Below are 115,343 nucleotides of genomic sequence, written 5' to 3'. Positions count from 1 at the left end.
TCTCCCCCGGCACGCAGCGGGACGAGGCCGGGAACGGTGCCCGTGAGGGAACCATGCGGTTCTCCGCCATCGCCCCGCAGGAAGCCGCCCCGGACCGTACCGAAGCGCCGCGCCCTCCCGCCGAAGGCACCATGCGGTTCTCCGCCGCCGCCCTGCAGGACGAGGTCGCGGGACGCACGGAGGAGGCGAGCCCCGCGCGGAGCGACGGCACCATGCGGTTCTCCGCCATCGCCCCGCCAGAGGAAGCCGCGGACGCGTCGGCCCCCGCCCCATGGGCCCCGCCGCCCGTGCCTCAGGGGCCGCTGCCCCCGCTGCCTCCGGACTTCCATCCGGCGGTCCCGGCCGCCGCCGAGGCTCCCCCCGCCGTCCCGGCACCCGCGCCCGTGGCGCCCGCGTACCCGCGTCCCGACGTCCCCCCGACGGCAGCCACTCCCCCGCCCGTGCCGGTCGACACGCCGCAGGGCGGCTACGGCTACCCCGGCCAGGCGGCGCCCCAGCCTCCGTACGCGCCGATGAGCGCGCCGCAGGGCGGGTACGGCTACCCGGGGCCCGGCGCGCCGGACGCGACGCCGAACGCCCCGACAGCCATGCCTCAGGCGGCAGTTGGGCAGCCCGCTCCCCCCACCCCGGCCCAGCCGGGCGTACCGGCCGGCGGTTACGCGCTGCCGCCCGCCGTCACGCCCGACAACGGCGCCCTCCCGCCGCTCGCCGAGCCGCAGCAGCAACAGCAACAACAACACCCGCAGCCGCAGCCCGGCATGCCCGTGGACCCGCGGTCCGGTGGGTGGCCGACCGTGACACCCGAGCAGCGGCAGCGGTCCGTGCACGGGGCCCCGTTGGGGTTCACGGCGTCCATGGAGCTGTCGTCGGAGCGGCTGCTGCGGAACAAGCCGAAGCCGAAGAAGCAGGCGAGCACCAGCCGGTTCAAGTTCGGCGGCAAGAAGGAGGAGGCCGAGCGGCAGCGCAAGCTGGAGCTGATCCGCACGCCCGTGCTGTCCTGCTACCGGATCGCCGTCATCAGCCTCAAGGGCGGCGTCGGCAAGACGACGACCACCACCGCGCTCGGGGCGACGCTGGCGAGCGAGCGGCAGGACAAGATCCTGGCGATCGACGCCAACCCCGACGCGGGCACGCTCGGCCGCCGCGTGCGCCGGGAGACCGGGGCGACGATCCGTGACCTCGTCCAGGCGATCCCGGGTCTGCAGAGCTACATGGACATCCGGCGCTACACCTCGCAGGCGCCCTCCGGGCTGGAGATCATCGCCAACGACGTGGACCCGGCGGTCTCGACGACCTTCAACGACGAGGACTACCGGCGGGCGATAGACCTGCTGGGCAAGCAGTACCCGATCATCCTCACCGACTCGGGCACCGGCCTGCTCTACAGCGCGATGCGCGGCGTCCTCGACCTCGCGGACCAGCTGATCATCGTCTCCACGCCGTCCGTCGACGGGGCGAGCAGCGCCAGCACCACCCTCGACTGGCTGCACGCGCACGGCTACGCCGACCTCGTCTCGCGCAGCGTCACGGTGATCTCGGGGGTCCGGGAGACCGGCAAGATGATCAAGGTGGAGGACATCGTCTCCCACTTCGAGACGCGGTGCCGCGGTGTCGTGGTCGTGCCCTTCGACGAGCACCTGGCGACGGGCGCCGAGGTCGACCTGGAGATGATGCGGCCGAAGACGCGCGAGGCGTACTTCCATCTGTCGGCCCTGGTCGCCGAGGACTTCACGCGGGCCCAGCAGCAGCGGGGGCTGTGGACCGGGGAGAACCCGCCCGCGCACCAGGCGCCGCCGGTGCCGGGTGCGTACGTTCCCGGGCAGCAGCCGGGGCAGCCGGGTGCCCCCGGCCCGTACCAGCAGCCGTACGACCCGTACGCGGGCGGGCAGCCGCAGGCCCAGCCCTATCCGCAGCAGCCGCATCCGCAGTCCCAGCCGCCTCAGCAGCCGTATCCGTACGGTCAGCCGCAGCCCGGTGGCGGTTACGGCTACCCCCAGCAGTACCCGCCGCAGCAGACTTGAGCGGACAACGGAGAGGGCCCCGGGCGATGTCGCCCGGGGCCCTCTCCGTTCGTCGGTGGTTCACGCCGTGACGTGGGCCGCCTCGTGCGCCGCGACCAGGTCGCGCGCCCGCTTCACATCGCCCGCCATGCACTGCAGCAGCGCCTCGATGGACTCGAACTTCTCCATGCCCCGGAGGTAGGCGAGGAAGTCCACGGCCACGTGCAGGCCGTAGAGGTCCAGGTCGGTGCGGTCGATGGCGTACGCCTCCACCGTCCGCTCGGTCGCGTCGAACTGCACGTTCGTGCCGACCGAGATGGCCGCGGGCATCGCCTCGTCGCCGACGGTCAGCCAGCCGGCGTAGACGCCGTCCGCCGGGATCGCGGTGTGCGGGAGGGTCTCGACGTTGGCGGTGGGGTAGCCGAGCTCGCGGCCGCGCTGCGCGCCGTGGACGACGACGCCCTCGACGCGGTGCGGGCGGCCGAGGATCTCCATCGCGCCCGCGACGTCGCCCTCGGCGACCAGGCGCCGGGTCAGGGTGGAGGAGAACGGCAGCCCGCCGCCCGCCTCACCGGTCACATAGAGGTCGATGACCTCGACGTCGTAGTCGTAGGTGGCGCCGAGCTCCTTCAGGAAGTCGACGTTGCCCGCCGCGCGGTGCCCGAAGCGGAAGTTGGGGCCCTCCACGACCAGCTTGGCGTGCAGCTTGTCGACCAGCACCTTCACCACGAAGTCCGCGGGCGAGAGCTTGGAGAACTCCGCCGTGAACGGCAGGATCAGCAGCGCGTCCACGCCGAGCTCCGCCATCAGCTCCGCGCGCCGGTGGTGCGGGGCCAGCAGCGGCGGATGGCTGCCCGGCCGCACGACCTCGCTGGGATGCGGGTCGAAGGTCACCACCACCGCGGGGACGCCGAGCGACCGCGCCCGCTCCACCGCGCGCCCGATGATCAGCTGGTGCCCCCGGTGCACCCCGTCGTACGAGCCGATGGTGACGACGCTGCGCCCCCAGTCCTGGGGGATGTCCTCCAAGCCACGCCAGCGCTGCACTGTGCCCGCTCCTCGCCCGAACCCGAACTGTTGTCTGTCGATATACGCAGGACTAAGAGTGCCATGCTGGCTCGCGGCGGTCCGCATCGGCCGGTCCACTGACGGTCGCATCGCCCGCGTCCGCACCGGCGGTCAGCCGGATCCGCGCCCTCGGCCCCACCACGACGGCCCACTGCGCGGGCGCGGACTTCAGCCAGCGGCGGACCTGTTCACCGAAGACCGGGATCTCGCGGGCCAGCTGCGTCAGCCGCCGGTCGAAGCAGGCGGCGCCCTCCGCGGTGCGCGCCATCAGCAGACCGGTGCGGTGCACGAGGTCGCGCGAACGGGCCTCGGTGCGCTCGGCGGCACCCGCGGCCACGGCCCGCAGCAGGGCGTCGAGGACGGTGACGTCGCGCTCGTACGGCCCGTACTGCTCGCGCTCCAGCAGCACCTCCAGCAACTCCTGGCGCAAGGGCCGCGACAGGGACGTGCCGGGGGCCGCCAGGACGGGCGCCAGGGCGCGGCGGACCTGCGCGGGGCGGCTGCTCAGCAGGTGCACGACGAGCGGGAAGAGCACGGACCGGGCGGCGGGGCCCTCTTCGAGCCGCCGGTCGACGAAGGCGGCGGCGTGGGCGGCGCCTTCGGGGCGGTGCTCGATGTGCTCCTGGACGAGCGCGGCGGCGCGGCGGGCGAGGGCGGGGGCGGAGACCTCGGCGAGGGCGCGCAGCACCTGGCCGGGGCCGTCGCCCGGTTCGTACAGCCGCGCCCGGAAGATCGCGAAGACGGGCTCGGGGTGGGTGGTCAGGGCGGTGGCGAGGGCCTCGGCGGGCATGTGCGGATCGCCGGCGGCGAAGCGGACGACGGCCTGCGGGAGGTATTTCGCGCGGGTCTCGGTGTCGCGGACGAGGAGGGCGAGCGCGGTGCCGTGCAGGGCGCCCTCGGCGGGGCGGGCGAGGAGGGCGAGCGCGGAGTAGCGCAGCAGTTCGCGGTCGGCGGCGATGGTGACGTGGGGCGCGGTCCGCAGGGCGTACGCGGCGGCGGCCACGTGCCTCTCGAGGCGGTCGTCGTGGGCCCAGCGGTCGACGGCCCGGCAGAGCGCGGACGGCTCGTCCTCGGCGAGGGCGTTGAGGAGCTCGTCGGCGCGGGGGTGCCCGGCCTCCACGAGGGCCTCGGCGAGGTCGTCGACGGCGCGGTGGCGGTGGGTGTGCAGCAGCACCTGGGCGGCGGTGGAGACGGTGAACGGGACGCTGTCGGGGTAGGGCGCGGCCTGGAGGGGGCGCTCGTCGGTGAACCAGCGGCAGATGAGCGGCTGCGCGGCGCAGGGGTCCTCGGCGAGGACGGTGGCGACGGCGGGCAGGAAGCGGTCGGCCTGGGGCGCGTGGGCGCCCTGGTGCGGCTGGAGCTGCGTGTGGTCCTGGGCCGGGGCGGCGCCGGGCGGCGGGCCGTCGGCGGGGAGCAGCAGGCGCAGCAGGTCGAGGCGGTCGGCGAGGCCGAGGGGCAGCCGGAGCCAGAACCAGGGGCCGAACTCGGCGAGCCCGCCCAGTGCCCGGCTCGCGTCGCTGTCGAAGCCGCCGAGGTCGACGGCGCGGGCGGTGATCCGCTCGGCGAGCAGGCGCAGCGCGCCGAGATAGGGGGCGGCGTCGGGGACGCGGAGCAGCGTCTCGCCGAGCAGGTGCGCGGCCCACCAGGCGGGGTCGGGGAGGGCGGGGACCGGTCCGTCGGTGACGGCCGCGGTCCGGCCGAGGGCGGAGCGCCCGGCCGGGGAGAGGGCCTCCGCGGCGTGGACGAGGGCGCAGAGGCGGTCGGCGAGGGCTGCGGGGCCGGAGCGCCGGGCGAGGAGGAGCAGCGACTGGAGCACGGGGCCGATGCGGTGCCGGGGCACGGGCAGGGGTTTGGGTTTCTCCTGCTCGGCGGTGCCGCGCCGGGTGCGGCGGCGGCCGGCGCCGGAGCGGGGCGGCCGCTTGGAGCCGGGGGGCGGCGGCACGTGGCCCTCGGGGGCGGGCCCGGCTCCCGGCCGGGACGGAAGTCGCTCCTCCGCCTCAATGGCCGCGCTCTCGTGCTCGTACCAGCGGTGGACCAGGGCGTGCAGGGCCGCGTCGAGGTCCAGGTGCGCGCCCTGGAGCCAGTCCGCGAACTCCTCGTGCGCGAAGCGGTAGCCGCTGCCCGCGGGGACGAGGAGGCCCTCGGTGAGCACCGCGGAGGCCCAGCCGTTGCGCCAGGGGAACAGCTCCTCGAAGGCCTCGCGCTCCAGCTCCCCCTGCCCGGGCCCGAGGCAGCGCCGGGCCGCCTCGTGCACCTGCCCCGCCACCCGGGCGGCGAGCCGGCGCACCGTCGTGCCGCGCAGCGGTGGCCTCCGGTCGGCGGAGAGCCGTACGGCGATGCGCAGGCAGGTCAGGTCGAGGTAGGCGGAGAAAACGTCCCAGCGGTCGGGCGGCCGGGCGCCCTCGTCCTCCCCGGCCGCGCCCGGCCGCGCGGCGCCGTCCGGGAGGGCGGCGCGGACCTCCGCGAGCAGCCGGAGGGCGAGCGGGTGGGCGGCGTCCGCCGGCTGGATCGCCTCCTCGGGGACGCCGTAGACGGCGCGGGCCTCGGCGGCCTGGCGGGGGGTGAGGTCGGTGAGGCGGACGCAGGGCGGCAGTCCCCGGGGGGCGGGTGCGGCGTCCGGCACATGGAGGGCGGTGGGCGGGAAGAGGGCGCCCGCCGTCTCCCAGTGCTCGGGGCGGCACGCGACGACGAGCCGGGCCGAGGCCCCCTCAAGCCACTCCGCGGTCGCGGCCGTCCAGGCGGGCAGCCCGTGGGCGAGGACCGGGGGGAGCTCCTCGGGTCCGTCGAGGACGACGAGCAGGGGGCGCCCCACGCGGTGCGCGAGGGCGGCGACGGCCTCCGGGGTGGCCTCGGCCGGGTCCCCCACCGTGCCCGCCGCGCCGGCCGAGGCGGTGACGATCCGCGCGGCGGCCTCCAGGGCGCGCGCGACGGCGTCCCGTACGCTCTCGTCGCCGTCGCGCAGGTCGGCGCCCCGGAGCCAGATGGTGGGCGCGGGCTCCGAGCCGCGGGCCCGCCGGGAGGCGAGGGCGCCGAGCTCGGTCGTGCGGCCGGTGCCGGGCCCGCCCACGAGTCCCAGGACGAGGGGCCGGGCGGGCGGAACGGTCTCCGCTTCCTCTTCCGGTCCCGGCCCCGCCGCCTCTTCCGGTCCCGCTTCGGCGGCCGCTTCCGTGTCGTCCGGGCGGCCGGCGTCATCGGGCGGGTCCGCGGGATCGGCCGCGCCGGTGCCGCAGGGCAGCCCGCCCTCCGGTACGTCCTCGCCGTCGGGTGCGGCGTCCGCGTCGGTGGCCGGGGTGCCGTCGGCCGTGGTGCGGGGGCACTCCAGGAAGCGCTCGAATTCCCTGGCGATCTCCGGCCGTTGCACGGGGTCGCGCAGGGCGCGCGCGGTGGTGACCTGCCCCAGGGAGGTGGCCGTGAGCTGGAGGGCGCCCGCGAGGTTGAGGTCGGGGCCGTACGCCGGGATGGTGGCGGAGTTGCGCTCCAGGAGGGCCGCGAGGGGGCCGTCCGGGGAGGCCCCGGCGGCGGCCCGGAGGGGGATCGCGAAACCGCCCGTCCGGCGCTCGGCGTGCAGCGCGGTACCGAGGACGGCCGCCACCGTTCCCGTACGGGCGTCGATGACGGGGCCGCCGGTGGCTTCCTCGCCCAGGCGCAGGCCGTCGCGCTCGCCGACGGACAGCTCCACGGCCGCGTCGAGCAGGTGGAAGCGGTCGGTGGCGGTGTACGTCACCAGTGCCTCGCCGATGATCCGCGCGGTCTGCCAGCGGCCCGCGCGCAGCCGCACCTCCGCGCCGTCCTCGATCCAGTCGGCCGCAGCAACGGGCAGCGGCCGCACCCCGAGCCCCTCGGTCCGCACGAGCGCGAGGTCGCAGCCCGGCAGCGAGGTCACGGCATCCGCCCCGACCAGGCAGGTGCGGTCACCCGGCGCGAGCAGGACGAGGCGGGCGAGCCCGTCGACCGCCTCGTGGCTGGTGATCATCGTGCCGCGGTCGTCCGCGAGGAACCCCGTGCCGCGCGGTCGCCCGGCGAGGTCTCTGATGCGCACCAGGTACTCGTCCGCATCGGTCCGCCGACCGTTCATCCGTCGAACCTCCCCGCCGTGCACTTACGTCGACGGTAGGCAGCGGATGATCGGCAGGACAGATCGCACCCGGAACGCGCCCCCTTCCACCCCCTCCGTTCACTCCGAGCGCCTGCCCAATGGGGTGAATCCTCGGTATGGAGCGGATGCGGGGCGAAGACAAGGGAATCGTGGGGCGGGGCATGTGTGCACATGCCCCGCCCCACGATTCCGCCGGACCGCGTGGTCCGGTACTGCTGTCGGGCGTCCGGTCTCAGCCGAAGACGGCCAGGCTCTTGGCCTTGCCGCCCTGGTTCTCCACCAGGACCAGGAAGCGGCCGTCCGGGCCGAAGACCGCGACCGGCCCCGTGCCCTCGAAGAGCGGCATCTTGATCCGCACGCCGTTGCCGAGCAGGCGCGCCTGCTCGTCGTTGACATCCCAGCGCTGGAAGGCCGCGGCCGCCGCCTCCGCGACGGGCATGATGGCCAGGTCCTCCTGGATCTGCTCCAGCGTCCGGGCCTCGCCCAGCCCGTAGGGGCCGACCCTGGTGCGCCGCAGCGCCGTCAGGTGGCCGCCGACGCCCGTGTCCGCGCCCAGGTCGCGGGCGAGGGCCCGGACGTAGGTGCCGGACGAGCAGACGACGGAGACCAGCAGGTCCTGGACCGGGGTGCCGTCCTCCGCCTGTGCCGGGTGCACGGCGTGCACCGCGAAGGAGGAGACCGTCACCGGGCGGGCCGGGATCTCGAAGTCCTCGCCCTCGCGGGCCCGGGCGTAGGACCGCTTGCCGTCTATCTTGATCGCGCTGACCTTCGACGGGACCTGCATGATGGCGCCCGTCAGCTTGGCCACGCCCGCGTCGATCGCCTCACGGGTGACCCCGGAGGCGTCGGTGGACGAGGTGATCTCGCCCTCCGCGTCGTCCGTCAGGGTGTTCTGCCCGAGGCGGATCGTCGCGACGTACTCCTTCTCGGTCAGCGCGAGGTGGCCGAGCAGCTTGGTCGCCCGCTCGATCCCGAGGACGAGCACGCCGGTCGCCATCGGGTCGAGCGTCCCCGCGTGGCCGACGCGCCGCGTCCGCGCGATGCCGCGCATCTTGGCGACCACGTCGTGCGAGGTGAAGCCGGACGGCTTGTCGACGATGACCAGACCGTCCGGCGGTGCCGGTGCCTTCTGCTTCATTCGGACGCCGCGTCCTCGTCCTCGCCGGGCTTGCGGTACGGGTCCGCGTCACCGGCGTACGTCTTGCCCGAGGAGACCTCACGGACCTCCGCGTCCTTGGCCTTGGCCTTGGCGAGCAGGTCGTCGATCGTCCGGGCGTTGTCGGGCAGGGCGTCCGCGACGAAGGTCAGGGTCGGGGTGAAGCGCACCCCGGTCTCCCGGCCGACCGTGGAGCGCAGGATGCCCTTGGCGCTCTCCAGGGCGGCCGCGGAGGCGGCGCGCTCCTCGTCGTCGCCGTAGACCGTGTAGAACACGGTCGCCTCGCGGAGGTCACCGGTGACCCGGGTGTCCGTGATGGTCACATAGCCGAGCCGCGGGTCCTTGATCCGGCGCTGGAGCGTCTCCGCGACAATCTCCCGGATACGGTCGGCCAGCTTGCGCGCCCGCGCGTTGTCGGTCATGCGCCTACTTCTTTCTTCTTCGATTCAGTCATCAGTCGTCGTCGCCGTGGATCCGCCGTCTCACCGACAGCAGTTCCACCTCCGGCCGCCCGGCGACAAGCCGCTCGCAGCGGTCCAGTACGTCCGTGAGGTGCCCCGTGTCCCCGGAGACCACCGCGAGCCCGATCCGGGCCCTGCGGTGAAGATCCTGGTCGCCGACCTCCGCCACACTGACCGCGAATCTGCGGGCCAGCTCGGCGACGATCGGGCGGACGACGGAGCGCTTCTCCTTCAACGATCGGACATCGCCGAGGAGGAGGTCGAAGGACAGAGTCCCTACATACATGCGTGACGGGTGAGGCCCACCCGGGAGGCGTGAGGTGTAGCTGGTGTGTACGAGCTCTTAGAACCGTACATGCAACGGCCGGGGCCGATCGACGGAAATATTCTCCGCCGACCGGCCCCGGGCCCGCCCGTCGCCCGGCCACCACCCCTGGTGGACCGCGCTACGCGCGGGCTGCCACATACGCGTATCAGCCGCGCGGCTTCTCGCGCATCTCGTACGTCGCGATGACGTCGTCGATCTTGATGTCGTTGAAGTTTCCGAGGTTGATACCGCCCTCGAAGCCTTCGCGGATCTCGGTGACGTCGTCCTTGAAACGACGCAGGCCGACGATGTTGAGCTCCTCCGCGATGACCTTGCCGTCGCGGATGAGGCGCGCCTTGGTGTTGCGCTTGACCTCGCCGGAACGGATGAGGACACCCGCGATGTTGCCCAGCTTGGACGAGCGGAAGATCTCGCGGATCTCCGCCGTACCGAGCTCGACCTCTTCGTACTCCGGCTTCAGCATGCCCTTGAGGGCCGCCTCGATCTCCTCGATCGCCTGGTAGATGACCGAGTAGTAGCGGACGTCGACGCCCTCGCGCTCGGCCATCTGCGTGGCACGGCCCTCGGCGCGGACGTTGAAGCCGATGACGATGGCGTCGGAGCCGGTCGCCAGGTTGATGTCGGACTCGGTGACCGCACCCACACCGCGGTGCAGGATCCGGATCTCGACCTCTTCGCCGACGTCGAGCTGGAGCAGCGAGGACTCGAGAGCCTCCACCGAACCGGACGCGTCGCCCTTGATGATGATGTTGAGGTCCTGCACCAGGCCGGCCTTGAGCACCTTGTCGAGGTCCTCGAGGGACACCCGGCGGGTGCGCTTGGCGAAGGCGGCGTTGCGCTCACGCGCAGCGCGCTTCTCGGCGATCTGGCGGGCCGTGCGGTCCTCGTCGACGACGAGGAAGTTGTCGCCGGCGCCCGGGACGTTGGTCAGACCCAGGACGAGGACGGGGGTCGACGGACCCGCTTCCTCGACGTTCTGGCCCTTGTCGTCGAGCATCGCGCGGACACGGCCGTAGGCGTCACCGGCGACCATCGTGTCACCGACGCGGAGGGTACCGCGCTGGACGAGCACGGTGGCCACGGCGCCGCGGCCACGGTCGAGGTGGGCCTCGATCGCAATACCCTGCGCGTCCTGCTCCGCGTTGGCGCGCAGGTCGAGCGAGGCGTCCGCGGTGAGGACCACGGCCTCCAGCAGGCTGTCGATGTTCAGACCCTGCTTGGCGGAGATGTCGACGAACATGGTGTCGCCGCCGTACTCCTCGGCCACCAGACCGAACTCGGTGAGCTGACCGCGCACCTTGGTCGGGTCGGCGCCCTCGACGTCGATCTTGTTGACCGCGACCACGATCGGCACGTCGGCCGCCTTGGCGTGGTTCAGCGCCTCGATCGTCTGCGGCATCACACCGTCGTTCGCCGCCACCACGAGGATCGCGATGTCGGTGGACTTCGCACCACGGGCACGCATGGCGGTGAACGCCTCGTGACCCGGGGTGTCGATGAAGGTGATCGCGCGCTCTTCGCCGTTGACCTCGGTGGCGACCTGGTACGCACCGATGTGCTGCGTGATACCGCCGGCCTCGCCCGCGACGACGTTCGTCTTGCGGATGGCGTCCAGCAGTCGGGTCTTACCGTGGTCGACGTGACCCATGACGGTCACGACCGGCGGACGGGAGACGAGCATCTCCTCGCCGCCCTCGTCCTCACCGAACTCGATGGAGAACGACTCGAGCAGCTCGCGGTCCTCCTCCTCGGGGCTGACGATCTGAACGGTGTAGTTCATCTCGTCGCCGAGGAGCGTCAGCGTCTCGTCGGAGACCGACTGGGTCGCCGTGACCATCTCGCCGAGGTTCATCATCACGGCGACGAGCGACGCCGGGTTGGCGCCGATCTTCTCCGCGAAGTCGGTGAGGGAGGCACCGCGGGACAGGCGAATGGTCTCGCCGCCACCGCGCGGCAGCATCACGCCGCCGACGGACGGGGCCTGCATGGCCTCGTACTCCTGGCGCCTCTGCCGCTTCGACTTGCGACCACGGCGCGCCGGACCGCCGGGACGGCCGAAGGCACCCTGCGTGCCACCACGGGCACCCGGGCCGCCGGGACGACCGCCGAAGCCGGGACGACCGCCGAAGCCGCCGCCACCACCGGGAGCGCCGCCGCCACCGGGACGACCGGCGAAGCCGCCGCCGCCACCGGGACGACCGCCGCCACCGGGACCGGCCGGACGGCCGGCGAAGCCGCCGCCACCCGGACGACCGGCACCGCCGCCGGGACGGCCTGCGCCGCCGCCGGGACCGCGACCGCCGCCGCCGGGGCCCGGACGCGGGCCGGCAGCGGGACGCTGCGGCATCATGCCGGGGTTCGGACGGTTGCCCGCGGGGGCGCCGCCGGGACGCGGAGCGCCACCGGGACCACCCTGCGGACGGGGCATGCCGCCCGGGGTCGGACGGGCGCCGCCCTGACCCTGCGGACGCGGGGCGCCGCCGGGGCCGCCCTGCGGACGCGGGGCACCCGGGCCGGGACGCTCGCCGCCGGGACGCGGGGCGCCACCGGGACGGGGGGCCTGCGGGCGGGCCATGCCGGTGGAGCCACCGGAGGTGAAGGGGTTGTTGCCCGGACGGGGACCGGCCGGACGTGCGCCACCGGGGCGCGGTGCACCCTGGCCGCCGGGGCGGGGGGCGCGCTCGGGACGGCCGCCCTCGCGCTGACCGCCGTCACGACCGGCGGGCGCCGGACGTGCCGGACGCGGGCCGGGGGTGGCGCCGGGGCGCGGAGCAGACGGGGCCTGCTGCTGGGACGGGGCCTGCTGAGCCGGGGCCGGGGCGGAGAACTCCGCGGCCGGGACCGGGGTGACAGGGGCAGGCTTGGCCGGAGCCGCCGGGGCGGGCTTCGGGCCGGGGCGCGGACCGGGGGTCGGCGCCGCACCTGCGGGCTTGGGAGAGGGGGTCGCCTCCGCGGCCGGCTTGGGGGCCGGGGCGGCGGGACGGGGGGCGCCCGGAGTGGGGGCACCCGGCTTCGCGGGCGCAGCCTTGCGCGGCGCCGCGGGCTTCGCACCGGGCTTGGCGTTGCCGCCGGGGCCCTGCAGTGCGTCAGTCAACTTGCGGACAACCGGCGCCTCGATCGTCGAGGACGCCGAACGGACGAATTCACCAAGTTCTTGGAGCTTGGCCATGACGACCTTGCTCTCAACGCCGAACTCCTTGGCGAGTTCGTATACCCGGACCTTAGCCACTTCGCTCCTTCTAGGTCCGGGGTGTCCACCGGACCGTCGCTACTTCATGGGCGTACTCATCGCGTACTCATCGAGTGCTCATCGCAATCTCGACCTACTTCCAACTCGCGAGGTACCTGACCGCACGGTTTCCCGTGCCGTTCTTCTTACGGTGTTGCCTGCCGGTGCTGTCCTTACTCATCGATCCGCTCGATGAATCGGCGCAGCGCCGCCACCTCGAGCGGCCCCTGGGCCTTGAAGGCCCGGGGGAACGCCCTGCGGCGGACCGCCAGGTCGAGACAGACCAGTGTGGGGTGCACGGAGGCACCCCGGCCGGGCAGCGTACCGCGAGGGTCGGGGACGCAGGCGCCCTCGATCATCACGATCCGCAACAGATCGCCCTTGGCCGCTCGCTCCCGGCATCCCACACAGGTTCGCTCAGGGCATGCGCGGGCATGCGTCCGGCCAGACACTGATTAAGTCTACCTCCCCGCACCGACCTCGCCCCTGGGGGTCCGTGATCGGGCACGAATACGTTTCGGCCACACTGTGCGGCCTGCTCCCGGGGCCCGCCCGCGGCGGGCCCCGAAGTCCACGGACCGGCGCCCCGGGGGCGCCGGCCTCGACATCAGTCCTGGTCGGACTGCTCCGTGTCGGGGCGGATGTCGATGCGCCAGCCGGTGAGGCGGGCGGCGAGGCGGGCGTTCTGCCCCTCCTTGCCGATGGCGAGGGACAGCTGGTAGTCCGGCACGGTCACCCGGGCGGAGCGCGCGCCGAAGTCCACGACCTCGACCTTGCTCACCCGTGCGGGGGATAGCGCGTGGGCCACCAGCTCGGCCGGGTCGTCCGACCAGTCGACGATGTCGATCTTCTCGCCGTGCAGCTCGGCCATGACCGCGCGGACACGGCCGCCCATCGGGCCGATGCAGGCGCCCTTGGCGTTCAGCCCGGAGCGGGTCGAGCGCACCGCGATCTTGGTGCGGTGGCCGGCCTCGCGGGCGATGGCGGCGATCTCCACCGAACCGTCGGCGATCTCCGGCACCTCCATGGCGAAGAGCTTCTTCACCAGGCTGGGGTGGGTGCGCGAGAGCGTCACGGACGGGCCGCGGACGCCCTTCGCCACCCGGACGACGTACGTCCGCAGGCGGGTGCCGTGCTTGTACTCCTCGCCGGGGACCTGCTCCTGCACCGGCAGGATGGCCTCCAGCTTGCCGATGTCGACCAGGACGTTCTTCGGGTCCTTGCCCTGCTGGACGATGCCCGCGACGACGTCGCCCTCACGGCCCGCGAACTCACCGAAAGTGATCTCGTCCTCGGCGTCGCGCAGACGCTGGAGGATGACCTGCTTGGCGGTGGTCGCGGCGATCCGGCCGAAACCGGACGGGGTGTCGTCGAACTCGCGGGGCTCCTCGCCCTCCTCCAGGTCCTGCGGGTCCTCCTTGGCCCAGACCGTCACATGGCCGGTGGCCCGGTCCAGCTCCACGCGGGCGCGGCGGCGGCTTCCCTCGGTGCGGTGGTACGCGATGAGGAGGGCCGACTCGATCGCCTCGACCAACAGGTCGAAGGAGATCTCCTTCTCTCGCACCAGACCCCGCAGGGCACTCATGTCGATGTCCACGGCTACGCCTCCTCTTGGCTCTCGTCGGTTTCGTCAATGGCCTCGGCGGCCTTGTCGTCGGACTTGCGGTTGAACTCGACCTCGACGCGGGCCTTCGCGATCTCGCCGAAGGCGAGCCGCCGGGAGGTGGGCTTGCGGCCCTTCACCCCGGGGACCTCCAGGTCCAGGCCCTCGTCGTCCACGGCGACGATCCGGGCGACGAGCTCGCCGCCCTCGGTCAGCTGCGCCTTCATCAGGCGGCCGGTGGCGCGCACATAGTGGCGGTGCTCGGTCAGGGGGCGGTCGGCGCCGGGAGAGGTGACCTCCAGGACGTACGGGGCTCCGCCCATGGCGTCGGTCTCGTCGAGCTTCTCGGAGACGGCGCGGCTGACCTCGGCGCACTCGTCCAGCTCGACGCCCGCGTCGGAGTCCACCACAATGCGCAGCACGCGGCGCTTGCCCGCGGTGGTCACCTCGACCTCTTCCAGATCCAGCTCTCGCGCGCTGACGAGAGGGGCCAGCAGCTCGCGCAGCCTCTCGCTCTGGGTGGTGCTCATCCGGGTGACTCCTCGGCCGCGTGTGCTGTTGTGGGAAAGTCGCGTGTCAGGTCAAAGCCTATCTGTTCCGGCAGCCGACTGACGATTCGGTCCCTGCTCCCCGGCCTCGCGCCCGCGCGCGGGTACGCTCGCGGGCGGTGATCATGACGGGACCTGGCGGAAAGAGGATCGTGGCGCTCACGACGACGACGCGGGGCGCTGCCGGCCCGCGCAGACGCGGGGTACTGGCGGGCGGCGCGGCCCTGCTGACCGGCGGCGCCGCGGCGCTTTTGACCGGGTGCTCGGACGGTGCCGCGGGCACCGGCGAGCGGACGTCCACGGCCAACCGGCTGCGGGACGCCGCCGGGCGGGACTCGGTGGGACTGCTGGAGCGGTACGACGCGACGATCGGCGCGCACGACGCGCTCGCGCCCCGGCTGCGGCCGCTGCGGGCCGAGGTCGCCCTGCACGCGGAGGCGTTCGGAGCGGCCACCTCGTCCTCCGCTTCCGGTTCCGCTTCGCCCTCCTCCCCTCCCCCTTCGGCGGCGGGCGTCCCCGGGGACGAGAAGGAGGCCCTGGCCCAACTCGCCGAAGCCGAGCGGCGCGTCCTGGACGCCCGTACGGCCGCTCTCGTCGGCGCGCCGCCCGAGCTCGCCCGGCTGCTGGCGTCCGTCGCGGCGGCGGGCGCGGGCCATGTCTTCCTGCTCGGAGGCGGCTCATGACGCAGTCCCCCTCCGCCACCGCGCGGAGCCGGACCCTGGACGCGGCGCAGGCGGCCCTCGCCGCGGAACACGCGGCGGTGTACGGGTACGGGGTGGTCGGCGCGCGCGTCGACGAGGCGCACGCCGCCCTGGCCCGCGAGGCGTACGACGCGCACCGGGTGCGGCGCGACGCGATGAGCCGCGCCGTACGGGACCTGGGCGGCGCGCCCGAGGCGGCGGCCGCGGCCTACGCGCTGCCGTTCCCGGTGTCCGACGCGGCGGCCGCGGTGCGGCTGGGCGCGGAGCTGGAGAGCCGCGTCGCGGACGTCTACGCCGATCTCGTACGGGCCGCCACGGGCGCCCTCCGCCGGGACGCGGCCGCCGCGCTGCGGGAGGCGGCGGTGCGGGCGGTGCGCTGGAGCGGGGGCAGCGTAGCCTTCCCTGGGCTCGTCGAGCGGGCCGCGGCCGGGGGGCCGACCGCCTCCCCCAGCGGTTCGCCGGACCGCGCCTGACCAGCGAAGACGAAAAGGACAGCGCAGGGATGACCAACGCGAACAACCGCCTCGAACCGCCGGAGCGGCTGGTGCGGACCCTGAGCTCCGAACCCCCGGACGGCCCGGTGCGCCGCTGGCTCGCCGCGCTGCCGGAAACCGCCCAGGAGTGCCTGCGGCGCTGGGAATTGACACTCGAACGGGTGCAGGAGCCCGGCGGGCGGACCAGCATGGTCCTCCTCGTGCGGCTGCCCGACGGCACCCCCGCCGCCCTCAAGCTGTGCCCGCCCGACGGCACGGCGGCACTGGAGCACGCGGCGCTCGCCCGGTGGGACGGCCTGTACGCGGTGCGGCCGCTGCGGGTGGACCCGGAGGCCGGGGCGCTGCTGCTGGAACGGCTGCACGGCGACATCAGCCTGCGCTCGCTCGCGGAGCCGAAGGCGCAGCTGGAGGCGGCCGCGGTGCTCCAGCGGCTGTGGGTGCCGGCCGGTGAAGGCCACCCGTTCGGTGACGTCGCCGAGCACACGGCGGCCCTCGCGGCGACCCTGCGCGAGCACCGGGAACAGCCGTGGGCGGCGGACGCCCGGACCGCCGTCGACGAGGCGCTGGAGCTCCGGGACGCGCTGGCGGCGGACGCGACGGAGGAACCCGTGCTGCTGCACGGGGAGTTCCACCAGGGCAATGTGCTGGCCGGTGACCGGGCACCGTGGCTGGCCGTCGGCCCGCGGCCGCTGACCGGCGAGCGGGCGTACGACCTGGCGTGGCTGGTCCGCGACCGCGTCGACACGCTGCTGGCCGCGCCGGGCGCGGCTGCCGCGGCGCGGCGGCGGGTGTCGAAGCTTTCGGATTCGCTGGATGTGCCGGTGGAGCGGGTGCGGGGGTGGGCGCTGTTCCGTGCGGTGTCCTCCGGAGTGACCGAGCTTGCCGCCGGGCGCCGGGGGCGGGGTGAACTCTTGCTGGAGTTCGCGGGGTTGCTGTAGCGGGTGGCTTTTCCCCTACCCGCCCCTTCCCGAACCGGGGCTCCGCCCCGGACCCCGGTCCTCAAACGCCGGACGGGCTGAATTTTGCGTACCCCGGGGGTCTGGGGGCTTGGCCCCCAGTTTCGGGAAGGGGCGGGTAGGGGAAAGAAAACCGCCCGTCAGGCCAGTGACCGCACCCGCTCCAGCGCCTCTGGCACCGGCAGCTCCTCGCGAGCCCCCGTACGCCGATCCTTCAGCTCCACCACACCGTCGGCGGCCCCACGCCCCACGACCAGAATCGTCGGCACACCGATCAGCTCCGCGTCCGTGAACTTCACGCCCGGCGAGACGCCCGCCCGGTCGTCGACCAGCACGCGCACGCCGGAGGCACCGAGCTTCTCCGCGATGTCCAGCGCCAGTTCGGTCTGCAGCGCCTTGCCCGCCGCGACCACATGGACGTCCGCGGGGGCGATCTCCCGCGGCCAGCACAGCCCCGCCCCGTCATGGGTCTGCTCGGCGAGCGCGGCGACCGCGCGGGAGACGCCGATGCCGTACGAACCCATGGTGACCCGGACCGGCTTGCCCTGCTGTCCGAGGACGTCGAGGCCGAAGGTGTCGGCGTACTTCCTGCCGAGCTGGAAGATGTGGCCGATCTCGATCGCCCGGCCGATCTCCAGGCCCGCGCCGCAGCGGGGGCAGGGGTCGCCGGGCCGGACCACGACGACGTCGAGGTACCGGTCGACCTTGAAGTCCCGCCCGCAGACCACGTTCCGGGCGTGCGTGTCCGCCTTGTTGGCCCCGGTGATCCAGGCCGTGCCGGGCGCCACCCGGGGGTCGGCGATATAACACACCGTCAGTCCCTGCGGGCCGACGTAGCCCCGTACGAGGTCGGGCCGGTCCGCGAAGTCCTCGGCCGTCACCAACTCCACGACGGCGGGCGCCAGGTGCTCGCCCAGCTTGCCGAGGTCCACCTCGCGGTCGCCCGGCACGCCGATGGCCGTGATCTCGCCGTCGATCTTGACGAGGAGGTTCTTGAGGGTGGCGGAGGCGGGCACGCCGAGGTGGTCGGCGAGGGCCTCGATGGTGGGGGTGTCGGGGGTGTCGAGCTCCTCGACGGGCCCGTGTCCCGCGGGGTCGGAGGGCTCGGCCCGGACGGTCACGGCCTCGGTGTTGGCGGCGTAGTCGCACTTCGGGCAGTCCACGAAGGTGTCCTCCCCGGCCGCGGCCGGGGCGAGGAACTCCTCGGACGCCGAGCCGCCCATGGCGCCCGAGACGGCGGAGACGATCCGGTAGTCCAGGCCGAGCCGGGCGAAGATCCGGGTGTAGGCCTCGCGGTGCAGGCGGTAGGACTCGGCGAGGCCCTCGTCGGTGGTGTCGAAGGAGTAGGAGTCCTTCATCTGGAACTCGCGGCCGCGGAGCACGCCCGAGCGGGGCCGCGCCTCGTCGCGGTACTTCGTCTGGATCTGATAGAGGATCACGGGCAGGTCCTTGTAGGACGTGCACTGGTCCTTGACCGTGAGGGTGAAGATCTCCTCGTGGGTGGGTCCGAGGAGATACTCGGCGCCCTTGCGGTCCTTCAGCCGGAACAGCAGGTCGCCGTACTCCCCCCAGCGCCCGCTCGCCTCGTACGGCTCCTTGGGCAGCAGCGCGGGCAGCAGGACCTCCTGGCCGCCGATGGCGTCCATCTCCTCCCGCACCACCCGGGAGACGTTGTCCAGCACCTTCTTGCCGAGCGGCAGCCAGGTCCAGATCCCCGCGGCGGAACGGCGGACGTAACCGGCGCGGACCAGCAGCTTGTGGCTGGCGGTCTCCGCGTCGGCCGGATCGTCGCGCAGTGTCTTGAGCATCGTCGTGGACATGCGCTGGACGTGGGCCATCGTGGTCTCCTGCGTACGTAGTGCGATTGGCAGGAGATTAGCGGCAGCGACCGACGGCGCAGAAACGGGTTTCCGGCGCCGCGGTCAGCTCAGCAGCGGCAGCGGTGCCCCCATCACCACATAGGGGCTCGGGGCGCTCGGGAAGACGACCTGCCGGGCGAGGTCGCGGTAGCCGAGGCTGCGGTAGAGGGCGCGGGCCGGGCTCTCGGTGTCGATGGCGGAGAGGATGCTGCGGGGCTCGGTCGCGGTCGCGGCGATGGTCGTGATCAGGGCCCGCCCGATGCCCCTCTTCTGGAAGTCGGGGTGGACGTGCAGCTCGGTGATGACGAAGGCGTCGTCGAGCCAGCCGTCGGAGCCGGTGGCGCGCAGATACGGTTCGACGACGCCGGACCACCAGTGGCCGCGGCTGTTCGGCATGCCGTAGACGAAGCCGACGAGCCGCCCGGTCTCCGTCGTCGCGCCGAGGGCGCGGGCGCCGGGACAGCCGAGGTGCCGGAGCACGATGTGGCGCCGTACGCCCACCTCTTCCTCGGTGAGCCCGAAGGCCAGCGCCTGTACGCCCAGCGCCTCGTCGACGCGCGCGGCGAGGTCGAGCGGCCCGACCACGATGTCATCCATGCGGGGAGGCTACCTCCCCCGCGGGGCGGGGCGGCCGGATCGGGCCCGGGTTCGGGCCGGTCTCAGAACAACACGCTCATGAACGCGCCGACTTCCTCGAAGCCCACGCGCCGGTACGCGGCCCGGGCCGCGGTGTTGTAGTCGTTCACATAGAGGCTGACGACGGGCGAGACCTCGCGCAGCGCGTAGCGCAGCACCGCCGCCATCCCGGTCTCGGACAGGCCGCGGCCGCGGTGTTCGGGGGCGACCCAGACGCCCTGGATCTGGCAGGCGCGGGCGGTGGCGGCGCCGATCTCCGCCTTGAAGACGACCCGGCCGTTCTCGATCCGGGCGAAGGAGCGCCCCGAGCCGACCAGCTCGGCGACCCGCGCCTGGTAGAGCAGCCCGCCGTCGCCCGCCATGGGCGAGATGCCGACCTCCTCGGTGAACATGGCCACGCACGCCGGCATGATCACGTCCATCTCGTCCTTGCGGATCCGGCGGACGAGCGGGTCGGGCGCGATGTCCGCGGGCATGGCCCGGGTCTCCATCAGCGGCTGGTGGGCGCGGACCTCGCGGGCCGGGCCCCAGTGGGGTTCGAGGAGCGACCACAGCTCGGCGGTGGCGTCGGCGGGGCCGACGATGGAGGAGCAGCGGCGGCCCGCGCGGCGGGCGCGTTCGGCGAAGGCGCGCGCGGCCTCGGGGCCCGCGCAGATGGGGACGAGGTTGGCCCCGGCGTAGCAGAGGGATTCGAGGCGACCGCCCGCGTACCAGCCCCACATCTCGCCGCCGAGCCGCCAGGGGTCGAGCCCGGCGACCTGGACACGGGCGGCGACGAAGGCGTTGGTGACGGGATCCCGGTCGAGGACGGCGAGCGCGTCGTCGAGTTCGCCGGGCTCCAGGACCTTGGTGGTGGTCGTCGTCAACACGTGTCGGAATGCCTCACCGTCGCGGGGCCGGAGGCCATGGGAACAGGTCTTGGAACTGTACCTCTCAAGGTCCCCGCACACCTCCCCTGCCTGGCCTTTGGCGCTCCGGGAGCCGCCTTTCGGAAGACGGCTGTGCCCCGCTCCGGGGAGCGGGGCACAGGACGCGACGGGAGGGGGATCAGCCGCTGACGCTGATCTCGGGCTCGCCGGAGGCGACGCCGTCCTTGCGCATCTGATCGGCGATCTTGAGGGCTTCCTCGATGAGGGTCTCCACGATCTTGGACTCGGGGACGGTCTTGATGACCTCGCCCTTGACGAAGATCTGGCCCTTGCCGTTGCCGGAGGCCACACCGAGGTCGGCCTCGCGGGCCTCGCCGGGGCCGTTGACGACGCAGCCCATGACGGCGACGCGCAGCGGGACCTCCATGCCCTCAAGGCCCGCGGTCACCTCTTCGGCGAGCTTGTAGACGTCGACCTGGGCGCGGCCGCAGGACGGGCAGGAGACGATCTCCAGGCGGCGCTGGCGCAGGCCGAGCGACTCCAGGATCTGCATGCCGACCTTGATCTCCTCGGCCGGCGGGGCGGAGAGGGAGACGCGGATGGTGTCGCCGATGCCCTCGGAGAGCAGGGCGCCGAAGGCGACGGCGGACTTGATGGTGCCCTGGAAGGCGGGGCCCGCCTCGGTGACGCCGAGGTGGAGGGGGTAGTCGCACTGGGCGGCCAGCTGCCGGTAGGCGTTGACCATGACGACCGGGTCGTTGTGCTTCACCGAGATCTTGATGTCCCGGAAGCCGTGCTCCTCGAAGAGGGACGCCTCCCACAGCGCGGACTCCACCAGCGCCTCGGGGGTGGCCTTGCCGTACTTCGCCAGCAGGCGGGCGTCCAGGGAGCCGGCGTTGACGCCGATGCGGATCGGGGTGCCGGTCTGCAGGGCCGCCTTGGCGATCTCCTTGACCTTGTCGTCGAACTGCTTGATGTTGCCGGGGTTGACCCGCACGGCGGCGCAGCCCGCGTCGATCGCGGCGAAGACGTACTTCGGCTGGAAGTGGATGTCGGCGATCACCGGGATCTGCGACTTCTTGGCGATGACCGCCAGCGCGTCGGCGTCGTCCTGGGTCGGGCAGGCCACGCGCACGATCTGGCAGCCGGACGCCGTGAGCTCGGCGATCTGCTGGAGCGTGGCGCCGATGTCCGAGGTCCTGGTCGTCGTCATCGACTGCACCGAGACGGGTGCGTCGCCTCCGACGGCCACGGAACCGACCTGGATCTTGCGGCTGACCCTGCGGTCGGCGAGCTTGATCGGAACGGAAGGCATTCCAAGCGAAATCGCTGTCATCTGGCGAGCAACCCCAAGGTGTGAATCAAGGTCCCGAGATCGGCGGGCTCCGGGCTTCGAGGTTACGGCACGCGCCCCCTTCGGGGCACATCCCCTGGCCCGGGCTCCGTGTCCGCGGGCGCCGGGCGGGCCGGAGGAACCCGGCCCGCCCGGCGCCCGGGGCGTGTGCGGAGCTACGTCAGCCGGACCGGGTTCACCACGTCGGCGATCAGGACCAGCAGCGTGAAGCAGACGAAGATTCCGGCCACCACATAGGCCACCGGCATCAGCTTCGCGACGTCGAACGGGCCCGGGTCGGGGCGGCGGAAGACCCGGGCGAAGGCCCTGCGCAGGGACTCCCACAGCGCCCCGGCGATGTGCCCGCCGTCGAGCGGGAGCAGCGGCAGCATGTTGAACAGGAACAGCGAGAGGTTGAAGCCCGCGACCAGGAAGAGCATGGTCGCCACCTGCTGGGACGGCGGGATGTCGAGGTTGAAGACCTCGCCGCCGACGCGGGCCGCGCCCACGACGCCCATGGGCGAGTCCGCCTTGCGCTCGCCGCCGTCGAAGGCGGCGTTCCACAGGTCGGGGATCTTGCCGGGCAGGGCGATCAGCGACTCGACGCCGGACTGGACCATGTCGCCCATCCGGCCCACGGACTGGCCGAAGGACTGCGGCACGACACCGGTGGCGGGCGTGAAGCCGAGGAAGCCGGCGGTGACGTACTGCCCCTTGATGGGGCTGCCCTTGCCGTCGTACTTCTGGACCTGGTTGGAGATCAGGTCGGCGTTCAGGGTCTTCTGCGCGCCGTCCCGCACGACGGTGATCGTGGCCGGTCCGGTGGTCTTGCGGATCTCGCGCTGGAGCGTGGCCCAGTCGTCGGTCCGGTGGCCGTTGAAGGCGACGATCTTGTCGCGCGGCTGGAGGCCCGCGGCCTTGGCCGGGGAGTCCTTGGCGCCCTTGGGGCAGGCGTCGGTCTTGTCGGTGGCCTTGACCACACAGGCCGAGACGGTGGAGACCTGGGTGGTCTGGGTGTTGATGCCGAAGGACATCATCACGCCGAGGAAGATCGCGACGGCCAGGACGAGGTTCATGAACGGGCCGGCGAACATCACGATCACGCGCTTCCACGGCTTGCGCGTGTAGAAGAGCCGCGTCTCGTCGCCCGGCTGGAGCTCCTCGAAGGCGGCCGAGCGTGCGTCCTCGATCATGCCTCGCCAGGGCGAGGTGGAGCGCGCGCTGATCTTCCCGTCCGCGCCGGGCGGGAACATGCCGATCATGCGGATGTAGCCGCCGAGCGGGACGGCCTTGATGCCGTACTCGGTGTCGCCCTTCTTCCGCGAGAAGATCGTCGGCCCGAAGCCGACCATGTACTGCGGCACCCGGATGCCGAAGAGCTTCGCGGTGGAGAGGTGCCCCAGTTCGTGCCAGGCGATCGAGAAGAGCAGGCCCACCACGAAGACGACTATCCCGAGGACCGTCATCAGGGTTGTCATGCGCGGGCCTCCGAGGTCGTCTGCGCGGTGCGGGCCGCCGGGGCCGGGCGCGCTGCCAGTTCACGGGCCCGGGCGCGGGCCCAGGTCTCCGCTTGCAGGACGTCCGGGAGGGTGAGGTGGGTTCCCGTGGCGGGTGTGCCGTGTTCCGCCACCACCTCGGCGACGGTATCGACAATGCCATTGAACGGCAGCGCGCCGGAGAGGAACGCGTCGACGCACTCCTCGTTGGCGGCGTTGAAGACCGCGGGCGCGGTGCCACCGAGGGTGCCGACGTGCCGGGCCAGGCCCACGGAGGGGAAGGCCTCCTCGTCGAGCGGGAAGAATTCCCAGGTGGAGGCCTTGGACCAATCGAAGGCGGGGGCCGCGTCCGGGATCCGCTCGGGCCAGCCGAGGCCGATGGCGATGGGGCCGCGCATGTCGGGCGGGGTGGCCTGGGCGAGCGTCGAGCCGTCGGTGAATTCCACCATCGAGTGGACGTAGGACTGCGGGTGGACGACGACCTCGATGCGGTCGAAGGGGATGTCGTAGAGGAGGTGCGCCTCGATGACCTCCAGGCCCTTGTTGACGAGGGTCGCGGAGTTGATCGTGATCACCGGGCCCATCGACCAGGTGGGGTGGGCGAGGGCGTCCGCGGGGGTGACGGCGGCCAGCTCGGCCTTGGTGCGGCCCCGGAAGGGCCCCCCGGAGGCGGTGACGACCAGCTTGCGGACCTCGGCGCGGGTGCCGCCGAGCAGCGCCTGGAAGAGCGCGGCGTGCTCGGAGTCGACGGGGATGATCTGCCCCGGCTTGGCCAGCGCCTTGACCAGCGGGCCGCCGACGATCAGCGACTCCTTGTTGGCCAGGGCCAGCGTCCGGCCCGCCTCCAGGGCGGCGAGGGTGGGCGCGAGGCCGATGGAGCCGGTGATGCCGTTGAGCACGGTGTGGCACTCGCTGCGGGCGAGGTCGGTGGCCGCGTCGGGCCCCGCCAGGATCTCGGGCAGCGGCTCGGAGCCGTACTGCGCGGCCAGCGCCTCGCGCAGCGCGGGCACCTTGTCGGCCTGGGCGACGGCCACCGTGCGGACCCGCAGCAGCCGCGCCTGCTCGGCGAGCAGTCCCACCCGGCCGCCGGCGGCGGACAGGCCCGTCACCGTGAAGCGGTCGGGGTTGCGGAGCACGAGATCGATGGCCTGGGTGCCGATCGAGCCGGTCGAGCCGAGGATCACGACCTCGCGCGGTCCGCCCGCGGCGGTGGGGGCGGAGTAGCGCAGATGCGGGTCAGCGAGAGAGTCCGTCATGGACTCCATTGTTGCCTCTCCCGGCCGGAAGGCGGACAGGGATCCCCCCGGCCGCCCTCCTCGGGGCCGCGTCCGTGCCGGGTACGGATCAGCGGATGGGCCGGTGGACGTTGTCCGTCCTGGCCGGGCCCGGGGTGGCGTCGGCGATCCAGGGGCCGTCGCCGCTGGGGTCGACGATGCCGGACTCCAGCCACTCGTACGCGCCCGACATGACCCCGGAGACCAGCTTGCGGTCGAGGTCGTCGGTGTTGGTCCACAGCCGGCCGAAGAGCTCCTCGACACGGATCCTGGACTGGCGGCAGAAGACGTCGGCGAGCTCGTACGCCTCGCTGCCGTGGTCGCCCTCGGCGCGCAGCCGCTCGGCGCGCACGCAGGCGGCGCTCATGGCGAAGAGCTCGGCGCCGATGTCGACGATCCGGCCGAGGAAGCCCTGCTTGGTCTCCATCCGGCCCTGCCAGCGGGACATGGCGTAGAAGGTGGAGCGGGCGAGCTTGCGGGAGGAGCGCTCGACGTAGCGCAGGTGGGTGGCGAGGTCGCGGTGGCCGGCCGGGTGGAACTCGGCGTAGGTGCGGGGCAGCTGCCCGGGCCCGGCGACGAGCTTGGGCAGCCAGCGGGCGTAGAAGCCGCCCGCGCGGGCGCCCGCCCTGGCCTTGTCGCCCAGGGACTTCTCCGGGTCGATGAGGTCGCCCGCGACGGAGAGGTGGGCGTCGACGGCCTCGCGGGCGATCAGCAGGTGCATGATCTCGGTGGAGCCCTCGAAGATCCGGTTGATGCGGGAGTCGCGCAGCATCTGTTCGGCGGGGACGGCGCGCTCGCCGCGGGCGGCGAGGGAGTCGGCGGTCTCGTAGCCGCGGCCGCCGCGGATCTGGACCAGTTCGTCGGTCATCAGCCAGGCCATCTCGCTGGCGTAGAGCTTGGCGAGGGCGGCCTCGATGCGGATGTCGTTGCGGTCCTCGTCGGCCATCTGGCCGGACAGGTCGAGGATGGCCTCCAGGGCGAAGGTGGTCGCGGCGATGAAGGAGATCTTCGCGCCGACGGCCTCGTGCAGGGCGATCGACTTGCCCCACTGCTCACGGGCGGTGGACCACTCGCGGGCGATCTTCAGGGCCCACTTGCCCCCGGAGACGCACATCGCCGGGATGGACAGCCGGCCGGTGTTGAGGGTGGTCAGGGCGATCTTGAGGCCCGCGCCCTCGGGGCCGATGCGGTTGGCGGCGGGCACCCGTACCTGGTGGAAGCGGGTGACGCCGTTCTCGATGCCGCGCAGGCCCATGAAGGCGTTGCGGCGTTCGACGGTGACGCCCTCCGCCGCCGCCTCGACCACGAAGGCGGTGATCCCGCCCTTGTGGCCCTCGCTCTTGGGCACCCGGGCCATCACGACCAGCAGGTCGGCGACGACACCGTTGGTGGTCCAGAGCTTGACGCCGTCCAGGACGTAGTCCTCGCCGTCGGGGACTGCCGAGGTGGCCAGCCGCGCGGGGTCGGAGCCGACGTCCGGCTCGGTGAGCAGGAAGGCGGTGATGTCCGTGCGGGCGCAGCGCGGCAGGAAGGTGTCCTTCTGCTCCTGGGTGCCGAAGAGCTTGAGCGGCTGCGGTACGCCGATGGACTGGTGGGCCGAGAGCAGCGCGCCGACGACCGGGCTGGCGGAGCCCACCAGGGTGAGGGCCTTGTTGTAGTAGACGGCGGTGAGGCCGAGGCCGCCGTATTTGGTGTCGATCTTCATCCCGAAGGCGCCGAGCTCCTTGAGCCCGTTGACCGTCTCGTCCGGGATCTTCGCCTCGCGCTCGATGAGGGCGCCGTCGATGCGGGTCTCGCAGAAGTCGCGGAGCTTGGCGAGGAACTCCTCGCCGCGCCGCACGTCCTCCAGGGAGGGCGTCGGGTGCGGGTGGATGAGATCGAGCCGGAGGCGTCCCAGGAACAGTTCCTTGGCGAAGCTGGGCTTCTTCCAGTCCTGTTCCCGGGCCGCTTCGGCGACCTGGCGTGCTTCGCGCTCGGAGACCGGTCGTACGGATGGTGCGGTCATGAGGCACCTCGCCGCTTCAGTCGGGGCCGTCCCGGTCGGCTACCGACCGGTGCTACTCGACCGTATGTACCCGATCCCCGGGACGTCTACCAGACCTCGCGCAACGATCCGGCCCCCCGCGCCGGACCCCTGCTTCCGGGTGACGGAAATCGGGTCAGTCCTCGACCGTCAGTACGATCTTCCCGGACGTACGGCCGGTTTCGCCCAGCTCGTGGGCCTTGGCCGCGTCGGCCAGGGGCAGCGCGGCGGCGATCTCGGTGCGCAGGCGGCCGGTCTCGACCAGCTCGGTGAGGGCCCGCAGGCCCGCGAGGTCGGGCTCGACCATCATGCGGGTGGCCCGGACGCCCCGCTCGCGGGCCTCCTCGCGCACGCCGTCCGCCAGCGGCAGCAGGGAGACGAGGATGCCGCCGGGGCGCAGGGTGCGCAGGGAACGGGTGGGGTAGTCGCCGCTGATGGCCTCCAGGACGGTGTCGACGTCGTGGACCACCTCCGCGAAGTCCTGCTCGCGGTAGTCGATCAGTTCGTCGGCGCCGAGGCCGCGGAGGAAGTCGTGCTTGGCGGCGCTCGCCGTGCCGATGACGTACGCGCCGCGGGCCTTGGCGATCTGTACGGCCAGGTGGCCCACGCCGCCCGCCGCCGCGTGGATCAGCACGCGCTGGCCCTCGCGGACGTCGGCGGTGTCGACGAGCGCCTGCCAGGCGGTGAGCGCCGCGAGCGGCAGGGCGGCGGCCTGTACGTGGTCGAGGCCGCGCGGCTTGGGCGCGAAGTGGCGGGCGGGGGCGGTCACGTACTCCGCGTAGGCACCGGCCGGGTGCGGGAAGCGGGGCATGCCGTAGACCTCGTCGCCGGGGGCGTGGAGGGTGACGCCGTCGCCGATCGCCTCGACCACGCCGGAGACGTCGAAGCCGAGGGTGAACGGGACGGTTTCGCCCGTGTAGAAGGAGCCGCGCTCGCGGGTCTTCCAGTCGGTGGGGTTGACACCCGCGGCGCGCACCCGGACCAGGATCTCGCCCGGGAGCGGCTCGGGGCGGTCGGTCTCGACGAGCTTCAGCACCTCGGGGCCGCCCGCGGTCTCCTGCCGGACGGCGCGCATGCGGGCGGGGGCTGCGGAGGTGTCGGTCATGGTGATTCGCTCCTTGCGGTCGTGCTGTCCGATGCGTCCAGCCTGCCGGAGGGGCCGGGCGCCGACGAGTGGCCTGACTGCCATGGATCGTAAGGATCGGGCCATGCCCACGGGCGGGAACGCGAACGGCCGGGGTGCCCCCGTGCACACCCCGGCCGTTCGGTCCCACGTGTGGTTACAGCATGTAATTACAGGGCCAGGCCCGTCATGACCAGCACCCGCTCGTAGGTGTAGTCGTCCATCGCGTAGCGCACGCCCTCGCGGCCCACACCGGACTGCTTGGCGCCGCCGTACGGCATCTGGTCCGCGCGGTAGGACGGCACGTCACCGATGATCACGCCACCGGTCTCCAGCGCGCGGTGCGCGCGGAAGGCGGTCTGGAGGTCGTGCGTGAAGACGCCCGCCTGCAGGCCGTACGGCGAGTCGTTGACGGCGGCGAAGGCGGCGGCCTCGCCCTCCACCCGGGTGATGGTGAGGACCGGGCCGAAGACCTCCTCGCACGCGATCGTCACGTCGGCGGGGACCTCCGCGAGCACGGTGGGCGCGTAGGTGGCACCCTCGCGCTTGCCGCCGGCCAGCAGCTTCGCGCCCGCCGCGACGGCCTCGTCCACCCAGGACTCGACGCGCTCGGCGGCGTCCTCGCTGACCAGCGGGCCGACCTCGGTCGCCGGGTCGGACGGGTCACCGGTGACCTGCGCCTCGACGGCGGCCACGACCTTCGGCAGCAGCCGCTCGTAGAGCGAGGCGTCGGCGATGACGCGCTGCACGGAGATGCAGGACTGGCCGCCCTGGTAGTTGGAGAAGGTGGCGATGCGCTGCGCCGCCCAGTCCAGGTCCTCCTCGGAGGACCAGTCGGCGAGGACGACGGCCGCGCCGTTGCCGCCGAGCTCCAGGGTGACGTGTTTGCGCGGCGCCGAGTCGAGGATCGACCAGCCGACCGGGCCGGAGCCGGTGAAGGAGATGACCGGCAGCCGCTCGTCCTGGACGAGGGCGGGCATCCGGTCGTTCGGGACGGGCAGCACGCTCCACGAACCCGCGGGCAGGTCCGTCTCGGCGAGGATCTCGCCGAGCACCAGCGAGGAGATCGGCGTCGCCGGGGCGGGCTTCAGGATGATCGGCGCACCCACCGCGATCGCCGGGGCCACCTTGTGGGCGCTCAGGTTGAGCGGGAAGTTGAAGGGCGCGATGCCGAGGACGGTGCCCCGGGGGAAGCGGCGGGTCAGCGCGAGACGGCCGGTGCCGCCGGCGTCGGTGTCCAGGCGCTGGGCGTCACCGGCGTTGAACCGGCGGGCCTCCTCGGCGGCCCAGCGGAAGACGGACACGGCGCGGCCGACCTCGCCGCGGGCCCACTTGATGGGCTTGCCGTTCTCGGCGGAGATCAGCTGGGCGATCTCCTCGGTGCGCTCGGTCAGCCGCTTGACGACGTGGTCGAGGGCGGCGGCCCGTACGTGCGCCGGGGTCGCCGCGAACTCGTCCCGCACGGCGTGCGCGGCGGCCACGGCCTCCTCGACCTGCGCCTCGGTGGGCACGCTCACGGTGCCGACGAGACGGCCGTCCCAGGAGTTCGTGACGTCGAAGGTCTCCTCGCCGAGGGCCTCACGGCCGGCCAGCCAGAACGCGTGGGGAGCAGTCACGGTTTTCCCTCCGGGGGGTACGGATGATTGTGGCTCCCCCACGGTAGGGGCGGGGCGGGTGGGCGCGGATTGTCCTTGGTGGAGCGGGCGGATTGGCGCCTGCACCGAATTGTCGTTGTCGTTTTGGGTGCGGGTCCGTTGCCGCCTGCGGCGGGAGCGCCCTACGGGCGCGTCCTCAAACGCCGGACGGGCTGAATTTGCGCACCCGGTAGGGAACGAAGCCGCCTGCCAGGGCCCTACTCGCCGCCCGGCGACGCCGTCGCCTTCAGGGCCAGCCACAATTCCATCCGCACGTCCGGGTCGTCCAAAGAGCGCCCCAGAATCTCCTCCACCCGCCGCATCCGGTACCGCAGCGTGTGCCGGTGCACGCCGAGGTCCGCCGCCGCCGCGTCCCACTGGCCGTGCCGCGAGAGCCACGCCCGCAACGAGGCGACGAGATCGCCCCGCCCCGTCGCGTCGTGTTCGCGCAGCGCCCGCAGCAGCCCGTCCGCGAAGGCCCGTACCGCGTCGTCGGCGAGCAGCGGCAGCACGGAGCCGGCCGCGACCTCCTCGTGCTCGACCAGGACCCGGCCCCGGCGGCGGGCCACGGACAGGGCCTGTTCCGCCTGGCGGAAGGCGGCCGCGGCGGCGACGGTCCCGGCGGGGGCCGACAGGCCGACGACGAGGTCGTCGTCGGGCGGCGCGGCGCTGCGGTCCCGCGGCCGCGCCCTCGTGCCCCGCCGGGCCTCGATCGCCCGCGCGTGCTCCGCGCAGGCGGCGACCGCCACACCGCCGTCGGAGGCGAGGACGACGAGCCGGTGGCCGTCGGGGACGACCAGGACCGCCTCCGCCACCCGGCCCGCCGCGGTGTCGACGGTGTCCGCGAGCACCCCGAGCGGGTCGGGTGCGCCCTCGTCGTGCTCGGCGTCCTCCGTCGCCGCCTCCGCGACGAGCACCCGGAACGGGGCGTCCAGCAGGCTGCCGTAGAGGTCACCGGCGACGGCCCGCGCGTGGTCCGGCTCTCCGGCGAGCAGCATCCGCAGCACGGCCGCCCCGAGCCGCTGTTCGGCGGCCTGGAGGGTCCTGGAGCGTTCGGTGGTGAGGGTGAGCAGCGCGATCGCGGACTGCACGGCGTAGCGCTCGGCGGTGCCCAGCGGGGCGCCGGTGCCGACGGCGAGGACGCCGCGGGCCCGGCGGCCCGAGCCCAGGGACTGCAGCTCCACCCGGTCGGCGCCCTCCTCGGCGGGGTCGGAGCCGACGACGGCGGTGGCGGGCGCGGGCCGCTCCCGCAGCCGTTCGACGTCGCGGGTCAGCCGGGCGGCCCGGCGCGCGGCCCAGTCGGGGGCCGCGGCGACGACCGCGCCCGACGCGTCGTACAGCGCGGCCCACCCGTCGAGGTGGGCGGCGAGCCGGGCCAGCAGGGCGGCGGGCCCCTCGGGGCCGAGCGCGGCGCGGGTCAGCTCGCGCTGCGCCTCGAAGCCCGCGGTCACCGCGCGGTACCGGTCGGCGGCCATGGCCGCCGAGACCGCCTTGCTGATGGCGATGAACGGCGTCTTCCGGGGCACCTCCAGCAGCGGCAGCCCCTCCTCCTCGGCGGCCTCGACCAGCGCCCGGGGCACCTCGTCGTAGTTGACGCCGACCGCGAACCCGAGGCCGACGACCCCGGCCCGGACCAGGCGGCGCACATAACTCCGCATCGCCTCCCGGTCCTCCGCGTCGATCTTCATCGCGGTGATCAGGAGGAGCTCGCCGCCGTCCATCCACGGCACGGGGTCGGCGAGCTCGCTGACGTGCGCCCAGCGGACGGGGGTGTCCAGCCGGTCCTCCCCCGCGAGCACGGCGAGCTTGAGCGCGGAGTGGTGGACGAGCGAGGCGAGGGTGGGAGGCATGGCACCTTCGGGAGGGGCGGCGCGGCGACTGTGCCGTCCCGTATGAACGGCTGTTCCCGATTCTGCCTCAGTGGAGGATTCGCCGGGAACGCGTACGCCGCATTCCGCCCGTCCTCACTTCGCCGCCCTCAAATCGTCGGCCTCACTTCGTCAGGTCGACCAGCACCGGCGGCGCGCTCGCCCCCCGTACGGAGGTCACCGACAGCACCGCGTGCCCGGCGGGCACGGCGTGCGCCAGCTCGGAGGCGGACCAGCGCTCCCGCTCCACTTGGCGGACGGTCACGGACTGCGCGGTCACCGCCCGGCCGGTGACCAGCCGGCGCAGGATGTGCGTGGCCCGGGTCAGCGGTTCGTGGGCGATGACCTGGCGGTCGGTGATGTCCCGGGCCTCCACCCACTCCTTGCCCCAGACCTCCGCGAACCGCGCGCCGTCCCAGGTGGTCACGCCCGAGAACGCCATCCGGCAGCCGACCGAGCCCAGCAGCGCGCTGCGCAGCGTCTCGGGCACGTCGTCGAGCGTGCGGAGGGTGAGCACGGCCCCGGCGTTGGCCGAGCGCAGCCGGCCGAGCCCGCGCACGGCCTCGGGGGTGACCGCGTGGGTGGCGTCGTCCAGCACGAGGCAGGCGAACAGCGAGCGGTCGGCGCGGCCGACGGTGCACTCGGTGAACTGCGCGAGGACGAGCCGGGCCAGCATCCGGGACGCCTCCGCGTGGCCGCGCTCGGGCAGGTCGATGCGGACGCGCAGGGGGTGTTCGAGGGTGCGGAGCGAGAAGGTGCGGCCGGGGCGGGTGGTGTCGAAGAAGCGGGCGAAGGCGGGCCGGTCGAGGAGCGCGAGCCGGTCGGCGAGCAGGGGCCCGGCGTCTCCGGCGCGCCGCGCCTGCCGTTCGCGGGCGTCGAGCTCGCGCACCTGCGCGTCCTGCCCGGCGGCGGAGAGGGCGTCCCGCAGCGCACCCACGGCGGCGGCCGAGCCGTCGAGGAGCTCGCGCAGTTCCGGCACGGAGGGAAAGCGGCCGTGGGCGGCGCGGTAGGGGCCGAGGATCTGGGCGAGCGCGGTCGCGGCGCGGCGGCCGCCCTCGCCGGGGAGCGTGGCGGTGAGATCGCCGACGAGCCCTTCGGCGAGCACGGCGGCGGCCTCGTCGGGGTCGTCCGTACCGCCGTACAGATCGAGGTCGTACGCCGAGTCCGGGCGTCCGATCTTCACCACGATGTCGAACGCCTCGTCGGGCGCGAGCCCCGCGCCGGACGCCCCGACCGCGACGACCGCGGTCCGCCCGGCCAGCGCCTGGAGGCAGAGCGACTCCAGCACCGGCCGCACCAGCCGGTCCGTCTTGCCGCTGCCGGGCGGGCCGACGGCGAGCAGCGAGGTGCCCAGCAGCCCGGGGTCGAGGGCGCAGCCCGCCCCGCGGTGCGCGTAGGGGTTGCGGTCGTCGTCGGCGGCGGTGCCGAGCCGCACCTGCCGGGTGACGAGGTCGTGCAGGGCGGCGCGTACGGGCAGGTCGCGCGCGCCGGAGGGGTGGGCGCAGGCGGCGGCACCGTGCCGGAGCACGGCCTCGGTGAAGGAGGCGAGCCGGCCGGGCTGCGCGCGCACGGACTCCCAGGCGCGCTGGATGCGGGAGTGGTCGACGTCGTTCATCGCCCCGGACCGCGCCTCGGCCGCCAGCCGTTCGGCTGCGTCGTGGGCCCCGGCGGCGCGCATCTCGGGCCACTCGGCGGGGTCGCCCTGCGCGGTGCGGGCGGTGCCGCGGGCCTGGTGGCCCGCGTCGTGGCGGCGGACGCGCTGGTCGGCGGGGCCGTAGCGGCGCCAGAGCTCGCGCCAGCAGCCGACCCGGCAGGCGATGGAGAGGAGCAGGAGGGTGAAGAGGACGTAGTAGCTGTATCCGGCGTAGAGCCGGGAGAGCGGGTCCCAGGAGTCCGGGGTGAAGGCGACGAGCGGCCAGATCCACACGCTGCCCACGGCGCCGTTCCAGCACAGCAGCCACACCGCCCACACACCGGCGAAGGCCAGGGCCGCCCGGCGGACGAGCGGCCGCGCCGCGAGGCGCTCCGGGCGGGGCGGGCTGACGGACGGCGGCATCCGGCGCCAGAAGCGCTCCCACAGGGGGGTGACGAAGCGTCGCCACAGTTCGGGCCACCGTCCGACCCGGCCGAAGCCGACCGCGAGGACGCAGGCGGCGAGCGCGTAGTAGACGTACGACGCGATCATCCACTCCTCGGTGCCGTCCTGCCAGGAGCCCGGCGCCATGGCACGCAGGGGCCACTTCCAGTACGGGCCGAGGTAGCCGTGCCACAGCAGCGACCAGAACAGCCACCCGCACAGGAAGGCGATCACCGCGCCGCTGATCAGCTGTCTGCCGGGCACCCGGCCGGGTTCCTCGGGCGCCCTGGGCCGGTGGTCGAAGGCCCAGACGCCCGGCTGGGCCTTGGCGCGCGGGGCGCGCAGCCAGGCCATGAAGGGCGATTCCGGCTGGTCCCCGGGGGCCGGGGAGCCCTGCGGGGGGACGGCGGGCACGCGCGGAGGCCCGGCGGGCCTGGGCGGCACACCCCGGTGGCCGGCCGGCTCCTGCGGCCCCCATGTGCCCGGCGAGTCGAACGTGCCCTCAGTGTCCATCGCTGCCTTGCCCCCACCAGAACTCGTGTACCGCGTGTCCGACGTGCGCGCCGCCGCTCAATCTAATAGGCGTGCGCGGGGAGTTCAGGTGACCCGCGGGATGCCACGCCCCCGTATGGTCATGATCACCCGCAGGTGGCGCGCGGACGGGCGGGGCGGCCCGCCATGTCCGGTACGGACAAGGCGGCGCGCGCACTTCTCCCGAACGGAACATGCCCGACCTCGTCCGGCACCCCTAGCCTGCGACTGAAAGCCCGATCGATCTCGTCATCCCCCTGGAGCCCTCTCATGACTGCACCGACCGGAGGCCCGTCCCTCCCCCAGGAGCGCCGCATCGTCACCGCGATCCCCGGCCCGAAGTCGCTCGAGCTGCAGGCCCGCCGGACGGCGACGGTCGCGGCGGGCGTGGGCTCGACGCTCCCGGTGTTCACCGTGCGCGCCGGTGGCGGCGTCATCGAGGACGTCGACGGCAACTCCCTCATCGACTTCGGCTCCGGCATCGCCGTGACCTCGGTGGGCTCCAGCGCGGAGGCCGTCGTGCGCCGCGCGTCCGCGCAGCTCGCCGACTTCACCCACACCTGTTTCATGGTGACGCCGTACGAGGGCTACGTGGAGGTCTGCGAGCAGCTCGCCGAGCTGACCCCGGGTGACCACGCCAAGAAGTCGGCGCTGTTCAACTCCGGCGCCGAGGCGGTGGAGAACGCGGTGAAGATCGCCCGCGCGTACACCAAGCGCCAGGCGGTCGTCGTCTTCGACCACGGCTACCACGGCCGCACCAACCTGACGATGGCGCTGACGGCGAAGAACATGCCGTACAAGCAGGGCTTCGGCCCGTTCGCGCCCGAGGTCTACCGCGTGCCGGTGGCGTACGGCTACCGCTGGCCGACCGGCCCGGAGAACTGTGGCGCCGAGGCGTCCGCCCAGGCCATCGACCAGATCACCAAGCAGATCGGCGCGGAGAACGTCGCCGCGATCATCATCGAGCCGGTGCTCGGCGAGGGCGGCTTCATCGAGCCGGCCAAGGGCTTCCTGCCGCGCATCGCGCAGTTCGCGAAGGACAACGGCATCGTCTTCGTCGCGGACGAGATCCAGTCCGGCTTCTGCCGTACGGGCCAGTGGTTCGCGTGCGAGGACGAGGGCGTCGTCCCGGACCTGATCACGACGGCGAAGGGCATCGCGGGCGGTCTGCCGCTCGCCGCCGTCACCGGCCGCGCGGAGATCATGGACGCGGCGCACCCGGGCGGCCTGGGCGGCACCTACGGCGGCAACCCGGTGGCGTGCGCGGCGGCGCTCGGCTCGATCGAGACCATGCGCGAGCTGGACCTCAACGCGAAGGCCAAGCGCATCGAGGAGGTCATGAAGGGGCGCCTCTCCGCGATGCAGGAGAAGCACGAAATCATCGGCGACATCCGTGGCCGCGGCGCGATGATCGCGATCGAGCTGGTGGAGCCGGGCACGAAGAACCCGGACGCCGCCGCCGCGGGCGCGCTCGCGAAGGCCTGTCACGCGGAGGGCCTGCTGGTCCTGACCTGCGGCACGTACGGCAACGTGCTGCGCTTCCTGCCGCCGCTGGTCATCGGCGAGGACCTGCTCAACGAGGGCCTGGACATCATCGAGGCCGCGTTCACGCGTCTGTAACCGACGGTAATGCTGCGGTAATGGCGTCTTGGGGTCGTCATGGGGTGAAGAACCTGTGCGGGGCGGGTGGTGGAGGGGTGATCCGGCTGTCCGGACGCCCCGCCCTGCCGTACGGTTTCTGCAGATGAATGCAACACCCCGTCCGCAGGGGACTGCGGACACCGCCGTGCCGGCGAATCCCCATCGCCGACCCGGTCGTGCCTTCGCGCACAGCACCACCGGAGCCTCTGGCTCCGGGCATCCTCACCGATCGGACGGCCGCCCGCCCCATACCCCCCGGGGCGCGCGGCACCCCGGTCACCACGGCGGCCTCGGAACCTCCCCCCCTGTTCCGGGGCCGCCGGCACGGGGCCCTCTCCGCCGCGGACTCCTCCCCGGACTGTGCGCCCTTCTCCTCGCGCTGATCACCTGGCAGGTCGTCGGTCACGGCCCGTTGCGCGCCCTGGACGAGCGGGCCGGCCGCGCGGTCTCCGGCTCGGCCCTCCCCGGCGGTGCCGCCCACTTCTTCGCCGACCTCGGAAACATGACGGTCGCTCTGCCCGTGCTGGCGGTGGCCATGGCCGTGTCGGCCCTGCGCGCGCCCGGCCCCCGGCGGTGGTGGCCGCCGCTGTGCGCGGCGCTCACGATGGCCGCCGTCCCCGCGCTGGTCGTGCCCTTCAAGGACGCCGTCGCCCGGCCGGGGCCCGCGGCCATGGCGGGCGCGCACGACGGCTTCTTCCCTTCCGGCCACACCGCCACGGCGGCGGTCGCCTACGGGGCCGCCGCGCTGCTGTTCCTGCTCCCCCGGCCCGGCCTCGCCCGGGGGCGGGGGCGGGCCGCCGTGGTGACGTCGTACGCCGTCGGCAACGCGGCCGTGGGCGTGGGGCTCGTCCGGTGCGGCTTCCACTGGCCCCTGGACGTGCTCGGCAGCTGGTGCCTGTCGGGGGTGCTGCTGTGGGGCCTGGCGCTCGCGCTCAGCCGCCCTGCTCGTGCTCGTCGGCGAGGAACGCGGCGGCCTCGTGCATCGACAGCTCCAGGACCGCCGGGTCCGTGAGCGTGCCCGCGCCGTCCGGCGGGACGATCCAGCGCACGCCGGACGCGGCACGGCCGGGGTGCGGGACGACGACCCAGCCGCCGTCCCCGACGGCCCGCACATCGGTCGCGACCCAGCCCGCGGCCGTGCCCGGCGGGACGAAGAAACCCAGCCGGCTGTCCCCGAAGTCGGCGAGGACCGGGCCGATCCGGTCGGTGCAGCGCGACAGGACGTCCAGGGTGGGATGGCCGAGCGCGCTGGGGAGGATGAGCACGTCCCAGACCCGCCCGGCGGGCAGGAGCGCGATCCCCAGCGGATTGCGCTCCCACTCCCACCGGCAGGTCCCGGGGTCGGGTGCGGCCGTCGCCAGCCACTCCACCGCGCTCCTCGTCCCCGCTCCGTCGCTCATGGGGTCCTCCCTTTCCGTGACTGCCTGCTTCTGCATTCACGGATGAGAGGGCCCTGACGGCGGATCATTACGCGGGTTTCCCGCGTCATCGGAGGCGAAGGGCTCCCCGGCGGGCGGTGCGAAGTGCCCCGGCGCGCGGCGGGCGCGGCGGCTCAGCTGTCGAAGCCCATGCCGACCTTGTCCATGGCCTTGAGCCAGAGGTTGCGGCGGCCGCCGTTCTCGTCGGCACGGGTCATCGACCACTGGGTGATGCCGATGCCCATGGACCGCACGGGCTCGGGCGGGAACGGCAGCGGCCTGCTGCGGACCATCTCCAGCTCGGTCCGCTCGGTGCGCTCCCCGCTCAGCAGGTCGAGCATGACGTCCGCCCCGAAGCGGCTCGCTCCGACGCCGAGGCCGGTGTAGCCGAGGGCGTAGCCGACCCGGCCGCCGTGCGCGGTGCCGAAGAACGCCGAGAAGCGGGAGCAGGTGTCGATGGCGCCGCCCCAGTTGTGCGTGAAGCGCACCCCTTCGAGCTGGGGGAAGCAGTGGAAGAAGTGCTCGGCGAGCTTCTGGTACGTGGCCGGGTGGTGGTCGTAGTCGGCCGAGACGCCGCCGCCGTAGTGGTAGACGATGTCGTAGCCGCCCCACAGGATCCGGTGGTCGGGCGTGATGCGGAAGTAGTGGAAGTGGTTGGCGGCGTCGCCGAGCCCCTGCCGGTTCTTCCAGCCGACGGCGGCGCGCTGCTCCTCGCTCAGCGGCTCGGTCATCAGCGCGTAGTCGTATACGGGCGCGATGAACGGCCGGACGCGCTTGACCAGCGAGGGGAAGGCGTTGGTGCCGAGGGCGGCGTGGCGGGCGAAGACACGGCCGTACGGGGTGCGGACGGCGACCCCGGCGTTGCGCGAGGACAGCTCGGTGCCCGGCGTGCGCTCGTAGATCCGCACGCCCAGCTCCAGGCAGGCGCGCTTGAGGCCCCAGGCGAGCCGGGCGGGGTGGAGCATGGCGACGCCCGTGCGGTCCCAGAGGCCGGCGAGGAAGGTCGGGGAGTCGACCTCGGCGCGCAGGGCGTCCTGGTCGAGGTATTCGTAGTCGGGCAGGCCCAGGGCGACGACCTCGTCGGCGGCCTCGCGCAGCTCCTGGACCTGGTGGGGGGCGGTGGCGATATCTATCTCGCCGGTGCGTTCGAAGCCGCAGTCGATGCCGTGGCGGGCGACGGTGGCCTCGATCCCGTCGAGGTTGTCGCGGCCGAGCCGCTCCAGGGTGGCGAGCTCGTCGGGCCAGCGGGCCTGGCCGTTGGCCCAGCCGTGGGTGAGGGAGGCGGAGCAGAAGCCTCCGTTGCGGCCGGAGGCGGCCCAGCCGACCTCCTGGGCCTCGATGAGGACGACATCCCGGGCCGGGTCGCGCTCCTTGGCGCGGAGCGCGGTCCACAGTCCGGAGTAGCCGCCGCCGACGACGAGCAGGTCGGTGTGCTCGTCACCGACGAGGGCGGGGAGTGCCTCCGGCCGGGAGGGGTCGTCGAGCCAGTAGGGCCGGGGGGCGGCGTCGATGAGTGATTGTGCAGGGTTCATGGCACGAGGGGCCATGGTCTCAGCTCCTTCTACGGCGCCTGCCGACCAGCTGACCGGCGAGGACGCACAGCACGGCGACGGCGAACATCGCCGTCCCGATGACATTGATTTGAACGGGTGTGCCCCGTTGTGCGGATCCCCAGACGAACATGGGGAAGGTCACAGTCGATCCCGCGTTGAAGTTCGTGATGATGAAGTCGTCGAAGGACAGGGCGAAGGACAGCAGGGCGCCCGCCGCGATCCCGGGGGCGGCGATGGGCAGGGTGACCCGCAGGAAGGTCTGGAACGGGGTGGCGTAGAGGTCCTGCGCGGCCTGCTCCAGGCGGGGGTCCATGGACATGACCCGCGCCTTGACGGCCGTCACCACGAAGCTCAGGCAGAACATGATGTGGGCGATGAGGATCGTCCAGAAGCCGAACGTGACGCCCATGTTGAGGAAGAGGGTGGCCAGCGAGGCGGCCATGACGACCTCGGGCATCGCCATCGGCAGGAACAGCAGGGTGCTCACGGAGGACCGGGCTCGGAAGCGGTAGCGGGCGAGCGCGAAGGCGATCATCGTGCCGAGCACGGTCGCGCCGATGGTCGCCCAGATCGCGATGCGGAGGCTGAGCGAGAGCGAGCCGCACAGGTCGGCGACGCCGCAGGGGTCGGTCCAGGCGTCGGTGGAGAAGCGCTGCCACTCGTAGTTGAAGCGGCCGTTGGGCTTGTTGAAGGAGAAGACCGTCACGATGACGTTGGGCAGCATCAGATAGCCCAGCGTGCCGAGGCCCACGAGGACCACGAGGTTACGGCGCAGCCAGCGCGTCACAGTGCGCATCAGACGAGGTCCTCCGTCCCGGACTTGCGGATGTAGAGCGTGACCATGGCGAGGATGGCGGCCATGAGGATGAAGGACAGGGCGGCGGCGGTGGGGTAGTCCAGGACGCGCAGGAACTGGGACTGGATGACGTTCCCGATCATCTTCTGGTCGGTGGAGCCGAGGAGTTCGGCGTTGATGTAGTCGCCGGTGGCGGGGATGAAGGTGAGCAGGGTGCCCGCGACGACACCGGGCATGGACAGCGGGAAGGTCACCTTGCGGAAGGTGGTGAGGGGGGTGGCGTAGAGGTCTCCGGCCGCTTCGTGGAGCCGTGGGTCGATGCGTTCGAGTGAGGTGTAGAGCGGCAGGATCATGAAGGGCAGGAAGTTGTAGGTCAGGCCGCAGACGACGGCGAGCGGGGTCGCGAGGACGCGGTGTCCCTCGGTGACGCCGAGGGCGTTGGTGACGTCGAGGATGTGCAGGCTGCCCAGCGCGGAGACGACGGGGCCGCCGTCGGAGAGGATCGTCTTCCAGGCGAGCGTGCGGATCAGGAAGCTGGTGAAGAACGGCGCGATGACGAGGACCATCAGCAGGTTGCGCCAGCGGCCCGCCTTGAAGGCGATGAGGTAGGCGAGCGGGTAGCCGAGGGCGAGGCAGAGCACGGTGGCGGTGGCGGAGTAGGCCACCGAGCGCAGGAACTGCGGGTAGTACTCGGTCAGGGCGTCCGCGTAGGTGGCGAAGTGCCAGGTGACCTTGAAGCCCTCTTCGAGCGACCCGGTCTGCACGGAGGTGGACGCCTGGTAGACCAGGGGCGCGGCGAAGAAGACGACGAGCCAGAGGATGCCGGGGAGCAGCAGCCAGTAGGGGACGAGCTTCTTCCGGCGGGCGGCCGCGGTGACGGCGGGCGCTTCGGTGCCGGTGTCGGCGGAGGTGGTGGCTGTAGTCGTCACGTCCCCTCCCCCGCGTCCGTGCCCGCCTCGACGCTCTGCGCCGCGTCCAGGCCGAAGCTGTGGCCGGGGTTCCAGTGCAGGACGACCTCGGCGCCGGGTGCGAGGCGGCTGTCGCGCTCGATGTTCTGCTCGTAGACGGACAGGCCGGGGCCGACGGGGCTGTCGATCACGTACTGCGTGGAGACGCCGATGAAGCTGGAGTCGGCGATGCGGCCGGTGATGCGGTTGCGGCCGTCGGGGATGGTGCCGGCGTCGTCGGCGTGGGTGAGAGTGATCTTCTCGGGCCGTATGCCGATCAGAAGCTTCTCGCCCGTGCGGGCGGTGGTCGTACATCGGGTCGCCGGAAGGGTGAGTTTGGTATCACAGGCCCGCAGAAGGATGTCGTCGCCGGAAGTGCCGAGGACGTCGGCGGTGATGAGGTTGGAGGTGCCCAGGAAGTTGGCGACGAAGGTGGTGCGCGGGGTCTCGTAGAGGTCGGCGGGGGCGCCGAGCTGCTCGACCCGGCCGCCGTTCATGACCGCGACGGTGTCGGCCATGGTCATGGCCTCCTCCTGGTCGTGGGTGACGTGGACGAACGTGATGCCGACCTCGGTCTGGATGCGCTTGAGCTCCAGCTGCATCTGGCGGCGCAGCTTGAGGTCGAGGGCGCCGAGCGGCTCGTCGAGGAGCAGCACCTGCGGGTGGTTGATGAGCGCGCGGGCGACGGCGACGCGCTGCTGCTGGCCGCCGGAGAGCTGATGGGGCTTGCGGCGGGCGAAGTCACCGAGCTGTACGAGGTCGAGCATGTCGCCGACCTGCTTCTTCACCGACTTGATGCCCCGGCGGCGGAGGCCGAAGGCGACGTTCTCGTAGATGTCGAGGTGGGGGAAGAGCGCGTAGCTCTGGAAGACGGTGTTGACGGGCCGCTTGTGCGGGGGGAGGGCGGTGACGTCCTTGCCCGCGAGTTCCACACTGCCGGTGGTGGGGTCCTCCAGGCCGGCGATCATCCGCAGGGTGGTGGTCTTGCCGCAGCCGGAGGCGCCGAGGAGGGCGAAGAAGGAGCCCGCGGGGATGGCCAGGTCGAGCGGGTGGACCGCGGTGAAGGAGCCGTAGCGCTTGCTGATGGCGGTGAGGCGGACGTCCGTGCCGCTGCTGCCGGCGGTGGGGGCGGTTGCTGTCATGGGTCTGGTCCAGGGGTGTCGGGGGCGTGAAGCGCGTACGGCACGTACAGCCGCGTACGTTCTCATATGTCCGGGGGCTGGCGCCGCGCCGGTGGCCCGGATGGCGCTCGGGCGCCGGGAGCTCGGAGAATTGTGCGTTCTGCTGGTGACGGGCGTTGCTGGGGGACCAGAAGATTGTCGCCGGAAAACGGAGCGGCGCCGTCCCGGTCAGCCGACGGTGAAGACGGTGCGGTGCCATGGCTTCCGCGCGACGGCCGTGTTGTCGAACATGACGTGCTTGACCTGGGTGTATTCCTCGAAGGAATAGGCGGACATGTCCTTGCCGTAGCCGGATGCCTTGTAGCCGCCGTGCGGCATCTCACTGAGGATCGGGATGTGGTCGTTGACCCACACGCAGCCCGCCTTGATCTCCCGGGTGGCGCGGCCGGTGCGGTAGACGTCGCGGCTCCAGGCGGAGGCGGCCAGCCCGTACGGCGTGTCGTTGGCGAGCGCGATGCCCTCGTCGTCGCTGTCGAAGGGCAGCACGGCCAGGACGGGACCGAAGACCTCGTCCTGGACGATCTCGCTGTCCTGGGCGGCGCCGGTGATGAGCGTGGGGAGGTAGTAGGCGCCCTTCGCGAGCTCACCGGCCGGGGCGTCGCCGCCGGTGACGACGGTGGCGTACGAGCGGGCCCGGTCCACGAAGCCGGCGACCCGGTCGCGCTGCGCGTGCGAGATCAGCGGCCCGAGGTCGGTGGCCGGGTCGAAGGGGTCACCGAGGCGGACTGTGGCCATGAGGTCGGCGACGCCGGCGACGAACGCCTCGTGGAGCGGCCGCTGGACGTAGGCGCGCGTGGCGGCCGTGCAGTCCTGGCCGGTGTTGATGAGCGCTCCGGCGACCGCGCCGTGGACGGCGGCCTCCAGGTCGGCGTCGTCGAAGACGACGAAGGGGGCCTTCCCGCCGAGTTCGAGGTGCAGCCGTTTGACGGTGGCGGTGGCGAGCTCGGCGACCCGCCGGCCGACGGGGGTGGAGCCGGTGAACGAGGTCATGGCGACCGAGGGGTGGCCGACGAGGCGCTCGCCCGCGTCCCGGCCCGCACCGCTGACGACGTTGACGACACCGTCGGGGATCCCGGCGTCGGTCGCCGCCCGGGCGAACATCAGCGAGGTCAGCGGCGTCAGCTCGGCGGGCTTGAGAACGACCGTGTTCCCCGCGGCGATCGCCGGGAGGACCTTCCACGCGGCCATCTGGAGGGGATAGTTCCATGGCGCGATCGAGCCGACGACACCGATCGGCTCGCGCCGGATGTACGAGGTGTGGTCCGCGCTGTACTCACCGGCCGACCTGCCCTCCAGATGGCGGGCGGCCCCGGCGAAGAACGCGGCGTTGTCGACCGTGCCCGGGACGTCGAAGCCGGTGGTGAGCCGGATCGGCTTGCCGCACTGCGCGGACTCGGCGAGCGCGAGGTCCTCAGCCCGCTCGGCGAGGATCCCGGCGAACCGGTGGAGGGCGTCGGAGCGCTCGCCGGGGGTGGCTCCCGCCCAGGCGGGGAGAGCGTCCCCGGCGGCGGCGACGGCCGCGTCCACATCGGCGGGCCCGGCGAGCTCGTAGGCGAGGATCTCCGCTCCGGTGGCCGGGTCCACGACCGCGTGCGTACGGCCCGAACTCCCGGACCTCGGTCGTCCGCCGATGTACTGCGCGCCCTCGGCGAACTGCTCCGCCCCGTCGAACCGTCGATCCATTGCGCACTCCTCCGCCGACCGCAGAGACCTGTGGAAGGCGTAGCTCCAACCGGATTCGGATGCCGATCCTGACAGAGGAGATGGAGTGCAACAAGGGATTCCGTCGCAGTGTTTTGAAAACGCGACGAATTCAGTGCGGGCGACGTGACGGGTCGCCAGGCCGCGGGGCCTGTGGATATTCACGGTCCTGCGTCGGCGGCCGCTGTCAGAATGGCGGGCATGAAGATCGACGGGGACCGGAACGGGCACGACGGGAAGAGGGCGGCCGACTCACGGTCGGTGGAGCAGCTGACGGCGGCGCTCGCCGGGGGCGAGAGCGTCAAGTGGGTCTTTTTCTGGGGCCACCGGCCGCGGCCGGACGGCAGTGTGGGGCAGGGGTGCTTCAGCCAGTGGTGGCCGTCGCCGTTCACGGTGGACGGGACGGTCTACGCCACGGCCGAGCACTGGATGATGGCGGGCAAGGCCCGGCTCTTCGGTGACCGGGACGCGGAGGCCCGGGTCCTCGCGGCCGCGCACCCCGAGCAGGCGAAGGACGCGGGCCGCACGGTGCGCGGCTTCGACGAGGAGGTCTGGCGGCGGCACCGCTTCGAGCTGGTGGTGGAGGGCGGCGTCCACAAGTTCGCGCAGGATCCGCGGCTCGGCGCCTATCTGCTGGGCACGGGTGAGCGGGTGCTGGTCGAAGCCAGTCCGCCCGACCGGATATGGGGCATCGGCCTGGCCGCCGACGACGAGCGGGCCCAGGACCCGGTGCGCTGGCGCGGGGAGAACCTGCTGGGCTTCGCCCTGATGGAAGCGCGGCAGCGGCTGGCTTCCTGAGGAGGCGTCGCCGTGTCGGTGACGGCTCGCGTCAGCGGCCGGGACCGCGGTCCACGAGCAGCACCGGCGCGGACAGATACGCCCCGTAGGTCGCGCCCGGGTCCTCCTCCGGAGTGGTGTCCCTGTGGTCGTGGCTGAAGTTGATGTAGAAGATCAGCATCAGCACGCTGGCCACGAGCGCCACTGCGCCGAGGATCAGACCGGCGAGGGTCTGGCCGCCGTTGTCGGCCTCGCCGCTGCTCACCTTGGTCCGGCCTATGCCGCCGAAGACGATCGCGAGTATGCCGAGGATGACGCCGAGGAAGACCGTCGGCGACAGCACGGTGCCGATGATGCCGAGCACGAGCGCGGCCACGCCGAGGCCGTTCCCGGCCGCGGGCCCGGGGTGCTGCCAGCCGGGACCGTAGGGCGCCGCGGGATAGCCGTAGGAGCCGGGCGGCGCGTACGGCCCCTGGCCGTACGGGGACTGCTGTCCGTAGGCGGGCTGGGGGTACCAGCCCGCGCCCTGGACCGGGCCGGGCCGGCCGTACGGCGCCTGGCCGTAGGGCTGTTGTCCGTACGGTCCTGCGGGGTACGCGCTCGGGGTGCCCGGGCCGGTCGGCGCCTGCGGCACCGGCGGCACGGCGGACCCGGCCGGGGGGAAGGCGTACGGGGGCGGCGTCGGCAGGCCCTGGGGAGCGGTCGGCGGCACGGCGCCGGGCTGTCCGGGCGCCGCCTGCGCGGCGGGCTTGTCGAGGGGGACGCGCTGCTGGGGCACCGGCCGCTCGCCGGGCCCGTCGAGCGGCGCGCGCCGCTCCGGCGGAGCCCAGGGATCGCGGTCGTGCGACTCCGGCGGCACACCGGCCATGGCGCCCTTGTCGGCCCCCGTCTCGGACCCCTTGTCGGACATAGTCCTCCCCAGTCGTTTCCCCGTCATGCTAAGGCCTGAGCACGGGCCCCGCGCCCGCCCGCATACGATGATCGCCACCCGTCGACCGCACAGCCCCGGAGGCCCGCATGTCCGTACTCGACTCGTTCATCGCAGGGCTCCCCAAGGCGGAGCTGCACGTGCACCACGTCGGTTCCGCCTCCCCGCGCATCGTCGCCGAGCTGGCCGCACGGCACCCCGACTCGCCCGTGCCCACGGACCCCGAGGCGCTCGCGGACTTCTTCACCTTCCGCGACTTCGCGCACTTCATCCAGGTCTATCTCTCGGTGGTCGACCTCATCCGGGACGCGGAGGACGTGCGGCTGCTGACGTACGAGGTCGCCCGTGACATGGCCCGGCAGAACATCCGCTACGCCGAGCTGACGGTGACCCCGTACAGCTCGACCCGGCGCGGCATCCCGGACGCGGCCTTCGTGGAGGCGATCGAGGACGCCCGCAAGGCGGCGGAGACCGAACTGGGCGTCATACTGCGCTGGTGCTTCGACATCCCGGGCGAGGCCGGTCTGGAGGCCGCCGAGGAGACGGCCCGGATCGCCTGTGACCTCAAGCCCGAGGGGCTGGTCTCCTTCGGGCTCGGCGGTCCGGAGATCGGGGTGCCGCGGCCGCAGTTCAAGCCGTACTTCGACCGGGCCATCGCGGCGGGGCTGCACAGCGTCCCGCACGCGGGCGAGACCACGGGCCCGCAGACGATCTGGGACGCCCTCGTGGACCTGCGCGCCGAGCGCATCGGCCACGGCACGAGCGCGCCGCAGGACCCGAAGCTGCTGGCCCATCTCGCGGAGCACCGCATCCCGCTGGAGGTCTGCCCCACCTCGAACCTGGCCACCCGGGCGGTGACCGACCTGGAGCGGCACCCCATCAAGGAGATGGTCGCCGCGGGTGTCCTGGTCACCGTCAACAGCGACGACCCACCGATGTTCGGCACGGACCTCAACCGGGAGTACGGGGTCGCGGCCCGCCTGCTCGACCTCGACGCGCGGGGCGTCGCCGAGCTGGCCAAGAACGCCGTCGAGGCGTCCTTCATGGACCCCGCCGGCAAGGCGGCGCTGCGCGCGGAGATCGACTCCTACACGGCGGGCCGCCTGAACTGACCCCGGAGCGTCGGCACTCCGGCCACAATGGCCCCATGCCCACCCGGAACACCGCGGCTTCCACCGCTGCCCCCGCCCCCGCCTTCACCGCCGTCGCCCACCGCGGTGACCCGTACGCGCACCGCGAGAACACCCTTCCCTCGGTCGGCTCGGCGCTGCGGGCGGGGGCCGGGGCGGTCGAGATCGACGTACGGCTGACGCGGGACGGCGTGCCCGTGCTCCTGCACGACGCGACGCTGGAACGGCTCTGGGCGCGCCCCTGGTCCCTCGACTCCCTCTCGGCCGACGAGCTGCGGGAGCTGACCGGCGGCGGGGTGCCGACGCTGCGGGAGGCGCTCGCGCTCGCCGGTGCGGAGGCGGCCCCCGGCCAACGGCTGTTCATCGACCTGCCCGCCCCCTCGGCCACGGAGGCGGCCGTGGCCGAGGTCCACGCGAGCGGGGCGGCCGGGCGGGTGTACTACTGCGGCTCCCCGGAGTCGATGCTCGCCGTCCGCCGGGCGGACCCGGACGCCGAGATCGCGCTCACCTGGACGACGCTCGCCCCGCCGCGCGCGGCCCTGCTCGACCGGGTGCGCCCGCGCTGGATCAACTACCGCTTCGGCCTGCTGACCCCGGAGCTCGTCGCGACGCACCACGCCCAGGGCTTCCTGGTCTCGGCGTGGACGGCGGACACGCGCCGCACGATGCGGCGCCTCCTGTCGGCGGGCGTCGACTCCATCACCACCAACCGCATCCAGACGCTGCGATCCCTGACGGCCGGTCTGTACGGCGTCTGAGAGCGGGCCGGGACCGCGACCCGGGCGCACGGCTCAGACCGCTCCCACCGGCTCCCAGGGATTCGTCAGCACCGCGTCGTCCCCTATGGGCAACCCGCTCGACCACCCGTGCTCCGGGTCGCTCACGGAGAACTCCCTGGGCGTGAGGCAGTCCAGCCGCAACGCCCCCGAGCTCCCCTCCCGCGGCTGTCCGGCATCGTCGCCGACGATGCCGCGCGGCACGAGGACATCCACCCGGTACGGCGCGGACGCCGCGCCCGGCCCCGGCGCGAACCCCCGGATGCCGAGCGAACGCGCGTAGTGTCCGGGCGAGTTGACCGAGATCGCCACACCCCCGGGGATCCGGCGCTCGTACCACCTGCCCCCGTGCGCTCCCGTGTAGAGCAGCCGGGTGCCCGCCTTGAAGAGGGACACGCTGCCGTCGGCGCACCGCAGGGGAAGCGCTTCGGCGTAGACGGTCTCGTAGTCGACCGGCGCGCATTCGGAGAGGTAGGTGCCGGCCAAGGTCCGGCAGAGCTCGCCCAGTTGGCGGCTCGGCCGGGCGAACGCGAGCCTTCTGTCGCTGAAGACGATCAGGAAGGCGCTGGACTCGCCCTTGACCGCGCGCCGCTTCCAGGCGGCCCGGGCCGTCCACACCTTGGCCGCGACATGTTCGTGACCCCGCGCGAGATCTTCTTCCAGGATCCAGCAGAGGTCGAGGCCCTTCCGCCTCCGGGCGCCCGACGGATGTCCGATCCTCGCCACGAACCGGCCGAACGAGCAGGGCCTCGCCTGCTCCAGCCAGGCCAGCAGAGCCGCTTCCCGGTGCTCCTGCCGGGTGCCCGGCGCGAGCATCACCTCGTGCGCCGCGTCGATGTCCGCCCCGAACCCGGCTGCGCGGGTCACTTGCGGCAGGGCCGCCAGAGCCTCTGCTATGGAGGGTTGTGCGGGCACGCCGAAACTGTTGCCGTCCAGTGCGATCACTCCCCCGGTGGTCAGCACGCCGATGACATCTCGGCGATTTCGACAGTCTGACCATCCGCGAGATCACCGGTCAAGACCGGAACCGGCGACGGATTCCGTGGCGGAAAATCCGCCCGGAAACGAAATCGGCCACCCTCAACCCGCTTGCGCCGAGGCCCTCTTGAGTGCGGCCGGCGGTCCGGGAGGCCGCTCTCAGAGACCGACGATCTCGTTCCACTCCTTGGTGAACCCGGGCCGCTCGTGTGCGGTCATGTCGCGTGCGGTGGCGAGGCGCTTGCGCATCTCCTCGCTGGGGAAGATCAACGGGTTCTCGGCGAGCGCCGCGAGATCCTTGTCCTTGGACGCGGCGAGAACGTCACGGGCGGCCGGCACCGGACAGACGTAGTTGACCGCGGCGGCCAGCCGGGCGGCGACCTCGGGCCGGTAGTAGTAGTCGATGAGGTCTTCCGCGTTGCGCTTGTGCCGGGCGAGGTTGGGGATCATCAGGCTCTCGGCCCACAGCTCCGCGCCCTCCTGCGGGACGACGAACTCGATGTCGGGGTTGTCGGCCTGGAGCTGGATGATGTCCCCGGAATACGCCTGACAGGCCAGGACGTCGCCGGAGGAGAGGTCCTTGATGTAGTCGTTGCCGGTGAAGCGGCGGATATGGCGATTGCGGACCAGGCGGCGGAGCTGGTCGGTCATGGTGTGGAAGTCGTCTGCGGTCCAGCGGGTGACATCGGCGCCGTTGCCCTGCATGAGCAGCGAGAACGCCTCGTCCATCCCGGCCAGCAGGGTGACCCGCCCCCGCAGGTCGTCCTTCCACAGCTCGGAGGTGTGCCGGATCTCGCGGCCGAGCTTCTTGCGGTTGTAGGCGATCCCGGTGATGCCCGACTGCCAGGGGACGCTGTGCAGCCGCCCGGGGTCGAAGGACGGCTTGCGCAGCAGGGGGTCGAGCCGCCGGTCCACATTCGGCTGCCGGGACCTGTCCATCTCCTGGACCCAGCCCAGGCGGACGTAGCGCGCGCACATCCAGTCGCTGACCACGACGAGATCGCGGCCGGTCGCCTGGTGGTTCATCAGGGCGGGGCTGATCTTGCCGAAGAACTCGTCGTTGTCGTTGATCTCCTCGGTGTACTTCACCGAGATCCCGCTGCTCTTCTCGAAGCCCTCCAGCGTGGGGCGGCGCTGGGGGTCCTTCTCGTCGGTGTCGATGTAGAGCGGCCAGTTGGCGAAGACGAGCCGCTTGTCGCTCCCCGACCGGTCCTGCGCGGCCCGGTCGCCCGGCTGGACATACGCGGCGGGCACCCCGCAACCGGCGAGTGCGGCGGCCCCCGCGCCGGCGCCGAGCGCGCGCAGCAGGGACCGGCGGGACAGCGTCTTCACGGGGCTCACTCGCATTTCGGCAGCATGGCGGGTCAGATCTTCGCGGACAATGTACGGCCTGTCCGGGAGCGGCTCCCCTCCCCCGACACCTTGACGGGGCGGGCCGCCGGGGCGAGCAGCCTGTGGACGGTGAGCGCACCCACGGCGCACAGGGCCGCCACCGACCACAGGACGAGGTGCCAGGCGTCGGTGAACTGTGCCGCGTGCAGAGCCCTTCCGGGACCGGACAGGTCTCCGGCGGCTATGCGTCCGGCCAGCTCCGCCGAGCCCGTACGGGCCTGGACCAGGCTGGTCAGCACCGCACCGGTCACGGCCAGCACCAGGGCGTTGCCCCCGCCCTTGACGGTGTTGAGGAATCCGGCCGCCATGCCGACCCGGGCAGGCTCCACCAGGCTCATCGCCTGGGCATCGATGATACCGGCGACCAGGCCGTTGCCGACGCCTATGGCGAGCAGGGGGCCGAGCAGGGCGAGCGGGGTCACACCGGGGTGGAGCACGGTGAGCCAGGCGTTGCCTCCGGCGAGGAGGAGCACGGCGAGTGCGGCGAGGTGGCGGGCCGGGACGCCCCGGTTGACCAGCCGCCCGCCCGTCGCGGGCAGGAAGAGCACGGGCGCCGTCAGCATCAGCATGGCCAGCCCCGCGTCCCGGGCGGAGAGGCCGTTCACGCCCTGGAGGTAGGTCGGCAGGAAGACCAGCACGCCGGAGCTGCCCACGGGGACGGCGAGCGCGGCCAGGCACCAGGCCAGGAAACGGCGGTCGCGGATCAGCGTCAGGTCGAGCACCGGGTGGTCGCTGCGCCGCTCGACCGCGACGAAGACCACCAGCAGGAGGGCTCCGGCGGCGACGGGCCCGAGGACCCTGGGGCTGCCCCAGCCGGCCTGGGCCCCTTGGGTGATGCCGAACATCAGCAGGGCGAGGCCTCCGATGAAGCTCGCGACCCCCGGCCGGTCCACCTTCGGCCGGCGGTCGGCCCGCGACTCCGCCACGAAGAAGGAGCCGACGAGGATGAGCAGGCCGCTCACGGCGAAGAGGGCGAAGGTGACGCGCCAGCCGAGACCGCCGACCATCCAGCCGGACAGCGTCGGGCCCATGGCGAGGCCGATGCCCGACACGGTGCCCATGGCGGCGAAGGCCCGGGTCCTGGCCGCACCCTGGAAGGTGGCGGCGAGAAGGGCGCCACCGCCCGCCATGACCCCCGCGGCGCCGGCGCCCGACAGGGTGCGGGCCACATCCAGCATCGCGATATCGGCGGCCGTGGCGCTGCCCAGGGCCCCTGCCGCGTAGAGGACGGCGCCCGCGGCGAAGATCCTCCGGCGGCCGAAGAGGTCGGCCAGCGAACCGGAGACGAGCATGAAGGAGGAGGCCGTCAGGAAATAGCCGGTCAGGACCCACTGCAGGGCCGCTCCGGTGGCATGCAGATCCTCGCCGATGCGGGGGATCGCGACGGTTGTGCCGGACATGGACATGGGCAGCGTGAGGAACCCCAGCAGGACCACGAGCGCCGTCATGACGGTGCCGGGCCGCCGGGTCCGTGAGAACTCGGAAGGCATGTTGGTAAACTACACCGTGCAGTGCAATGGGTAAACCGAACAGTGCAATTTTCTCGAGGGGCCCGATGCGGCCCGACGCGAGTGGCTCGAAAGGAGCGGAGATGTCCGCAGCACAGGAGGCGGGGGCCGGGCGGCAGCGCCGCGGTATGGCGGAGAAGCGGCAGGCCATCACCCGGGCGGCCCGCGCGGTGTTCGCCCGCGACGGCTTCACCCGGGCGAGCGTGGACGCGATCGCCGCGGAGGCGGAGGTGTCGAAGCGGACGATCTATAACCACTTCACGGACAAGGAGGAGCTCTTCCGCTCCGTCCTCATCGAGAGCGCCGACTCCGTGACCGCGTGGCACCGGTCGGTGGTGGAGCGCCACCTCGCCAAGATCACCGATCTCGAGCGCGACCTCACCGCCTTCGCCTTCGACTGGGCCTCTCCCCCGCCGGAGTTCGCGGACCACTTCGCCCTCGTGCGGCAGATCCACGCCGAGGCCACCCACCTCCAGCCGGACGTCATCGAGGCGTGGCAGGACGCCGGCCCCCGGCCCTCGTTCCGGCAACTGGCGCACCGTCTGGGCGAGATGACGGACGAAGGGCTGCTGGACACCGAGGACGCGGAGCTGGCGGCACGGCACTTCGTCCTGCTGGCGGTCTCCGGTGTCAGCCAGAGCTCCCTCTACGGCGCCCTGAAGGTGCCGGAGTCCGAGGTCGGCGCCATCGTCCACGACGGCGTCCGCGCGTTCCTCCGCCTCTACGGACCGCACGGCGCGCAACGACAGGGAGCCTGACCCCGGGAAGACGGCCGCGGCCCCCACCGGATCTCCGGTGGGGGCCGCGGCGGTCGGCCGGGCGGGTCAGCCCAGCGACGTCATCACGTGCTTGATGCGCGTGTAGTCCTCGAAGCCGTAGGCCGAGAGGTCCTTGCCGTAGCCGGACTGCTTGAAGCCGCCGTGCGGCATCTCGGCGACGAGCGGGATGTGGGTGTTGATCCACACGCAGCCGAAGTCCAGCCGCTTGGACATCCGCATGGCCCGCGCGTGGTCCTTGGTCCACACCGACGAGGCCAGGGCGTACTCGACGCCGTTGGCGTAGGCGACGGCCTGCTCCTCGTCCGTGAAGGACTGGACGGTGATGACGGGGCCGAAGACCTCGTGCTGGATGATCTCGTCGTCCTGCGCGAGCCCGGAGACGACGGTCGGCGCGAAGAAGTAGCCCTGCTCGCCCACCCGGTGGCCACCGGCCTCCACCTTGGCGTGGGCGGGCAGCCGCTCGATGAAGCCGGACACCTGCTTGAGCTGGTTGGCGTTGTTGAGCGGCCCGTAGAGCACGTCCTCGTCGTCCGGCAGGCCCGTCTTGGTGTCGGCGGCCGCCTTGGCGAGCGCGGTCACGAACTCGTCGTGCACGGACTCGTGCACCAGCACGCGGGTGGCGGCCGTACAGTCCTGGCCGGCGTTGAAGTAGCCCGCCACCGCGATGTCCTCGACGGCCTTGGCGATGTCGGCGTCCTCGAAGACGACGACCGGCGCCTTGCCGCCCAGCTCCAGGTGGACGCGCTTGACGTCCTTGGCGGCGGACTCCGCGACCTGCATGCCGGCCCGCACGGAGCCGGTGATCGAGGCCATGGCCGGCACCGGGTGCTCGACCATGAGGCGGCCGGTCTCCCGGTCGCCGCAGATCACGTTGAACACGCCCTTGGGGTGGCCCAGTTCCTCCAGCACGCCACCGATGATCTCGGCCATCAGGAGCGTGGAGGCGGGCGTGGTGTCGGAGGGCTTGAGGACGACGGTGTTGCCCGCGGCGAGCGCCGGGGCGAACTTCCACACGGCCATCATCATCGGGTAGTTCCACGGCGCGACCTGCGCGCAGACGCCGATCGGCTCCCGGCGGATGATGGAGGTCATCCCCTCCATGTACTCACCGGCGGAGCGGCCCTCCAGCATCCGGGCGGCGCCGGCGAAGAAGCGGATCTGGTCCACCATGGGCGGGATCTCTTCGCTGCGGGTGAGCGCGAGCGGCTTGCCGGTGTTCTCCGACTCGGTGGCGATCAGCTCCTCGGCCCGCGCCTCGAAGGCGTCGGCGATCTTGAGCAGGACCTTCTGCCGGTCGCCGGGCACCAGGTCGCGCCAGGCGGGGAAGGCCGCCTCGGCCGCGGCCATGGCGGCGTCGACGTCGGCGGCACCGGACAGGGCGGCGGTGGCGTACGCCTCGCCGGTGACGGGATTGACCACCTCGGTGGTCCGCCCGTCGGCGGCGTCCCGGAATTCTCCGGCGATGTAGTTGCGAAGACGACGCAGCTCGGTGGTCACGTGCGCCACCCTTTCTGTCAGCTGTCCGATGGGCGAGACACCAGCCTAGTCACTGAGGCGACGCTTTCGACATACCTACCACTCAGAAACAACGGAATCAGTTATTCCTGAGCCGATCGACAACGAATTTCATCGCTCAAGGGTTGCCACACAGACGAGTCCCATGCACAGTGGTGTTCGTGGCCACTCGTAGTGCAGACCCGAAGAGCGTGCAGGGCACGCCCCCGATCGACGCCGTCTCCCTGGCGATCATCGAGCAACTCCAGGAGGACGGCCGCCGCCCCTACGCGGCGATCGGCAAGGCCGTCGGGCTGTCCGAGGCGGCCGTCCGGCAGCGCGTGCAGAAGCTGCTCGACCAGGGCGTGATGCAGATCGTCGCCGTCACCGACCCGCTCACCGTCGGGTTCCGGCGGCAGGCGATGGTCGGCATCAACGTCGAGGGCGACCTCGACCCGGTGGCCGACGCCCTGACCGCGATGGACGAGGTGGAGTACGTGGTGATGACCGCCGGCTCCTTCGATCTCCTGATCGAGATCGTCTGCGAGGACGACGACCACCTCCTCGAAATGATCAACAAGCGCATCCGGACCCTCCCCGGCGTGCGCTCCACCGAGAGCTTCGTCTACCTCAAGCTCCGCAAGCAGACCTACACATGGGGAACCCGATAGCCGTGAGCAAGGACCTCTCCCAGACGGCGTACGACCACCTGTGGATGCACTTCACCCGCATGTCGTCGTACGAGAACGCCCCCGTGCCCACCATCGTGCGCGGCGAGGGCACCTACATCTTCGACGACAAGGGCAAGCGCTACCTCGACGGCCTCGCGGGCCTGTTCGTGGTCCAGGCCGGCCACGGCCGCGCCGAGCTGGCCGAGGCCGCCAACAAGCAGGCGCAGGAGCTGGCCTTCTTCCCGGTGTGGAGCTACGCCCACCCCAAGGCCGTCGAGCTGGCCGAGCGGCTGGCCCACTACGCGCCCGGCGACCTGAACAAGGTCTTCTTCACCACCGGTGGCGGCGAGGCCGTCGAGACCGCGTGGAAGCTCGCGAAGCAGTACCACAAGCTCACCGGCAACCACACCAAGTACAAGGTCATCTCACGGGCCGTCGCCTACCACGGCACCCCGCAGGGCGCCCTGTCCATCACCGGCCTGCCGGCCCTCAAGGCGCCCTTCGAGCCGCTGGTTCCCGGCGCGCACAAGGTGCCCAACACCAACTTCTACCGCGCCCCGATCCACGGTGACGACCCCGAGGCCTTCGGCCGCTGGGCCGCCGACCAGATCGAGCAGGAGATCCTCTTCGAGGGCCCGGACACCGTCGCCGCCGTCTTCCTGGAGCCCGTGCAGAACGCCGGCGGCTGCTTCCCGCCGCCCCCCGGCTATTTCCAGCGGGTGCGCGAGATCTGCGACCGGTACGGCGTCCTGCTGGTCTCGGACGAGGTCATCTGCGCCTTCGGCCGCCTCGGCACGATGTTCGCCTGCGACAAGTTCGGCTACGTCCCGGACATCATCACCTGCGCCAAGGGCATGACCTCGGGCTACTCCCCGATCGGCGCGGCCGTCATCTCCGACCGGATCGCCGAGCCCTTCTTCAAGGGCGACGCCACCTTCCTGCACGGCTACACCTTCGGCGGCCACCCGGTCTCCGCCGCAGTCGCGCTCGCCAATCTCGACATCTTCGAGCGCGAGGGCCTCAACCAGCACGTGCTGGACAACGAAGCGGCGTTCCACGCCACCCTGTCGAAGCTGAACGACCTGCCGATCGTCGGCGACGTGCGGGGCAACGGCTTCTTCTACGGCATCGAGCTGGTGAAGGACAAGGCCACCAAGGAGTCCTTCACCCCCGAGGAGTGCGAGCGGCTGCTCTACGGCTTCGTGTCCAAGCAGCTGTTCGAGAACGGGCTGTACTGCCGGGCCGACGACCGCGGCGACCCGGTCATCCAGCTCTCGCCGCCGCTGATCTCCGACCAGTCGACGTTCGACGAGATCGAGCAGATAGTCCGCGGCGTCCTCACGGAGGCGTGGACCAAGATCTGACCGACCCGGACGGGCCGGCCCACCGGCCGGCCCGTCCCTCCCGCCGTGGCCCCGCGCGACCCCCTTCGCTCCACGCGCGCGTGGGCCACGGCTCCCGGCAGGGGTGATCGCGCTCCGGCCGCACATCCGCTCACACGTCCTGCGCGCATGCGCTCCGACGCATGGGCGACCGCTGAGGATGAGGCCGACCGGAGGAAAGTCAGGCCCTCCAGCGCCGAGCCTGGGCGAGGGCTAGGATCCCGGTTCCGTACGGTGCCAGTGACCCAATGGCCTCCGGTTCGTTCACCCGGACAGGGGAACGGACCCTTCAGCGACCCGAGGTGCTCGATAATGGTGGCCCCGCCGGACAATGACGTGCTCTGGGCACGTGGCCTGCATTACGCATACAACGGCTCCCCCGCTCTCGCCGGGGTCTCCGTCGGCGTACGTGAAGGCGAGATCCTCGCCGTCACCGGGACACGCGGTTCCGGGAAGAGCACACTCCTGAAATGCCTGTCGGGCCAGCTGCTGCCCACACCCGGCGAGGTGTGGTTCAACAGCGCACCCGTGCACACCCTCTCGCGTCCCGCCCGGGAGAGGCTGCGCCGCGAGCGGTTCGGCTGGATCGACAGCGAGCCCCACCTCGTCCCGGAGCTCAGCGGCTGGGAGAACGCCGCCCTGCCGCTGCTGCTGCGCGGCATCGGCCACCGGGCCGCCAAACGGACCGCCGGTGAGTGGCTGGAGCGCCTCGACGTCGGCGACTGCGCCCGCAAGCGGCCGGACGCCATGCTGATGGCACAGCGTCAGCGGATCGCGATCGCGCGGGCGCTGGCCACCGAACCGACCGTCATCTTCGCGGACGAGCCGACCGCACCACTGCACAACGCCGACCGGGCACAGGTGCTGCGCACCCTGACGACGGCCGCGCGCTCGCACCAGATCACGGTCGTCATCGCCACCCTGGACGACGAGATCGCCACCCTCGCCGACCGGACGGTCACCCTGGCCGACGGCCGCCGGGCCAGTGGGATCCCGGCGCCCGACGCGCCCGGTGGAGAGGGCAGGGCGGCGTGCTCAGTCTCCGCCTAGCGCGCGGCGCTCACCCGCTCGTCCTGCTGCGAAGACTTCTGGTCGCGGCCGCCGCGGCGGGCGTCGGTTTCCTGTTGCTGTGCACCCTCGGGTACGCGGTGGCACATCCCAAGGCGACCGGGCAGTCGATCGTACGGCTGGTGTGGTGTGCCGTACCGCTCGCCGCCGTCGTGCAGTTCGCCCTCGCCGTGGCCCGTACGGACCCCTCCACCCGCCCGCGCGCGGGTCTGGACGCGGCGGGGCTCGGACCGGTACGGATGTCGCTCCTCGCGGCGGCCTCGACGGCGATCTCCTGCACGCTCGGCAGCGGCGTCGCCCTGCTGGTCTGTCTGGAGCTCCGCGGCGACCTCGGCGGCACCCCGCTGAGCGGCTCCGCCGAGCGGCTGCTGGACGGGCAGGCGCACCTGCCGTGGGGCGCGACGCTGACGCTCCTCGGTCTGCTGCCGGTCCTCGCGTCGGCCACCTGTGCCGTCGCGCTGCGCCCGCGCCGGGAGGCCGCGGCCCCTGCGCCGCCCGTGGACCCCGAGGCCGAGACGGAGGCTCCCGCGCCGAAGCCGGCCGTCCCGCCCACCCCCAAGCCCGTGTACACCGGCCTCCCCTGGGGCATCGCGATCATCTCGGTCGGCCTCGCCATGGAGGCGTACGTGGGCCGCGGCCCGGCCCCCGACCCCGACACCCTGCTGTCGCTGCCCGGCCGCACCGACGGCGCCTCCCCCGGTGTCATCGGCGGCTGGCTGCTCGCCTCGCTCGGCCTCGTCCTCGCCGGGCCGGGCCTGACGCACTGGTGCGGGGTCCTGCTGTCGGCCGGGCGGCCCGGCGCCGTGCGACTGCTGGCCGGGCGCATACTGCAGGACGCGGCCACCCGGATCGGCCGGCCGCTCGGCGTGCTGTGCGCCGTGGCCTCGGGCGCCCTCGCGGCGGCCGAGCTGTACGGCGCGGCCTGGGAGGGCTCAGGGCCCCGCCCCTTCGGCCCGCTGACCGGTCTCGGCGCGGCCCTGGTGATGGCCTGTGTCACCGCCACCGCCATCACCGCCGCCCTGGACAGCCGGCAGAGCCGCACGGGCACCACGGCGGCCCTGCAGCGCCTGGGGCTCCCCGCCTCGATGCTCCGTGGCGCGGCCGTGCTGCGCACCTGTGTGCTGCTTGCCGTGCTCACCCCCCTCACATGGGCCATCGCCGAGCTGGCCGCGCTGCCCATGACCAGGTGAAGGGTGGCTGCCCTCGGCGCCACGGAGGAGATCGAGTCGCTGGAGGAGTTCGACCGGGTCGCCGCCACGGGCTCGCTGGGCGGATACCGGGTGCAGTCCGTCGACCTGACGGGCCGTACGGCCGCGCTGCTGGCCACGGACACCGATGAGGCCGTCTTCCTCGGCTGCCCGATGGAGCGTGCGGCGGACGGGAAGGTCCGGGCGGGCGGGGCACTGGTCTTCCCTCCGGTGCCCCACCTGCCGTTCGATCCGTACCGGGGCGAGCTCTACCGCCCCGAGGAGCTGTTCGAGGGGCTGGAGAAGGGCTACGAGAACACGCCGGACGCCCTCACCCACGCCTGGTTCGAGCGCACGAGGGCGGACGGCGACATCGTCGCCTCGATGCTGCGCGGCATCCACGACGACGCCGTCTCCGACGCGCTGGACGAGCTTCTCCTTGGGCGGCGCGTCGTGGGCGTCATGGGCGGCCACGCGCTGCGGCGCGGTTCCGTGGACTACGCGGCCGCCGCGCGGCTGGGACGGGCGCTGGCCCGCGGCGGGCTGATGGTCGCCACGGGCGGCGGTCCGGGCGCCATGGAGGCCGCGAACCTCGGCGCGTACGCCGCGCCGTTCGACGACGCCGTGCTGGACGAGGCCCTGGAGCTGCTGACCGGGGTTCCCGCCTTCACACCGTCCGTCGGGGCCTGGGCCTCGGCCGCCCTCTCCGTGCGCTCCCTGCGGCCCGGCGGCGGGCCGTCCGTGGGCATTCCGACGTGGTTCTACGGGCACGAGCCACCCAATGCCTTCGCCACGCACATCGCGAAGTACTTCGCCAACGCCATTCGCGAGGACGGTCTCCTCACCCGCTCCGACGCCGGGGTGATCTTCCTGCCGGGCGCGGCCGGGACCGTACAGGAGATCTTCGGGAACGCGACCCCGAACTTCTACCGGCGGGGCGGCGAGCCGACGCCCATGGTGCTGGTCGGCCGTGCGCACTGGACGCGTACGCTTCCGGCGTGGCCCCTGCTGGAGGCGCTGGCCGCGGGGCGGCCGATGGCGGGCCGGATCGCGCTGGTCGACTCCGTGGAGGAGGCACCGGCGGCGCTGGCGCGGGCGACCGGGCCCACGGGCGGCTGACGTCGCACCGGTCCCACGGCGGACCGGTTCTTGACCTTTTCTTGACCCAAGGCAACTTCCGCGCCGAAAAGCACGTCTGGCTCAGAAGCACGACGGTTTATCAGGCGAACGGAGCAATTGGTGATCATCGGCCTAGTGACGGCTGTCGCGGCCTCGGCCTGTTATGGGACGGGTTCGGTCCTGCAAGCCGTGGGATCGCGCAAATCGGCCCGCCAGGAGGCCGCCACCGCCTCCTCCACGGGCACCACCCAGCATGGCGGGCCGAGCCTCTCCTCCACCGCGAAGGCCGCTGTGACCTGGGAGTTCATGGTCGGTACGGTCCTGGACTTCATAGGCTTCGGGCTGGGCGCCCTGGCCGCCCGGATGCTGCCGCTGTTCCTTTCCCAGACGGTCATCAGCGCCAACCTCGTCGTCACGGCCCTGCTGAGCGTCAAGCTCCTGGGCATCCGGCTGACCAAGCCGGAGTGGGCGTCCATCGGCGTGGTCTGCTCCGCGCTGGTGCTGCTGGCGACCGCCGCGGGCCACGAGGGCGGCGGTGACGCCGCGCGGTCCACCCACTGGTGGCTGCTGGTCATCTCGGTCGTGCTGATGGGCGGTGGCACCGTGGCCGTGCGCCTGATGGGGTCGCGCGCCGCGATCCTGGCCGGCCTGCTGTCCGGTCTCGGCTTCGGCGCGATCGGCGTGGGCGTACGCATCCTGGACGGGATCGACCCCTTCGACCTGCCCACCCTGATCGCGGACCCGGCCCTCTACGCCATCCTCATATCCGGTGCGGTCGGCATGTACCTGCACACGGTCGCCCTCCAGATCGGCTCGGTCAACGGTGCCACGGCGGCCCTGGTCGTCGGTGAGACCGTCCTGCCGGGCATCATCGGCGTCCTCCTGCTCGGCGACAGCTCCCGTCCCGGCTTCGCCTGGGTCGCGATCCTCGGCTTCCTGCTGGCGGTGACCGGCGCGGTGGCGGTCGCCTGGTTCGGCGAACCGGAAGGCGCGCCGCAGGCGGAACCGGAGCCGAAGGAACTCCAGCCGACAGTCAGCGGCTGACGCACCGGCAAACCCACGAAAACGGGCCGGCCGCCTGTCCTCACGGACCAGGCGGCCGGCCCTTTCCCATACGGTCAGGAACCGCCCAGCACCACCACGTCGTCGGCGCGGAACACCACGCCCACCCGGTCACCCACGTCCGGCGCGTCCCGCAGTCCGCACGCCGCCTCCAGCTCCGGGCCGTCGGCGGGCCGGAGCAGCACCACCACGTGGTCGCCCCGGAACGTCCGCCCGGTGACCGTGCAGGGCAGCCCGTCCACCACCGGTGCCAGGCGGACGCCCGCGGGCCGTACGAGCAGACGGCGGCGGCCCTCCGGCGTCCCGGCCGGCACCGGCACCTTGCCCCACACCGTGTCCGCGCGCTCCCCGGACACCGTCGCCTCGACCACGTTGTCGAAGCCGAGGAAGCGGGCCACGAACTCCGACGCCGGCCGCTGCCAGACCTCCAGCGACGTCCCGGCCTGTGCGATCCGGCCGTCCCGCATCACCACGACCCGGTCGGCGAGCGCGAATGCCTCGCCCTGGTCGTGGGTGACGGCCAGCACGGTGGTGCCCAGCCGCCCGAAGAGCTCCCGCAGCTCCACCACGAGGCGCTCCCGCAGGCTCCGGTCGAGCTGGCCCAGCGGCTCGTCGAGCATCAGCAGCCGCGGCCGCGGGGCGAGCGCGCGGGCCAGCGCGACCCGCTGCTGCTCTCCCCCCGACAGCGCCGCGACGGACCGCCGCTGGGCGCCCGGCAGCCCCACCATGTCGAGCAGTTCGGCCACCCGGCGCTCCGCCTCCGCGCGTCCCGTCTTCCGCATGCGCAGCCCGAAGCCGACGTTGCCGCCCACGTCGCGCTGCGGGAACAGCTGGTGGTCCTGGAACATCAGGCCCACCTCACGCCGGTGCGTCGGCACACCGCCCTGGTCGTTCCCGGAGAGGAACACCCGCCCGGCGTCCGCGCGCTGCAGTCCGGCGACCACCCGCAGCAGCGTGGACTTGCCGCTGCCGCTCGGCCCGAGCACGCACACCGTCTCGTGCTCGGCGACCTCCAGGTCGACCGCGTCCAGCGCCGCGCGCTCACCGAAGCGGACGGTCACGCCGTCCAGTCGCAGCAGGGACATCTAGAACTCTCCCGAACGGTCGGTGCGGACGCGCTCCAGAACCAGCAGCGCGGCCGCGCACACCAGCATCAGGATCGTGCTGAGGGCCATCGCCTGGCCGTAGTTGAGCTCCCCTGGCCGGCCGAGCAGCCGGGCCACCGCCACGGGCAGCGTCGGGCTGTCGGGCCGGGCGATGAAGACCGTCGCCCCGAACTCGCCCAGTGACACGGCGAACGCGAAACCGGCCGCGACCGCCAGGGCGCGGCCCACCAGCGGCAGGTCCACCTCGCGCCAGGCGCGCAGCGGCGATGCGCCGAGCACCGCGGCGGCCTCGCGCAGCCGGGCGTCCACCGCGCGCAGTACGGGCAGCATGGTCCGTACGACGAAGGGCACGCCCACCAGAGCCTGTGCGAGCGGCACCAGGATCCACGACGTGCGCAGGTCCAGCGGCGGCTCGTCCAGGGTGATCAGGAAGCCGAAGCCGACGGTCACGGCGGAGGTGCCGAGCGGCAGCATCAGCAGCGCGTCGAAGCCGCGGACGAGCCGCCCCGCGCGCCGGGTGAGCGCGGCGGCCGCCAGACCGCCCACGACCACCGCGATGCCGGTGGCGGCCAGCGCGTACGCCAGCGAATTGCCGATGGCCTCCAGCGGGGCGACGACGAACGTGCCGCCGTTGTCGCCCGCCGAGGCGAGGGCGCGGTAGAAGGCGAGGCCATAGCCGTCGGGGCCGTCGAAGGAGCGCAGGGTGAGGACGACGAGCGGCACCAGGACCAGCAGCGCGACCACGGCCAGCACGGAGCCGAGCAGCGCCCACTGCGCCGCGCCGCGCGGTCGGCGTGCGGTGCGTGCGGCGTCGACGAGCTTCAGGGCGGACTCCCTGCGGCGTACGGTCCGGCCGTGCACCACGAGCAGCACGGCCACCGCCACGAACTGCACGAGGGTGAGCACGGCCGCGGTCGGCAGGTCCAGCAGCTGCGCCGTCTGCTGATAGATCTCCACTTCCAGCGTGGAGTAGCGCGGGCCGCCCAGGATCTGCACGACGCCGAAGGAGGTGAAGGTGAAGAGGAAGACCATCAGGGCCGCGGCCGCCACGGCGGGCGTCAGGGCGGGCAGGGTCACCCGCCGCCAGGCGGCGAGGCGGCCCGCGCCCAGCACCCGCGCCGCCTCTTCCTGACGGGGGTCGAGCTGGGCCCAGAGGCCGCCGACGGTCCGTACGACCACGGCGTAGTTGAAGAAGACGTGGGCGAGGAGGATCGCCCACACCGTGGTGTCCAGGCGCACGCCCCACAGCTCGTCCAGCAGCCCGCCGCGCCCCAGCAGCGCCAGGAACGCCGAGCCGACGACGACGGTCGGCAGGACGAAGGGGACGGTGACCACGGCCCGCAGCAGCTGCTTGCCGGGAAAGTCGAAACGCGCGAAGACGTACGCGCCGGGGAGCGCGAGGGCGAGGGTCAGCGCGGTGGAGGCGAGCGCCTGCCAGGTGGTGAACCACAGGACGTGGCCGATAGCGGGGTCGATGACGACCTCGCCGACGCGGCCGAACTGCCAGTGCCCGCCGTCCTTGAGCCCCCGGGAGACGATCGCGGTGACGGGGTAGGCGAAGAAGACCCCGAAGAAGGCGAGCGGCACGGCCATCAGGCCGAGCCGCACCGCCGTCCGCCGGAGGTGCTGCCGGGACCGCCCGGAGGCCGTCCGGGGGCCCTGCGGCGGCTTCCCCGTTACGTCTACTTCAGGACGATCGAGGACCATGCCTTGATCCACTGGTCGCGGTTCTTGGCGATCTTCTCCGGCGCGAGGGTCGCGGGGTCGGTGACCTTCGCGCCGTACTTGGTGAACAGGCCGGGCAGCGCGGCGTCCTGGGCGGCGGGGTTGACGAACATGGTGAGCGGCATGTCCTCCTGGAACTTCTTGCTCAGCAGGAAGTCGATCAGCGCCTTGCCGCCCTCGGTGTTCTTCGCGCCGGACAGCAGTCCGGCGAATTCGATCTGCCGGAAGCACGTGCCGGTCGCGACCCCGGTCGGGGCCTCCTTCGGCTCGGGCTTCACATCCATCACCTCGGCGGGCGGGCTGGAGGCGTAGGAGACGACCAGCGGCTTGTCGCCCTTGGTCTTGCGGCCTGCGGCGGAGCCGGAGAAGCGCTGGTTGTACGCCTGCTCCCAGCCGTCGACCACCTCGACGCCGTTGGCCTTGAGCTTCTTCCAGTAGTCCTGCCAGCCGTCGTCGCCGTACTTGGCGATGCTGCCGAGCTGGAAGGCGAGCCCGGGGGACGACGTGGCGGAGTTCTCCGTGACGAGGAGGTTCTTGTACTCCGGCTTGATCAGGTCGTCGAAGGACTGCGGCGGGGCCAGCTTGTGGTCGGCGAAGTACGCGCGGTCGTAGTTGACGCAGATGTCGCCGCTGTCGATCGGGGTGACCCGGTGCTGCGCGGCGTCGGCCTGGAGGGCCTTGGGGACCCGGTCCAGGCCCTTGGCCTCGTACGGCGTGAAGAGGTCCTTGTCGAGCGCGCGCGACAGGAGGGTGTTGTCGACGCCGAAGAAGACATCGCCCTGCGGGTGCTTCGCGGAGAGGATCGCCTGGTTGACGGCCGTTCCGGCGTCACCGCTCTTGAGCACCTTGACGGTGTAGCCGCTCTGCTTCTCGAACTCCTTGAGCACGCCGTCCGAGACCTGGAAGGAGTCGTGCGAGACGAGGGTGACGGTCTTGCCGCCGTCGGCCGCCTCGGAGCCGCCGGAGCCGCAGGCGGCGAGCGCGGGCAGGCCGAGCGCGACGGCGGCGGCCGCGCCGAGGGCACGCCGGAGATTGGTGTTCATGATGAGCTGACTCCCTACGCCGGTATGACCCGGATCAGGTCCGAGGGTCTGCGGCCCGTGCCGCACTCTCAGCGCTTTCGCGCTCCCCTGTCGGATTGTTCATTTGTACGTTCGCTTGTGCGCTCGTATGCGCGAAGGCACCGTATCAGTGCCGCCGCGGGGCCGCTCTCAGCGCTCGGCCGCCGCCAGCTGTCCGCAGGCGCCGTCGATCTCCTGGCCACGGGTGTCGCGGACGGTCACCGGCACGCCGTGCGCGGCGATCGCCGCGACGAACGCCCGCTCGTCCTCCGGGCGGGAGGCCGTCCACTTCGACCCCGGGGTGGGGTTGAGCGGGATGAGGTTGACGTGCACGCGCTTGCCCTTGAGGAGCCGGCCGAGCAGGTCACCGCGCCACGCCTGGTCGTTGATGTCGCGGATCAGGGCGTACTCGATGGAGATGCGGCGGCCCGACTTCTCCGCGTACTCCCAGGCGGCGTCGAGGACCTCGCGGACCTTCCAGCGGGTGTTGACCGGCACCAGGGTGTCGCGCAGCTCGTCGTCGGGGGCGTGCAGCGAGACCGCGAGGCGGCACTTGAAGCCCTCGTCGGCGAAGCGGTGCATCGCGGGGACCAGGCCGACGGTGGAGACGGTGATGCCCCGCTGGGAGAGGCCGAGGCCGTCGGGCTCGGGGTCGGTGAGCCGGCGGATGGCGCCGACGACCCGCTTGTAGTTGGCGAGCGGCTCGCCCATGCCCATGAAGACGATGTTGGACAGGCGGGCGGCACCGCCCGGCACCTCGCCGTCGCGCAGCGCGCGCATGCCGTCCACGATCTGGTGCACGATCTCGGCGGTCGACAGGTTGCGGTCCAGACCGGCCTGGCCCGTGGCGCAGAACGGGCAGTTCATCCCGCAGCCGGCCTGGGAGCTGATGCACATGGTGACCCGGTCGGGGTAGCGCATCAGCACCGACTCCACGAGCTTGCCGTCGTGCAGCCGCCAGAGGGTCTTGCGGGTGGTGTCGTCGTCGCACGAGATGTGTCGGACGACCTTCATCAGCTCCGGCAGCAGCTCGGACGCGAGCTTCTCGCGGGCGGCGGCGGGGATGTCGGTCCATGCCGCGGGGTCGTGCGCGTACCGGGCGAAGTAGTGCTGCGACAGCTGCTTCGCACGGAACGGCTTCTCGCCGATCGCGGCAACCGCCTCGCGGCGCTCGGCGGGCGAGAGGTCGGCAAGGTGCCGCGGGGGCAGCTTGGCCCCGCGCGGCGCGACGAAAGTGAGTTCTCCAGGTGCAGGCATGGTCCTACCAGTGTCGCAGACGCGCGGAGAGGGGCCCGCCGTCCTGTGGACAACGAACCCCTCACCGAAGAAAGCGCAGGCCGGAGCCCTAAGCGCTGCCGACGAAGACCACCATCAGCAACCACACCACGGGTGCGGTCGGCAGCAGCGAGTCCAGCCGGTCCATGATCCCGCCGTGGCCGGGCAGCAGCGCGCCCATGTCCTTGATGCCGAGGTCGCGCTTGATCATGGACTCGCCGAGGTCGCCCAGCGTGGCGCTGGCCGCGACGGCGAGACCGAGCAGCAGTCCCTGCCACCACTTGCCGCCGTCGATCAGGAAGTGCATGCACAGCGCGCCCGCCACCATGGCGAAGAGCACGGCGCCCAGCAGGCCCTCGCGCGTCTTGCCGGGGCTGATGCGCGGCGCGAGCTTGCGCTTGCCGAACTTCCAGCCCACCGCGTACGCACCGGTGTCGCTGACGACCGTGAGGATCAGGAAGGTGAGCACCCGCCACGCGCCGTCGCCCGCGGCCAGCATCAGGGCCACGAACGTGGCCAGGAACGGCACGTAGAACGCGGCGAAGATACCCGCCGTGACATCCCTGAGGTAGTCGTCCGGAGGCTCCGACATCCGCCACACGAGCACGGCGAGCGCGGTGAAGGCCATGGCCACCCACGCGCCCTCGGCGCCCCTCGCGTAACCGGCGATGACCATGGCGGCGCCGCCGAGCGCGAGCGGCACCAGGGGGGCCTTGACGGCCTTCCGCTCGGCGAGGCGGGACGTCAGCTCCCACAGCCCGACGACGACGGCGACGACGATCACGCCGAGGAAGACGGGCTTGTAGATGAACAGGGAGGCGAGGATGACCGCGCCGAGGCCCAGTCCCACCCCTATCGCGGCCCGAAGATCTCGGCCGGCGCTCTTCTTGCCGGCCTTGGGTGCCTGGGGGGATGCAGGCTCCGGGGCAGACTCCTGGGGCCGGATGTCGGGCTCCTGTTCATCACGGAACAGGGGGCCGCGCAGGTGGGCGGCCCCCTCGTCACGGTCGTCCTGGTCTCCGCCTGAGGGGGGCACGATGGGCATGGGCCGAGTCTGCGCCGCGACGCCCGCCTCGTGCACAGGACCCGCCGAACCCGGGCGCACGTCCCCTCCGAGCGAGGGGGAGGGTCCGCGGTCGGTGGACCCCCAGTACCCGGCGCTCGGCGGGGCTCCCCAGGATGTGTCGTTCATCAGACCTCGAGGAGCTCGGCTTCCTTGTGCTTGAGCAGCTCGTCCACCTGCGCGACGTACTTCGCGGTGGTGTCGTCGAGCTCCTTCTCCGCGCGGCGCACCTCGTCCTCGCCGGACTCCTTGTCCTTGACGAGCTTGTCGAGGGCGTCCTTGGCCTTGCGGCGGATGGCGCGGATCGAGATCTTCGCGTCCTCGCCCTTGGTACGGGCCACCTTGATGTAATCGCGGCGGCGCTCCTCGGTCAGCTCGGGGAACGTCACTCGGATGATGTTGCCGTCGTTGCTCGGGTTGACACCGAGGTCCGAGTCGCGGATGGCCTGCTCGATGTTGCGCAGTGCGCTCTTGTCGAAGGGCGTCACCACAGCCATGCGCGGCTCCGGCACCGAGAAGGACGCCAGCTGGTTGATCGGCGTCAGCGCACCGTAGTAGTCGGCCACGATCTTGTTGAACATCGCGGGGTGCGCACGCCCGGTGCGAATCGCCGCGAAGTCCTCCTTGGCGACCACAACGGCCTTCTCCATCTTCTCCTCGGCCTCGAGGAGGATCTCTTCGATCACCACTTGCTCCTGGTGTTATCAGTAAGCAGAGCCTCGCCCCTGCGCGCGTCTTCTCCTGCACGGTGTCCGACCGGCAGGCAGTTGTCCATCCCCGTGCCGGGGTCTTCCCACGGCACGGTGTTGCCGTCCCTGTGCGGCGTGATCGCCCAGGACGGCGGTTGTCCGGGCCGTCAGGCCCGCGTGCTCTGGTCGCTCACGAGCGTGCCGATCTTCTCACCCTTGACCGCACGCGCGATGTTGCCCTCGGCGAGCAGCTCGAAGACGAGGATCGGCACCTTGTTGTCCATGCACAGGGAGATGGCGGTGGCGTCGGCGACCTTGAGGCCGCGGGACAGCACCTCGCTGTACTCGAGAGCGTCGAACTTCACCGCGTCGGGGTTCTTCTTCGGGTCGGAGTCGTAGACCCCGTCGACGCCGTTCTTGCCCATCAGGATCGCCTCGGCGTGGATCTCCAGGGCGCGCTGGGCGGCGGTGGTGTCGGTGGAGAAGTAGGGCATGCCCATGCCGGCGCCGAAGATGACGACGCGGCCCTTCTCCAGGTGGCGCACCGCGCGCAGCGGGATGAACGGCTCGGCGACCTGGCCCATGGTGATGCCGGTCTGCACCCGCGTCTCGACGCCTTCCTTGACCAGGAAGTCCTGGAGGGCGAGGGAGTTCATGACGGTGCCGAGCATGCCCATGTAGTCCGAGCGGGCACGGTCCATGCCGCGCTGCTGGAGCTCGGCGCCGCGGAAGAAGTTGCCGCCGCCGATGACGACGGCGATCTCGTAGCCGTCGCGGACGACTGCCGCGATCTCGCGAGCGATGGCGTGCACGACATCGGGGTCGACACCGAGGCCCCCGCCGCCGGCGAATGCCTCGCCGGACAGTTTCAGCATAAACCGACGGCGTTTGCCGTGGTCAGCGTTTTTGTCGTCGGCTGCCGGCCGGGCGTCCGCACCCTGATTCATTGGAGATCTCCTCGTGCACATACGAAGAAGGCCATTGCCGGATGGGTCTTTATCAGATCCCTGTACGGCAATGGCCTCCTCGTCACATCAGCGGCCGACCGGTGAAGGGTCGGCTGCGTACGACCCTAGCGGGTCGCAGGTCATTCGCTGCCCTGCTGACGGCTCAGGCGCCGACGCGGATGCGCGAGAAGCGCTTCAGCTTGACACCGGCCTCGTCCAGAATCTTCTGGACGGTCTTCTTGTTGTCCTTGGCGAACGCCTGCTCGAGAACGGAGTTCTCCTTGACGAAGCCGGTGACGCGACCCTCGATGATCTTCGGCAGGGCGGCCTCGGGCTTGCCCTCCTCGCGGGCGGTGGCCTCGGCGACGCGGCGCTCGTTCTCGAGCACGTCGGCCGGGATGTCCTCGCGGGAGAGGAACTTCGGCGCGAACGCGGCGATGTGCTGCGCGATGTCCTTGGCGACCTCGGCGTTGTCCTTGTCGAGCTCGACCAGGACGCCGACCTGCGGCGGCAGGTCCGCGGCGGTGCGGTGCATGTACGCGGAGACGTAGCCGTCGGCGAACTGCGCGAAGCGGTCGACGACGATCTTCTCACCGAGGGTGGCGTTGGCCTCGTCCACGAACGCCTGGACGGTCTTGCCGGCCTCGATCTCGGACGCCATGAGCGCCTCGAGGTCCGCCGGAGCGGTCTTGGCGACGTGGGCGGCCAGCGTCTCGGCGACGGCGACGAACTTCTCGCCCTTGGCGACGAAGTCGGTCTCGCACTTCAGCTCGACGAGCACACCGGAGGTGTTGTCGTCGGCGATGACCGAGACGACGGCACCGTTCGAGGTGGTGCGGCTCTCGCGCTTGGCCACGCCCTTCAGGCCCTTGACGCGAACGATCTCGACGGCCTTGTCCAGGTCGCCGGCCGCCTCGTCCAGCGCCTTCTTGCAGTCCATCATGCCGGCGCCGGTGAGCTCACGGAGCTTCTTGACGTCAGCGGCGGTGAAGTTCGCCATGGTGAATCTCTCTCGGAAGTCGTTGTGACTACGGGTGCACGACGGGGGCGGCGCTGGTCGCGCCGGCCCCCGCCGTCATCTACCGCGACTGAGTTGTCAGGCCTGCTCGGCGTCCGCGGCCGGCTTCTCGGCCTCGGCGGCGGGGGCCTCGGCCGGAGCCTCGGTCTCGTCAGCCTTCTTCTCGCCCTCGAGCAGGTCGCGCTCCCACTCGGCGAGCGGCTCGCCGGCGGCCTTGTCGGCCTTGGCGTCACCGGTGGCGGCACCGGAACGGGCGATGAGGCCCTCGGCGACGGCGTCGGCGATCACGCGGGTGAGCAGCGTGACGGAGCGGATCGCGTCGTCGTTGCCCGGGATCTTGTAGTCGACCTCGTCGGGGTCGCAGTTGGTGTCGAGGATCGCGACGACCGGGATGCGCAGCTTGCGCGCCTCACCGACGGCGATGTGCTCCTTCTTGGTGTCCACGATCCAGACGGCGCTGGGCACCTTCTGCATCTCGCGGATACCGCCGAGGGTCTTCTCGAGCTTGGTCTTCTCGCGGGAGAGGACGAGCAGCTCCTTCTTGGTGAGGCCGGAGGCGGCCACATCCTCGAAGTCGATGAGCTCGAGCTCCTTCAGGCGCTGGAGGCGCTTGTAGACGGTCGAGAAGTTGGTGAGCATGCCGCCCAGCCAGCGCTGGTTGACGTACGGCATCCCGACGCGGGTCGCCTGCTCGGCGATGGCCTCCTGGGCCTGCTTCTTCGTGCCGACGAACATGATGGAGCCACCGTGCGCGACGGTCTCCTTGACGAACTCGTAGGCGCGGTCGATGTACGACAGCGACTGGAGCAGGTCGATGATGTAGATGCCGTTGCGCTCCGTGAAGATGAAACGCTTCATCTTCGGGTTCCAACGACGGGTCTGGTGACCGAAGTGGACGCCGCTCTCCAGCAGCTCCCGCATCGTGACGACGGCCATGGCCGCGCTCCTTGAAATACTCGGTTCCACGGCGGCCGGGCGGCCGCCGCTCCTGACGCCCCGACGTGTCCGCCGTGGAAGGCACCCTTGCGAGGAACCGTTCCGCGGACCGAGAGACACGGCCACCGGGCTGCCCGAAAGGGACTGACGCGCCGGTAGCGGGGCGTGCGAAGTCGATCCGGTGACCCGGATCGCCATGAGAAGTGTACGGGACCCGGGAAGGCCCGGGTGACGACGTTGTGCACAACCCGCGAGTAGTCCACAGATCCTGGTCAAGATCCCCACGAATCGGCGGGGTGGGCCACGGTTCTCGCATGCGATCTCTCACGCGGCACCTCCGGCGGCGTTCCCCAGGCGTGGGCGCGGCGACGCCCGGCGCCTTACTGACCGTGACCATGCTCGTCGCATGCGTCACACACCTCACTTGGGTCCCGCGCTCCACGCCCGCGGACCCGGCCACCACCGCCGTCGTGGCCGCCACCGCCACAGGCCCTCCCGGGGCGGGCGGGGCCGGAGGCGACCGGGCGTGGCCGGTCACCGGGGCACGCGGGGGCCGCCCCGTGGTCGTACGGGCGTGGGACCCGCCGCCGAAGCCCTGGGCGGCGGGCCACCGCGGAGTGGATCTCGACACCCGGGCGGGGCAGCCGGTGCGCGCGGCCGCCCCCGGGACGGTGTCCTTCGCCGGCACGGTCGCCGGGCGGGGAGTCGTGGCCGTCGCCCTGGCCGGGACGGGCGATCCACCGCTGCGGATCACCTACGAACCGGTGCGGCCGGCCGTCCACGAGGGGGATCGGGTGGCCGCCGGGCAGCCGGTGGGCACCGTGCAGGCGGGCCCCTTCCACTGTCCGGCGGACTGTCTGCACTGGGGGCTGCTCCGCGGGGAGACCTATCTCGATCCCCTGACGCTGCTGCCGCCGTGGATGCTGCGCCGCCCGCCGTCCCGGCTGCTGCCGCTCACCGGCCCGCTCGGGCCGCCGGTCGCGGGAGCGTCAGCCCCGGACCCCGCGCAGGGCCATGGACACGGCCGCCTCGGTGATGCGGTGCGGCTCCTCGGCCGCGCCGAGCTCGATGCGGCGGACCGCCGCGTCCACCACTCCCTGGAGGAGCATCGCGGCGAGGCGGGGCTGCTCATGGCCGAGGGCGACGAGGGCCTCGACCACCATGGTCACCAGCCCGCCGTGCGCGGCGCGGATCTTCTCGCGCGCGCCGGAGTCCAGCTCACCCGCGGAGATGGCGACCACGGCGCGGTGACGCCGGTCGCCGACGAGCGCCAGCTGCTGCCGCACATACGCCTCGATCTTCGCCTCGGGCGTCTCCGCGCGCTCCATGGCGGCCTCGACCTCGGCCGCCCAGACGGGGAAGTCGACGGCGCACAGCTCCTCGACGACCGCGGCCCGCGAACGGAAGTACTCATAGACCGAGGACCGTGCCAGCCCGGTGCGCTCGGCCAGCGCGGGGAAGGTCAAGGCCTCCGTACCGCCTTCGGACAGCAGGGAACGTGCGGCGTCCAGCAGGGCGTCGCGCTGCATCGTCCGGTGCTCGGCCACTGAGGCCGCTCGAATCCTGGGCACGGCTCCACTTTACGGATATCCGCCGACCGGGACGACGCCGACGGCACGTTTCCCCGCGGGGCGGCGTTCCGGCGGGCCCGCGACGACCGGGGCGAGCGCGCGGAGCGGCGTGAAGGGAGGGCCCGTCGGGGTCCGGTGGTGGTCGGCAGGCGCGGTCAGCGTCCTATGTCCGCCAGTTTCGCCCTCAGCTGGAGGACCGACTTGGTGTGGATCTGGCTGACCCGGCTCTCCGTGACGCCGAGCACATGGCCGATCTCGGCCAGGGTGAGGCCCTCGTAGTAATAGAGCGTGACCACCGTCTTCTCCCGCTCGGGAAGGGTGTTGATCGCGCGGGCGAGCAGCCTGCGCAGCTCGCGGTCCTCGGCCACCTCGACGGGGTCGTCCGCGGCGGTGTCCTCGAGCGTGTCCATCAGGCTCAGCCGCTCACCGCCCTCGGCGCCGACGTGCAGCAGGTCCTCCAGGGCCACGACGTTGGCCAGCGACAACTGGCTGAAGACGCTGTGCAGTTCCTCGACGGCGATGCCCATCTCCGCCGCCACCTCGGCTTCCGAGGGCGTGCGGCGCAGCGCCGCCTCCAAGGTGGCGTACGCGCGCTCGACGGCACGCGCTTTCTGGCGGACCGAGCGCGGGATCCAGTCCAGGGCCCGCAATTCGTCGATCATCGCCCCGCGGATGCGGGTGATGGCATAGGTCTCGAACTTGATCTCTCGCGTGGGGTCGAACTTCTCGATGGCGTCGATGAGTCCGAAGACCCCGGAGGAAACAAAGTCCGCCTGCTCGACATTGGGCGGCAGACCGACGCTGACCCGCCCCGCCACATACTTCACCAGCGGCGAGTAGTGGAGGATCAATTGCTCCCGCAGCCGGTCGTCGCCCGAGGCCTTGTACGACCGCCACAGCTCATCGAGCGTCGAGGGTGCGGGAGGGCGCACGGGCCCGCGTGCTGCGGGCGGTGCCGCCGCGCGATCGGACCCGGAGGTGTGCTGGGGCATTCGTCGTCTTGAGCCGTTCTGCTGTGACGTGAATGGAGACGTGACGTGAATGGGGATGTGAATGGAGTGGTACGAATGGCTGGATTCCCGTGAGCGTAGCGTGACTGACGCGCTGCGGTGCGCGAGGAGAGCCCCTTCGGTCGATATGCGGATAGGTTCCACTGGCCGCGCTCCCGGAGTCCGACTGCCGGATCGCCCGGCGGCCGCGGCGGGTTGGCCGTATCGGCTCCCGCGGTCACCCCCTTAACCCTTTCACCCGATCGCCCCAGGTCAAGAACCGCCTCGCCGCACGGACGGGCGCCGTCCGGGGGGCTTGGTGGTGCCGGATGTTGACGTCGGGCCCGCCAACTTCCAGTGATCACCGGAGCGTTCGACGAAGCCGAGGGCCTGGAGTTCATGGAGCCCGCGGAGGGTCCGGTCCCGGTCCCGGCAGGCGTTGCGGGCGACGAGGTCGCGGTCGCCGCCGGGCCCTCCGGGCACCGCTTCGAGCACCGCGGTCAGCGCGGGGGTGAGCAGGTCCCGGGGCACGACGGGGCCGCGCCGCTCGGGGGCGAGCTCGCCCATGCCACCGACCAGCTCGGCGATCTCGGCGGCGTCGGTGACCAGGCACGCGTCCTCGCGCAGGAGTTCATGGACACCTGCCGAGAGCCCCGAGGTGACCGGGCCGGGAACGCCCATCGTGTGCCGCCCCAGCTCCCGGGCGCGCCGCGCCGTGACCAGGGATCCGCTGCGGTACTGCGCCTCCACGACCACCGTCCCGCGCGTCAACGCCGCGATGACACGGTTGCGCAGGACGAAGCGGCTGCGCGTCGGGTGGCCGCCGGGCGGCAACTCGGCCAGCACCAGACCCTGTTCCGCGATCCGGCCGATCAACTCGGCGTGCCCGCGTGGATAGGGCACGTCCACCCCGCACGCCAGCACCGCGACGGTCGCGCCGCCGGCGGCGAGCGCTCCCCGGTGCGCCGCGCCGTCCACCCCGTGGGCGGCCCCCGAGACCACCACCCAGCCGAGCTCGGCGAGCCCGGCGCCGAGGGTGGCCGAGACATGGGAGCCGTAGTCGGTGCAGGCCCGGGCGCCGACGACGGCGACGGACCGCAGGGCCCACAGCCGGAGGTTGGCCTCGCCCCGCACCCAGAGGCCGACGGGGCGGGCGTCACCGAGGTCGTTCAGCTGCCCCGGCCACTCCCGGTCGCCCGGGCAGAGGAAGCGGCCGCCCAGCCCGGCGACGGTGCCGAGATCGCGACGGGGGTCGAGCGTCGACGCCCGCGCCCGGCACCCCGCGAGCCGTTCCTTCCCCGCGCCCGGGGGCGGCGGTCCCGCTCCGGTCAGCCCCCGCATCAGCCCCTCGGCACCGAGCTCCCGCAGCCAGCGCCCCACTCGCTCGTCCCCCGGTTCGGTGAGCCGCGTCAGCGCCACGCGCGCGAGCCGCTCCCCGAGGCCGGGTGCGCGGTCCCCGGGCGGCTCGGGTCCGGGAGTCCCGGTCCGGGAGCCCCCGGCGTCGGGGGCGGCCCTGCCCCGGGTGCCGCTTCCGGACCGTGGCCCGCCCGCGCCTCCGGAGCCGCCTCCGTCCTCGGGCCCCTCCCCCGTTCTCCGGCGCCCGCGCATCACCTCGCTCCCGCCTCGGCCGGGACCCCCCGGGTGAAGCCGGTGCGCAGATGGAGGGCCTGCGCCACGTCCTCCGCATCCGGGCGGTCGTGTCCGGCGAGGTCGGCGACGGTCCAGGCGACCCTGAGGACCCGGTCGAGGCCCCGGGCCGTCAGCAGGCCGCACTCCATGTCGCGTTCGGCTTCCTTGAGGGCTCCGGGCAGGGGGTGCCATCGGCTGCGCAGCTCGTGGCCCGGCATCTCACCGTTGGTGCTCCACGGGGTGGCCCGGTACCGGGCGGCGGCCCGCTCCCGTGCCTCGCGCACGCGCGCGGCCACCGTCTCGGTGTTCTCCGCCGCCCCGTCCCTGCCGGTCAGTTCGGCCCGGGTCACCGCCTCCACCCTGACCCGCAGGTCGACCCGGTCCAGCAACGGGCCCGACAGCCTGGCCTGATAGCGGCGGATCGCGGTCGGCGAGCACTCGCACTCCTCCCCCAGCTGCGAGTGCCGGCCACAAGGACAGGGATTCGCGGCCATGGCCAGGAGGAACCGCGCGGGCATCTGCATCATCCCCGCCGAGCGGGCCACCACGACGTGACCGGACTCGAGCGGCTGTCTCAGGGCGTCCAGCGCCCGGCCGCTGAACTCCGGTGCCTCGTCGAGGAACAGCACGCCCCTGTGGGCCAGGGACACCGCGCCGGGGCGCGGCAGGCCGTTGCCGCCGCCCACGAGGGCCGCCATCGTCGCCGAGTGGTGGGGCGCGCAGTACGGCGGAGCGTGCACCAGTGGCTTGCCGGGTGGCAGGACGCCGGCGACGGAGTGCACCGCCGTGACCTCCAGGGCCTCCTGGGACGTCAGCGGTGGCAACAGGCCTGGCAGCCGCTCCGCCAGCATCGTCTTGCCCGCTCCCGGCGGCCCCTTGAGGTAGAGGTGGTGACCGCCCGCGGCCGCGACCTCCAGGGCCTTGCGGGCCAGGTGCTGGCCCGCGACCTCGGCCAGGTCGGGGACGTGGAGCGCGGCGCCGACCCCGCAGAGCACCCCGGTCCCGATCCCGGCCCCGGCCACCGACAGCCCCGCCAGCGTCGGGTCGGGACGCCCGTCCTCGATCGGTTCCTCCTCCGGCACGGGTTCGTCCGAGAGGACCGCGATCAGCTGGCGCAGGCTGCGGACGCCGAGGACCGAGACCTCGGGCACCAGGGACGCCTCCGCGGCCGTCTGCTCGGCGACGACCACCTGGCGGTAGCCCGCGTCGGCGGCGGCGAGCACCGCGGGCAGGACGCCGCGGACCGGCCGGACCCGGCCGTCAAGGCCGAGCTCGCCGATCATCACCAGGTCGGCGATCTGGCGTGGGTCGATCCGCTCGGCGGCGCCCAGGACCGCGCAGGCCACCGCGAGGTCGAAGCCGCTGCCGCCCTTGGGGACCGACGCCGGGCTGAGCCCCACCGTCAGCTTCTTCTGCGGCCACTCCGCACCGGAGTTCACCACGGCCGAGCGGACCCTGTCGCGGCTCTCCTGGAGGCTCTTGTCCGGCAGGCCGACCAGGGTGAAGGCGGCGATGCCCGGTTCCAGGCCGGCCTGGACCTCGACCAGGACGCCCTCGACCCCGACCAGGGCCACCGAGCACGTGCGGGCGAATCCCATCACGCCACCCCCTTGGCGTGCTCCACGGAGGGCGCTCCCCGGTCGGGGACGACCACGCCCACGAGGTCGATCCGCACCCCGCCCGGCGGCGGTCCCCCGTTCCGCTCCAGCCATCGCCCGGCGAGCCTGCGCAGCCGGTCGGCCTTCCCGGTCCGCACCGCCGCCATCGGGTGTTCGTAGGGGCCCGCGCGCCGGGTCTTCACCTCGCAGACCACCAGGGCGTCACCATCGGACGCGACGATGTCGATCTCGCCGTCCCGGCAGCGCCAATTGCGGTCCAGGATCCTTATCCCGGCCTCCGTGAGCCGGCGCACCGCCAGCTCCTCGCCGTAGCGGCCGAGCGCCTGTCGCGCGAAGCCCTCGGACGATCCGGCCGACCCCGAAGGCCCCGCCGATCCCGCCGATCCCGCCGCCGTGAAAGAACTCCCCGGCCCCGCCTTTCCCGCTGATCCCGCCGACCGCTCCGGTCGAAGCATGGTCACCACCTCCGGCACCGACTGTGCCGCGACCACGCCCCATTGTTGGATCTTGGTGGATAACCCGCCGGTTGTGGATAACTCAGCCACCCGGGAGGTCGAGATCGCTCTTGTTGAGCTCCTCGATGTTCACGTCCTTGAAGGTGAGCACCCGCACCTGTTTGACGAAGCGCGCCGGCCGGTACATGTCCCACACCCAGGCGTCGGCCATCGAGACCTCGAAGAAGACCTCGCCCTGGACGGAGTGCACCTGCATCTCATAGTCATTGGTGAGGTAGAAGCGCCGCTCGGTCTCGATCACGTATTTGAACAGACCGACGACATCGCGGTACTCCCGGTAGAGCTTCAGCTCCATCTCGGTCTCGTACTTCTCGAGGTCCTCGGCGCTCATGGCATGTTCCCCTTCAGCCGTGCGTCCCCCTATTGTGCGTCAGGCCCGCTCCGTCTCCAGGAGCACCGGCGTACTCGGGGGTCCCTCGTCGAGCAGCGTACGCAGCAGCTCGGCGAGCCTGGTCGGATACACCGTCTCACGGGTCGCGAGGAGTTCCCCGCACGTCCACCAGCGCAGCCCCGTGACGCTGCGCCGCTCCAGCTCCGTCTCGCCCCCGGTCCACACCGCGGCCTGCCGGGTGCGGGCCAGGTAGTAGCACTCGTCCTGGTCCCAGCGGCGCCCGTCGAAGGGGAAGGAGCAGCTGCGCCGCCACAGCGGCGGGCCCAGCTCGATGTCGGTGATCCCGGTCTCCTCGGCGAGCTCCCGGCGCGCGGCCTGCTCCCAGGTCTCGTCGTCCTCCAGCCCGCCGCCCGGGGTGAACCACCAGGTGGTGGCCGGGTCGTCGGGCTCGAAGCCGTGGAGGAGCAGGATCCGGTCCCAGGGGTCGAGCAGGACGACCCGCGAGGCCCTGCGCGGCCCTCCAGGGGCCTGCGGGCCGTCGTCGACCGGCAGGCCGTCCGGTCCCGGTCCCTCGGGCCGGGGCACCTCACCCGACACCCGCCGTCACTCCCTTCCCACCGCCGGGGCCGCCGTTCCGCCCGGCCCCGCGCCGTGGCGTCAGGCGGCGCGCCATCGGTCCGTACGCCGCTCCGCCGAGGACGAGCAGCGCTCCGACGACCACCGAGGCCAGCACCAGGGGCAGCGGGCCGGGGTGGGACGTGCCGCCCGGCAGCCCGGCGAACGCCCGGGGTCTGTCCATCATCCCCCAGCTGCCCATCGGCCAGGCGATGGCGTCCACCCGCCCCTTCACCGCGCTCCGGGGCACCGCGCCGTGGGACGCGTCGGACAGGTGGGAACGGGAGTCGACCGAGGTGGTGCGGTGGTCGCCGATGAGGAAGAGCTGCCCGTCGGGCACGGTGGTCGAGAAGGCCGTGATCGACGCCGGGCTCCCGGCCGCCAGATACGGCTCGTCGACCGGCTTGCCGTTGATCGTCATCCGGCCCTGCCGGTCGCAGCACTCGACCTTGTCGCCGCCGATCCCGACGACGCGCTTGAGCATGGGCATGTCGCCCCAGACCTTGTCCTTGAAGACCACGACGTCCCCGCGCCGCACCTCGCCGCCGTCGACGCGCTCGGCGAGCACCCGGTCGCCGCGCATGATGGTCGGCTCCATCGAGTCCGTGGGAACGGTGTACGGCTGGTACAGCAGGGCGCCCCACACGAATCCACCGAGGAAGAGCACACAGCCGACGGCCACGGCCAGCCCGGACAGCACTCTGCCCGCGCGGCCGTGGCCGTCGTCCTCGCGTCCCGCTCCGCTCATGCCCGCTCCCGCCCCCGTAAAGATCGGATTCCGCATGCCCTCGGGCATGGGGATCGCACCTTACCGGGCGGTACGGACGCGGGTCAGCCCTTCGACGCGGTCTTCCCGGCGATCCGGCGGCGGCGCCACAGCACCAGCGGCACCGCGCCCGCGAGACCGAGCGCCGAGGGCGTCGCCGCGGCCGCGGCGTTCAGCCCGGACTGGTCGAAGGTGCCCGGCACCGAGAGGAAGGACCAGCGGTCGATCGGCCAGGCGACGCTGAAGGCGCGGCCGACGACGTCCTTGACCGGCACCGTGCCGTTGTACAGGTCGGGGTGGTAGCGGGAGTCCAGCGAGTCCTGGCGGTGGTCGCCCATCACCCAGATGTGGTCCTTGGGGACCTTGACCGGGGCGAACGGCTTGTCGTCGCACGGGGAGTTGCCCTGGAAGATGTACGACTTCTCGTCGAGCGCCTTGCCGTTGACCTTCACCGGACCGCCCTGGCCCTGGCACTCCACGGTGTCGCCGCCGACGGCGATGACCCGCTTGATGAGGTCCTTCTCCTCGGCCGACGGCATCAGGCCGACGAAGCTCAGAACCTTTTGCACACCGCGCCCGAAGGGGCCGGAATTCTGCTGCTGGGTATCGGGGCCGAGCCAGCTCTGGTCGCCCTTGCCCGGGTCGTGGAAGACGACCACTTCGCCCCGCTCGGGCTTGGACCCGAACCAGGGAGTCAGTTTGTCCACCAGCACCCGGTCGCCGCGCTGGAGGGTGTTCTGCATCGAGTCGGAAGGAATCGAGAACGCCTGGACAAGAAAAGTCTTGATGAGCAGCGCGAGCACCAGGGCGATGCCGACGAGGATCGGCAGCTCTTTCCAGAAGGATCGTTGCTTCTTGGGCTGCTGCCCGCCCGGCTCCTCGGCGTCGTCACCGGGTGTCACGCCGTCGTTCTCCGAATCCACCGGTCCGTCCGCAGTGTCCCGGGCTTTCTGGGCCGGTCGAGCCGCCTGGAACGAGGCGGCATCCTCCGGCGCGTCGGCCCTGGGCGACTCATCGGTCCCCCCGGGTCGTTTTTCGGGCTCTCCGTGACCGGAACGTGCGCCGACCGCCAAGTCCCCCACATCCGCTCCTCTCTCCACTCTGCAGCCTGTCGTGCATACGACGCAGGCCCACCACTCCCATAACGAGCGGGAGTTCCGCAGGGGTCGGGAGCTGGATCAATCCGTCCTGATCCATGAGGGACACACTATTCGGCGAAGCGCCCGCTCGCGTCCCCGTGCGCGGCGCGTCCCCGACCGATGCGAAGGTGTCCGGTTCGGACAATCCCCGCCAGTGGCCGAACGGCCAGGCGATGACCACCGCACGCCCCACGACGAGGTTCTCCGGGACGGTGCCCTGTCCGGGTTCCTCCAAGTGGTAGCGGGAATCGGCCGAATCGGAGCGGTGGTCGCCCATCACGAAAATGCGGCCGGCCGGTACCCGTACCGAGAACGTGAGCTGCGACGGCGGGTTGCCCGGGTGGATATAGGGCTCGTCGAGCGGCGTTCCGTTGACTGTGATTTTGCCGTTCTTGTCGCAGCACTTGACCGTGTCACCGCCGACGGCGATCACGCGCTTGATCAGATCCTGTTCGTTCGCGGAGGGAAGCAGGCCGATGAAGGTCAGGAACTGCTTGCCCTGCTTGATGCCCACGGGGTCCTGAGCGGCCTTGGTCCCCTCCCCCGTGAGCCAGCCGCCGGGGTCCTTGAAGACCACCACGTCGCCGCGGGCCGGACGGGACCCGAACCACGGTGTCAGCTTGTCGACCAGCACCCGGTCGCCGATCCGGATCGTCTGTTCCATCGAGCCGGACGGGATCACGAACGCCTGCACCAGGAACGTCTTCAGCACCAGGGCGATCAGCAGCGCGACCGCTATGAGGATCGGCACCTCCTTGACCGCGGACCGGCGCCGCCTCCGCTTGACCCGGCGTGCCGCCTTCCGCCGCGCGGCACGCCCGCCCGGCTCCGTACGCACCGGCTCGCCGGCCGGCGCGACCTCGGCCTCCTCCGGGGCCGCCGTCCGCGCGTGCGACCGCGGTGGTGGACCCGTACGCCCGTGGCTACCCATGGGGGCTCCCGTGCGGCCCGGCGGCGCCTGGTTCCGGTACGTCCGCGAAGGCGTCCGGCCGGCGCAGCGAGGTGATCCGGCCGAAGGGCCAGCCGATCCAGTCGGCGCGCCCGATGACCCGGTCGACCGGGACCATGCCACCGCCCGGCTCCCCCAGGTGGTCGCGCGAGTCGCGGGAGTCGCTCCGGTGGTCGCCCATCACCCAGAGCTTCCCCGGCGGCACCACGATGTCGAAGGGCACGCGCGAGGGGGCGTCGCCCGGGAAGAGGTACGGCTCGTCGATCGGCCGGCCGTTGACCTGGAGCCGGCCGCGCGCGTCGCAGCAGGTGACCCGGTCGCCGCCGACGCCCACGACGCGCTTGACGTAGTCGGTCCGCGCCGGGCTCATCAGCCCGACCGACGACGCCCCCTTGCGGATCAGCGCGGTGATCACATTCTCCGACGGGGCGTACTGGACGAACGAGCCGAGCCCGTCGAAAACCACCACGTCGCCGCGCCGGGGCTCGTCACCGAAGCCGTACGCGAGCTTGTTGACCAGCACGCGGTCGCCGACCCGGAGCGTGTTCTTCATCGAGCCGCTCGGGATCAGGAACGGCTGGACGACATAGCTGCTGAGCAGCAGCAGGAAGACCAGGCACGCGGTCAGCAGCAGGCACGCCCTGCGCAGCGGCCCGCCGCCCCCCAGCCAGTCGCGGATCCGCTCCGGGCGGCTCCGCTCCCGTGTCTCCGCCGGGCGCGTCTCCTCGGGAAAACGCGAGGAGCGCGACCCCTGCTCCTCCCCCTGTGCGGGTTCTGGAGAGCGGTCGCGCTCCGAAAGCTGTGCGTCGGTGTCCATCGAGCCGAAAGCCTATCCGGCCGGGCCCGGACTCCGGACAGAAGCTCAGCGGTCGCGCTTCTCCTTGATCTTCGCGGCCTTGCCGCGCAGCTCACGGAGGTAGTACAGCTTGGCGCGACGGACGTCACCGCGGGTGACGACCTCGATCTTCTCGAAGATCGGGCTGTTCACCGGGAAGGTGCGCTCCACGCCGACGGAGAAGGAGACCTTGCGGACCGTGAAGGTCTCGCGCACGCCGGCACCCTGGCGGCGGATGACAACGCCCTTGAACTGCTGCACACGGGAGCGGTTGCCCTCGATGACGCGAACGTGGACGTTCACGGTGTCGCCGGGGCGGAAGGCCGGGACGTCGGTGCGCAGCGATGCGGCGTCGACGTTGTCGAGAAGGTTCATAACCGTCTGCTCTCTTCGCCGATGCCACAGGTCATCAGCGGAATAGAAATGATGATGGGGGTCGTGCGCTGCACCGGGCGGACGTCGTTCCCCCTGTGGCAGGGGCGCGCGCCGGGCGCAAGGCAACGGCTTATTCTTCCACGTCGGGAGCCACTCGCCCAAATCGGCCGTCGGGGCCGGGGCCCCAGCCGAGGATCGAGAGCATCTCGCGGTCCTTCTTGTCGAAGGCCGCCGGGTCGGTGCGCTCGATCAGGTCGGGCCGGTTCACGACCGTACGCCGGAACGCCTCGTCGCGGCGCCAGCGGGCGATCTTGCCGTGGTGGCCGCTGACCAGGACGTCCGGGATGCCCCGGCCGCGCCACTCCGGGGGCTTGGTGTAGACGGGGCCTTCGAGGAGGTCGGCCATGGCGCCGGGGGCGAAGGAGTCGTCGCGGTGCGACTCGGCGTTGCCCAGCACGCCGGGGAGCAGCCGGGCGATGGCCTCGACCATCACCAGCACGGGCGCCTCGCCGCCGGCCAGCACATAGTCGCCGATGGAGACCTCGCGCACGTCGAGGCGGTCGCCGTACTCCTCGATGACGCGGCGGTCGATGCCCTCGTAGCGGGCCGGAGTGAAGACCAGCCACGGCTTCTCGGACAGCTCGACGGCGAGCTGCTGGGTGAACGGCTTGCCGCTGGGCGTGGGGACGACCAGGGTCGGCCGGCCCTCTCCGGAGGCGATGACCGAGTCGAGCGCCTCGCCCCAGGGCTCGGGCTTCATCACCATGCCGGGGCCGCCGCCGTACGGGGTGTCGTCGACGGTGTTGTGCTTGTCGTGCGCCCAGTCCCGCAGGTCATGGATGCGCACGTCCAGCTGTCCGCGCGCACGGGCCTTGCCGACGAGCGAGACGTTCAGCGGTTCCAGGTACTCGGGGAAGATCGTGACGACGTCGAGCCGCATCACGCGTCACCCTTCGCCGCGTCGTCCTCGGCGCCGGATTCGGCGTCGGCGTCGCGGGAGCTCGCGACCTCGGCCTGGTCGGTGTCGATCAGGCCGGGCGGCGGGTCGACCACCGCGCGCTGCGCGTCGAGGTCGATCTCCGTCACGATCTCGGAGACGAAGGGGATCATCACCTCGCTGCCGTCGGGCCGCTCCACGATGAAGAGGTCCTGCGACGGCAGGTGCGCGATCTCCGTGATCCGGCCGATCTCGGTGCCGTCGGCGGTGACGACGTCGAGGTCCATCAGCTGGTGGTCGTAGAACTCCTCGGGGTCCTCGGGGGCCTCCTCGGGGTCCACGTCCGCGATCAGGAGCGTGTTGCGGAGCGCCTCGGCGCCCGTACGGTCCTTGACGCCGGCGAAGCGCAGCAGCAGCCGACCGCTGTGCACCCGACCGGTCTCGATGGTCAGCGGGCCCACTCCGGCGGGGTCCGTGGCCAGCACGGCGCCCGGCCCGAGCCGCAGCTCCGGGTCGTCCGTGCGCACCTCAACGGTGACCTCACCCTTGATCCCATGGGCGCGGCCGATCCTGCCGACTACGAGCTGCATGCCGTTCCTTCTCTGCTTCTGCTGCGTACGAACACGACGAGCGAACGCGACAACGGGCCGGGAAGGGCCGCAGCCCCTCCCGGCCCGTGCCGGTGCTCAATCGCTTCTCAGCGGACCTGATCCACGTCGACGAGGTCGACGCGGATGCCACGGCCGCCGATGGCGCCCACGACGGTGCGCAGTGCGCGGGCGGTGCGGCCGTTGCGGCCGATCACCTTGCCGAGGTCATCGGGGTGGACCCGGACCTCCAGCACGCGCCCGCGCCGCAGGTTGCGCGACGCGACCTGCACCTCGTCGGGGTTGTCGACGATGCCCTTTACGAGGTGCTCAAGGGCCTCCTCGAGCATCCTCAGGCCTCGGTCGACTCAGCGGACTCGGCCGCGGCGGCCTCGTCCTTCTTCTCCGACTTCTTGGCCTTCGGGGTGATGGCCTCACCCTTCGCGGCGCCGGCCTCGAGGCCCTTGGTGAACTCGTCGAACGCGCGACGCTTGTCCTCCTTGGTCGCGGGGAGGAGCATCGGGGCCGGGGCCGGCAGACCCTTGAACTTCTGCCAGTCACCGGTGACCTTGAGGATGGCCATGACCGGCTCGGTCGGCTGCGCGCCGACACCCAGCCAGTACTGGACACGCTCGGTGTCGACCTCGATGCGCGAGGGGTTCTGCACCGGGTGGTACAGGCCGATCTCCTCGATGGCCCGGCCGTCACGGCGGGTACGGGAGTCGGCGACGACGATGCGGTAGTGAGGCGAACGGATCTTGCCCAGACGCTTCAGCTTGATCTTGACTGCCACTGGAGTGGTGTCTCCTGGTCTTGACGTGGTTGGGCACAACGAGATGCCACGTGGGGTTGCGGTACTCGGGGTGCCCGATGGACGCGTCAGCCGGAGGAGAGAGGGGTCCTGTGCGACTGTCGAGTACAGCGTCCCATTGTGCCACACCGCTCCAGGTCAGCCGACCGATACGGCCTCGGGGATGCGGAAGGGCTGACCGCAGCCGCCGCACATGATCGGCGCCTGCGCCAGCACGGAGGGCACGACACGGACATTACGGCCGCAGTCGCACACCGCCTTGACGCGCACCCCTCCGCCGGAGGAGCCGTGCCGCGCGGCCGGACCCCGGAAGGTGCGCGAGGTGTCGGCGGTGGTGGCGACCGTGTGCGCCTTGAGGGCGCGCTGGAGTCTGTCGATGGTGGGGCGGTAGCGCTTGCGCGCCTCCGGATTGAGCACGACCAGCGAGAAGCCGCTGCTGGGATGCGGCTCGTCCCCGTGGTCGAGACCCAGCTCCTCGGCGATCGCCAGGAACCGGCGATTGTGGTAGCGGCCCGCACGTGACGTGTCACGGACACCGCGGGCGGCCGCGATGCCGTGCACTGCCTCGTGCAGCAGCCGTTCGAAGGAGAGCTCGGCGCCGCAGGCGGACGACGACTCCCCGATCAACGATTCGGGCGCGGCTAGATCCGGCAGCTCGGGGTGGTACCGCTGAATGTCGGCCCACGCCTGCGCCAGCTCTGCGGCGAGAACAGGTGGTGTCGTGCTCACGTCGTGACAACGAGCAGGGATGGCCCGGTGTTCCGATACCGGGCCATCCCAAATAATTTGCACGTACCAGTCAGTTTCACGCTCATGCGTCCTGACGAGGGCGGGTGCGCAGATCTATGGAGAACCCGCGCACCCGTTCGCAACATGGGACGTACTGACTCGCGAGTAAGCGCGCATCAGGGGGCGTACGCCCCCGCGTGCAATCAGTACGAGCGCGCGACGATCGCGATCGTGCCCGGCGCGTCGTCCGCGTCCGGCACCGAGCCGTCCTCGGCGACCAGGCAGCGCACGGACACGGCCTGCTCGGCGAGCTTGGCCTCGCCCTCGGGGCCGAGGTCCGCCCACGGGATCCGCGCCCAGCCGCCGGCGACGGCGGCCTCCGCGGCCTCGCCGATGGTCGCCACGTCGGACGTCAGGGACTCGCGGCGCTCGCGCGACTCGGTCAGCAGCAGCTGCTGGTCCTCCTCCAGGACCTTCGGCAGCAGCGCGACCAGCTCGTCGAGGCGGACCGGCGCCTTGCCGCCGGGGATCCGGCGGGCCAGCATCGCGGTGCCGTTCTCCAGGTCGCGCGGGCCGACCTCGATCCGCACCGGAACGCCCTTGAGCTCCCAGTCCACGGCGCGGCGGCCGAAGGGGGTGTCGGTGCGGTCGTCGACCTGCACCCGGATCCCGGCGGCCTTCAGCTGGTCGCCGATCTCACGGACCTTGGCGATCACGGCGTCGTCGCCCTTGATCGCCAGGACGACGGCCTGGACGGAGGCGAGGCGCGGCGGCACCCGCAGGCCGCTGTCGTCGCCGTGCGACATGATCAGACCGCCGACCATGCGGGTCGAGACGCCCCAGGAGGTCTGCCAGACCATCTCCTGCTGCCCTTCCTTGGACAGGTAGGAGGTGTTGAACGCCTTGGCGAAGTTCTGGCCGAGCTCGTGGCTGGTGCCCATCTGCAGGGCCTTGCCGTCGCGCATCATGCCCTCGAGCGTGAGGGTGTTGATGGCACCCGCGAAGCGCTCCTTGGCCGTCTTGCGACCCAGCACGACGTCGATGCCGAGCACGTTGACCATGAAGTCGTAGTAGACGTCGCGGTGGATGCGGGCGGCGTAGTCGCGGGCGTCCTCGTAGGTGGCGTGGGCGGTGTGGCCCTCCTGCCAGAGGAACTCGCTCGTGCGCAGGAAGACGCGCGGGCGCATCTCCCAACGGACCACGTTGGCCCACTGGTTGATCAGCAGGGGCAGGTCGCGGTAGCTCTGCACCCACTTGGAGAAGTACTCGTTGATGATCGTCTCGGAGGTGGGCCGGACGACGACCGGCTCCTCCAGCTCCTTGCCGCCGCCGTGCGTGACGACCGCGAGCTCGGGCGCGAAGCCCTCGACGTGCTCGGCCTCCCGCGTCAGGTAGGACTGCGGGATGAAGAGCGGGAAGTACGCGTTGGAGGCGCCCGCGTCCTTGATGCGCGCGTCCATCTCCTGCTGCATGCGCTCCCAGAGCCCGTACCCGTACGGGCGGATGACCATGGTGCCGCGCACCGGGCCGTTGTCGGCCAGCTCGGCCTTGTTGATCAAGTCCTGGTACCAGCGCGGGAAGTCTTCCGCCTGGGGGGTGAGAATGGGAGCCTTTGCCATGGTGCGAATGGTACGGGGCCGATCCGCCGGAGCGTGAATCCCCTCCCCGCGGCCCCGCTCCCGCACCCTCCGCGCACCCCCGCGCGCCGGCCGGCCGCCGCCCCTTCTGCCCGTGCGAGGGCGCCCGGCACATGCCATCGTGGGCGGACGGGAAGCTTCTCGCGCCACCCCCTGGACTCGGGGACGGAAGCGGAGTTCTCTGGCATACGGGGGTGCTTCACAGCAGCGCGCACGGCAGCACATCGGGGGGCCGATTCGGCACACACAGTCTCTCGGCGGATTGGGGCGCTTTCGATGACACCAACGCTCGTGCGGCGGCACCTGCCGTCCGCTGCGTCGCCCGGCTCCCGGGCCCGCGACTGGGCGGAGATCCAGGAACGGATGCTGGTGCCGCTCTACGAAGCGGTGTACCAACGACTGGAGGTCTCCTCGCGGACCCGGCTGCTCAGCCTGGGCTGCGGATCCGGGCTGGCCCTGCTCATGGCGTCGGCCCGGGGCGCCACGGTCTGCGGCATCGACTCCGACCGGCGGCGGCTGGACCTGGCCCACGAACGGCTGCTGTCCGTGGACAGCCGCTCCGGCCGCGGCGCGCGCCTGGGGCACGGCGGGCCCGAATCCGTCACGGAGCCCGGCGCTCCGGCCTTCAACCTCGTCACGGCCTTCGACCCGCTGTACTGCGCGGGCGGCAGCGCGCACCACCTGGCGGGCGCCCTCGCCAAGGCGGCCGCCTGTGCCGAGTACGGCGCCCCCGTCGTCCTGGCCGGCTGGGGCCCCCAGGAGCGCTGCGCGGCATCGGGGGCGCTCCGGGTCGCGGCCCGGCTCGCGGATCCCATGTGCGCGCCCTCCCGCTGGCGCCCGAGCGGCCGCGACGACCTGGAGAACCTCGCCCACCGCGCCGGGCTGCGCCCGGACGGCTCGGGGCGCGTGGCGTGCCCGTACGGCTACGCCGACATGGGCAGCGCGGTGCGCGGGATGCTGTCGACGGGCGCCTTCGACGCGGCGATCGAGGCCACGGACGAGGAGCAGGTCACCAAGGAGCTGGCCGAGGCCCTCCACCCGCATCTGCGCCGCGACGGCACGGTGTGGATGCCCAATGTCTTCCGCTATCTCATAGCCCGCGTCTGACCCGGCCCGTACACACGCAGTGGCCCCCTACGGTCGACCGTAGGGGGCCACTGCGTGTGCCGTGCGACGGGATCAGCCCATGAACTTCTTGAACTCGTCGGGGAGTTCGAAGTTCTGCGGCTCCTGGCCCGCGGCGGGCAGGCCGAGCGGGTTGGCCGCCTGCTGCTCGCGGCGCGCGGCCGCGGCCTGCTCCTCGGCCTTGCGCTTCATGGGGTTGCCGCTCTGGCGCTTGCCCTTGGCCTGCTTGATCTGCTTCTTCTTGCGGGAGGCACCGCCACCCATGCCCGGCATGCCCGGCATCCCCGGCATGCCGCCGCCCTGGGCCATGCGGGACATCATCTTGCGGGCCTCGAAGAAGCGCTCCACCAGGTTCTTGACCGCGCTGACGTCCACGCCCGAGCCCTTGGCGATACGGGCGCGGCGCGAGCCGTTGATGATCGTGGGGTCCTGGCGCTCGGCCGGGGTCATCGACTTGATGATCGCGGCGGTGCGGTCGACGTCACGCTCGTCGAGGTTGTTGATCTGCTCCTTGATCTGCCCCATGCCGGGCAGCATGCCGAGCAGCTTGGAGATGGAGCCCATCTTGCGGACCTGTTCCATCTGGGACAGGAAGTCGTCGAGCGTGAACTCCTTCGGCCCCTTCGCCAGCTTGGCCGCCATCTTCTCGGCCTCGTCCTGGCTGAAGGTCTGCTCGGCCTTCTCGATGAGGCTGAGCATGTCGCCCATGCCGAGGATGCGGGACGCCATGCGGTCCGGGTGGAACGCGTCGAAGTCGTCCAGCTTCTCGCCGTTGGAGGCGAACATGATCTGCTTGCCGGTCACGTGCGCGACCGACAGGGCGGCACCGCCGCGGGCGTCGCCGTCGAGCTTGGAGAGCACCACGCCGTCGAAGCCGACGCCGTCGCGGAAGGCCTCGGCGGTGTTGACCGCGTCCTGACCGATCATGGCGTCGACGACGAACAGCACCTCGTCGGGGCCGACGGCGTCGCGGATGTCGGCGGCCTGCTGCATCAGCTCGGCGTCGATGCCGAGGCGGCCGGCGGTGTCGACGACCACGACGTCGTACTGCTTGGACTTCGCGAACTCGATCGAGTCCTTGGCGACCTGCACCGGGTCGCCGACGCCGTTGCCCGGCTCCGGCGCGTAGACCGCGACGCCCGCGCGCTCGGCGACGACGGACAGCTGGTTGACGGCGTTGGGGCGCTGGAGGTCACAGGCGACGAGCAGCGGGGAGTGGCCCTGGCCCTTGAGCCAGAAGCCGAGCTTTCCGGCGAGGGTGGTCTTACCGGCACCCTGGAGACCGGCGAGCATGATGACGGTCGGCCCGGTCTTCGCGAACCGCAGGCGGCGGGTCTCGCCACCGAGGATGCCGATGAGCTCCTCGTTGACGATCTTGATGACCTGCTGGGCGGGGTTCAGCGCCGCGGAGACCTCGGCGCCGTTGGCCCGCTCCTTGACCTGCCGGATGAACGCGCGGACGACCGGCAGGGCCACGTCCGCCTCGAGCAGCGCGATACGGATCTCGCGGGCGGTGGCGTCGATGTCCGCCTCGGACAGTCGGCCCCGGCTCCGGAGGTTCTTGAATACGTCCGCCAAGCGGTCGGAAAGAGTATCGAACACAGCGCTCGTCGGTCCTCGGGGTCGGGGGCGGGGTCAATCGCCCTCCAGAGTATCTGGCCCCGCCGACCGGGTGTCCTCGCCCACCGGATCCGGCGAAACGGAACAGACGCCGGCGGACGGGGACGGGTGGGGCCGGAACGCCCGCGCGTGCGGGGGCGGGTCACGCTCTCGCTCAGCGCAAGGCCGCCTCCACCGCCTCCGCCACCGCCGTCGCCTCGCCGTCGGGCAAGGGCCCGCCGTCCTCCCGGGTCACATAGAACGCGTCCACCACATTGGCCCCGAGCGTGCTCACGTGTGCGCTGCGCACCCACACCCCCGCCTCCTCCAGGGCCCGCCCGATGCGGTGCAGCAGACCGGGGGCGTCCTGGGCCCGTACCTCCAGGACCGTCGCGTCGCGCGAGCCCCCGGCCGCCACGGTCACCCGGGGCGGCGCGTGCGCGCCCCGGCGCCGCCTGGCGTACGCCGCCTCCCGCTCCGCGAGCCGCCCGACGATGTCCAAGGTGCCCTCCAGGGCGCGGACCAGGTCGTTCCGCAGTCGTACGGACTCGGGCAGGGAGCCGAACTCCGCGGCCACCCGCCAGCGCAGCAGCAGCACCCCGTCGACCGACCGCAGGTCCGCGGCGCGGACGGTCAGCCGGTGCAGCGCGAGCACACCGGCGGTGGCGGGCAGCACTCCTGGACGCTCGGGGACGGCGACGGTCAGCTCGGCGCCGACCGGGGCCGTCGCGCCACGGGGCTCCTCGCCGTCCGGCCGCTCACGCAGCTCCAGCACGGGGCCCCCGGTGCGCAGCGCCTCGGCCACCAGGCGCTCGTGCCCGGCTCCCGGCGGCTCCGGTTCCGTACGGCATCCGGCGACGCCCGTGAGCGCGGCCGCGGCACGGCGGACGAGGCCGGCCACCAGCGAGGCCCGCCAGGCGCTCCAGGCCGCGGGACCGGTGGCGAGGGCGTCGGCCTCGGTGAGGGCGTGGAGCAGCTCCAGGGTCTCGGTGCGCACGACGGCGTCGGTGACCGTGCGGACCGTCGCCGGGTCGCCCAGGTCGCGCCGGGTGGCGGTCTCGACGAGCAGCAGGTGGTGGCGTACGAGCGTGGCGAGGGTCTCGGTGTCCTCCGGGCCGAAGCCGAGCCGGGCGGCGATGTCCCGGGTGAGGGTCTCCCCCACCACCGAGTGGTCGCCCGGGAGGCCCTTGCCGATGTCGTGCAGCAGGGCGGCGAGGAGGAGCAGGTCGGGCCTGCCGACGTCGCGCGCACGGGCGGCGGCCCGGACGGCCGTCTCGATCAGGTGGCGGTCAACGGTCCAGCGGTGCACGGCGTTGCGCTGCGGGCGGCAGCGCACGTGCCGCCACTCGGGCAGCAGCCGCGAAATGATCCCTTCCGCTTCAAGGGCCTCCCAGACCTCGACGGTGGGAGCGCCCGCCCCGAGGAGGGTGATCAGCGCCTCGCGCGCCTCGTCGGGCCAGGGCACGGGCAGGGGGGCCGCGGTGGCGGCCAGCCGCCGCACGGCGTGCGGGGAAAGCGGCAGCCCCGCCTGTGCCGCGGCGGCCGCGGCGCGCAGCGGCAGGACGGGGTCGCGCTCGGGCCGTGCCGTACGGGCGAGGACCGCCTCGCCGTCCTGCTCGACGACGCCCTCGGCCAGCGGCAGGCGCTCCGGTTCCACGAACCCGCCGCGGCCGCCGCGCCCGCCGAGGATGCGCCGCAGGCGGGGCCGCGCGGAGCGGGCGCGCAGCACGCGCCCGACCTCGCGCCAGGTGACGTCGGCGGCGTAGGAGACGGTGCGGGCGGCCTCGTAGACCTCGCGCAGCAGGGTGTCGGCGTCGGGGAGGCCGACGGCGGTGGCCACTTGGTCCTGCTCCTGGAGGGCCAGCCGGTCGGTGGCCCGGCCGGTGACCAGGTGCAGGGCGTCGCGGGTGTCGAGCAGCAGGGCGCGGGCGCTCTCCAGGCCCTCGCGGGGCGCGTCGGCCAGCCAGGAGGCCGCCACCGCGCGCAGGGCGGTGGCGTCCCGGAGGCCGCCGCGCGCCTCCTTGAGGTCGGGTTCCAGCAGGAACCGCAACTCGCCCTGGTGCCTGGCCCGTTCCTCGCCGAGCTCGCGCAGCTCCGGCAGCCGGGCCGGGGCCTGGGCCCGCCAGTCGGCGTAGGCGGTGGCGCGGAGCCCGGCCGTGAGCCGCTCGTCGCCGCCGAGGTGGCGGGCGTCGAGGAGCCCGAGGTGGACCTTGAGGTCGGCGGCGGCGGTCCGGCGGGCCTCGACCGGGGTGCGCACGGAGTGGTCGAGCGCGAGGCCCATGTCCCATACGGGGTACCAGACGCGGTCGGCGATCGCCGCGATCTTCGAGAGGTCCGCGGAACCGTCGTGCAGCAGTAGGACGTCGAGGTCGCTGCGGGGGGACAGCTCGCCGCGGCCGTAGCCGCCGACGGCCACGAGCGCCACGCCCTGCGTCTCGCCCAGCAGGGCCCCCAGCCACTGGTCGGTGAGCCGGGCGAGGGCGGCGCGGCGCGGCGGCCCGGCCGCCCTCCCCTGGTGCAGGAGGTGCAGCCGGGCCGCCGCGTAGCCGCCGGGTTCCGGGCCGGTCGCCGGGGAACCGGTGTCCGTCACGTCAGGACTCCTTGAGAGTGCTCTGGGAGGGGGCGCCACTACAGGGCGTCGGGTCCGCGCTCGCCGGTCCGCACGCGGACGACGTCCTCGACCGGGACGACCCACACCTTGCCGTCGCCGATCTTGCCGGTGTCGCCCGAGCGGGCCGTCTTCACGATGATGTCGACCACGTTGTCGGTGTCGGCGTCCTCGGCGAGGATCTCTATCCGGATCTTGGGGACGAGGTCGACGGTGTACTCGGCGCCGCGGTAGACCTCGGTGTGCCCCCGCTGCCGGCCGGAACCGCTGGCCTCGCTGACGGTCATGCCGCGCACGCCGAAGCTCCGCAGCGCCGCCTTGATCTCGTCGACCATGTGCGGCTTGACGACCGCGGTGATGAGCTTCATGCGTCCACCTTCTTGTGCTGTGCCGTGCCGTTGTCCGGCGTGTTGTCGGACGCGGCGGGTCCGGCCTCCGAGGGAGTGTGCGCGACGGCCCGGGTGACCGTCGAGACGCCGCCGACCGCGCTGAAGTCGTAGGCGGTCTCGGCGTGGAACGCCTGGTCGATGCCGCCCAGTTCGTCGTCCTCGGCGGCCCGGAAGCCGATGAGCCTGTCGACGAGCTTGGCCAGGACCCAGGAGACGGTGAAGGAGTAGCCGAGCACCGCGAAGGCGCCGACGGCCTGCCGGCCGAGCTGGGTGGCGCCGCCGATGCCGCCGGTGGCGAGGAGCCCGACGAGCAGGGTGCCGATGACGCCGCCGACGAGGTGGACGCCGACCACGTCGAGCGAGTCGTCGAAGCCGAGCTTGAACTTCAGCGCCACCGCCCAGGAGCAGACGGCGCCGGCGACCACGCCGATGAGGAGCGCGCCGAAGGCGTTGACGGCGGCGCCGGAGGGGGTGATGGCGACGAGTCCTGCGACGGCGCCGGAGGCCGCGCCGAGGGTGGTGAACGCGCCGTGCCGGATGCGCTCGTAGGCGAGCCAGCCGAGCATCGCGGCGCCCGTCGCCACCTGGGTGTTGAGCGCCATGTTGGCCGCCGTGCCGTTGGCGGCGAGCGCCGAGCCCGCGTTGAAACCGAACCAGCCGAACCACAGCAGGCCCGCGCCGAGCATCACCAGCGGCAGGCTGTGCGGGCGCATGGGGTCCTTCTTGAAGCCGATGCGCTTGCCGACGACGAGCACCGCGGCGAGGGCGCCGATGCCCGCGTTGATGTGGACGGCGGTGCCGCCCGCGAAGTCGATCACCTTCAGCTTGAAGAGCCAGCCCTCGGGCTGCCAGACCCAGTGGGCGACGGGGAAGTAGACGATCGTCACCCAGAGCGTGATGAACAGGGCCCAGGCGCTGAATTTCACGCGGTCGGCGAGCGCCCCGCTCATCAGGGCGGGGGTGATCACGGCGAACATCAGCTGGAAGAGGGCGAAGGCGAAGACGGGAATGCCGTCCTTCGCGGTCAGCGTCTCCGGGCTGATGCCCTTGAGGCCGATGTGGTCGAAGTTGCCGAGCAGTCCGGCACCGAGATCGTCACCGAAGGCGAGCGAGTAGCCGTAGAGCACCCACAGCACGGTGACGATGCCGAGCGAGATGAACGACATCATCAGCATGTTGAGCGCGCTCTTGACCCGCACCATGCCGCCGTAGAAGAAGGCCAGGCCCGGTGTCATCAGCATCACGAGCGCGGCACTGATCAATACGAATGCGGTATCTGCGCCATTCACGCGACGTCTCCTCGAAAGCGGCGGCCCGTACGGGCGGGTTTTCAGCGGGCCGGGTTTCGCCAAGAGGTTGACGCAGCGCGGTTTCAGCCGGTGGGGCCGGTTGTTTCACCGGGATGACGATGGCGTCATAGGTGTTACACCCCGATGAACTGCGGTGACCGGCCCTCGACGTTGCGTTGCTCTGCCGCGGCGGTCCATGGGGTGCTCGGACCGGCCGCGGCGACCATCCGGTCGGACCTGGCGTGGGGGAGCCGAGTCGGGCTGTACGGGAGGGTCGCCGCGGTCGGGGTCGGGGGGTCGGAGGGACGTGATGGGGTCGGCCGGGATCAGACCGCTTGCACGGCCTCCGCGGATTCCGGCAGGTGGATGCCCAGTTGCTCGGTGAGGGCGACGACCTCGTGCACCTGGCCGAAGTCGCGGGCGGCGGTGCCCACGGTCTTGCGCAGGCGGTTGTTGACCCGCTCCGAGCGCACCTGCTTGGCGATCTTCAGGGCCTTGCCGGCCAGGACGGTGGCCTGCTCCGGCTCGCGCTGCATCAGGTGCACGGTGGCCATGCCGATGAGGTTGAGTGCATACGACCTGTGGTGGTCGCCGTCCTGCTCGAAGAGCTCGACCGCCCGCTCCATCTTGGGCCGGGCGAGCGAGGCGTAGGTGGGGCTGCGGCCCGCCACATAGGCGAGGTCCCGATAGGAGTGGGCGTTCTCGGCGTTGAGCTCCGCCTCGGAGAAGAAGCGGATCCAGTCGGGGTCGTCGTCACCGGAGCCGCAGTCGGCGAAGCAGTCCTCCGCCATATTGACCGCGCGCTTGCACTTGGCGGGCTGGCCCATGTTGGCGTACGCCCGGGCCTCCACCGCGTAGAGCATCGCCTGGGTGCGCGCGGTGGCGGTCTCCCGCGAGCCGTACTGCCCGAGGTGGATGAGCTCCAGGGCGTCGTCGGGCCGGTCGAGGTGGATCATCTGGCGGCCCATGCTGGAGAGGATGTACGACCCGAGGGGGCGGTCGCCGGCCTCCTTGGCGGCGTGCAGGGCCAGCACGAAATACTTCTGCGCGGTGGGGTGGAGGCCGATGTCGTAGCTCATCCAGCCCGCCAGCTGGGCCAGTTCGGCGGCGGCCTTGAAGAGCCGCTTGGAGGTGGCCTCCGGCTGGGGCTCCTGGAGCAGGTCGGTGACCTCGTGGAGCTGCCCGACCACGGCCTTGCGGCGGAGCCCGCCACCGCACTGGGCGTCCCACTGCCGGAACATCACGGTCGTGGACTCCAGCAGATCCAGCTCGGGCGCGGAGAGCCGGGACGCGCGCGGGGAGCGGTCGGCCGCGCCGTGGAGATCCCGGCCGACGGGGCCGGGCGTGAGCCAGCGCTGCATCGGCTCGATCAGCGCCGGGCCCGCCGAGAGGGCGAGCGAGGCACCGAGGAAGCCGCGCCGGGCCAGCATCAGGTCGCTGCGGGAGAACTCGCTGATCAACTCGACGGTCTGCGGGCCGGCCCAGGGCAGGTCGACCCCGGAGACGGACGGCGACTGGTGCGCGGCCCGCAGTCCGATGTCCTCGATGCCGACGACGCAGCCGAAGCGCTCGGAGAACAGCTCGGAGAGGATCTTGGGGATCGGCTCGCGCGGCTGCTCGCCGTCGAGCCAGCGGCGCACCCGCGAGGTGTCCGTGCTGATGTGGTGGGCGCCCAACTGCCGCGCCCTGCGGTTGACCTGCCGCGCCAGCTCGCCCTTGGACCAGCCGCTGCGCAGGAACCAGGAGCCCAACTGCTCGTTGGGACGCTTCTCGGCCCGGTCGGACCCGGCCTTCTCAGCCTTCTCGGCACCATCGGTCCCGCTGCCGTTGCCGCCCACCTGGAAGCCCCCATCCCGAACTCTGCATCTGTGCGTGAACCGCAAACAGCTTGCCGCCCACTGCGGCCGCCTGTCCGGCGATGCTCCACCCCGGCCGGGGGTGATCGGCCGGGCGGCGATACGGGCCGTGCCTCCGACATATCCGAGTCGGCGGGTGCATCTCCGAGGTCCGTGCACCGAAAGTAATCCTACGATCACTGATCACGCGAGGGCAGTCCAGGAAACGCCACCATTCGCCACCCCAAGGAATGAACTCAACCGCACCTCTACGCGATTGACTTGACACATACCGATCAGGGGCGGGTCGGACCGATGCGCGCCACGGCGCACGCACGGCGGCGCACCCCGGGCCGCACACCGCCACGCCGCCATGGAGGGACTCGGCGACCGTCCGTGTTCGAGACACTCCGAGTCGTAACCATCGGCGAGCACGACCCGTTGGAGGGGGCATGGGCTTCACTATCGGCGGCATCCGGGACCTGCGCTCGAGCTCTCGGCGCCGCGGACGCGCGTCCGAGACCGTGACGACGGTGGCGGAGTACACCGGCCTGTGGGGATGGGACGTGGTCCCCGGCGCCCGCGCCTCCCGCAGCGGGCGCGTGGCCTGCTCCTGCGGCGCCGCCGACTGCCCCGACCCCGGCGCCCATCCGCTCTCCTTCGCCCCGCCCGTCCCGGCGGGCGCCACCCTGGCCGCCGCGGCGGCCGCGTGGGCCGAGGTGCCGGGGGCCGCAGTGCTGCTGCCCGTGGGCCGCTCGTTCGACGTGCTGGAGATCGACGGGACGGCCGGGCGGCACGCCCTCGCCCGGCTGGAGCGCATGGGGCTGCCGCTCGGCCCGGTGGCCCTCACGCCGCACGGGCGGGCCCTGTTCTTCGTCGCGCCCGGCGCCGCCGCCGAACTCCCCCAGCTCCTCTACCGCATGGGCTGGGACGACGCCCGTCTCGACCTCCGCTGCCTCGGTCCGGGCGACCACATCACCGCGCCGCCCTCCGACCTTTCGGGCCTCGGCCCGATGCGCTGGCTGCGCCCGCCGACCCTCGACACGGCGGGCCGGCCACCGCAGGCGCGGCTGCTGCTGGGCACGCTGGCCTACGTCTGCCACCGCGCGCCGCTGTGCCGTTGAGCGTCGCTGTCGCACAGAGTCCGTACGGCCTGCCCCCGTGGACGCGTCAGGGCCCCGCGGTCACATGACCGCGGGGCCCTGACGCCTGTGCGCGAACGCGTCCTGCCGGCTGCTCAGTCGCCGATCAGGGCGTCCACGAACGCCTCCGGTTCGAACGGCGCGAGGTCGTCCGCGCCCTCGCCCAGGCCCACCAGCTTCACCGGCACGCCCAGCTCGCGCTGGACGGCGATGACGATGCCGCCCTTGGCGGTGCCGTCCAGCTTGGTGAGGACGATGCCCGTGATGTCCACGACCTCCGCGAACACCCGCGCCTGCACCAGGCCGTTCTGCCCGGTGGTGGCGTCCAGGACGAGCAGCACCTCGTCGACCGAGCCGTGCTTCTCCACGACGCGCTTGACCTTGCCGAGCTCGTCCATGAGCCCGGTCTTGGTGTGCAGCCGGCCGGCGGTGTCGACGAGGACGACGTCCGCGTTCTCGGCGATGCCCTCCTTGACCGCGTCGAAGGCGATCGACGCCGGGTCGCCGCCCTCGGGGCCGCGGACCGTACGGGCGCCGACGCGCTCGCCCCAGGTCTGGAGCTGGTCGGCGGCCGCGGCGCGGAAGGTGTCGGCCGCGCCCAGGACGACGGACTTGCCGTCCGCGACCAGGACGCGCGCGAGCTTGCCCGTGGTGGTGGTCTTGCCGACGCCGTTGACGCCGACGACCAGCACGACGCCGGGCTTCTCCTCGCCGTTCACGCCCACGCCGGGCTCGGTGTGGACGACGCGGTCGGTGTCGGCGCCGATGAGGGCGACGAGCTCCTCCCGGAGCAGGGCGCGCAGCTCCTCGGGGGTGCGGGTGCCGAGCACCTTCACCCGCTCGCGGAGGCGCTCCACGAGCTCCTGCGTGGGTGCGACGCCGACGTCGGCGGTGAGCAGGGTGTCCTCGATCTCCTCCCAGGTGTCCTCGTCGAGGTGCTCGCGGGAGAGCAGGGTCAGCAGACCCTTGCCGAGGGAGTTCTGCGACCGGGAGAGCCGGGAGCGCAGCCGGACGAGCCGGCCGGCGGTGGGCTCCGGGACCTCGACCTCGGGCGCCGCCGGGGCCTCGGGGACCTCCGGCTCGGCGGCCTCCGGCTCGGCCGCCGGGGCCTCGGCCGTGGGCAGCTCGACCTCTTCGACGGGGCGGTGCGGCTCCGGGCGCGGGGTCTCGGCCTCCTCGCCGACGTGCGGCTCGGCGGGCGGCGCGGTGACGGACGGGCTGCTCGGCGGGGCCGGCGGCAGCTGCTTCTTCTTACGGCTGCTGACCACGAGCCCGCTGATCGCGGCGAGCGCGACCACAGCGATGACTACAGCAAGGATGACGATTTCCATAACGCCCCCAGTATCGGACACCGGACCGCCCTCGCGCCGCCGCGCCCGCAGCCTGTGGATTCGTACGAAGTAACGAGGACCAAAGCCACTATCTGGCCAAAGTTGGAGCAAAGTACGATGGCGTGTGGCTGTGTGACGCGCGTAGAGTCCGCAGCGTCTCTTTCTGCCCCGGCCCATCTGCTGTGGCCGCCCCGCTTCACCCGCACGGAGCCCCCCACATGGACAACGTCGTCCCCGCCGAGTCCGACGGCGCGATAGAAACCCGCGGCATCGAGCCCGTACCGGACAACGAGCGGCACGGTCGCGTCCGGGAGCTGTTCCCCACCTGGGTCGCCGCCAACATCAGTGTGCTGCTGCTCACCATGGGCGCGGCCCTGGTCGTCTTCAACCAGCTGAACTTCTGGCAGGTCCTGATCGTCGCCGGGTGCGCCGCGCTCGCGTCGTTCGGCATGGTCGGCGTGCTGTCGGTCTCCGGCAAGTGGGGCGGTGCCCCGGGCGCGATGCTCTCGCGCGCGACCTTCGGCGTCCGCGGCAACCTCTTCCCGGGCGCGATCCTGTGGGTCGCCCGCTTCGGCTGGGAGACGATCAACGCGGTCACCGGCGCCTACGCCGTGCTGACCGTCCTCGACCTGCTCTTCGGCATCAAGAGCAACACCCCGCTGATCGTCGTCACGCTCTTCCTCTTCGTCGCCAGCACCTTCCTGGTGAGCGGCATGGGGCGCAAGGCGCTCAACGTCTGCAACAAGTGGTCGACGTACCTCTTCGGCGTCTTCAGCGTGCTGGTGCTCGGCTATCTGATCGCCCACATGAACTGGGGCGAGGTCTTCTCCAAGCCCGCGGGCACCACCGCGATGATGATCACCGGTATCGGCACGATCGCCGCCGGCGGCATCAGCTGGGTGCCCACCGGCCCCGACTTCGCGCGCTACCTGCCGCACTCCGCGTCCGGCAAGAAGATCGTCGGCGCGACGGTCTCCGGTGCGGGCCTGGTGATGGTCCCCATGGTGCTCATGGGCGCGGTCATGGCCGTCGCGACCCCGGATCTGGCAAAGGCGCCGGACCCGGTCTCCTTCCTCGGTGACATCCTGCCGACGTGGCTGGCCGTGCCCTACCTGGTCACCGCGATCGTGGGCATGCTGCTGATCAACAGCCTGTCGATGTACTCGGCCGGCTTCACCGCCCAGACCATGGGCGTCAAGCTGCCGCGCGCGATGGCCGTCAGCATCAACGCCGTGATCTCCCTGGTCGGCGGTCTGATGCTGATGCTGGTCGCCAAGAGCTTCCTCAGCTCCTTCATCACCTTCCTGATCCTGCTCGCGGTCTCCTTCTCCGCGTGGATCGGCGTCTACGCCGTCGACATGGCCCGCCGCCGGGTCCGTGCCGTGCGCTACGACGCGGAGGCCCTGATGGACACCGGGCGCACCAGCCGCTACTGGTACGTGGGCGGTTTCTGCTGGCAGGCGATGACCTCATGGACGGTCGCCCTGATCGCGGGCATCTGCTTCACCAAGTGCGACTGGTTCGCCGGTCCGCTGTCCGGCACGTTCGTCGGTGAGTACGGACTGGGCTGGGCGGCCACGATCGTGATCGCGGCGCTGATGATGCTGGCCCTGCCGGTGCCGCGCGAGTCGGTCGCGGCGGATGCGGCGTCGGCGGAGCCGGCGCGCGAGAAGGTCGCCGCGTAGTTCGACGCTTCGCTCACCTCTGACGTCCCCTCCCGCCGACGATGGCGGGAGGGGACGTCTGCTTTTGTACGCCTGCGGCGGGCTTTGTTCCCCACACCGCCCCTTCCCGGCTGTGTCGATTTGCGGCTCCGCCGCGTGGGGGGCTCCGCCCCAGACCCCGAAGCACGCTCCGCGCGCTGTCCTCAAGCGCCGGACGGGCTGAATTCAGCCCGTCCGGCGCTTGAGGACGCGCCCGCAGGGCGCTCTCCGCCGCAGGCGGCAACGGACCGCACCACACCCGGCACGACAAACGGCCGCCGCCCCGGCTCACAGGGTGTGAGTCGGGGCGGCGGCCTTCGGAGGAGAGGAGCGGCGGGGTGGTCAGCCCATCTCCTCCAGCGCCTTGCCCTTGGTCTCCTTCACGAACTTCAGCACGAAGGGGATGGAGAGCACGGCGAAGACCGCGTAGATGACGTACGTACCGGAGAGGTTCCAGTCCGCGAGGCTCGGGAAGCTCGCGGTGATGGCCCAGTTGGCGATCCACTGCGCGGACGCGGCCACACCGAGCGCGGCGGCGCGGATGCGGTTGGGGAACATCTCGCCGAGGAAGACCCAGACCACGACGCCCCAGGACAGGGCGAAGAAGAGCACGAACGCGTGGGCCGCGACGAGCGCCACCGTGCCCTGCGTGGTCGGCAGCGAACCGTCGGCGGCCTTCGAGGCGAAGGCCCAGGCCTCCAGCGCGAGGGAGATCGCCATACCGGCGGAACCGATGAGCGCGAGCGGCTTGCGGCCGATGCGGTCCACGAAGATCATCGCGATCACGGTGCCGACGATGTTGATGATCGACGTGGTGAAGGAGTAGAGGAACGAGTCGCTCGGGTCGATGCCGACGGACTGCCACAGGGTCGCCGAGTAGTAGAAGGCGACGTTGATGCCGACGAGCTGCTGGAAGACCGAGAGGCCGATGCCGACCCAGACGATCGGCAGGAAGCCCGCCTTGGAGCCGAGCAGGTCCTTGAAGGTGGACTTCTCCTCGCTGTGCATGGCCAGCTCGATCTCGGCGACGCGCTTGTCGAGGTCGACGGTGTGGCCCTCGACGTCGGCCAGCACGGCCTTCGCCCGGTCGGTCTTGCCGACGGAGATCAGGAAGCGCGGGGACTCGGGGATCGCGAAGGACAGCAGGCCGTAGAGGACGGCCGGGACGACCATGACGCCCAGCATGAGCTGCCAGGCCTCGATGCCCATGAGGTGGCCGCGCTGGTCACCGTCGGCGAGGTTGAGGATGCCCCAGTTCACGAGCTGGGAGATGGCGATGCCGACGACGATCGCGGCCTGCTGGAAGGAGCCGAGGCGGCCGCGGTAGGCGGGCGGCGAGACCTCGGCGATGTAGGCCGGGCCGATGACCGAGGCCATGCCGATGGCGATGCCGCCGAGGACGCGCCAGAAGGCGAGGTCCCACAGGGCGAAGGGCAGCGCCGAGCCGACCGCGCTGATGGTGAAGAGCGTCGCCGAGATCTGCATGACGCGGATCCGGCCTATGCGGTCGGCGATGCGGCCCGCGGTGGCGGCGCCGATCGCGCAGCCGATCAGGGCGATCGCGATGACCTGGGCCAGAGCGGCGGAGCCGATGTCGTACTTCCCGCGAATGCCCTCGACGGCACCGTTGATCACGGAACTGTCGTAGCCGAAGAGAAAGCCACCCATCGCCGCGGCCGCGGTGATGAAGATGACATGGCCGAGGTGGTCCGGCTGGGCCTTGCGGCCCTCGGACCCCTGCGCCATCGCAGTGCTGGTCAACGTGTACTCCTGAGGCCCGGCGGCATTGCCGGGCGTGGGGGGCTGGCCCTTCAAGTGGGGCACAACTCCGGGGGGCCCACCACTTGAAGGTATTAGCAACGTTGCAGACCTTATGCCTTCAATTTTCTAAGTCAATAGGTCGTAACCAAGAAGTTTCCTGCGAGCTTCCGAGGCGTTGCGTTCAACACTTGAAGAAGTGCTCAGGAGCGGCGCAACCGCTGACTGATGACCTTGGAAACTCCGTCCCCCTGCATGGACACCCCGTACAGCGCGTCCGCGACCTCCATGGTCCGCTTCTGGTGGGTGATCACAATCAGCTGGGAGCTCTCCTGGAGCTCTTCCATGATCCGGATCAGCCGCTGCAGATTGGTGTCGTCCAGCGCCGCCTCGACCTCGTCCATCACATAGAACGGGCTCGGCCGCGCCTTGAAGATCGCCACCAGCAGCGCCACGGCGGTCAGCGACCGCTCGCCTCCGGACAGCAGCGACAGCCGCTTGACCTTCTTGCCCGGCGGTCGCGCCTCCACGTCCACACCGGTCGCCAGCATGTCGTCCGGGTCGGTGAGCACGAGCCGCCCCTCCCCGCCGGGGAAGAGCCGGGAGAAGACGCCCTCGAACTCCCGGGCGGTGTCGTGGTACGCCTCCGTGAAGACCTCCTCGACCCGCTTGTCGACGTCCTTCACCACCTGGAGCAGGTCGCTGCGGGTCTTCTTGAGGTCCTCGAGCTGCTCGGACAGGAACTGGTGCCGCTCCTCCAGCGCCGCGAACTCCTCCAGGGCGAGCGGGTTCACCTTCCCCAGCTGCTGGTAGGCCCGCTCGGCGGCCTTCAGCCGCCTCTCCTGCTCGGCCCGGTCGAAGGGCACCGGCAGGTTCCTCGGGTCGTCCGGGTCGTCGGGCAGTTCCTCGCCCTCGGCCGGCGGCGACGGCGGTACGGGCTGGTCAGGGCCGTACTCCGCGACGAGCGCCGCGGGCTCCACGCCGAGCTCCTCCAGGGCCTTGGCCTCCAGCTGCTCGATGCGCAACCGCTTCTCCGCGCCCAGCACCTCGCCCCGGTGCACCGAGTCCGTGAGCCGGTCGAGCTCGCCCTTGAGCTCGCGGCCCCGGTCGCGCTCCGCGATCAGTTCCCGCTCGCGCTCGGCCTTCGCCGCCTCGGCGTGCCCGCGCTCCTCGTCGGCGCGGACGAGCGACACCTCCACGTGCGCCAGCAGCTGCCGGGCACCCGCGGCGACGGCGGAGGCGACGCCCGCCTCGTGGCGCAGCCGGGCGCGCCGCTGTTCCGCGCGCGCCCGCGCCTCCCGCTCGGCGCGCGCCGCCCGGTCCAGCCCGTCCGCCCGCCCGGCGAGCGCCTTCACCCGCTCCTCGTGCGTACGGACCTGGAGCCGGGCCTCCATCTCGGTCTGCCGTGCGTTGGCCCCGTCGGCCGCGAGCCGGTCGCGTACGGAGGTGTCCGGCTCGTCGGTGCCCTCGCCGGGGCCCGCCTCCTCGGCCACCGCCAGTCGCTCGGCCAGCTCCTCGGCCTCCTCGGTGGCGCGGGCGAGCGCCTCCTCGGCCCGTGCCACGGCCGCGGCCGTACGGCCCGCCTCGTCGGCCGCCGCGCGCGCCTGTCCGCCGAGCCGCCCCAGCGCCTGGGCGACCTGCGACTTCTCCCGGTCCGCGGCGCCGCGCCGGGCCGCCAGCTCCTCGACCAGGGCGGCGCACTCGGCGCGCCGCTCCCCCGCCGCCCGCTGGGCGGCCGCCAGTTGCTCGCAGCGCGAGTCCAGCCCGGTCAGTTCGGCGGTGGCCTCGTCGACGGCGGACTGCACCTCCAGCAGGCTGGGCGCGCCGCCGGAGCCGCCCTGCGCGAAGCGGTCCCCGAGGAGGTCGCCCTCGGCGGTCACGGCAGTGCATCCGGGCCGCTCGGCCACCAGTTCCTCGGCGTCCTCCAGCGTCCCGACGACCATGACGTCGCGCAGCAGCGGTGCCACGGCGGCCAGCAACGGGGCGGGCCCGTGGACGAGTTCGAGCGCGGGCCGGGGCCCGGAACCGGCGGGTGCCGGGGCGTGGGTCCCTTCGGTCCGCTGCGCCTCGGCCCGGCTCAGGCCCCGGGTCACCAGCAGGGCCGCGCGCCCCGCGTCCTGCTTGCGGAGCAGGCGGAGGGCCTCGGCGGCCGTCGCGGTGTCGGTGACCGCGAGGGCGTCGGCGGCGGCGCCCAGGGCGGTGGCGATGGGGAGTTCATGGCCGGGGGCGACGGCCAGGAGCTCCGCGGCCGGTCCCAGCAGTCCGGACAAACGATCCTGCGCGGACAGCAGCGCGCCGGTGCCGTCCTTGCGGCGCAGGCCGAGGGCCAGCGCGTCGCGGCGGGCGGCGGTGGCAGCACGGCGGCGCTCGGTGGCCGTCGCCGCCTCCCGGGCCTCCGTCAGCTCCGTCTCGGCCGCGGCCAGCTCGCGCTTGGCGTCCTCGTGCCGGGCGGCGAGTTCCAGGTCTCCCGCGTCGATCCCCTCGACCTCGGCCCGCTGCCGCTCGTACTCCTCCTCGGCCGTGGCCGCCCGTTCGCGGGCCTCGTCGCGGGCGGCGGTCAGCCGGCCGATCTCGGCCTGCGCGGAGGCGGCCCGGCCATGGGCGGCGGTCACGCGTCCGTGCAGGCGGGCGAGGCCCTCGCGGTGGTCGGCGATGGCGCGGGCGGCGTCCCGCAGCCGGCGCTCCTCCTCGGCGAGCCTGCGCTCCAGCTCGGCGCGGTGCGCGGTGGTCTCCTCCAGGGCCGTGCCCGCGGCTTCGAGCGCGGCCTCCAGCTCCGCCTCCTGTTCGCGGATCCGGGCCGCCTCGCGCTCCAGGTCCTCGGGGTCGCGGCCGCGCCGCTCCTCGGCGGGGGCGGCGGTGGCGCTGGTGACCCGGGCGTCCGCGAGGCCGATCGTGCCGCGCACCCGCTCGGCGAGCTGCGACAGTTCGTACCAGGTCTGCTGGGCCCGGGCGAGGCGCGGCGCCAGCGTGCGCACCTGCTCCTCCAGCGCGGCCTCCCGCTGTGCCGCCGCCCGCAGCCCGGCCTCGGCGGCCTCCTTGCGGGCCTTGAGCGCGGCCTCGTCCGCGAGCTCGGCGTGCAGGGCCCCGCGCAGAGTGACCAGGTCGTCGGCGAGCAGCCGCAGCCGGGCGTCGCGGAGGTCCGCCTGGATGACCGCGGCCCGGCGGGCGACCGCGGCCTGCCGCCCGAGCGGCTTGAGCTGGCGCCTCAGTTCGTCGGTCAGGTCCTGGACCCGCGCGAGGTTCGCCTTCATCGCGTCGAGCTTCCGCAGCGCCTTCTCCTTGCGCTTGCGGTGCTTCAGTACGCCCGCCGCCTCCTCGATGAAGGCGCGGCGCCCCGTCGGGTCGGCGTGCAGGACGGAGTCCAACTGGCCCTGGCCGACGATGACGTGCATCTCGCGGCCGATGCCGGAGTCGGAGAGCAGTTCCTGGATGTCGAGGAGCCGGCAGGTGTCGCCGTTGAGCTGGTACTCGCTGCCGCCGTTGCGGAACATGATCCGTGTGATGGTGACTTCGGCGTAGTCGATGGGCAGCGCGCCGTCGGAGTTGTCGATGGTGAGGGAGACCTCGGCGCGGCCCAGCGGTGGACGGCCGGTGGTCCCGGCGAAGATGACGTCCTCCATCTTGCCGCCGCGCAGCGACTTCGCGCCCTGTTCTCCCATGACCCAGGAAAGCGCATCGACCACATTGGACTTTCCGGAGCCATTGGGTCCCACTACACACGTGATCCCGGGCTCGAAGCGCAGGGTCGTCGCGGAGGCGAAGGATTTGAACCCCCGCAGGGTCAGGCTCTTGAGGTGCACGCGGAAGGACTCTACCGGCCGCGCGCCCCCCTCGGCCGCCCGGCACGAGGCGTGCGGGGGCGACAACAAGCTGCCCCTTTCAATTTTCCGGTTTCACCCGGGAAGGGGCAGGGCACATCAGTCCAAGGGGACGGGAGGAAAACGGCCGGAAACCGCAGGGTGATACGACGATCGGATTGGGCTCATCGGATACGACGAAGGGACGCCGGAGCGTCCCTTGCAACTCTCAAGCGGCTGACAGTGCAGCCCGACCGGGCCCCCGGGGGCAGGGCGGTCAGGCGAGCGCAGGCTCCGCCTGGGATACGTCGATGCTGTCGAGCTCGAACGAGTCGCCGTGGTGAGCGGCGGCAGTCAGCGCGTCGTTCTCGGCCTGCATCCGGATGAGCTCGGATTCAAGGTCCTGGACACGCTGCTGAAGCCGTCGCATCTCGGAGAGGACTCGGGGGTCGGAGCCGCCGACGTAACCGAGAAGCGCCTTTGCCATGATGGATGGTCCTCCACACTGAGTGACCGACCGAAGCGGTGTGGGTCGTGAGGGATTCGCACCCGCGGTGTCTGCCATCACTACTGCGGTGTTCAATGCCAAACAGCTAAGGTGCGCGGGGCTTCCAGAGTCTCACCAAAAAGTTTGACGGTCAACACGATCACACCCCGTATCGGCGGGCGTCCCGGGGGTGCGCGGCAGTGAATACGCGGCGCAGTCTCTCCCGGGCCCGGAGGGGCGTAGAGATCATCCGTTGAGCAGCAGCCTTCCATGACGACGGCGAGTTGGCAACCATCAGGGAATTTCTTCCGTTCGCATATGCCAACGGCATATCAATAAGGTCATCGTGACCCACGGCCACCCCTTCTCCATGGGGTTCGCCCACCCGCCGCCGGGGAAAAATTCCGCTTTCGGCAATGTGTCGGTCAGCGGATCTCAAAGCCGCCATAACCGCCGCGCGGCACGTCCCAGATCTCCGTGACGCCGTCCACCCGGCCGGGAGTGTTCCCGTCGCGCAACCAGTCGAGCAATTGTTCACAGCCCTCGCGCGCGCCCTCCGCGACGACCTGGACCCGGCCGTCGGCGAGATTCGAGGCGAAGCCCTCCAGTCCGCCGATCCGCAACGCGTTCTCCCGGGTGAACCATCGGAAGCCGACACCCTGCACATGACCCCGGACCCAGGCCGTCAGACGGACATTCTCGTTCATGTCTGCACGTTAACCGACCAATTGCATACGAAGCGCTTAGCCCCTGGCCCTATTGCCGTACAGTCGCCGGTCGACAGGTCCCACCCCCGTACGAGTGACGCACGATGACGCCGAGCACGTAAGGAAGGCAGCGGATGGGTCGCCATCGACGCTCTGCCCCCCAGGCCACCGGTCACCCCTCAGCTGTTCCCCCGCCGACCCGGGCCCCCTCGACGAGCGGGAGGTCCGACCCGGGGCCGCTGTACGAACCCGACGAACCCACCGACGTCGGCCGGCACCGCAACGCGCGGCGGCGCGGCCGGGTGAACTCCCCCGTGCGGACCGGGCTGCTGGGTGCGTCGGCCGCCATGGCGATGGGCGTGGTCGCGATGGCCTCGGGGCTGTTCTCCGGAGGGGACACCCTTCAGCTCGGCGGCGGCAGCCCCGGCGGGCAGGTGCGGGCCGACGATCCGCCCGCCGTCCGCAGCGGCCCGGTGCGGCCGCAGACGCCGTCCCCCGCACCCGAGCGCGGCGGACTCCCGGTGAGCCGTGGGACCGAGCGCCCGGAGGCGCGCTCCGCGCCCCCCGCCGATGTCCCTCCCCCGCCCTCCGAGCCCTCCACCGAGGCGCCGCCGCCCCGGCCGGGCGGGTCGGGCATCGACCCCGGCAGCGAGGCGCACACGCTCCCGGCCCCGATCCCCGGGACCGCCGACGTGGGCCCGCCCGCCACGGATCCCGGCGCCGGGCCGGGGACGGCGACCGAAGCGGTCGACCTCCAGGCGACGCCCGTCGCCCAGATCCTCGCCCTGGTCAACGAGGAGCGGGCCAAGGTGGGCGCCCGGCCGCTGGCCCCCAGCCCCCGACTCACCTCCCTGGCACAGTCGTTCAGCGACGACATGGCGCGGCGCGGCTTCTTCGCGCACACCGACCCGGACGGGCGCACACCGTGGGACCGCGCCGCCCGGCACGGCATCGGCAACCTCGGCGGCGAGAACATCGCGCGCGGCCAGCCGGACCCCCGGGCGGTCATGGAGGCGTGGATGCACAGCACGGGACACCGGGCGAACATCCTCAACCGCGAGTACCGCACTCTGGGGATCGGCGTGAACCCCGGGGCGGGGGGCCCTTGGTGGACACAGGACTTCGGCTATTGAGCCCGGGACCGCTCAGCTTGCGCTCACACGCGCGGCGGGCGCTGGCAGCGGGGGCAGAAGTAGCTGGAGCGGTTCATCCACGGGCGTCGCCGCATTGGCGTGCCACAGCGCCGGCACGGCTCGTCCTCGCGGCCGTACGCGTCCAACGACCGGTCGAAATAGCCGGATTCACCGTTCACGTTGACGTAGAGGCTGTCGAAGCTCGTACCGCCGACGGCGAGCGCCTCGTTCATGACCTCGCGGATGTGCGTGAGCAGCTCCGCGCTGCGCGGGCGGGTCAGCGTCGCGGTGGGGCGGTCGTAGTGCAGCCGGGAGCGCCACAGCGCCTCGTCGGCGTAGATGTTGCCGACGCCGCTGATCAGCGACTGGTCGAGCAGGGCGCGCTTGACGGTCGTACGGCGGCGGCGCAGCGCGGCGTGGAACGCGGCCTCGTCGAAGGCGGGGTCGAGCGGGTCGCGGGCGATGTGCGCGATGACGTCGGGCAGCCCTTCGAAGTCGCCCGGCACGGGGTCGTGCAGCGACAGGCCGCCGAAGGTGCGCTGGTCGACGAAGCGCAGTTCGGTGGGGAGGGTGTCGGCGAAGCGGACCCGGATCCGCAGGTGCTTCTCGTCGGGCGCTTCGTGCGGCTGGACGAGGAGTTGGCCGCTCATGCCGAGATGGGCGAGCACGGACCGGTCGGGGGCGTCCTGCCCGGCCGCTTCGAGGGGCAGCCAGAGGTACTTGCCGCGGCGGTGCGCGGCGGCGAGCCTGCGCCCGGTCAGCTGGGCCGCGAAGTCGTCGGGTCCCGCGAGGTGCCGGCGGATCGCCCTGGGGTGCAGGATCTGCACGTCGGCGACGGTGCGCCCGCGGATCCACCGCTCCAGACCGCGCCGTACGACCTCGACCTCGGGCAGTTCGGGCACGGAGCGCCACTCCTTCGACGAAGCTTCACCGGATGAACGTGATCGCCGGGCGGGCCCGAGGGCCCGCCCGGCGATCACGGACGGAACGCGTCAGTGCGACGCGCCCTGCACACCGTCGGCGGGCTCGGAAGCCGCCGGGTCGGTCCCGGTGGCCTCGGCCTCCGGGGCGGCTTCGGCCTTGGCCTCCGCCTGTGCGGCGGAGGCCCGGGCCTCCGCCGCCTCGTGGATGGCGCGCCAGGCGGCTTCCGCCGCCTGCTGCTCCGCTTCCTTCTTGCTGCGGCCGGTGCCGGTGCCGTACGCGACACCACCGACGCGGGCAGCAGCCGTGAAGGTCTTCTCGTGGTCGGGCCCGGTCTCGGAGACGAGATACTCCGGGACGCCCAGCCCCTCCGTGGCGGTCAGTTCCTGGAGGCTGGTCTTCCAGTCCAGGCCGGCGCCGAGGTTGGAGGACTTCTCGATCAGCGGATCGAAGAGCCTGTGCACCAGCTCACCGGCGGCTTCGAGGCCCTGGTCGAGATAGACCGCCCCGATCACGGCTTCCAGCGTGTCCGCGAGGATCGACGCCTTGTTCCGGCCGCCCGTGCCTTCTTCGCCCCGGCCGAGCCGGATGAAGGAGCCGAGGTCGAGACCGCGTCCGACCTCCGCCAGCGCACGGGAGTTGACCACCGCGGCCCGCAGCTTGGCCAGCTGGCCCTCGGGCAGGTCGGGGTGGATGCGGTACAGCGTGTCGGTGACCACCAGGCCGAGCACGGAGTCCCCGAGGAACTCCAGCCGCTCGTTGGTGGGCAGCCCGCCGTTCTCGTACGCGAAGGAACGGTGAGTCAGCGCACGCACCAGAAGGGCGGTCTCGAGTCTGTACCCGAGCCGCCCTTCCAGAAGCGTGTGAGACGAGGCCGTGTCCGCCGGCGCCTTCTTCGGCGTAATGGCGTCTGACATTGAGCCTGTCACCCGCCGATCAGACCTCGAGGACCTGGCGCTTGTTGTAGGTGCCGCAGCTCGGGCACGCGATGTGCTGCAGCTTCGGCTCGTGGCAGCTAGCGCATGCCACCAGGGTGGGGACCGCAGCCTTCCACTGCGACCGGCGGTGGCGCGTGTTGCTGCGCGACATCTTCCGCTTCGGAACAGCCACGGCTACTTCTCCTGTGAGTCATCCCCGCCGGAGCGGGGTGCGTTGTCCATCTCGCCGTCCTGGTTGGACCCGGCGAGTCCCTGCAGTGCCGCCCAACGAATGTCGACGGACTCGTGGTGGTGGTCCAGGTCGTCCGCCAGCCGCGCTCCGCACTCGGAGCACAGACCGGGACAGTCTTCCTGGCACACCGGCTGCAGCGGCAGTGCGAGCACCACCGCGTCACGCAGCACGGGTTCGAGGTCGAACAAGTCGTCCTCGAGGAAGAGCGTGTCCTCCTCGTCGTCCTCGGCGTCGTCGTCCGTGTCCGCAGTGCGGCTCCGGGCGTCGGCGTCGGGGTAGGAGAACATCTCCTGGAAGTCCGCGTCGAGCTCTCGCTCCAGCGGCTCCAGACACCTTACGCACTCCCCTGTCAGCGGTGCACGGGCGGTGCCTGTGACAAGCACCCCTTCCATGACCGACTCCAGGCGGAGGTCGAGCTCCACCGTCGCGCCCTCGGCGACCCCGATGACCTCGATACCGAGATCGGCGGGAGCCTCGATCGAACGGGAGACCTTCTTCAGCGCACCGGGACGCCGGCCCAGCTCGCGTGTGTCGAACACGAGAGGGGAACGGTGATCAAGGTGGGCGTTCAGGACTTCCTGCTTTCTACGCTGCGGCGACGGCCGCCCGACGCGGAAAACGCGTCCCGGGCAGCCCTGATCGCGAATGCACACGCGACCGAAGAGCCAGAATACTCGACAGGCCGCCGTACACCCAATCGGCGACCGGCCGGGGACCCGGCGGCGGACGGCCCGCGACGGGTCAGCGGCCCTGCTCGTACCTGCGGAGCTGATCGAGGTCGATCATGCTCGTGTCGAAGAGGCTCGTCTCGTCCAGCTGAGGCTGCTGGGACTGCTGATGCCGAGGGGCCTGAGGGGGCTGCTGCTCATGGCCCTGGTGGCCCGCCGGGGCGGCGTAGCCGGCGTTCGGGTCGTAGCCCCCCGACGCGGTCTGGGCGGGCCAGGCGTAGGGGTCGTGCTGGGCGTAGCCGCCCTGGACCGCGTACGGGTCGCGCTGCTGCCCGTAGGACGCCTGATAGGCGTACGGGTCGGGCTCGTAGGCCGGGGTCGGGTAGTAGTCGGGCTGCGCGGGCACGGACGGCGCCGGCGGCGGCCCCGCGGGCTCCTGGGGGGCCGCCAGCCCGGCGAGGAAGTCGGCGTCGCTGGTGTGGTGGCCGCCGGGGAGGCTGTCCTGGGCGGCCATGTGGGCGCCGAGCTCGTCCGCCGGGCGGGCGCCGAGCAGCTTCTCCCGGCCGCGGCCGACGGCTTCGAGGGTCTTGGCCAGCACGGCCGCGACCGCGCCGAGCTTGGCGTCGACATAGGCGTCGGCGCGCTGCCGCTGGACCTGCGGGTCCGAGCTGCGCTCGGGGTCCTCGTCGGGCAGCCCGTCCGCGTCGTGGCCCTCCGCGCCCGGCAGGCCGAGCAGCTTCTCCCGGCCGCGGTCGACGGAGCCGATGGTCTTGGTGAGGACGACCTCGAAATTGGCGAGCTTGCCGTCGACGTAGTCGTCGGCCTCGGCGCGGATCTCCTCGGCCTCCCGGCGGGCCTCCGCGAGGATGCGGTCGGCCTCCTCCTGGGACTGGCGGGCGACCTCGGTGTCGGAGATCAGCGAGCCGCGGTGGGCGCGGGCGGACTCGATGATCCGCTCGGCCTCCTCGCGGGCGTCGGCGACGAGCTGCTCGCGGCCGCCGATCAGCTCCTCGGCCCGGGCGAGGGAGTCGGGCAGGGCGGCCCGCACCTCCTCCAGCAGGGCGAGCAGCTCGGCCCGGTTGACCACGCAGGAGGCCGACATGGGCAGGGACCGGGCGCCGGCGACGGTCGTGACGATCTCGTCGAGCTTCTTCTGCACGTCCACCTTGGCGCTCGCCACTCTCTTCTGACGATGGGCACGAACGGGGACGACTGTACGGCCAGTCGACCCCCGCCCGACACCTGCTGACGAGCTGTCAGCCCGTCAGTCCCGGCCGAGCCGCTCGTTCAGTGCTTCGAGCACCAGCGGCGGCACCAGGTGGGAGACGTCCCCGCCCCAGGCCGCGACCTCCTTGACCAGGCTGGAGGACAGGAAGCTGTAGGTGGGATTGGTGGGGACGAAGAGGGTCTCCACCCCCGACAGCCCGATGTTCATCTGCGCCATCTGCAGCTCGTAGTCGAAGTCGCTGACCGCCCGCAGGCCCTTCACGATGGCGGGGATGTCGCGCTGCTTGCAGAAGTCGACGAGGAGGCCGTGGAAGGCCTCCACCTCGACGTTGCCGTACTCCGCGGTGACCTGGCGGAGCAGGTCTATGCGCTCGTCGACGGTGAACAGGCCCTGCTTGGACTTGTTGATCATCACCGCCACGTGCACGACGTCGTACAGCTTGGAAGCGCGGGCGATGATGTCGAGATGTCCATTGGTGACGGGGTCGAACGACCCCGGACAGACGGCGCGGCGCAACTGTGGTTCCTCGCTCTCCGGTCCATTCATGACGCGCGGGGAGAGGTCGTCTCTTCCGCGCACGTCGAGGCGGCGCGACCGTACCAAAGCGTCCCCTCGCCGTAGCGACGGGCCCTCAGTGGCTCGAAGCCGTCCGGCCAGGGAAACTCCCCGCCCCTGGTGCTGCGCTCAACGGTGACCAGCGCGTCGTCCGCAAGCCAGCCCTGGGCGCGGAGTGTGAGGAGAATCTCGCGGAGATCATCATTGGTGACGGCGTAGGGCGGGTCGAGGAAGACCACGTCGTACGGGCCGGTGGGCGCCGGTCCCGCGACGACCTGCTCGGCCTTGCCCGCCCGCACCTCGGCGCCCGGCAGCCCGACGGCGCGGACGTTGTCCCGGATGGTGCGGACCGCGCGGGCGTCGGCCTCCACCAGCAGGACGTGCGCGGCGCCCCGCGAGAGGGCCTCCAGGCCGACCGCCCCGGAGCCGCCGTACAGATCCAGCACGCGGGCGCCCTCCAGGGGGCCGAAGAGCGACTCCCAGGTGGAGAACAGGCCCTCGCGCGCCCGGTCGGAGGTCGGGCGGGTGCCGGTGCCGGGCGGCACGGCCAGGCGGCGTCCGCCGGCGGTACCGGCGATCACGCGGGTCATGGGGTCCTCGGTCCTTCGCGGTGGGTGAGCGGGCCGGTGGGCCCGCCGTCCACTCAGCCTAGAACGTGCCGGGTGCGCTTTCCCCCGGCCCGCGGCGCACCCGGGCACCGGGGCTCAGCCCTTGTCCAGATACTGCTCGCGTTCGCGGTCGAGCAGGGCGTCCAGCGCCGTGCGCAGCTCGGGCAGGTGCGCCAGCTCGGGATCCGCCGCGACCACCGCGGCGGCCTCCTCGCGGGCGGCCGCGATGACCTCCTCGTCCTCGATGACCGTGAGCATCCGCAGCGACGACCGGACGCCGGACTGCGCCTGGCCGAGGACGTCGCCCTCGCGGCGCTGCTCCAGGTCGATGCGGGACAGCTCGAAGCCGTCCAGGGTGGCGGCGACCGCCGCCAGCCGGGCGCGCGCCGGACCGGCCTCCGGCATCTCGCTGACCAGCAGGCACAGACCGGGGGCCGAGCCGCGGCCCACGCGGCCGCGCAGCTGGTGGAGCTGGGAGACGCCGAACCGGTCCGCGTCCATGATCACCATGACGGTGGAGTTGGGCACGTTCACGCCGACCTCGATGACGGTCGTGGCGACCAGCACGTCGACCTCCCCGGCGGCGAAGCGGCGCATGACGTCGTCCTTCGCCTCCGGTTGCATCCGGCCGTGCAGCACCTCCACGCGCAGCCCGCGCAGGGGGCCCGCGCCGAGCTGCGTGGCGATGTCGAGGACGGCGAGCGGCGGGCGCTTCTCGGCCAGGTCCTCCGCGGACGGCTCGTCCTCGGCGGACTTCTTGCGGGACTTGGCGGGCCCGGGGCCGTCCCCCTCGTCCGCGATGTCGTCGCCGATGCGCGGGCACACCACGTACGCCTGGTGGCCGCCCTCGACCTCCTCGCGCACCCGCTCCCAGGTGCGGGCCAGGAAGTGCGGCTTGTCCTTGGCGGGCACCACATGGGTGGCGATGGGCGAGCGGCCGGCCGGGAGCTGGTCGAGCACCGAGGTCTCCAGGTCGCCGAAGACGGTCATGGCGACGGTGCGCGGGATCGGGGTCGCGGTCATCACCAGCAGGTGGGGCGGCTGCTTGCCCTTGGAGCGCAGGGCGTCGCGCTGCTCGACGCCGAAGCGGTGCTGCTCGTCCACGACGACCAGGCCGAGGTCGTGGAACTGCACCTTGTCCTCGATCAGGGCGTGGGTGCCGATGACGATGCCCGCCTCGCCGGTGACCAGGTCCAGCAGCGCCTGCCGCCGGGCCGCCATGCCCATGGAGCCGGTCAGGAGCACCACCTTGGTGCCCTGCTCGGCGCCCCCGAGCATGCCCCCTTCGGCGAGCTCGCCCATCATCTCGGTGATGGACCGGTGGTGCTGCTGGGCGAGCACCTCGGTGGGCGCGAGCATGGCGGCCTGCCCGCCCGCGTCGACGACGCCGAGCATGGCCCGCAGGGCGACCATGGTCTTTCCCGAGCCGACCTCGCCCTGGAGGAGGCGGTGCATGGGGTGTTCGGCGGCGAGGTCGGTGAAGATCTCCGCGGAGACCTTGAGCTGGCCGTCGGTGAGGGTGAAGGGGAGCTTCGCGTCGAAGGCGTCGAGGAGGCCGCCCGGCACGGGCTTGCGGGCGACGGCGGGCAGCTGGGAGTCGGCGTGCCGGCGGCGGGCGAGGGCGACCTGGAGGACGAACGCCTCGTCCCACTTCAGCCGGGCCCTGGCGTCCTCGATGTCGGCCTTCGAGCGCGGCCGGTGGACCTTGCGGAAGGCGTCCGCGAGCTCGGCGAGGCTCCGGCCGTCGCGCAGCGCCGGGGGCAGGGGGTCGACGATGTCCTGCCAGCGCTCGGCCTCGAAGAGGTCGAGCAGGGTGTCGACGGCCTTGGTGAGCTTCCAGGACTGGAACTGCTTGCACGCCGGATAGATCGGCAGGAGCCGCCCGGCGAAGGACTCGGCGGCGTCGGCTCCGCTCTCCTTGTCGAGGAGTTCGTAGTCGGGGTGCAGGAGCTGGCGGGTGTGGTGGAAGAGCGAGACCTTGCCCGCGAACATGCCGCGTCGGCCGGGCAGCAGCTCCTTCTCCCGCGCGTAGGCGCCCCGGCCGAAGAAGACGAGGGTCAGCGAGCCGCTGCCGTCGGTGACCACGACCTCCAGGCGGACGCCCTTGCCGTGGTTGAAGGTCTTCATGGCGGCCTTGGCGACCTGGGCGACGACGGTGACGTGCTCGTCGAGCGGCAGGTCGGCGAGCCGGGTGAGCTCGCCGCGCTCGGCGTAGCGGCGCGGGTAGTGGTGCAGCAGGTCGCCGACCGTGTGCAGGTCGAGGTGCTCGGCCATCACCTTCGCGGTGTTGCCGCCGAGGATCTTCTTCAGGGGTTCGTCTAGCGCGGGCACGCGATCCATTGCACACCATGCGACTGACAATCCGCGTTCCCCGCCCGTTCCCCGGCGGGTGCGCGGCGGAAGGGGGGCGGGGCGCCGGCCCTCACTCGACGCCGATGAGCAGCGGTGCGGACTGCTGGCCCCCGCGGTAGACCACGGTGTCGACGGCCAGGTGGCCGTCGCGCACGTGGCGTTCCAGGCGGTCCGCGACGGAGCCGGGGACGCCCGCGCCGAGGACCAGGGTGACCATTTCGCCGCCCGCGGCGAGCATGCGGTCGAGGACGGTCTCGGCGGTGGCGGCGAGCTCCGTGCCGATGACGGCGACGTCGCCGTCGATGAGGCCGAGCACGTCCCCGGCCTGGCAGACGCCCGCCATCGTCCAGGACTGCCGTTCGGCGACGGCCAGTTCGGCGTAGCGGGTGGCGCCCGCGGCGGCGGTCATGGCGACGACGTCCTCGTCGAAGCGGCGGCCCGGCTCGTGGACGGCGAGCGCGGCGATGCCCTGGACCGCGGAGCGGGTCGGGACGAGGGCGACGCGTACGCCTTCGGCGCGGGCCTGTTCGGCGGCCGCCGCCGCGGTGTGCCGCAGTTCGGGGTCGTTGGGCAGGAGCACCACCTCGCGCGCGTGCGCGCGCCGGATGGCCGCGACCAGCTCGCCGCTGGCGGGCGGTTCGCCCGGCCCGGCGGGCACGACGGTGGCCCCGGCCTCCGCGCACAGGCCGGCCAGCCCCTCGCCGGGCACGACGGTGACCACGGCCCGCTGCGCGGGCTCGCGCGTCCGGGCCGCGGGCTCGCCGGCGGATCCGAAGTGGGTGATGCGGACGCGGTGCGGGCGCCCCGCGTCGATGCCGGCCTCGACGGCCGCCCCGGCGTCGTCCACGTGCACGTGGACGTTCCACAGGCCGTCGCCGCCGACGACGACGAGCGAGTCGCCGAGCGCGTCGAGCCGGGTCCGCAGGCGGGCCACCGCGGTGTCGTCGGCCTCCAGGAGGTAGATCACCTCGAAGGCGGGCGCGGTGCGGCCGCCGGTCTCCGGGGGGCAGCCGGCCTGCGGGCGCGGCTCGACGCCCTCGGTCCCCTGCCGCGCGGCCCGGTGTCTCCGCTCCCGCGCGGCCTCGGGTGCCGCCGTCTCCCCGGACAGCGCGCGGGACAGCGCGCCCAGGACCTCCACCAGGCCGAGGCCGCCCGCGTCGACGACGCCCGCCCTGCCGAGCACGTCCAGCTGGCCGGGGGTGAGCGCGAGGGCGGTGCGGGCCGCCTCGTCCGCGGCGCGGGCCACTTCCGGGGCACCGCCGGGCGCGTCCGACGCCGCCTTCGCCGCGGCCGTGGCGACCGTGAGCACCGTGCCCTCGACGGGCCGGGCCACTCCCTCGTACGCGGACTCCACGGCCCGCCGCAGCGCCCTGCGCAGCAGTTCCCCGCCGTCGGGGCCGCCGGGCCGCTCCTGGGCCGCCAGGACCTCCGCCATGCCGCGCAGGAGCTGGGCCAGGATCGTGCCGGAGTTGCCGCGCGCGCCTATGAGGGCGCCGTGGGCCATGGCCCGTACGGCGTCGGGGAGGCCGGGGAGGGGGGCCGGGGAGGCGGGGCCCGCCGTGGCGTGGCCGTCGAAGACCGCCTCGACGGCACGGGCCGCGGACTCGACGGTCAGGTAGAGGTTGGTGCCGGTGTCGCCGTCCGCGACCGGATAGACGTTGATCGCGTCGATCTCCTCGCGAGCCCGCCCGAGCGCGTCGAGGGCCAGAGCGCACCAGGTGCGCACCACAGTGGCGGGATGGGGGCACCCCCGGACGGAGTCTGGGGGAATGTGCGGCACCTCGTGTCCTCCTCGGACTCCTGGGGGCGGTGTGGCAGTGATTCGGCAGCGTAGTCCCGCGGCGGCGGGGGCGGGCAGCCGGTGGGACCGTGTGTCCACAGGGCCCTGACAGGCGGCGGAGCGCCTGGCGGGAGCGGCCCGGACCGTCCGGGGCGGTCATGGTAGTTTCGTTGTACGGGAGCAGCCGATGTATGCTGCTCCGGTTGCCTGATGAAAATCAGGAACATCCCCTGATACTGCCGGTCACTGAGATTTCGGCACGCAGGGATTCACCGTACGTGCCTGTTGTTCCTGCGCAAGTGGGGATGACCCGTCTTTGGAGTAACCCGTGGCTGCCAACTGCGACGTCTGCGGCAAGGGGCCGGGCTTCGGCAACGCTATTTCGCACTCGCACCGCCGTACCCCCCGTCGTTGGAACCCCAACATCCAGCGGGTGCGCGCAGTGATCGGGCG

The 115,343-nt window shown here is 72.3% G+C and carries 98 protein-coding genes, 1 pseudogene and 1 riboswitch (2 of these 100 running past the window's edge); of the genes and pseudogenes, 22 read left to right on the top strand and 77 right to left on the bottom strand.

All coding sequences use genetic code 11. From position 1 onward, the window contains the following. Nucleotides 1-2,021 carry the 3' portion of an SCO5717 family growth-regulating ATPase gene (locus DXZ73_RS39675; protein WP_240351547.1) on the top strand. Its footprint begins 1,447 nt before the window's first position, so only the last 2,021 of its 3,468 coding nucleotides appear in the window; its start codon lies off the left edge, out of view; its stop codon occupies nt 2,019-2,021. 60 nt (nt 2,022-2,081) lie between these two features. Here DXZ73_RS39675 and DXZ73_RS30280 read toward each other — a convergent pair whose 3' ends face one another. The 9 genes from DXZ73_RS30280 to rimP all read right to left on the bottom strand — a co-directional run bounded on the left by DXZ73_RS30280 (nt 2,082) and on the right by rimP (nt 14,471). Next, nucleotides 2,082-3,047: a bifunctional riboflavin kinase/FAD synthetase gene (locus DXZ73_RS30280; RefSeq protein ID WP_116214174.1), complete on the bottom strand. Its 966-nt coding sequence runs from the start codon at nt 3,045-3,047 to the stop codon at nt 2,082-2,084. 52 nt (nt 3,048-3,099) lie between these two features. Then, nucleotides 3,100-7,143: a serine protease gene (locus DXZ73_RS30275; protein WP_240351546.1), complete on the bottom strand. Its 4,044-nt coding sequence runs from the start codon at nt 7,141-7,143 to the stop codon at nt 3,100-3,102. A gap of 253 nt (nt 7,144-7,396) precedes the next feature. After that, a complete protein-coding gene (truB, locus tag DXZ73_RS30270) occupies nt 7,397-8,302 on the bottom strand; it encodes a tRNA pseudouridine(55) synthase TruB (RefSeq protein ID WP_116214173.1) in 906 nt (301 codons plus the stop codon). Then, the gene (rbfA, locus tag DXZ73_RS30265; protein ID WP_116214172.1) at nt 8,299-8,742 is read right to left on the bottom strand and encodes a 30S ribosome-binding factor RbfA; all 444 of its coding nucleotides are present in this window, start codon (nt 8,740-8,742) and stop codon (nt 8,299-8,301) included. The genes truB and rbfA overlap by 4 nt, the downstream gene beginning before the upstream one ends. Before the next feature lie 31 nt (nt 8,743-8,773). Beyond that, complete coding sequence (locus DXZ73_RS30260; RefSeq protein ID WP_116214171.1) at nt 8,774-9,067, bottom strand: DUF503 domain-containing protein; 294 nt, start codon at nt 9,065-9,067, stop codon at nt 8,774-8,776. A gap of 187 nt (nt 9,068-9,254) precedes the next feature. After that, a complete protein-coding gene (infB, locus tag DXZ73_RS30255) occupies nt 9,255-12,338 on the bottom strand; it encodes a translation initiation factor IF-2 (RefSeq protein ID WP_116214170.1) in 3,084 nt (1,027 codons plus the stop codon). Between the two features lie 173 nt (nt 12,339-12,511). Next, entirely contained in the window at nt 12,512-12,790 is a 279-nt protein-coding gene (locus DXZ73_RS30250) for a YlxR family protein (protein ID WP_116214169.1), read from the bottom strand. A gap of 155 nt (nt 12,791-12,945) precedes the next feature. Continuing rightward, entirely contained in the window at nt 12,946-13,935 is a 990-nt protein-coding gene (nusA, locus tag DXZ73_RS30245; RefSeq protein WP_116214168.1) for a transcription termination factor NusA, read from the bottom strand. Nucleotides 13,936-13,937: 2 nt separating this feature from the next. Then, nucleotides 13,938-14,471, bottom strand: coding sequence for a ribosome maturation factor RimP (rimP, locus tag DXZ73_RS30240; RefSeq protein WP_116214167.1), 534 nt, complete (start codon nt 14,469-14,471; stop codon nt 13,938-13,940). 143 nt (nt 14,472-14,614) lie between these two features. On the opposite strand from rimP, the gene DXZ73_RS30235 reads away from it, so the two are divergent. From DXZ73_RS30235 to DXZ73_RS30225, 3 genes are read left to right on the top strand one after another with little or no spacing between them, the layout of a single operon-like run. Continuing rightward, entirely contained in the window at nt 14,615-15,172 is a 558-nt protein-coding gene (locus DXZ73_RS30235) for a hypothetical protein (RefSeq protein WP_240351545.1), read from the top strand. Continuing rightward, nucleotides 15,169-15,663 carry a ferritin-like domain-containing protein gene (locus DXZ73_RS30230; RefSeq protein ID WP_116214165.1) on the top strand — a complete coding sequence of 165 codons (495 nt, stop codon included), beginning with the start codon at nt 15,169-15,171 and terminating at the stop codon, nt 15,661-15,663. Before DXZ73_RS30235 ends, DXZ73_RS30230 begins: the two co-directional genes overlap by 4 nt. Nucleotides 15,664-15,692: 29 nt before the next feature. After that, nucleotides 15,693-16,622, top strand: a complete 930-nt coding sequence (locus DXZ73_RS30225; RefSeq protein ID WP_116214164.1) for an aminoglycoside phosphotransferase family protein — start codon at nt 15,693-15,695, stop codon at nt 16,620-16,622. Nucleotides 16,623-16,780: 158 nt separating this feature from the next. Here DXZ73_RS30225 and DXZ73_RS30220 read toward each other — a convergent pair whose 3' ends face one another. From DXZ73_RS30220 to DXZ73_RS30170, 11 genes are all read right to left on the bottom strand, one after another. Beyond that, nucleotides 16,781-18,478 carry a proline--tRNA ligase gene (locus DXZ73_RS30220; protein WP_116214163.1) on the bottom strand — a complete coding sequence of 566 codons (1,698 nt, stop codon included), beginning with the start codon at nt 18,476-18,478 and terminating at the stop codon, nt 16,781-16,783. Between the two features lie 84 nt (nt 18,479-18,562). After that, nucleotides 18,563-19,096: a GNAT family N-acetyltransferase gene (locus DXZ73_RS30215; RefSeq protein WP_116214162.1), complete on the bottom strand. Its 534-nt coding sequence runs from the start codon at nt 19,094-19,096 to the stop codon at nt 18,563-18,565. 62 nt (nt 19,097-19,158) lie between these two features. After that, a complete protein-coding gene (locus DXZ73_RS30210) occupies nt 19,159-20,004 on the bottom strand; it encodes a GNAT family N-acetyltransferase (protein ID WP_116214161.1) in 846 nt (281 codons plus the stop codon). A gap of 178 nt (nt 20,005-20,182) precedes the next feature. Beyond that, nucleotides 20,183-21,340 carry a flavodoxin-dependent (E)-4-hydroxy-3-methylbut-2-enyl-diphosphate synthase gene (gene ispG / locus DXZ73_RS30205; RefSeq protein WP_116214160.1) on the bottom strand — a complete coding sequence of 386 codons (1,158 nt, stop codon included), beginning with the start codon at nt 21,338-21,340 and terminating at the stop codon, nt 20,183-20,185. A 173-nt stretch (nt 21,341-21,513) separates the two neighbouring features. After that, a complete protein-coding gene (locus DXZ73_RS30200) occupies nt 21,514-22,815 on the bottom strand; it encodes a M50 family metallopeptidase (protein ID WP_116214159.1) in 1,302 nt (433 codons plus the stop codon). Next, the gene (gene dxr / locus DXZ73_RS30195; protein WP_116215958.1) at nt 22,812-24,089 is read right to left on the bottom strand and encodes a 1-deoxy-D-xylulose-5-phosphate reductoisomerase; all 1,278 of its coding nucleotides are present in this window, start codon (nt 24,087-24,089) and stop codon (nt 22,812-22,814) included. The genes DXZ73_RS30200 and dxr overlap by 4 nt, the downstream gene beginning before the upstream one ends. An 88-nt stretch (nt 24,090-24,177) precedes the next feature. Then, on the bottom strand, nt 24,178-26,112 hold the full coding sequence (locus tag DXZ73_RS30190) for an acyl-CoA dehydrogenase family protein (protein WP_116214158.1): 1,935 nt from the start codon (nt 26,110-26,112) through the stop codon (nt 24,178-24,180). Between the two features lie 154 nt (nt 26,113-26,266). Further along, on the bottom strand, nt 26,267-27,235 hold the full coding sequence (locus tag DXZ73_RS30185) for an NADP-dependent oxidoreductase (protein ID WP_116214157.1): 969 nt from the start codon (nt 27,233-27,235) through the stop codon (nt 26,267-26,269). A 188-nt stretch (nt 27,236-27,423) separates the two neighbouring features. Next, nucleotides 27,424-28,869, bottom strand: coding sequence for an aldehyde dehydrogenase family protein (locus tag DXZ73_RS30180; RefSeq protein WP_116214156.1), 1,446 nt, complete (start codon nt 28,867-28,869; stop codon nt 27,424-27,426). Nucleotides 28,870-29,105: 236 nt separating this feature from the next. Then, complete coding sequence (locus DXZ73_RS30175; RefSeq protein WP_116214155.1) at nt 29,106-30,737, bottom strand: PucR family transcriptional regulator; 1,632 nt, start codon at nt 30,735-30,737, stop codon at nt 29,106-29,108. Nucleotides 30,738-30,879: 142 nt separating this feature from the next. After that, nucleotides 30,880-33,246, bottom strand: a complete 2,367-nt coding sequence (locus tag DXZ73_RS30170) for an ATP/GTP-binding protein (protein WP_425315879.1) — start codon at nt 33,244-33,246, stop codon at nt 30,880-30,882. Between the two features lie 387 nt (nt 33,247-33,633). Between DXZ73_RS30170 and gabT the strand changes: the two genes are divergently transcribed. Both gabT and DXZ73_RS30160 read left to right on the top strand, forming a co-directional pair. Further along, nucleotides 33,634-34,983 (top strand): 4-aminobutyrate--2-oxoglutarate transaminase, encoded by a 1,350-nt coding sequence (gene gabT / locus DXZ73_RS30165; RefSeq protein ID WP_116214153.1) that lies wholly within the window; start codon nt 33,634-33,636, stop codon nt 34,981-34,983. 433 nt (nt 34,984-35,416) lie between these two features. Continuing rightward, the gene (locus DXZ73_RS30160; RefSeq protein WP_338059145.1) at nt 35,417-36,016 is read left to right on the top strand and encodes a phosphatase PAP2 family protein; all 600 of its coding nucleotides are present in this window, start codon (nt 35,417-35,419) and stop codon (nt 36,014-36,016) included. Here DXZ73_RS30160 and DXZ73_RS30155 read toward each other — a convergent pair. The 6 genes from DXZ73_RS30155 to DXZ73_RS30130 all read right to left on the bottom strand — a co-directional run bounded on the left by DXZ73_RS30155 (nt 35,937) and on the right by DXZ73_RS30130 (nt 42,582). After that, the gene (locus tag DXZ73_RS30155) at nt 35,937-36,404 is read right to left on the bottom strand and encodes a hypothetical protein (protein WP_116214151.1); all 468 of its coding nucleotides are present in this window, start codon (nt 36,402-36,404) and stop codon (nt 35,937-35,939) included. The two genes, DXZ73_RS30160 and DXZ73_RS30155, sit on opposite strands and share 80 nt — an antisense overlap. Nucleotides 36,405-36,556: 152 nt before the next feature. Continuing rightward, nucleotides 36,557-37,969 (bottom strand): NAD(P)/FAD-dependent oxidoreductase, encoded by a 1,413-nt coding sequence (locus tag DXZ73_RS30150; RefSeq protein WP_116214150.1) that lies wholly within the window; start codon nt 37,967-37,969, stop codon nt 36,557-36,559. Nucleotides 37,970-37,973: 4 nt separating this feature from the next. Continuing rightward, nucleotides 37,974-38,771, bottom strand: coding sequence for an ABC transporter permease (locus DXZ73_RS30145; RefSeq protein ID WP_116214149.1), 798 nt, complete (start codon nt 38,769-38,771; stop codon nt 37,974-37,976). Beyond that, on the bottom strand, nt 38,771-39,700 hold the full coding sequence (locus tag DXZ73_RS30140; protein ID WP_116214148.1) for an ABC transporter permease: 930 nt from the start codon (nt 39,698-39,700) through the stop codon (nt 38,771-38,773). The genes DXZ73_RS30145 and DXZ73_RS30140 overlap by 1 nt, the downstream gene beginning before the upstream one ends. Continuing rightward, nucleotides 39,697-40,860, bottom strand: coding sequence for an ABC transporter ATP-binding protein (locus DXZ73_RS30135; RefSeq protein ID WP_116214147.1), 1,164 nt, complete (start codon nt 40,858-40,860; stop codon nt 39,697-39,699). Before DXZ73_RS30135 ends, DXZ73_RS30140 begins: the two co-directional genes overlap by 4 nt. Nucleotides 40,861-41,067: 207 nt before the next feature. Beyond that, nucleotides 41,068-42,582 (bottom strand): gamma-aminobutyraldehyde dehydrogenase, encoded by a 1,515-nt coding sequence (locus DXZ73_RS30130; RefSeq protein WP_116214146.1) that lies wholly within the window; start codon nt 42,580-42,582, stop codon nt 41,068-41,070. 219 nt (nt 42,583-42,801) lie between these two features. Between DXZ73_RS30130 and DXZ73_RS30125 the strand changes: the two genes are divergently transcribed. Then, nucleotides 42,802-43,398, top strand: a complete 597-nt coding sequence (locus tag DXZ73_RS30125) for an NADAR family protein (protein ID WP_240351544.1) — start codon at nt 42,802-42,804, stop codon at nt 43,396-43,398. Between the two features lie 31 nt (nt 43,399-43,429). Here DXZ73_RS30125 and DXZ73_RS40165 read toward each other — a convergent pair whose 3' ends face one another. Further along, complete coding sequence (locus tag DXZ73_RS40165; protein WP_205519258.1) at nt 43,430-44,287, bottom strand: DUF4190 domain-containing protein; 858 nt, start codon at nt 44,285-44,287, stop codon at nt 43,430-43,432. A 107-nt stretch (nt 44,288-44,394) separates the two neighbouring features. Here DXZ73_RS40165 and DXZ73_RS30115 point away from each other — a divergent pair, with 107 nt between their 5' ends. Together DXZ73_RS30115 and DXZ73_RS30110 are read left to right on the top strand one after the other, a co-directional pair. Beyond that, nucleotides 44,395-45,417, top strand: coding sequence for an adenosine deaminase (locus DXZ73_RS30115; RefSeq protein WP_116214144.1), 1,023 nt, complete (start codon nt 44,395-44,397; stop codon nt 45,415-45,417). Nucleotides 45,418-45,452: 35 nt separating this feature from the next. Continuing rightward, on the top strand, nt 45,453-46,193 hold the full coding sequence (locus tag DXZ73_RS30110; RefSeq protein WP_116214143.1) for a glycerophosphodiester phosphodiesterase: 741 nt from the start codon (nt 45,453-45,455) through the stop codon (nt 46,191-46,193). A 33-nt stretch (nt 46,194-46,226) separates the two neighbouring features. Here the strand turns inward: DXZ73_RS30110 and DXZ73_RS30105 are convergent, their stop codons facing one another. The 3 genes from DXZ73_RS30105 to DXZ73_RS30095 form a co-directional block, all read right to left on the bottom strand. Then, a complete protein-coding gene (locus tag DXZ73_RS30105; protein ID WP_116214142.1) occupies nt 46,227-47,174 on the bottom strand; it encodes a hypothetical protein in 948 nt (315 codons plus the stop codon). Between the two features lie 174 nt (nt 47,175-47,348). Beyond that, nucleotides 47,349-48,536 carry a polyamine ABC transporter substrate-binding protein gene (locus DXZ73_RS30100; protein ID WP_240351543.1) on the bottom strand — a complete coding sequence of 396 codons (1,188 nt, stop codon included), beginning with the start codon at nt 48,534-48,536 and terminating at the stop codon, nt 47,349-47,351. 17 nt (nt 48,537-48,553) lie between these two features. Then, nucleotides 48,554-50,071 (bottom strand): MFS transporter, encoded by a 1,518-nt coding sequence (locus tag DXZ73_RS30095; protein WP_116214141.1) that lies wholly within the window; start codon nt 50,069-50,071, stop codon nt 48,554-48,556. Nucleotides 50,072-50,172: 101 nt separating this feature from the next. Here DXZ73_RS30095 and DXZ73_RS30090 point away from each other — a divergent pair, with 101 nt between their 5' ends. After that, nucleotides 50,173-50,847, top strand: a complete 675-nt coding sequence (locus DXZ73_RS30090) for a TetR/AcrR family transcriptional regulator (protein ID WP_240351542.1) — start codon at nt 50,173-50,175, stop codon at nt 50,845-50,847. Between the two features lie 66 nt (nt 50,848-50,913). Here the strand turns inward: DXZ73_RS30090 and DXZ73_RS30085 are convergent, their stop codons facing one another. Further along, the gene (locus DXZ73_RS30085; protein WP_116214139.1) at nt 50,914-52,365 is read right to left on the bottom strand and encodes a gamma-aminobutyraldehyde dehydrogenase; all 1,452 of its coding nucleotides are present in this window, start codon (nt 52,363-52,365) and stop codon (nt 50,914-50,916) included. 179 nt (nt 52,366-52,544) lie between these two features. On the opposite strand from DXZ73_RS30085, the gene DXZ73_RS30080 reads away from it, so the two are divergent. From DXZ73_RS30080 to DXZ73_RS30055, 6 genes are all read left to right on the top strand, one after another. Continuing rightward, nucleotides 52,545-53,033: an Lrp/AsnC family transcriptional regulator gene (locus DXZ73_RS30080; RefSeq protein ID WP_116215956.1), complete on the top strand. Its 489-nt coding sequence runs from the start codon at nt 52,545-52,547 to the stop codon at nt 53,031-53,033. After that, entirely contained in the window at nt 53,018-54,397 is a 1,380-nt protein-coding gene (locus DXZ73_RS30075; protein WP_116214138.1) for an aspartate aminotransferase family protein, read from the top strand. Before DXZ73_RS30080 ends, DXZ73_RS30075 begins: the two co-directional genes overlap by 16 nt. Nucleotides 54,398-54,727: 330 nt before the next feature. Next, nucleotides 54,728-55,465 carry an ABC transporter ATP-binding protein gene (locus DXZ73_RS30070; protein WP_116214137.1) on the top strand — a complete coding sequence of 246 codons (738 nt, stop codon included), beginning with the start codon at nt 54,728-54,730 and terminating at the stop codon, nt 55,463-55,465. Next, a complete protein-coding gene (locus tag DXZ73_RS30065; protein WP_116214136.1) occupies nt 55,447-56,673 on the top strand; it encodes a hypothetical protein in 1,227 nt (408 codons plus the stop codon). The genes DXZ73_RS30070 and DXZ73_RS30065 overlap by 19 nt, the downstream gene beginning before the upstream one ends. 3 nt (nt 56,674-56,676) lie before the next feature. After that, nucleotides 56,677-57,789 (top strand): LOG family protein, encoded by a 1,113-nt coding sequence (locus DXZ73_RS30060; RefSeq protein ID WP_116214135.1) that lies wholly within the window; start codon nt 56,677-56,679, stop codon nt 57,787-57,789. A gap of 120 nt (nt 57,790-57,909) precedes the next feature. Then, nucleotides 57,910-58,833 carry a hypothetical protein gene (locus tag DXZ73_RS30055; RefSeq protein ID WP_116214134.1) on the top strand — a complete coding sequence of 308 codons (924 nt, stop codon included), beginning with the start codon at nt 57,910-57,912 and terminating at the stop codon, nt 58,831-58,833. A gap of 74 nt (nt 58,834-58,907) precedes the next feature. On the opposite strand, the gene DXZ73_RS30050 is transcribed toward DXZ73_RS30055, so the two are convergent. From DXZ73_RS30050 to rpsB, 9 genes are all read right to left on the bottom strand, one after another. Next, on the bottom strand, nt 58,908-59,936 hold the full coding sequence (locus tag DXZ73_RS30050) for an ABC transporter ATP-binding protein (protein WP_116214133.1): 1,029 nt from the start codon (nt 59,934-59,936) through the stop codon (nt 58,908-58,910). Beyond that, on the bottom strand, nt 59,937-61,550 hold the full coding sequence (locus DXZ73_RS30045) for an ABC transporter permease (RefSeq protein WP_116215955.1): 1,614 nt from the start codon (nt 61,548-61,550) through the stop codon (nt 59,937-59,939). An 89-nt stretch (nt 61,551-61,639) separates the two neighbouring features. After that, on the bottom strand, nt 61,640-62,725 hold the full coding sequence (locus tag DXZ73_RS30040) for a thiamine ABC transporter substrate-binding protein (RefSeq protein WP_116215954.1): 1,086 nt from the start codon (nt 62,723-62,725) through the stop codon (nt 61,640-61,642). Beyond that, a riboswitch (TPP riboswitch) is annotated at nt 62,720-62,824 on the bottom strand. (Overlaps the previous gene by 6 nt.) A 69-nt stretch (nt 62,825-62,893) precedes the next feature. Further along, nucleotides 62,894-64,000, bottom strand: coding sequence for a 23S rRNA (adenine(2503)-C(2))-methyltransferase RlmN (gene rlmN, locus DXZ73_RS30035; protein WP_116214132.1), 1,107 nt, complete (start codon nt 63,998-64,000; stop codon nt 62,894-62,896). 88 nt (nt 64,001-64,088) lie between these two features. Next, nucleotides 64,089-65,210 (bottom strand): phosphatidate cytidylyltransferase, encoded by a 1,122-nt coding sequence (locus DXZ73_RS30030; protein ID WP_116214131.1) that lies wholly within the window; start codon nt 65,208-65,210, stop codon nt 64,089-64,091. Continuing rightward, nucleotides 65,210-65,767 carry a ribosome recycling factor gene (frr, locus tag DXZ73_RS30025; protein WP_116214130.1) on the bottom strand — a complete coding sequence of 186 codons (558 nt, stop codon included), beginning with the start codon at nt 65,765-65,767 and terminating at the stop codon, nt 65,210-65,212. The genes DXZ73_RS30030 and frr overlap by 1 nt, the downstream gene beginning before the upstream one ends. Nucleotides 65,768-65,937: 170 nt before the next feature. Beyond that, on the bottom strand, nt 65,938-66,717 hold the full coding sequence (gene pyrH, locus DXZ73_RS30020) for a UMP kinase (RefSeq protein WP_116214129.1): 780 nt from the start codon (nt 66,715-66,717) through the stop codon (nt 65,938-65,940). Nucleotides 66,718-66,880: 163 nt separating this feature from the next. Beyond that, a complete protein-coding gene (gene tsf, locus DXZ73_RS30015) occupies nt 66,881-67,717 on the bottom strand; it encodes a translation elongation factor Ts (protein ID WP_116214128.1) in 837 nt (278 codons plus the stop codon). A 96-nt stretch (nt 67,718-67,813) separates the two neighbouring features. Beyond that, nucleotides 67,814-68,671, bottom strand: coding sequence for a 30S ribosomal protein S2 (rpsB, locus tag DXZ73_RS30010; protein WP_116214127.1), 858 nt, complete (start codon nt 68,669-68,671; stop codon nt 67,814-67,816). Nucleotides 68,672-68,985: 314 nt separating this feature from the next. Between rpsB and DXZ73_RS40660 the strand changes: the two are divergent. Next, nucleotides 68,986-69,510 (top strand): annotated as a pseudogene (locus DXZ73_RS40660) (peptidoglycan DD-metalloendopeptidase family protein); the annotation flags it as partial. Nucleotides 69,511-69,660: 150 nt separating this feature from the next. On the opposite strand, the gene DXZ73_RS30000 reads toward DXZ73_RS40660, so the two are convergent. The 18 genes from DXZ73_RS30000 to proS all read right to left on the bottom strand — a co-directional run bounded on the left by DXZ73_RS30000 (nt 69,661) and on the right by proS (nt 84,687). Then, entirely contained in the window at nt 69,661-70,218 is a 558-nt protein-coding gene (locus tag DXZ73_RS30000; protein WP_116214126.1) for a TetR/AcrR family transcriptional regulator, read from the bottom strand. A gap of 179 nt (nt 70,219-70,397) precedes the next feature. Beyond that, entirely contained in the window at nt 70,398-71,234 is an 837-nt protein-coding gene (whiG, locus tag DXZ73_RS29995; RefSeq protein ID WP_116214125.1) for an RNA polymerase sigma factor WhiG, read from the bottom strand. Nucleotides 71,235-71,504: 270 nt separating this feature from the next. Next, a complete protein-coding gene (gene dprA, locus DXZ73_RS29990) occupies nt 71,505-72,839 on the bottom strand; it encodes a DNA-processing protein DprA (RefSeq protein WP_116214124.1) in 1,335 nt (444 codons plus the stop codon). Then, entirely contained in the window at nt 72,839-74,458 is a 1,620-nt protein-coding gene (locus DXZ73_RS29985; RefSeq protein ID WP_116214123.1) for a YifB family Mg chelatase-like AAA ATPase, read from the bottom strand. Before DXZ73_RS29985 ends, dprA begins: the two co-directional genes overlap by 1 nt. Next, a complete protein-coding gene (locus DXZ73_RS29980) occupies nt 74,458-74,778 on the bottom strand; it encodes a YraN family protein (RefSeq protein ID WP_240351813.1) in 321 nt (106 codons plus the stop codon). The genes DXZ73_RS29985 and DXZ73_RS29980 overlap by 1 nt, the downstream gene beginning before the upstream one ends. 238 nt (nt 74,779-75,016) lie before the next feature. Continuing rightward, nucleotides 75,017-75,325: a DUF2469 domain-containing protein gene (locus DXZ73_RS29975; protein ID WP_009714730.1), complete on the bottom strand. Its 309-nt coding sequence runs from the start codon at nt 75,323-75,325 to the stop codon at nt 75,017-75,019. Nucleotides 75,326-75,364: 39 nt separating this feature from the next. Further along, nucleotides 75,365-75,877, bottom strand: a complete 513-nt coding sequence (locus DXZ73_RS29970) for an NUDIX hydrolase (protein ID WP_116215952.1) — start codon at nt 75,875-75,877, stop codon at nt 75,365-75,367. Nucleotides 75,878-75,911: 34 nt separating this feature from the next. After that, nucleotides 75,912-76,688 carry a signal peptidase I gene (lepB, locus tag DXZ73_RS29965; protein WP_116214122.1) on the bottom strand — a complete coding sequence of 259 codons (777 nt, stop codon included), beginning with the start codon at nt 76,686-76,688 and terminating at the stop codon, nt 75,912-75,914. An 83-nt stretch (nt 76,689-76,771) separates the two neighbouring features. Next, nucleotides 76,772-77,779: a signal peptidase I gene (gene lepB / locus DXZ73_RS29960; protein ID WP_116215951.1), complete on the bottom strand. Its 1,008-nt coding sequence runs from the start codon at nt 77,777-77,779 to the stop codon at nt 76,772-76,774. Beyond that, the gene (gene lepB / locus DXZ73_RS29955; RefSeq protein WP_116214121.1) at nt 77,718-78,776 is read right to left on the bottom strand and encodes a signal peptidase I; all 1,059 of its coding nucleotides are present in this window, start codon (nt 78,774-78,776) and stop codon (nt 77,718-77,720) included. The genes lepB (DXZ73_RS29960) and lepB (DXZ73_RS29955) overlap by 62 nt, the downstream gene beginning before the upstream one ends. After that, nucleotides 78,769-79,611, bottom strand: coding sequence for a signal peptidase I (gene lepB, locus DXZ73_RS29950; RefSeq protein ID WP_116214120.1), 843 nt, complete (start codon nt 79,609-79,611; stop codon nt 78,769-78,771). The genes lepB (DXZ73_RS29955) and lepB (DXZ73_RS29950) overlap by 8 nt, the downstream gene beginning before the upstream one ends. A 45-nt stretch (nt 79,612-79,656) precedes the next feature. Next, complete coding sequence (rplS, locus tag DXZ73_RS29945; protein ID WP_116214119.1) at nt 79,657-80,004, bottom strand: 50S ribosomal protein L19; 348 nt, start codon at nt 80,002-80,004, stop codon at nt 79,657-79,659. A gap of 130 nt (nt 80,005-80,134) precedes the next feature. After that, a complete protein-coding gene (trmD, locus tag DXZ73_RS29940; RefSeq protein WP_116214118.1) occupies nt 80,135-80,944 on the bottom strand; it encodes a tRNA (guanosine(37)-N1)-methyltransferase TrmD in 810 nt (269 codons plus the stop codon). Continuing rightward, nucleotides 80,944-81,531, bottom strand: a complete 588-nt coding sequence (rimM, locus tag DXZ73_RS29935) for a ribosome maturation factor RimM (RefSeq protein WP_116214117.1) — start codon at nt 81,529-81,531, stop codon at nt 80,944-80,946. Before rimM ends, trmD begins: the two co-directional genes overlap by 1 nt. 107 nt (nt 81,532-81,638) lie before the next feature. Continuing rightward, nucleotides 81,639-81,878 carry an RNA-binding protein gene (locus DXZ73_RS29930; protein WP_020868149.1) on the bottom strand — a complete coding sequence of 80 codons (240 nt, stop codon included), beginning with the start codon at nt 81,876-81,878 and terminating at the stop codon, nt 81,639-81,641. A 2-nt stretch (nt 81,879-81,880) separates the two neighbouring features. Next, nucleotides 81,881-82,321 carry a 30S ribosomal protein S16 gene (gene rpsP / locus DXZ73_RS29925; RefSeq protein WP_116214116.1) on the bottom strand — a complete coding sequence of 147 codons (441 nt, stop codon included), beginning with the start codon at nt 82,319-82,321 and terminating at the stop codon, nt 81,881-81,883. A gap of 156 nt (nt 82,322-82,477) precedes the next feature. Further along, nucleotides 82,478-83,068, bottom strand: a complete 591-nt coding sequence (locus DXZ73_RS29920) for a hypothetical protein (RefSeq protein ID WP_116214115.1) — start codon at nt 83,066-83,068, stop codon at nt 82,478-82,480. Nucleotides 83,069-83,271: 203 nt separating this feature from the next. Continuing rightward, complete coding sequence (gene proS / locus DXZ73_RS29915) at nt 83,272-84,687, bottom strand: proline--tRNA ligase (protein ID WP_116214114.1); 1,416 nt, start codon at nt 84,685-84,687, stop codon at nt 83,272-83,274. Between the two features lie 294 nt (nt 84,688-84,981). Between proS and DXZ73_RS29910 the strand changes: the two genes are divergently transcribed. Continuing rightward, a complete protein-coding gene (locus DXZ73_RS29910) occupies nt 84,982-85,812 on the top strand; it encodes a class I SAM-dependent methyltransferase (RefSeq protein WP_116214113.1) in 831 nt (276 codons plus the stop codon). A gap of 72 nt (nt 85,813-85,884) precedes the next feature. Here DXZ73_RS29910 and ffh read toward each other — a convergent pair whose 3' ends face one another. The 5 genes from ffh to DXZ73_RS29885 all read right to left on the bottom strand — a co-directional run bounded on the left by ffh (nt 85,885) and on the right by DXZ73_RS29885 (nt 93,553). Further along, entirely contained in the window at nt 85,885-87,432 is a 1,548-nt protein-coding gene (gene ffh, locus DXZ73_RS29905; RefSeq protein WP_116214112.1) for a signal recognition particle protein, read from the bottom strand. 172 nt (nt 87,433-87,604) lie between these two features. Next, nucleotides 87,605-90,019: a [protein-PII] uridylyltransferase gene (locus tag DXZ73_RS29900; RefSeq protein ID WP_116214111.1), complete on the bottom strand. Its 2,415-nt coding sequence runs from the start codon at nt 90,017-90,019 to the stop codon at nt 87,605-87,607. Between the two features lie 38 nt (nt 90,020-90,057). Continuing rightward, a complete protein-coding gene (locus tag DXZ73_RS29895) occupies nt 90,058-90,405 on the bottom strand; it encodes a P-II family nitrogen regulator (protein ID WP_116214110.1) in 348 nt (115 codons plus the stop codon). Continuing rightward, a complete protein-coding gene (locus DXZ73_RS29890) occupies nt 90,402-91,715 on the bottom strand; it encodes an ammonium transporter (RefSeq protein ID WP_116214109.1) in 1,314 nt (437 codons plus the stop codon). The genes DXZ73_RS29895 and DXZ73_RS29890 overlap by 4 nt, the downstream gene beginning before the upstream one ends. A gap of 326 nt (nt 91,716-92,041) precedes the next feature. Continuing rightward, nucleotides 92,042-93,553 (bottom strand): hypothetical protein, encoded by a 1,512-nt coding sequence (locus tag DXZ73_RS29885; RefSeq protein ID WP_425315878.1) that lies wholly within the window; start codon nt 93,551-93,553, stop codon nt 92,042-92,044. A 449-nt stretch (nt 93,554-94,002) separates the two neighbouring features. Here DXZ73_RS29885 and DXZ73_RS29880 point away from each other — a divergent pair, with 449 nt between their 5' ends. Then, on the top strand, nt 94,003-94,674 hold the full coding sequence (locus DXZ73_RS29880; RefSeq protein ID WP_116214108.1) for a bifunctional DNA primase/polymerase: 672 nt from the start codon (nt 94,003-94,005) through the stop codon (nt 94,672-94,674). Between the two features lie 113 nt (nt 94,675-94,787). On the opposite strand, the gene ftsY is transcribed toward DXZ73_RS29880, so the two are convergent. Continuing rightward, nucleotides 94,788-96,023, bottom strand: coding sequence for a signal recognition particle-docking protein FtsY (gene ftsY / locus DXZ73_RS29875; protein WP_116214107.1), 1,236 nt, complete (start codon nt 96,021-96,023; stop codon nt 94,788-94,790). A 218-nt stretch (nt 96,024-96,241) separates the two neighbouring features. Between ftsY and DXZ73_RS29870 the strand changes: the two genes are divergently transcribed. After that, nucleotides 96,242-97,708, top strand: a complete 1,467-nt coding sequence (locus DXZ73_RS29870) for a purine-cytosine permease family protein (RefSeq protein ID WP_116214106.1) — start codon at nt 96,242-96,244, stop codon at nt 97,706-97,708. Between the two features lie 360 nt (nt 97,709-98,068). Here DXZ73_RS29870 and DXZ73_RS29865 read toward each other — a convergent pair whose 3' ends face one another. The 4 genes from DXZ73_RS29865 to DXZ73_RS29845 form a co-directional block, all read right to left on the bottom strand. Next, nucleotides 98,069-99,472, bottom strand: a complete 1,404-nt coding sequence (locus tag DXZ73_RS29865) for a sugar porter family MFS transporter (RefSeq protein ID WP_116214105.1) — start codon at nt 99,470-99,472, stop codon at nt 98,069-98,071. Nucleotides 99,473-99,687: 215 nt separating this feature from the next. Continuing rightward, nucleotides 99,688-103,284: a chromosome segregation protein SMC gene (gene smc / locus DXZ73_RS29860; RefSeq protein ID WP_116214104.1), complete on the bottom strand. Its 3,597-nt coding sequence runs from the start codon at nt 103,282-103,284 to the stop codon at nt 99,688-99,690. A gap of 274 nt (nt 103,285-103,558) precedes the next feature. Continuing rightward, nucleotides 103,559-103,768 (bottom strand): hypothetical protein, encoded by a 210-nt coding sequence (locus tag DXZ73_RS29855; protein WP_116214103.1) that lies wholly within the window; start codon nt 103,766-103,768, stop codon nt 103,559-103,561. A 425-nt stretch (nt 103,769-104,193) separates the two neighbouring features. Next, on the bottom strand, nt 104,194-104,475 hold the full coding sequence (locus tag DXZ73_RS29845) for an acylphosphatase (protein WP_116214102.1): 282 nt from the start codon (nt 104,473-104,475) through the stop codon (nt 104,194-104,196). 134 nt (nt 104,476-104,609) lie between these two features. On the opposite strand from DXZ73_RS29845, the gene DXZ73_RS29840 reads away from it, so the two are divergent. Further along, the gene (locus tag DXZ73_RS29840; protein ID WP_116214101.1) at nt 104,610-105,608 is read left to right on the top strand and encodes a CAP domain-containing protein; all 999 of its coding nucleotides are present in this window, start codon (nt 104,610-104,612) and stop codon (nt 105,606-105,608) included. A gap of 23 nt (nt 105,609-105,631) precedes the next feature. Here DXZ73_RS29840 and mutM read toward each other — a convergent pair whose 3' ends face one another. From mutM to DXZ73_RS29795, 9 genes are all read right to left on the bottom strand, one after another. Beyond that, nucleotides 105,632-106,510, bottom strand: coding sequence for a bifunctional DNA-formamidopyrimidine glycosylase/DNA-(apurinic or apyrimidinic site) lyase (mutM, locus tag DXZ73_RS29835; protein ID WP_116214100.1), 879 nt, complete (start codon nt 106,508-106,510; stop codon nt 105,632-105,634). Nucleotides 106,511-106,600: 90 nt separating this feature from the next. Then, on the bottom strand, nt 106,601-107,446 hold the full coding sequence (gene rnc, locus DXZ73_RS29830; RefSeq protein ID WP_116214099.1) for a ribonuclease III: 846 nt from the start codon (nt 107,444-107,446) through the stop codon (nt 106,601-106,603). A gap of 19 nt (nt 107,447-107,465) precedes the next feature. Continuing rightward, entirely contained in the window at nt 107,466-107,639 is a 174-nt protein-coding gene (rpmF, locus tag DXZ73_RS29825; protein WP_030087884.1) for a 50S ribosomal protein L32, read from the bottom strand. A gap of 2 nt (nt 107,640-107,641) precedes the next feature. After that, entirely contained in the window at nt 107,642-108,238 is a 597-nt protein-coding gene (locus DXZ73_RS29820) for a YceD family protein (RefSeq protein WP_205519256.1), read from the bottom strand. 202 nt (nt 108,239-108,440) lie between these two features. Beyond that, nucleotides 108,441-109,532, bottom strand: a complete 1,092-nt coding sequence (locus tag DXZ73_RS29815) for a cell division initiation protein (protein ID WP_116215948.1) — start codon at nt 109,530-109,532, stop codon at nt 108,441-108,443. 99 nt (nt 109,533-109,631) lie between these two features. Next, entirely contained in the window at nt 109,632-110,111 is a 480-nt protein-coding gene (coaD, locus tag DXZ73_RS29810; RefSeq protein WP_205519385.1) for a pantetheine-phosphate adenylyltransferase, read from the bottom strand. Between the two features lie 26 nt (nt 110,112-110,137). After that, nucleotides 110,138-110,740, bottom strand: coding sequence for a 16S rRNA (guanine(966)-N(2))-methyltransferase RsmD (gene rsmD, locus DXZ73_RS29805; RefSeq protein ID WP_116214097.1), 603 nt, complete (start codon nt 110,738-110,740; stop codon nt 110,138-110,140). Nucleotides 110,741-110,854: 114 nt separating this feature from the next. Then, nucleotides 110,855-113,098, bottom strand: a complete 2,244-nt coding sequence (recG, locus tag DXZ73_RS29800; RefSeq protein WP_116214096.1) for an ATP-dependent DNA helicase RecG — start codon at nt 113,096-113,098, stop codon at nt 110,855-110,857. A gap of 82 nt (nt 113,099-113,180) precedes the next feature. Beyond that, nucleotides 113,181-114,839 (bottom strand): DAK2 domain-containing protein, encoded by a 1,659-nt coding sequence (locus DXZ73_RS29795; protein ID WP_240351540.1) that lies wholly within the window; start codon nt 114,837-114,839, stop codon nt 113,181-113,183. Between the two features lie 379 nt (nt 114,840-115,218). Between DXZ73_RS29795 and rpmB the strand changes: the two genes are divergently transcribed. Continuing rightward, nucleotides 115,219-115,343, top strand: partial view of a 50S ribosomal protein L28 gene (gene rpmB / locus DXZ73_RS29790; RefSeq protein ID WP_087926075.1) — the 5' portion only. It continues 61 nt past the right edge of the window; 125 of the gene's 186 nt are visible here — the first part of the coding sequence; the start codon lies at nt 115,219-115,221; its stop codon lies beyond the right edge, outside the window.

This window comes from Streptoverticillium olivoreticuli subsp. olivoreticuli, assembly GCF_003391135.1.
GTDB lineage: Bacteria > Actinomycetota > Actinomycetes > Streptomycetales > Streptomycetaceae > Streptomyces > Streptomyces blastmyceticus.
This window is presented reverse-complemented; position numbering and strand designations above follow the sequence as displayed.

Bases quoted from the DNA above. Each gene is read 5' to 3' on its own strand.
- DXZ73_RS30275 (WP_240351546.1), bottom strand. From the start codon at position 7,143: ATGAACGGTCGGCGGACCGATGCGGACGAGTACCTGGTGCGCATCAGA.
- truB (WP_116214173.1), bottom strand. From the start codon at position 8,302: ATGAAGCAGAAGGCACCGGCACCGCCGGACGGTCTGGTCATCGTCGAC.
- rbfA (WP_116214172.1), bottom strand. From the start codon at position 8,742: ATGACCGACAACGCGCGGGCGCGCAAGCTGGCCGACCGTATCCGGGAG.
- DXZ73_RS30260 (WP_116214171.1), bottom strand. From the start codon at position 9,067: ATGTATGTAGGGACTCTGTCCTTCGACCTCCTCCTCGGCGATGTCCGA.
- rimP (WP_116214167.1), bottom strand. From the start codon at position 14,471: ATGAGCACCACCCAGAGCGAGAGGCTGCGCGAGCTGCTGGCCCCTCTC.
- DXZ73_RS30235 (WP_240351545.1), top strand. From the start codon at position 14,615: ATGACGGGACCTGGCGGAAAGAGGATCGTGGCGCTCACGACGACGACG.
- DXZ73_RS30230 (WP_116214165.1), top strand. From the start codon at position 15,169: ATGACGCAGTCCCCCTCCGCCACCGCGCGGAGCCGGACCCTGGACGCG.
- DXZ73_RS30225 (WP_116214164.1), top strand. From the start codon at position 15,693: ATGACCAACGCGAACAACCGCCTCGAACCGCCGGAGCGGCTGGTGCGG.
- DXZ73_RS30220 (WP_116214163.1), bottom strand. From the start codon at position 18,478: ATGGCCCACGTCCAGCGCATGTCCACGACGATGCTCAAGACACTGCGC.
- DXZ73_RS30215 (WP_116214162.1), bottom strand. From the start codon at position 19,096: ATGGATGACATCGTGGTCGGGCCGCTCGACCTCGCCGCGCGCGTCGAC.
- ispG (WP_116214160.1), bottom strand. From the start codon at position 21,340: ATGACAGCGATTTCGCTTGGAATGCCTTCCGTTCCGATCAAGCTCGCC.
- DXZ73_RS30200 (WP_116214159.1), bottom strand. From the start codon at position 22,815: ATGACAACCCTGATGACGGTCCTCGGGATAGTCGTCTTCGTGGTGGGC.
- dxr (WP_116215958.1), bottom strand. From the start codon at position 24,089: ATGACGGACTCTCTCGCTGACCCGCATCTGCGCTACTCCGCCCCCACC.
- DXZ73_RS30190 (WP_116214158.1), bottom strand. From the start codon at position 26,112: ATGACCGCACCATCCGTACGACCGGTCTCCGAGCGCGAAGCACGCCAG.
- DXZ73_RS30185 (WP_116214157.1), bottom strand. From the start codon at position 27,235: ATGACCGACACCTCCGCAGCCCCCGCCCGCATGCGCGCCGTCCGGCAG.
- DXZ73_RS30175 (WP_116214155.1), bottom strand. From the start codon at position 30,737: ATGCCTCCCACCCTCGCCTCGCTCGTCCACCACTCCGCGCTCAAGCTC.
- gabT (WP_116214153.1), top strand. From the start codon at position 33,634: ATGACTGCACCGACCGGAGGCCCGTCCCTCCCCCAGGAGCGCCGCATC.
- DXZ73_RS30155 (WP_116214151.1), bottom strand. From the start codon at position 36,404: ATGAGCGACGGAGCGGGGACGAGGAGCGCGGTGGAGTGGCTGGCGACG.
- DXZ73_RS30150 (WP_116214150.1), bottom strand. From the start codon at position 37,969: ATGGCCCCTCGTGCCATGAACCCTGCACAATCACTCATCGACGCCGCC.
- DXZ73_RS30145 (WP_116214149.1), bottom strand. From the start codon at position 38,771: ATGCGCACTGTGACGCGCTGGCTGCGCCGTAACCTCGTGGTCCTCGTG.
- DXZ73_RS30135 (WP_116214147.1), bottom strand. From the start codon at position 40,860: ATGACAGCAACCGCCCCCACCGCCGGCAGCAGCGGCACGGACGTCCGC.
- DXZ73_RS30130 (WP_116214146.1), bottom strand. From the start codon at position 42,582: ATGGATCGACGGTTCGACGGGGCGGAGCAGTTCGCCGAGGGCGCGCAG.
- DXZ73_RS30125 (WP_240351544.1), top strand. From the start codon at position 42,802: ATGAAGATCGACGGGGACCGGAACGGGCACGACGGGAAGAGGGCGGCC.
- DXZ73_RS40165 (WP_205519258.1), bottom strand. From the start codon at position 44,287: ATGTCCGACAAGGGGTCCGAGACGGGGGCCGACAAGGGCGCCATGGCC.
- DXZ73_RS30115 (WP_116214144.1), top strand. From the start codon at position 44,395: ATGTCCGTACTCGACTCGTTCATCGCAGGGCTCCCCAAGGCGGAGCTG.
- DXZ73_RS30110 (WP_116214143.1), top strand. From the start codon at position 45,453: ATGCCCACCCGGAACACCGCGGCTTCCACCGCTGCCCCCGCCCCCGCC.
- DXZ73_RS30100 (WP_240351543.1), bottom strand. From the start codon at position 48,536: ATGCGAGTGAGCCCCGTGAAGACGCTGTCCCGCCGGTCCCTGCTGCGC.
- DXZ73_RS30095 (WP_116214141.1), bottom strand. From the start codon at position 50,071: ATGCCTTCCGAGTTCTCACGGACCCGGCGGCCCGGCACCGTCATGACG.
- DXZ73_RS30090 (WP_240351542.1), top strand. From the start codon at position 50,173: ATGTCCGCAGCACAGGAGGCGGGGGCCGGGCGGCAGCGCCGCGGTATG.
- DXZ73_RS30075 (WP_116214138.1), top strand. From the start codon at position 53,018: ATGGGGAACCCGATAGCCGTGAGCAAGGACCTCTCCCAGACGGCGTAC.
- DXZ73_RS30070 (WP_116214137.1), top strand. From the start codon at position 54,728: ATGGTGGCCCCGCCGGACAATGACGTGCTCTGGGCACGTGGCCTGCAT.
- DXZ73_RS30050 (WP_116214133.1), bottom strand. From the start codon at position 59,936: ATGTCCCTGCTGCGACTGGACGGCGTGACCGTCCGCTTCGGTGAGCGC.
- DXZ73_RS30045 (WP_116215955.1), bottom strand. From the start codon at position 61,550: ATGGCCGTGCCGCTCGCCTTCTTCGGGGTCTTCTTCGCCTACCCCGTC.
- DXZ73_RS30040 (WP_116215954.1), bottom strand. From the start codon at position 62,725: ATGAACACCAATCTCCGGCGTGCCCTCGGCGCGGCCGCCGCCGTCGCG.
- rlmN (WP_116214132.1), bottom strand. From the start codon at position 64,000: ATGCCTGCACCTGGAGAACTCACTTTCGTCGCGCCGCGCGGGGCCAAG.
- DXZ73_RS30030 (WP_116214131.1), bottom strand. From the start codon at position 65,210: ATGAACGACACATCCTGGGGAGCCCCGCCGAGCGCCGGGTACTGGGGG.
- pyrH (WP_116214129.1), bottom strand. From the start codon at position 66,717: ATGAATCAGGGTGCGGACGCCCGGCCGGCAGCCGACGACAAAAACGCT.
- tsf (WP_116214128.1), bottom strand. From the start codon at position 67,717: ATGGCGAACTTCACCGCCGCTGACGTCAAGAAGCTCCGTGAGCTCACC.
- rpsB (WP_116214127.1), bottom strand. From the start codon at position 68,671: ATGGCCGTCGTCACGATGCGGGAGCTGCTGGAGAGCGGCGTCCACTTC.
- whiG (WP_116214125.1), bottom strand. From the start codon at position 71,234: ATGCCCCAGCACACCTCCGGGTCCGATCGCGCGGCGGCACCGCCCGCA.
- dprA (WP_116214124.1), bottom strand. From the start codon at position 72,839: ATGCGCGGGCGCCGGAGAACGGGGGAGGGGCCCGAGGACGGAGGCGGC.
- DXZ73_RS29985 (WP_116214123.1), bottom strand. From the start codon at position 74,458: ATGGGATTCGCCCGCACGTGCTCGGTGGCCCTGGTCGGGGTCGAGGGC.
- DXZ73_RS29975 (WP_009714730.1), bottom strand. From the start codon at position 75,325: ATGAGCGCCGAGGACCTCGAGAAGTACGAGACCGAGATGGAGCTGAAG.
- lepB (WP_116214122.1), bottom strand. From the start codon at position 76,688: ATGAGCGGAGCGGGACGCGAGGACGACGGCCACGGCCGCGCGGGCAGA.
- lepB (WP_116214121.1), bottom strand. From the start codon at position 78,776: ATGGGTAGCCACGGGCGTACGGGTCCACCACCGCGGTCGCACGCGCGG.
- lepB (WP_116214120.1), bottom strand. From the start codon at position 79,611: ATGGACACCGACGCACAGCTTTCGGAGCGCGACCGCTCTCCAGAACCC.
- rplS (WP_116214119.1), bottom strand. From the start codon at position 80,004: ATGAACCTTCTCGACAACGTCGACGCCGCATCGCTGCGCACCGACGTC.
- trmD (WP_116214118.1), bottom strand. From the start codon at position 80,944: ATGCGGCTCGACGTCGTCACGATCTTCCCCGAGTACCTGGAACCGCTG.
- rimM (WP_116214117.1), bottom strand. From the start codon at position 81,531: ATGCAGCTCGTAGTCGGCAGGATCGGCCGCGCCCATGGGATCAAGGGT.
- DXZ73_RS29930 (WP_020868149.1), bottom strand. From the start codon at position 81,878: ATGCTCGAGGAGGCCCTTGAGCACCTCGTAAAGGGCATCGTCGACAAC.
- proS (WP_116214114.1), bottom strand. From the start codon at position 84,687: ATGGCAAAGGCTCCCATTCTCACCCCCCAGGCGGAAGACTTCCCGCGC.
- DXZ73_RS29910 (WP_116214113.1), top strand. From the start codon at position 84,982: ATGACACCAACGCTCGTGCGGCGGCACCTGCCGTCCGCTGCGTCGCCC.
- DXZ73_RS29895 (WP_116214110.1), bottom strand. From the start codon at position 90,405: ATGAAGCTCATCACCGCGGTCGTCAAGCCGCACATGGTCGACGAGATC.
- DXZ73_RS29880 (WP_116214108.1), top strand. From the start codon at position 94,003: ATGGGCTTCACTATCGGCGGCATCCGGGACCTGCGCTCGAGCTCTCGG.
- ftsY (WP_116214107.1), bottom strand. From the start codon at position 96,023: ATGGAAATCGTCATCCTTGCTGTAGTCATCGCTGTGGTCGCGCTCGCC.
- DXZ73_RS29870 (WP_116214106.1), top strand. From the start codon at position 96,242: ATGGACAACGTCGTCCCCGCCGAGTCCGACGGCGCGATAGAAACCCGC.
- DXZ73_RS29865 (WP_116214105.1), bottom strand. From the start codon at position 99,472: ATGGCGCAGGGGTCCGAGGGCCGCAAGGCCCAGCCGGACCACCTCGGC.
- DXZ73_RS29855 (WP_116214103.1), bottom strand. From the start codon at position 103,768: ATGGCAAAGGCGCTTCTCGGTTACGTCGGCGGCTCCGACCCCCGAGTC.
- DXZ73_RS29845 (WP_116214102.1), bottom strand. From the start codon at position 104,475: ATGAACGAGAATGTCCGTCTGACGGCCTGGGTCCGGGGTCATGTGCAG.
- DXZ73_RS29840 (WP_116214101.1), top strand. From the start codon at position 104,610: ATGGGTCGCCATCGACGCTCTGCCCCCCAGGCCACCGGTCACCCCTCA.
- rnc (WP_116214099.1), bottom strand. From the start codon at position 107,446: ATGTCAGACGCCATTACGCCGAAGAAGGCGCCGGCGGACACGGCCTCG.
- rsmD (WP_116214097.1), bottom strand. From the start codon at position 110,740: ATGACCCGCGTGATCGCCGGTACCGCCGGCGGACGCCGCCTGGCCGTG.
- recG (WP_116214096.1), bottom strand. From the start codon at position 113,098: ATGGATCGCGTGCCCGCGCTAGACGAACCCCTGAAGAAGATCCTCGGC.